We start from the raw sequence: 112,528 nt of genomic DNA, 5'->3' as shown, positions 1-112,528 counted from the left end.
TGACGAGCGCTACCCTATGGCACACACCGACGCCCACGCGCGCCGTCTTGACGAGGTCCAGTTCACGTTGTGGGAGGGCCCGGGGCCAGAGGCCGTCGACCGCGGCGTACCCCGGTGGGTGGCTGATGTGCGGGACAGCAGGCAGTGGCCGCTCCTGGGCGACGCACTCGCGGGCTCACCCGTCCGGGGGATGGTCGCGCTGCCTCTGCTCACCCCTGTGGGGCCGGTCGGGCTCTTCACCGCGTACCGCCGGCGGCCGGGCCGGTTCGCCCCGTCGGACGTCGCCTCGCTCGTCGCGTTCGCCGACGCCGTGGCCACGCTCGCCCTGGGACGGATCGACGCCGACAGGGATGGGCCTCTGCCCAGACCTCAGGTCGGCGTCGCTGTCGGCAGGGTCATGGCCCACCATCAGCTTGACGCCGAGGATGCCTTGTCGATGTTGCGCGCCTACGCCTTCCGCACGGGACGCACCGTCATGCAGGTCGCCGGCGACCTGACGAGTGGGCGGAGCGCGCCCGCCGACCTCGATGACGGCCGGCGTTGAGCGTAGGACCCGGGCGGGCCAGTCCCGCCAGCGAGACGCCGGTGACGAGCACGCCCACAGCCACCTCGAGACCGGCCGTGCGTGGCCAGGCGTGCTCCGCCAGCAGTCCGGATGCGACGAGACCGAGGCCGGCGACCGTGGACACCAGCAACGCCACCCGGTGACGACCGGACGCGTTGGCGACCCATACCCCGACCAGACCGACGACGACGGCGAACCCGCCGTCCCGCAGCGCGGTGTCACGTCCCACGGCCGAGTTGTCGATGAACCACGGCTGGCTCAGCACCACGAAAGCCGCGAGCCCGAAGAGGATCCAGCCCGCCGCCGGCCCGACGGCCGGCCTGGTGACCGGCCCCGCCTCGAGCCGCGCCCGCGTGGCGTGGGCGGTCTCGGCGGCGTCCCGACGCGCCGCCTCGTCATCGATCGTCTCCCCCGGGTAGGTGCCCTCGTGAACGTCGTTCTCGCGCACCTGCTCGACCTCGTCCGCAGGGTCGGCACCGCTGCCCGCGTCGTACATGATCCCGCCCAGCAAGCTCGCCACTCCGCCACCGACGAGCACGACGGCTCCCGCCACGGAGACCGAGAGCGACTGCAGCGCGATGCCCGCGCCGAGGGCCACGAGGCCGACCGTCGCAGCAAGCACACCGCCCCAGACCCATCGTGGGTGCACTCGATGGCTTCGGCGCGCAAGAAAGTCGGGGATCATGCCGAGACCCGTTCCCTCTCCTACGCACCCCATGCGCGCATGCCAGCCAGCCGAACGGGAACGGTCGTCTGGCCTGCACCCGACACCCGAGGGGAACCCCGTGAGGACCACCGTCGCCGATCACCTGCTGTCCCGCCTGCGCGAATGGGGAGTCGCGCGGGTCTACGGCTATCCGGGCGACGGGATCAACGGCATCCTCGGCGCCTTCTCCCGCGCCGACGACGACCCTCGCTTCATCCAGTCGCGCCACGAGGAGATGTCGGCGTTCGAGGCGGTGGGCGAGGCCAAGTTCGGCGACGGGCCCGGCATCTGCTTGGCCACGTCCGGCCCCGGGGCCATCCACCTGCTCAACGGGCTCTACGACGCCAAGCTCGACCACGTGCCGGTCGTGGCCATCGTGGGGCAGACCAACCGCTCGGCGATCGGGGGCAGCTACCAGCAGGAGGTGGACCTGCTCAGCCTCTTCAAGGACGTCGCCAGCGACTACGTGCAGATGGTCACCGTCCCGCAGCAGCTGCCCAACGTGCTCGACCGGGCGATTCGCACCGCCATGACGCGCCGAGCACCCACGGCGGTCATCGTTCCCAACGACGTGCAGGAGCTCGCCTACGAGCCACCGGGCCACGAGTTCAAGATGGTCCCGTCCAGCCTGGGCATCAGCTGGCCCGAGGTCGACCCCGACGGCGACGCCCTCCGGGCGGCGGCCGACGTGCTCAACGCCGGCAGCAAGGTGGCCGTGCTCGTCGGCCAGGGTGCGCGCGGCGCACACGAGGAGGTTCAGGAGCTCGCAGCCCTCCTCGGGGCAGGCGTCGCCAAGGCTCTCCTCGGCAAGGACGTCCTCTCCGACGAGCTGCCCTTCGTGACCGGGGCCATCGGCCTGCTCGGGACCCGCCCGAGCTACGAGCTCATGCGCGACTGCGACACCCTGCTCACCGTCGGGTCGAGCTTCCCCTACTCACAGTTCCTCCCCGACTACGGCCAGGCGCGTGCCGTGCAGATCGACCTCGACGGCAGCATGATCGGGATGCGCTACCCCTACGAGGTGAACCTCGTGGGAGACGCCCGCCGGACCCTGCGGGCCCTCCTCCCCCTCCTGCGGCGACAGGAAGACCGGTCGTGGCGGGAGAAGGTCGAGTCAGACGTCGCGCGATGGTGGGACGTCATGGATGCGGAGGCCCAGGTCTCCGCAGACCCGGTCAACCCGATGCGCGTTTTCAGCGAGTTCTCCGAGCAGGCGCCCGACGACGTGATCGTGACCGCCGACAGCGGCTCGGCGGCGAACTGGTATGCCCGCCATGTCCGGATGCGCGGCCGCATGCGCGGCTCGTTGTCCGGGACCCTGGCCACCATGGGACCGGCGGTGCCCTATGCCATCGGCGCCAAGTTCGCCCACCCTGACCGCCCGGCGGTCGCCTTCGAGGGCGACGGCGCGATGCAGATGAACGGCATGGCCGAGCTCCTGACGATCGCCCGCTACTGGCGCGAGTGGGACGACCCGCGGCTGGTGGTCGCCGTCCTCCACAACCACGACCTCAACCAGGTCACCTGGGAGCTGCGGGCCATGGGGGGTACGCCCTCCTTCGTGGAGTCGCAGGCGCTCCCCGACGTCTCCTACGCCGGGTTCGCGGAGTCCGTCGGCCTCGCTGCGATGACCGTCACCGATCCCGACGACCTCGCCCACGCGTGGCGCACAGCGCTCGCGGCTGACCGTCCCTTCGTCCTCGACGTCCACTGCGACGCTGACGTCCCGCCCATCCCGCCCCACTCCGACCTCGAGCAGATGGCAGCTGTTGCCCAAGCGCTGATGAAGGGCGATGCCTCACGTTGGGGCGTCATCAAGCAGGGAATCAAGACCAAGGCCCAGGAGCTGGTGCCGGGCATGCACCACCCCACGAGGGACTGAAGACGACCGGGAGAACACACAGCCCGAGCTCACTGATGCCGCCCAGCCTCTCCCGCACAGCGAATCGCGGGGGTCGATCACCACACCGCGGGGTGGGTGGACGACCTCTCGTCCGTGGCTATCGTGGGCGGATGGGTTGCGGCCGTCCCCGCGCCGAGGTCGAAGGCGTGCATCGTGGCGTACGCGCGTGACGAGCGGACGTCGGAACGTCTCGACCGCAACTGGCAGGACATCCTCCAGGAGCTTCGCGTCATCCAGACGGGCGTCCAGCTGCTCGCCGGGTTCCTGCTGACACTGCCCTTCAGCGCGCGCTTCGACCAGCTCGACGCCTGGCAGGTGCGGCTCTACCTGGCCACGGTCGTGGTCGCGGCGCTGGCCGTCGGGATCACGCTCGTGCCGATCGTGGTGCACCGCCGTCTGTTCGGCGAGCTCGTGAAGGACCACGTGGTCGCGATCGGGCACGCCCTGAGCCAGACCGTCGCGGCGCTACTGGGTGTGCTACTCGTCGGCATCCTCACGCTGGTCTTCAGCGTCACCGTCGGATGGGTCGCCGCCGCGGTGGTCGCGACAACCGCAACCGTGTCGCTGGTGGTGCTCCTCGTCGTGGTCCCGGCAGCACTGCTCAGACGAGCAACGAGGCTGCAGTGAGGCTCGGGGTCCATCGGTCGACGACGACCCGACGCCCGAGCGGTCGGGGTGCAGCCGGGAACCTGGTGGAGCCTCACATCGCCTCCTTGACTCCACGGCTGATCAGCCAGGCGTTGACGGGGTAGGCCGTCACGAAGCCCAGGCACATGCCGACCTGCATCCCGAACCAGTAGACCGGGCTGTCAGGTCGGACCGGATCTGGCTCGGGGAAGAGGACGAGCGCTTGGAAGACCATCCAGGCGAACAGGCCGACCTCGAACGCGGTCAGCGACAGGATGTCGGCCTTCGCGGCAGCGACCAGCCCGTCCCGGAGTCCGAGCCCGCGTGCTGGCGCGATCGCGAAGTACTGGAAGACCAGGCCGAGCGCGACCGCCAGGAGGTAGTCACCCACCAGCTCGGCCCACAGTGCCTTGCCCAGCAGGGTGATGCCCAGGAGGAAGATGGTGGTCCCGGCGATGATGTCGCCGAGCGTGCAGCCGGCGCCGCAGTGGCTGACGCCGACGCTCGTGGTCGCCCAACGTGGCTTCGGGGGCGGTTCCGCCATTCCTCGCTCCTCGCTCCACCGTTGGCTGTGAGGACGTCCGAAGCGGAGGTACGCCCAGATGCCGAGCGGCCCGGTGTAGAGGGCCGTGACCGGCCAGACCCACGCCATCACCGGCATCTGTTGCCGGTAGCGACGGACGTCGATCACGATGACCGCGGCGCTGACCACGGCCACCGCCAGTGCCGTCCAGGCCATCGTGACGAGCCAGACCGGCGGGGTTCCCCCGGTCACCGTGCTGCCCCGTGCGCCTCAGTCACGCAGGGGGTCGTGGCCGAAGTCCATGAGCGAGTGCCGCCAAGCTGCGTCCCCGGCACGGGGTACGGCGTCCGCTCCTCGCTGATCGTGCACGCGCTGCACCACGCCCGCCATGACGATCGCATCAGCCCGCGTCACGTCCACGCGCCGGCGGCCGAGGATGTCGAGCACCTGTCGGCCGACGGCCGGGCCGGCCCGGTCAGGGACCTCCTCGGTGTCGATCCCTGCTCCTCGCTCACGGAGCCAGTCGGCCAGCTCGCGCGAGCTCATGTTCACCGCGTCGTGGAACTCCTGCCACAACTCGTCGGTCACGATGCTGTCTGCCACGTCGTCCTCCGTTCTTCCGGTGCGGGGTACACCGTCGCCGTACCCGAGGAGGGGGTCGTTGACACGGTGCTGTCGATCGGTGCATCAACTCGGTCGCCACCGGGAACGGAAGGCGCGAGTGCCCGACGACCCGGAGGTGACTCCAGTGAGCAGCGCCAACTCCGACGAGCTCAACGACGTCGACACCCGCTGGACCGCGGACTCGGCACGCGTCCCGTCCGACGTGACTCCGGAGCTGCTCGTGTGCACGGCTGTCGTCCGAGGCGATCTGGCCGACGGCGCTGCCTGTTCCGTGGTGGCAGGTGCCTACGAACGTTTCGCACTCGCCAGCACCGACCATCACACGCGGAACCTGGAAGAGGTCCAGTTCACGCTGTGGCAGGGCCCGGGACCGGAGGCCGTCGACAGCGGGGTCCCCCGCCTGGTCGCAGACGTGTGTGAGGCCACGTCGGTATGGCCGCTCGTCGCCGACGCCGTGGTGGAGAGTCCCGCTCGTTCGCTGGCGTCGTTGCCTCTGGTGGTGGGCTCGAGGTGCGTCGGGCTGTTCACGGCGTACCGGCGACGGCCTGGGGAGTTCAGTGTCGACGACGTCGCTGCTCTGGTCGCCTTCGCCGACGCGCTCGCCTCGCTGGCGGCGAATCGTCTGCGAGACGATCGAGACGGGCCGCTGCCACCGCCGCAGGTCGCGGGCGCGGTTCGACAGGTCGCCATGGACCTCGATCGCCACCCCCTCGACGCCCTGGCGCTGATGCGTGCGCACGCCTTCCGCACCGGGCGCACCCTCTCGGCCCTCGTCGCTGACCTGATGCTCGGCACCACCACGGCCGAGGACATAGGCCGGCGGCCCGACGGTCACTGAGCCGCTGCTCTCGACTCAGCCGAGTTGGTCCAACGCGATCGCTGCGACGAGACCCAGCGTGGCAGCCAGGCCGGCCAGGTAGGACTCCTCGCGGAAGGCCTTGGGGAACACCTCGGTCGCCAACGACGCGGCCACCGCCCCGCCCGCGAAGCTCCGGACCAGCGCCAAGGCACTCTCGGGGACTCCTGCCAGCAGGAGATTGCCCGCCAGCGCCGCTAAGGACAGCAGGACCGCCGTGGCGACCCACAACGCCATCACCTTGCCGCGCGAGTGCCCGCCCGAAGACATGTCACGGGCACCTCCCGCAGCCTCCGGCAGGTTGGACAGGAAGATCGACCCCGAGAGCGCAGCGACCTGCAGCGGACCGGCGCCTATGAGGGCGACGCCGAGGGCGAGGTTCTCGGGAACGCCGTCCAAGGTGATGGCCGTCAAGAGCCCTCCCCCGGAGTCCTTGCTGGTCCGACGCGCGATCGCTCGATCGAGCAGCACGAAGACCAGTGCACCGAGCACCACCACGGCGTAGACCGACCAGGCTGGGGCCTGCTTCGTCGACGGCTCGACCAGCTCCAGGACTGCCGAGACCATGAGGGCGCCGCCGGCCAAGGCCACGACGAACCCCTCGACGCGGTCGGAGGGCCGACCGAACACGCCCCACGCGGCCCCGGCCACGAGGGCGCCCGAGACCACGAGCACCACCACAATCGTCAGGAACACGCTGCCCAGTGTCCGGTGGTGTCGTGCGGCCGACCACCCCCGCAAGGGCCCCTGCCCCGGGCCGAGACCTCCGGCCGTGCGCCGCCCGACAACTGGAGCTGACGCGACCCCAGCACCAGGCTGGTCATCGAGGTCAGGATCTCCGACCCTCGCCGTCGCGATTCCCCCACATTTCCCCCAGACCAGGCCCCATTCCACCCCTACCGACGGCCCATCCCTGAGCGCTACCGTGGACGGATTGTGCCTTTGACCTGCACAAACGCGTCTTGACGAAAGCGACTGCACCATGGCTCGGCTGCTACTACGACATCTGACGGACAGGGTCGAAACAGGCCCTGACCTGAACAAACGCGCGGCCCCCGCGGAGGAGTCCCTCGGACCCTCCGCGGGGGCCGTTCGCCACCCCGGGCCGTCGTCGTGGGCACGAGCTCGGCCCCACACGTAGGGGTGGCGCCACGGCCGGTCGGTGCTGGGTACGGTCGATCGGGTGGGCAGGAAGCACGCCCGCCGCACGTACATCGAGCACGGAGGAGCGCATCATGTCGGACGACAAGAAGGCTGCCAAGGAACTGGTCGAGACGCTCAAGGACGGCGAGCGTGGTTTCGCCACCGCCGCGGAGAAGGTGCGTGACAGCGACCGCGCCCAGTGGGCTGACACCCTGCAGCGCCTCTCCGAGCAGCGCGCCGGGTTCCGTCGCGAGATCGTCGAGATGGGCCACGACTACGGGGACGACGTGGACGAGAGCGGCTCCGCCACGGCTGCCCTGCACCGGGGCTGGCTCTCCCTGAAGGATGCCGTGACGGGCGACGACGCCGACGCCGTCCTGGGCGCCGCTGCGAGCGGCGAGGACCACGCGGTCTCGGAGTACGAGGACGCCCTCGAGCAGGACCTGAGCGACGGGTTCCGGCAGGTGGTCTCCCGCCAGCACGCAGCGATCGTGAGCGCCCGTGACGAGGTGAAGGCGCTCCAGAGCTGACGACGGGCACCTCCCGGCCCTCGGCCGGGCGTCACGTGGGCGGTTCGCGACCCGCCTCCAAGGCGTCGAGCCGCGCGGCGATCCGGCAAGACAGGCGACCTCGGCCGGGAGATTCCCGGACCGAGGCCGCCTGCACACCCGGCTGACCGCGTGGGTCGACCCGCACAGGCTTACGGGACGCCGTCGAGCAGGTGCAGCGGGGCGTACTTGAAGTTCTGGGTGCCGGAGCTGCCCGGGAGATCGTTGAAGCCGTCCTGGCAGACGAAGATCCCGTCGGGGAAGTTCTCGTTGAAGTAGCCCTCGACGGCTTCGAGACCGTCGGTCTGGTCGCAGTCGTCGGAGACGGTGCCGTTCGACACGCGAGCACTGCCGAGGTAGTCCCCCGTCGCGGCGTCGTAGCGGACGATCCAGTTGCGTTGCGGCGCGGCCACGTTCTGGGCCGAGGCGTAGAGCACGCCTCCGGCGAGGGCCAGCCCTTCCACGTCGGCCGAGAGCTGCTCGCCGATCGTGGCGAAGGAGACCCGCGGCGGGACCAGGCCGGTCGGCGCCGTCAGGTCGTAGCGCCAGATGCCGACGTCCTCCTCGGAGACGTAGAGGGCGCCCGTGGCATCGTCGACCTCGCACCCCTCGCCCTCGCTGCCCAGGTAGAAGTCGCGAACCGGCCGCCCCAGGGTCAGGAGTCCGTCGGCGTCACCGTCGGTGAGCGGGTGGACCCTGACCCGGAAGTTCGGGCGGTGGATGTTGACGGCGAAGAGCCCATCGGCCACTCCGGGAGCGCCAGGGTCGTAGAAGCACAGCCCCTCACCGGCCGTGCTGACGTTGCCTGTCGCCTCCCTGGCGAAGATCAGGCGCGGCCCCTCCGGGGTGTCGGTGACCCGGTAGACGAGGATCCCGGAGTGGGCCGCGATCACGTAGTCGCCACGGACGTCGACGTTGCCGAAGAACGTCTTCGGGCCGGTGATCCGCTGCACCAGCTCGCCGTCGAGGTCGAAGACCGAGAGCCGGCCGACCTTCTTCTCGTTGGTGATGACCAGCGAGCCGGCAGGGTCGTCGGGGTTCACCCAGACGGCAGGGTCGTCGGCCGTGTCGCCCCGTACGCCGGTGGGCACCGTCTCGACGACGGAGGGGACGTCGACCGTGTCGACCGGGGCTGCCCGGGCTGGGGTGACGACGGCGACGGCCAGCGCGCAGGCCAGGAGCCCGGTGCCGAACCTGGGGGTGAGGACCATTGCGTGCTCCCGTCCAGTGCTCCGCCCCGAGTCCGGTTCTCAGACAAGCACAGGCCGCTGGCGCGCCGGTATGACCAATTGTGGGGACGTTGCCCGGCTGGCTCGATGCGACGGGAGATCGGGCCCTACAGTCCCCGCCGCTGGCGCGCGAGGCCCGCGATGAGGCTGATCGGGACGTTCGGCCCGCTCAGCCCAGCAGGCGCGCCTTGGCCTCCGCGAACTCCGCGTCCGACAGCACGCCCGACTCGTGGAGCGCGCCGAGGCGCTGGAGCTGGTCGACGAGGTCGTCCCCGCCGGTGGGAGGCGCGGCAGGGGGCGGAGGCGGCGGAGGGGCCGGAGCTGCCGACTCCTGCACGTAGGCCGTCGGGGCGGGCTGCTGCCGCGCCGCCGCACGGCGGTTCATCGCGTTCGTCGTCGCGTTGGCCGTGCCCGCGATGACCGCGGTCCTGGCCATGGTGCCCAGCAGGCCGGGCCTGCCCATCCTGCCCATCATGGTCGTCTCCTCAGCTCTCGGAGGCCGCGAAGGCGGCCTCGGCCTCGTCGGCGGGAACCCGTACGTGCAGCGCCAGCTCGGCTCCGAGGCCGCGAAGCCCGGCGGCGAATCCCGACGCCCACAGGTGCTCGACCACCACCACGGCACCGTTCTGACCGGGGTCGAGGGCACTGGCGAGCGACTCGACGTCCTCCTCGTTGAGCAGCGTGTGGGCATCGATGTCGAGCCCGGAGGCCAGTGCCTCCGAAGCACCGTCCTCGAGGTCGTGGAAGGTGCGGTCACCCGCGCCGTCCGTCCCCACCAGCACGAGGTCGACGATGCGCAGCTGGCCGGCCGTGACCGGCTCCCGCAGCTGGGCGAGCAGGTCGGCGGACGCGACGTCCGGCGGGTAGGCCAGCAGCAGGACCTCGATCGGACCACGGTTCATGACGTCCTCCTCAGTCCTCGTCCGCGAAGGCGGCACGGAGGGCCGCCTCCTCGTCGTGGGACAGGTTGGTGCTGATCAGCTCCATCTCCTGACCCGCGAAGGCGTCCTTGACCCGGTCGACGACCGCGTCGGACGACAGCAGGAAGAGGGCCGAGGTGCCCTCCGTCAGCTGGTCCCGGACCCGGTTGACGAAGCCGTCGTCGATGCCGGCGTCCGACAAGGCACCCGACAGGGCACCGGAGGCCGCGCCCACGGCCGCGCCGAGCAGTGGGACGAAGAAGATCATGCCGAACAGCAGCCCCCAGAAGGCTCCTCCGAGGGCGCCGGACGCCGTGAGGTCGTTGGCCTGCCGGGTGCGCGGCTTCTTCTTGCCGACCGGCCAGGAGGCGGTCGCGGCGTCGTGGACCGAGATCAGCTGTTGGCTGGTCAGGTTCGCGAGTGTCCGGACGGCGTCGTCAGCGCCCTCGGCAGTGGCGAACTTCCAGACCGTCAGCGTGGCCATGGGTGTGTCTCCCCCGGCTCAGGCCGCGGCCGGCTCGTGGACGGCCCGCAACCGTCCCGCCAGCATCATCGACAGCCCCTCGGCGAGCACCTGGACCCCGAGCATGACGCCGAGCAGGCCCAGGGTCGCGCTGAAGAGGTTGAACAGGATCATCAGGCCGAGCAGGGTCGAGACACCGCCGCCGAGGAGCAGGGCCGCGCGCGCCTCTTTGTCGTGCATCGCAGCCGAGAGCCGGGCCACGCCGGAGGCGAGGAACGTCGCTCCGGCGACGATGGTCAGGCTGAGGGCGGCGAGCCCGGGGTTGCGCACCATCACCAGGCCGAGGACGGTGAGCATGCCGCCCGCGAGCAGGCCGGTCCAGAAGCCCTCCTTGCCGATGGCGAAGATCGACACGGCGAGGGCGACGATGCCGCTGATCAGTGCGGTCCATCCGATGAAGAGCACGGACACGGCCGTGGCGAGCACGACGTGCCCGAGGATGATGATCGCGGACAGCACCAGCAGCGCGCCGAGCACGATGTCGCCCTTGGTGCGCTTCATCGCGAACGCGGGGCCGGATGGTGCGGTGACGTCGGTCATGGGTGACTCCTCTGGGTCGGGCAGCCCTCAGTCCTCGGGCGCCCCCCGATTCTCGGCAGTCGGCACGGCGGCGGCCTCGCCCGTGCCGGGTGAGATGTCGCGGTCAGTCCGGGAGGCGGCGCATCTCGAGCACGGTCAGCCCGAGCGTCTGGAACCGCGCGAGCAGTCCGTGGAGGTGGGCGTCGTCCTCGACGAGCCCGAAGAACACGGTGCCCCCGGCCGGGCCGGGCACCGACTGGAGCTCGGGGAAGGCGGCGCGGACCGTGTCCGACACGCGTACGCCGAGCAGGAACTCGTAGCGCCACGAGCTGTGCTCGCGAGCACCGACGGCCTCACCCATGTCCACCTCCTCCTGCGGGATGCGTGCGTGCCCACTGTGGACCCGCACGGACGCCGGCACGTCATCCCTCGCGGGTGACCTGCTCCGACGGGGGCGGCGGTCCCGACCCGATCAGGCCCCCGATCCACCGGGTCTCGGGGTCGACGTCGACGAACACGGCGCGGACGAGCAGCGACATCGGCACGGCGAGCACCGCCCCCAACGGCCCGAGGATCCAGGCCCAGACGATCAGTGAGAGGAAGGTGACGCTCGCGGAGAGCCCGACGGCGTCACCGACCATCTTCGGCTGGATCACCGACTGGATGACGACGTTGATGACCGAGTAGGCGACGACGACGCTCAGCATCAGGCCGGGACCGCCCTCGAGGAGCGCGAGGACCGCCGGGGGGACGAGACCGAGCACGAAGCCGATGTTCGGGATGTAGTTGGTGATGAACGCCAACAGGCCCCAGAGGAGCGCCCCGGGCACGTCGAGGAGGGAGAGCAGCAGGGTGTCGATGACCGCCACGACCAGACCGAAGGCGGTCGAGACCAGCAGGTAGGTGCGGGTCCCGGTGGCGAAGGACTCCAGCGCCTCCACGATGGCGGGACGGCTGCTCCGGACGCTGTCGAGGTGCCGCCCGAAGGAACCGGCGTCCAGGCAGAGGAAGAGGACCAGGGTGACGATGAACGCGAGGTCGGTGACCAGCGACGCCAGGCTCGCCAGCACCCCCGTCACCAGGCTGGCCAGCCGGCCGAGGTCGAAGGATTCGACCACCGCCCGCGCCTGCTCGCTGCCGACGCCGTAGTCCGCCAGCCGCCCCGTGATCGACGAGAGCAGTCGGGCGAGCTCGTCCTGGTAGTCGGGGACCAACGATGCGAATCGGGCCGCCGCCACGACCAGCGAGACCGTGACCAGCAGGAGGACGACGTAGACGGCCAGGATCGAGAGCAGCGCCCCCACCCAGCGGGGGACGCCGCGCCGCTCGAGCCGGGTGCGGATCGGTGCGGACGCGATGCTGAGGACCACCGCCAGCAGCACCGGTCCCAGGAGGTCGGAGACCGCGCGCAGACCGGCGACCGTCACCGTCGTCGCGGCCAGGCCGAGCATGATCAGGACGCCGCGCGGGAGGCCCGACGGGGCGGCCAGGCGGCTGACGTCGGAGGTGGACACCCGCCCAGAGTGGTGCCTTCGTGTCGCGGTGCCCTCACCCGGCTCGGGTGAAGGCCGCAGCCCGGGCGCTCCCCTACCCTCGGGACGGTGAGACCCGACTGGCGCGCTGCCTGCTCGGCGACCTGCCTGGTCCTGGCCGCGCTGCTCGTGCCGCTGTCAGTCACCGGATGGTGGCTGCGCACGACCCTGACCGAGACCGACGACTACGTCGCCACGGTCGCCCCGCTCGCGGACCGACCGGAGGTGCAGGCCGCGGTCGCCGACCTGCTGACGGAGCGGGTCGTCACCCGGCTCGACGACGCCGACCTGCTCCCGCGCGCCGCCGACGAGCTCGAGGGCCGCGGCGTGCCCCCGGAGCTGGCGCAGGCCCTCACCCTGCTGGCCGAGCCCCTGCGCGACCGCGTCGAGGAGAGGGTGTCCCGCGCAGCACACACCCTGGTCGGGACCGAGGCCTTCTCCGACTCCTGGGCCGCCTCCAACGAGGTCGCCCACGAGGAGCTGGTGGCCGTGCTCGAGGGCGACAGCGACCTCGTCGAGCTCGGACCCGACCAGACCGTCAGCGTGCCGCTCTCGACGCTGCTGGAGACCCTGCGTCAACAGCTCGTGGACGCCGGCGTCCCCGGGGCGGAGCGGATCGAGGTCGCCGACGCGGCCTTCCCGATCGGGTCGGTGGAACAGCTCGACCGGGCGGAGACGGGCTACGCCCTGTTGCGACGCTGGGGGCTGCTGCTCCCGCTGCTGTGCGTGGCCCTGGCGGTCGCCGGAGTGCTGCTCGCCCGGGACCGGCGCCGGGCCGTCGTCCGGTGGGCGGGCGGCGCGGTCGCGGGCTTGCTCCTCCTCGCCGTGGGGCTGTCCGCCGCCCGGGAGCAGGTCCTCGCCGGGCTCCCCGCCGGCACGCCGCCGGACGCGGCTGCCGCGGTGCTGGAGGTGGTCGCCTCCCGGCTCCGGACCCTGCTCCGGCTCGGCGTCCTGGTCATGGCCCTCGTGGCCGTGGTCGCCCTGGTGACCGGTCCCGGGGCGCGCGCCCGACGTCTGCGGGGGTCGGCCACCGACACCTGGCGGCGCGCGTGGGAGTCGCTCACCAGCCACCCCGAGTCGGGGTGGGTGGGTGCCGCCGTCGCCGGCCTCGCCGTCCTGCTCGTGCTGCTGCTGCCCGACCCCGGGCCGGCCGCGCTCGTGGTGCTCGTGGGCGTCGCCGTGCTCGGGGCGGTCGTCGCACGGGCGGCACCGTGGAGCCGGTGAGCCGGCGCCACGCGTGGACGCTGCGCGCCCGGCAGCTCTACGACGAGCTCGTCGACACCCCGCTCGGACAGCTCTTCGTCGCCCTGCGCGAGGTCCAGCTCCGCGACCGCGCCCTCACGCTGGCCGGTCAGGCGTTCATCGCCCTCGTCCCGCTCCTCATCGTCGTCGCGAGCTGGATCGGCTCCACCGGCGGGACGGAGGTCGCCTCGTGGCTCATCGCCCGCTTCGAGCTCTCGGGCGAGTCGGCCGACGCCGCCCGGACCCTGTTCTCGCGACCACCGAGTCCCTCCGGTGGCACCACCCTGCTCGGCCTCCTGATCCTGCTGATCTCGGTCAACTCCTTCGGACGGGCGCTCCAGCGGACCTTCGAGGCGGCCTGGCGCCTCCCCCACCGGGGATCCCGTCGCGCCCTCCGAGGGGCGCTCGGCACCGGCACGCTGATCGCGAGCATCGCGATCGTCGCGTTCGTGACCGGGGTCTCCTCCGACCTGCCGGGGGGTCCGCTGCTGGCCGTGCCACTCCAGCTCCTGGTGGCGATCCCGTGCTGGTGGGTGCTCACGCGCCTGCTCCTCAACCTCCGTGTCAGCTGGTGGGACTGCCTCCCGGGCGCCGTGCTGGGCGCCGTGACCCAGGTGCTGACCGGGTGGGCCGGGAGCATCTACGTCCCGATGCTCATCGAGCGCGACGCGGCGAGGTACGGCGTGTTCGGGGTCGCCGTGGCCCTGGTGTCGTGGCTGGTGGTGATCGCCTTCGTCGCCGTCGCCAGCGCCGTCACCGGCGCCTGGGCCAGCCGGATGCTGGTCGAGCTCAGAGCAGACCGGCCCGCCTGGCCTCGCTGACGGCCTCCCGGCGCGAGGACACCCCGAGCTTGCGGTAGATGCTGCGCAGGTGGGTCTTGAGCGTGTTCACCGAGATCACCATCGTGCCGGCGATCTCCTCCACGGTCCGGAGCGTCGGGAGCTCGCGCAGCACGTCGACCTCGCGGTCGGTCAGCTGGACCGTCGCCGGCGCGCGGAGCGTGGCGACGTGGGAGAGGACACGCTCCACGAGGCCCTCGGCGCTGCCCCAGGACCCCCGCGCCTCGGCCAGCAGGCCGAGTCCCGCCGGGCCCACGGTGAGCAGGCTCCGCGGGGTGTCGAGCTCGACCGCGAGGTCGAGCGCCAGCCGCACCTCCGACAGCGCCTGGTAGTGACGGTCCTGGGCCAGGGCCAGGCGCGCGGCGAGGACACGGGCGTCGAGCAGGGTCAGCCCCCACGTACGCGGGAGCTCGTCGCGCAGCACCGGGGCCAGGGTCTCCGCGGCCTGCGCCGGGCGGTCGCGCGCTGCGGCGAGGTAGGCAGCAGCCAGGTGTGTCTCCGCGACGTCACCGCACCGCTCCACCAGCGCCTGCACCGTCTCGCGCAGCCGGTCCGTGCGCCCGGTGTGGAGGCACAGCTGGGCGTCGGCCAGCGCCACACCGGCCACCAGGTCGGGGGCCAGCAGAACCCCGGAGTCAGGGCGCCAGCTCTCGTGCATCCACTGGGTGTCGAGCGCGGCCGCCCCCTCGGCCACGCCCAGGGCCAGGTTGCGGACCGCGGCCACCGTCGAGGGGTCGTCCTCGGGGTCGAGCAGCTCGAGCGCGCGGGCGCTGAGCGTGCGCGCACGGACGTCGTCGAGCTCGAGGTAGGCGAGCCAGCCCTCGAGCATCTTCATCAGCGCCGCCCTGGGCGAGCCGGTCCAGCCGCCGACCTCGGCGGCCCGACGTGCCCGGACCAGACGCTGCCGCATGACCGGGAACGCGCCGGAGACCGAGTCGCACGCCGCCTGCAGCGCCAGGGCCTCCACCAGCGCGGCGACGTGGGCACGTCCCTCCGCGACCTCGACCGCCCTGGCCAGGAGAGGGGCAGCCTCGTCGGCCCGCCCCGCGCGGAGGAGCTCGGCCCCCCGCTGGAGGGCGAGCGTCATCTGGGTGTCGAGCGTGACCCCCTCACCGACCTCCGTCGCCTCGGCGAGCGGTCGGCCCCGACGTCGGCGGAGCAGTGCCCCGACCGCGGCCTGGGCGGCGGCGAGCTCGGGGTCGTCGGCCGGTGGGTGGAGCTCGTGGAGGGTCGCGGCCTCGCTCACCCTGCCGAGGTCGGCGAGCGCGACGGCTCCCACCGCCGCGGTCCAGGGGCCGGTCTGTCCCCGGAGGAGCCGCCGGCCGAGCACGCGCACGAGGGGTCCGGCCTGGCCGTCGGCCACGAGTCCCAACCCCACGGCCGCCAGGGTGCGCTCGAGGACCCCGAGCGACTGCGACGCCGCGGCGTGCTCGACCGCCCGCAGACCGTCGCCGCGAGAGGCGAACCAGGCCGCGCACGTCCGGTCGGCCGAGCGAGCCGCCGGCGCGTCGCGGTGGAGCAGCTCGGCGTGCAGATGGGCCCGGAGGATCGGGTGGAGCCGGTAGGCGGGGGTGTCGGCATCGGCGACCTCACGGAGCAGGCCCGACCAGCCTCCCACTGCTGCCACGACCTCCCCGGCGTCGTCGCGCCCGGTCAGCGAGACCAGGAGGTCCAGCGGCGTAGGGTCGGCCACGGCGCAGTGGAGCAGCACGTGCTGGGTGACCGTGTCGAGCGCCCGGAGCGACTCCCCGAAGAGCCGGTCGGCCAATCCGTCCTCGGCGGTCCAGCCGGGTCCGTCGAGCGCCCCGCCCCTGGCCAGCGCCCCACCCATCAGCCGCGCCATGGCCGGCCAGCCCTCCGTGCGTTCCCAGACGTGCTCCTGGTCGGCGTCGGACAGGCCCGGCGAGCAGGCGGCGCACTCGTCGGCCGTGAAGGCGAGGTCCGCGGCACCCACGACGTCGACCTCGCCCCGGATCCGCCGGTCGACCAGGGACGGGAGGGGCGGTCTGGTCCGGCTCAGCAGCACCAGTCGCAGCGAGTCGGGAGCACGGGACACCAGGGCGTCGAGGTCGTCGAGGACGTGGCGCCCGGTCGCCTCGTGGACGTCGTCGAGGACCAGCACCAGCTCGACCCCGCCGAGGACGTCGAGGAGCTCGGTCACGAAGTCCTCGTGCCCGATCCGGTCCGGCACGGGCAGCCGGCGCACGGCTTCGGCCACGAGGCCGTCGACGACCTCCGCGATCGCGTCGAGCACCCGCCGCCAGAGCTCGCGGCGGCTGTCACCGACGCCTCGCAGGTGGGTGATCGCCACGGGACGACCGTCGCGGTGGCGCTCCGGGTCCCACGAACGCACCAGGGTGGTCTTGCCGAACCCGGGCGGTGCCGCGAGCAGCACCACCGACTCCTGGGTGTCGGGGTCCCGGAGGCGCTCGAGCCGGTCCACGAGCCGCGGGCGCACGACGACACCCGCGGACACCAGCTCCTGGGACGCCGGCATGCACTCCTCCGAACGGGTGGGGGGATCGTCGGGCACCAGTCAACCGCATCCTGACTCCCGCTCGGCACCTACTTTGGTCTAACCGGGCGTCATCCTCCGCGGGTGACGCGCGAGGTCGCCCCCCAGCGCCACCATGACCGCAAGGAGGTGGTCCCGTGCTGCGCAGGCTGCTCGTCCACTGGGTGCTGCTGGCCGCGGTGCTCGCCCTCGTGGCGCTCTTCGCCGACAGCGTGGAGGTCACCGGCGGCGTCGTCGGGCTGCTGACGGCCGCCGCCGTGCTCGGCCTCGTCAACGCGCTCGTCGGTCCGGTGCTCCGGCTGCTGAGTGCTCCCATCACCCTGGTCACGCTCGGCCTCTTCTCGCTGGTGATCAACGGGCTGCTGCTCATGGTCACCGCGTGGTTCACCGACTCGTTGACCGTCGGCGGCCCGCTCCGCACGATCCTCGCGGCGCTCGTGATCTCGGTGCTCAACACGCTGTTGAGCAAGCTGGTCCTCGACTGACGTGACTGACCGATCGCTGCGACGGTTCCGGCCGGACGCCACGGCGGGGGTCGTCCTCGGGGTCGAGAGCGTGCCCGACGGGCTCGCGAGCGGCGTGCTCGCCGGTGTGAACCCCGTCGCCGGCCTCTACGGCTACCTCTTCGGGATGGTCGGCGCGGCAGCCTTCACCAGCAGCACCTTCATGGCCGTCCAGGCGACGGGGGCGATGTCCCTCGTCGTCGCCGACACCGACCTGGCCTCCCGCCCCGACCCGGAGCGGGCCCTGTTCACGCTCTCGGTCCTGACAGGGGTCGTCATGGTCGTCGCAGGACTGCTGCGCGGCGGCCGGATGCTGCGCTTCGTCCCGACGGCCGTGATGACGGGCTTCGTGAGCGCCGTGGGGGTCAACATCGTCCTCGGGCAGCTCTCGAACTTCAGCGGCTACGACTCCGACGCGCCGAACCGGGTCCTGCGCGCGCTCGACCTCGCCCTCCACCCGTGGCGCGCCGACCTCGGGTCGGTCGCGGTCGGCGCCGTCACCATCGTCCTGATCCTCGTCCTGGAACGCACACGCATCGGCTCGTTCGGCCTCGTCGTCGCCGTCGTGGTCGGATCCGCGATCCCCGCCGTCCTCACCCCGGACGTCGCCCTCGTCTCCGACCTCGCCGACCTGCCCGGCGCACTCCCGGCACCGCGCCTGCCCGTCCTCGGCGACGTCCTCGTCCTCGCGGTCCCGGCGCTCTCGCTCGCCTTCGTCGGCCTGGTCCAGGGCGCTGCCGTGTCCGCCGGCATCCCGAACCCCGACGGACGCCGGTCGGACACCTCCCGCGACTTCGTCGGGCAGGGAGCCGGCAACCTCATGTCGGGGATCTTCCAGGGCATGCCGGTGGGTGGCTCGATGTCGGCCTCGGCGCTGGTGCACGCGGCCGGAGCACGCAGCCGTGTGGCCTTCTTCGTCGCCGGCGTCACGATGGCGGTCGTCATCCTGCTCCTGTCCGACCTCGTCGGGCGGGTCGCGATGCCGTCCCTGGCGGCCCTCCTCATCGTCGTCGGCATCCGGACGGTCAAGCCGGCGGCGGTGCTCTCCGTGGTCCGCACCGGCGCGCTGCAGGTCACGGTCCTGGCCGTGACCTTCGCCCTCACCCTCGTCGTCCCGCTGCAGTTCGCGGTCGTGATCGGGGTCGGGCTCGCCATCGTGCTCCACGTCGCCAACCAGTCCAACCGGGTCACGCTCCGGGCCGTGGAGTTCCTCCCCGACGGGCGCTACCGCGAGGGGGACCCGCCGGAGGTCCTGCCCGCAGGCGCCGTCGTCACGCTCCAGCCCTACGGCAGCCTCTTCTTCGCCAGCGCGCCCGTCCTCGAGCAGCAGCTGCCCCGCATCACGCCCGAGGGCAGCGGGTCCGTGGTCATCCTGCGACTGCGTGGGGTCGACCAGCTCGGGTTGACCCTGATCGACGTCCTCCGTCGTTACGCCGCCGACCTCGAGGCCCATGGCGGACGGCTCAAGCTCGTCCTCGGCAACGAGCGCGCGCTGCGCCAGCTGCGGGCCGAGGGCCTGGTCGACCAGCTCGGCCAGCAACACGTCTACGTCGGCACCGAGTGGCTCGGCGAGACCGTACGTCGTGCCCACGACGACGCGGTCGAGGAGCAGCGCGGGTCCGCCTGAGCCGTGCTCAGTCCTCCTCGGCGGCCGGCAGCACGTGCGGGAGGATCCGGCCCTCGAAGCGGGCCGCCAGGCCCGACCGCTGGAGCTGGCCCCGGGCACGCCGGTGGATGCGGGCCAGGCGCATCTCGACGTCCGCAGCGGCCAGCCGGTCGTCCAGGGCGTGCAGGGTCTCTGCGCCCGTGGAGTCCAGGTCGGCGACCATCTCCGCGTCCAGGACCAGGACCTTCAGCCCCGGGCGCTCCCCCAGCAGGGTGTCGACCGCCCGGGCGAGGCGGTCGGCGTTGGCGTAGACGAGCGAGGCCTCGAAACGGATGACGGCCACGTCGGGACGACTCAGTCCCGGAACACCGTCCTCGACCTTCGCGAAGGTCCCGTCGTGGTCCGGGCGGAGCTCGACGACGTCGGGGAAGCTGGCGCGGCGTACGAGGAAGAGCAGCGACAGCGCCACCCCGACGATCATGGCGGGGAGGGTCTCCCAGACGAGGACCAGCACGAAGGTCGTGAGGCCCGCGGCGAAGTCCAGCCGGTTGACCGCCCACAGGTCGAGCACCCGTGACGGGCTCGCGGCGGGGAGGACGGCGGCGATCACGACGGCAGCCACGACGGCCTCCGGGAGCAGCTCGAAGACGGGGGCCAGCACGAGCAGCGTCAGCACCACGACCGCGGCGGCCGCCAGGTTGGCCACCTGGCTGCGGGCGCCTGCGGCCTGGGAGGCGGCCGACTTCGAGAGGCTGCCGGACACGGCCAGGCCGCCGAAGAGCCCCGAGGCGAGGTTCGCCGCACCGGCACCCACCAGCTCCTGGTCGCCGTCCACGGCCTCCCCCGTCCGGTCCGAGACAGAGCTCGCGGCGGCGAACCCCTCCGAGAAGCCGACGAGGACCAGCGCGGCTCCGCCGGCGGTCACGGTGAGCCAGGTCTCGAGGTCGAGCCCTGGAAGGTCCGGTGAGGGAAGGCCCTGAGGGATGGTGCCGAGGACGTCGATCGACACCTCGTCCACCCCGAGCAACCAGACCAGCGCGATCCCCCCGACGACCACGAGCAGCGCCGCCGGCACCCGCGGCGCCCAGTGCTCGAGCGACACCAGGAGGCCGAGCCCGAGCACGCCGAGCGCGACCGTCGCCGGGTCCCACTCGGCGACCCGGGCGACGACCTGCCAGGCCTTGCCGACGGCGGTCTCCGCATCGATCTCCACGCCGAGGAGCCCGTCGAGCTGACCGATGATGATCGAGACCGACAGCCCCGCGACGAAGGCGTGGAGCACGGGTCGGGAGATGAAGTTGACGATCCAGCCGAGCCGCAGCAGTCCGGCGAGGAGCAGCAGCAGGCCGGAGCTCACGGCGAGGGCTGCCGTGAGCACGGCGGGATCCGCGCCCGACGACGTGAGCTCCGCGACGAGCGACGCGCTCAGGGCCGCCACCGCGGAGGCCGGCCCGACGACGAGGATGGACGTGCCGCCGGTCAGCGCGTAGGCCGCCACGGCCGCGATCGCGGCGTACAACCCGACCTCGGGCGGGACTCCCGCGATCCCGGCGTAGCCGATCGACTCCGGGATCAGGAGGGCCGCGAGCGCGATGCCGGCGACGAGGTCGGCCGACAGGTCCCGACCCACGCGGTAGCGCGGCAGCCACGCGAGGACCGGCAGGAAGGTCCGCAGGTCGCGCTCGGGCCGCCGGACGAGCCCGCCGTCCGTGCTCACGTTCCTGCGCGCGGCGGGACGGCAACGTCGGAGCCGCCCTCCACGGTCAGCCGCTCCCCCATCCGCACGCGCATGGGGCACGGGGCGAACCGGCCGGCCAGCACGGCCTCCCCCTGGCGGAACGAGGGTGCCCTGGCCACCATGTCGGCGGGTGCGTAGCCGAAGAGCCCGGCGACGTCGGCGACGTCACCCGGTGAGTTCATCCGCATCAGCATCAGGTTGTCGCACTGGGACACGACCTGCTGGTGCACCTTGGACGGCCGTTGCGTCGAGAGCAGCAGCCACAGGCCGTACTTGCGACCCTCGGCCGCGATCTGGACCAGCCGGTCGACCAGCAGCTGCTGGACCTCACCTTCGGGTTCGGCGGGGCAGACGTTGTGGGCCTCGTCGATGACGACGAGCATCGGTCGCCGCTCGTGGCGTGCCGCCCACAGCCGCTCGACCAGGTCGAGGCAGACCGCGGACGCCTCTCGCGGGTCGGAGAGGCCGGCGAGGTCGACGACCGTCGCCCGCGCGCCTTCCAGGGCGACCTCGGCCGCCGACGGCTGGTCGAGCGCCCAGACCTCCCACTCGGTCAGCCCCAGGTTCTGGACCCGCTGGCCGAGGGCGCGCTCGTCGTCACCGCCGGCGAGCAGGTTGGTGACGTAGCCACCGACCCCGGAGGGCATCGGCCGGTCCTGACGGAAGGAGTTGACGAACAGGTTGTACTCCGAGCGGTCCCGGAGAGGGTCGAGGCGCAGCACCGCCGCCTGGGCCGGCCGGGGCATCGTGGCGAAACGCATCCGGAGCGGCTGGGCCGGCGGTCGGCTCCCGAGCACGCGGATGTCGGTCCCCGAGATGGTCGCTGCGCCCTCCGGGTCCGCCCCGGGCCGGGTGGTGGCGAGGTGCACGAAGTCGGCGTTGGGGTCGAGGATCACCATCGGCAGCCCGGTGCCGATGAGCAGCCGCTCGAGCAGCACGCCGAGGGCGTAGGTCTTGCCCGACCCGCTCTGGCCGCACAGGAAGGTGTGGCGGTTGAAACCCGACGAGCGGAGCGCCGCGGTCGCATCGGCGCCCCCGCAGTCCCAGGCGCCGACGTCGAGGTCCGCGCCGGTCGCGGCCTGCAGTGCCGCCACCTCCTCACGTGCCGCCACCCGCGCCGCAGCGGCGAATGCCGCGACGTCCTGGTCGAGATGTCCGCCGGTCACCCTGCCCAGCACCACGCCCGAGGTCGTCGACACCGCCTGCACCAGCACGCCGTCCTCGGCGCCCACCACGAGCAGGTCGCCCGGGGCCGGCGGACCGCCCGTGAGGTCGACGGTGCGACCGTCCACCGACGTCGCGTGCAGGTCCGTGCGCTGTGTCGGCATGCTGTCCTCCGGTCAGGGGGCTCCAGCCTGCTGAGACCCGGCCGGGCGGTGCCTCCCCCGCAGCGGGTGATCATCCGGCGGGGGTGAGGCCCCGCCGCTCCCCGGCTGCTGGACTCTCCCCATGGAGGCCGCCGACGTCCTGATCCCCCTCGCCCGCGTGGGAATGCTGGTCTTCGTGGTGGCCGGCATGCTCGGCACGGGGCTGGCGCTGACCCTCGGCGCCGTGACGGGACCGCTGCGCGACGTACGTCTCGTGGTCGGTGTGGTCGTGGTCAACTTCGTCGTCGTCCCCGCCGCGGGGCTGCTGGTGGTCAGCCTGCTGCCGGTCGACGACGCGACCCGGACGTCGCTGCTGCTCGTCGCCTGCGTCGCGGGCGCCCCGTTCCTCGCACCGCTGGCAAAGCTGGCGGGCGGCGACACCCCCACGGCCGTGGGGGTCATGGTGCTGCTGATGGTCGTGACCGTCGGCTACGCGCCCCTCGTCGTGCCGTGGCTGGTGCCCGACGCGGCCGTCTCGCCCGGCGAGATCGCCAGCTCGCTGGTCTGGCTGATGATCCTGCCGCTCGCCGGGGGGCTGCTCGTCCACGCTCGGTACGCCGAGCACGCCGTGCGGTGGGCCCCCGGGATCCAGCGGATGTCGACGATGGGCCTTGCCCTCGGCCTGGCGGCGGCGTTGCTGGCCGGTTGGCGCGACCTGCTCGGTGTCGTCGGGACGTGGGTCTTCCTCGGGGTCGCCCTGCTCATCCTCGCCGGCCTCGGCGCCGGGGCGTTGTCGGGCCTGGGCCGGCCGGGCTCCGAACGACGGGTGCTCGAGCTGGGTGCGGCCCAGCGCAACATCGCGGCGGCGATGGTGATCGCAGGCAGCCTGGGTCCCGACGTCGTGGTCCGGACGCTGGCGGCGGCAGTGGCGATGCCGGTGGTGCTGATCCTGCTCGCCGCCGAGCTGGGACGCCGGCGGGCGTCAGGCCCCGTCGGGGAAGACGCGTGACCAGTCCCTGGCCATGCTGACGACGGTCCAGCCGAGGCGGTCACCGACCTGTGTGATCGGCTCGGCCTCCGCGAAGGTCTGGGCGACGCTGGTGTAGGCGACCTCGCGGTCGGCGTCGTCGTGGTCGACGAGCAGCGCCAGCGACGGCCCGTCCTGACCGTCGGCCCACTCCAGCATCTCGCGGTCCCCCCCGGAGTTGCCCGCGGCCAGCTGCGGCCTCCGGCCGAGGTGGGTCTGGATGGCGCTCACCTTCGCCGCGCCCTCGTTGGCCTCGCCGACCACCGAGGCGGTGCGACGCAGCCGCGGCCGCCCGTCGGGGTCGCGGTCGTAGTCGTAGGCGACCAGCGTCCCGACGACCAGCTCGGGCGCTACGCCGTAGAGGTCACGGCTGATCGCCCGCACGAACTCGGTGCCGCCACCGCTGACGATGCTCACCGTGACGTCCCGCGCCCGCAGCTCGTCGAGGAGCTCGAGCATCGGCTGGTAGACCGCAGTCCGGTGGGGGCGGCCGAGGGTCGGGTGCTGGGCGCGCCCCATGAAGTCACGCACGCTGTCGGTGAACTCCTCGGGGCCCCAGCCCTGGCAGAGCTCGGTCAGCGCCAGGGCCACCCGTACGAGCCCGAGGTCGCCGATGGCGGCACGGTCGCCGTCGAGGACGGCGGCGTACTCGGGGCGCTCGCGGACGGCGGGATCCTCGCTGCTCGCCGCCCGGAGCAGGTCGACGAGGTAGTCGAGCTGGACGTAGGTCGGCCGCTCGCACCACAGCGTCCCGTCGTTGTCGAAGCAGGCCAGCCGGTCGTCGGGCTCGACGTCGTGCACGGCGTCGAGGAAGCCGACGACGGCGTCGCGCACGGGGCCCGGACGCCAGGACGGAAGCAGGTCACTCATCGTCGCTCCTCTCCGGACGCCGCACGCAGCGGAAGCCCACGTGGCTCATCCCGGTGTCGACCATCTGGGGGCGCCGGGCCGCGGGCCGGTAGCGCAGGCAGTAGCTGTCGGCGCAGAGGTGGGAACCCCCCTTGATGACCTTGCGGCCGGTGCGGAACTGCGGCTGCCGCGGATCACGGCTGCCCTCGAGGTCCCCTCCGCGCGGGTCGACGGGGGCGCAGCAGGCTGACTCCGCCGCGTCCGGGTGGCGGCTGGTCCACCAGTCGTCGGTCCACTCCCACACGTTGCCAGCCATGTCGAAGAGCCCGAAGCCGTTCGCGGGGAAGCTGCCGACCGGGGCGGTCCGCAGGTAGCCGCTTTCCTTCGTGTGGCGCCACGGGAAGTCGGGGCCGTCCCAGGTGTTGGCCATGATCCGGCCGTCCGGACGCTTCTCCTCGCCCCACGTGTAGGGCGTCCCGTCGAGGCCACCGCGGGCGGCGTACTCCCACTCGGCCTCGGTCGGCAGGGCGAGCCCCGCCCAGTCGGCGTAGGCACGCGCGTCCTCGTGGCAGACCTGGACGACCGGGTGGTCCGGGATCCGCTTGACCGAGCTCCCCGGCCCGTACGGCGCCTGCCAGCTCGCCCCGGGCGTCCAGGTCCACCACTGGCTCAGGTGGCGCAGGTCGACCGGCCCGTCGGTGGCGGTGAACACCATCGACCCGGGGACCAGGTTCTCCGGTGGTGCGTCCGGGAACTCGGCGGGATCGAGCGGCCGCTCGGCGACGGTCACGTAGCCGGTCGACCGCACGAAGCGTGCGAACTCGGCGTTGGTCACCGCCGTCGGGCTGATGGCGAAGCCGCCGACGCGCACCGGGTGGGTCGGTGCCTCCTCGGGGTAGTGGTCGTCCGACCCCATCCGGAACGTGCCCCCCGGCAGGTCGACGAGCTCAGGCGCTGCCGACACCGGCCTTCAGCTTCTCCATCACCTTGCCGACCGTGAAGCTGGCCGACTCCTGGCGCGGCGGGAAGTCCACCAGCGTCTGCAGCATCCGCCCGACGTAGGCCTGCGAGGGCACGAGCACCCAGGCGTGGTCGAGCAGCCAGTCGTAGTAGGTGTTGGAGGTGATGTCGGCCCGTTCGTAGGGGTCGGTCTTGAGGTTGAAGATCTTGGGCACCCGCAGCTCGGTGTAGGGCTCGGCCCACACGTTCAGCGTTCCAGTCGCGCGCTGCTCGAGGAAGACGACCTTCCAGTTGTCGAATCGCAACGCCGTGAGGTCCCCGTCGTCGGAACAGTAGAAGAAGTGCTTCCGTGGGCTCTCGTCCGTCGCACCGGCGATGTAGTCGACCTGGTCGTGACCGTCGAGGTGCACGTGAAAGGAGGAGCCGGCGAGCTCGGTGCCGGCCTTCAGTCGGTCCTTCACGTCCTTGTCGCCGGCCGCGGAGAGCAGCGTGACGAACCAGTCGTTGTGGCTCACGATGCCGTTGCGCACCTCGCCCGCCGGGAAGTGCCCGGGCCAGCGGACCATCGCCGGCACCCGGTAGGCGCCCTCCCAGTTGGAGTTCTTCTCGTTGCGGAACGGCGTCATGCCGGCGTCGGGCCAGGTGTTCATGTGGGGACCGTTGTCGGTGGAGTACATGACGATCGTGTTCTCGGCCAGCCCCTGCTCGTCCAACCAGTCGAGGACCTCCCCCACGAGCTCGTCGTGGTCGCACATCGTGTCGTGGTACTCCGACTGCCACCGTCCGGCCTTGCCGCGGCTCCCGTCCTTGAGGTGGGTGCGGAAGTGCATGTGGGTCGTGTTGAGCCAGACGAAGAACGGGGTGTCGGAGTCCCGTGCGTCACCCATGAAGCGCAGCGCCTCCGGCACCACCTCGTCGTCGATGGTCTTCATCCGCTCCTTCGTGAGCGGTCCGGTGTCCTCGATCCGCTGCGTGCCGTCTCCGTTGGCCCACGAGTGGATGACCCCGCGCGGTCCGAAGTTCTTGCGGAAGTCGGGGAAGTCGTCCTCCGAGGGGTAGTCGTCGAGCTCGGGCTCCTCCTCGGCGTTGAGGTGGTAGAGGTTGCCGAAGAACTCGTCGAACCCGTGCATCGTCGGCAGGAACTCGTCGCGATCGCCGAAGTGGTTCTTCCCGAACTGGCCGGTGGCGTAGCCGAGGTGCTTCAGCGCCGTCGCGATCGTCGGGTCCTCGGCGCGCAGGCCGATGTCGGCGCCGGGCATGCCGACCTTGGTGAGTCCGGTGCGGTAGGGGTTCTGACCGGTGATGAAGGCGGCCCGGCCTGCGGTGCAGCTCTGCTCGCCGTAGTAGTCGGTGAACCGCACGCCTTCGTCGGCGATGCGATCGATGTTCGGCGTGCGGTAGCCCATCAGTCCGTCGCTGTAGCAGCTGAGGTTGCTGATCCCGATGTCGTCACCCCAGATGATGAGGATGTTCGGCTTGTCCGCCATGGCTGCCTCTCTCTCGCGCGCGTGGTCACGGGCGTCCGTCTCGAACGTAGGTCAGCGCGAGGAACCCGCCCTCACCCGACGCGGGTGAGGGCGAGCGTTTCCGAACGGTTATCCCGAGGTTCTCGACCCAGCCCCACGGCGCGGTTAGCGTGACCCGGTCAACACCGACTTGTGACAACCGAAGAGGGAGCACCATCTCGTGATGAAGCGAACCAGGCTCGGCGCCGTGGTGGCGACGGCCGCCGTTGCACTGAGCACCGCCGCAGTCGCGGCACCGTCCAGTGCCGCCCCGGACAAGGACCGGGAGACCGTCCAGTCCGCGCCCGCCGTGCAGGAGGCGCCCGCCAGGAAGGCCAAGCGGCGGGCGGCGATCCGCATCCTGTCGTTCAACGACTTCCACGGCCGGCTGCGGGACGAGGGTGGCCTCGGCGGCGCTCCCGCCCTCGCGGCCAAGATCACGGAGCTGCGCCAGCAGTACGGCCGCCGGACGACCGTCACCGCCGCCGCTGGCGACCTGATCGGGGCGAGCCAGTTCGAGTCCACGATCTTCCAGGACGAGCCGACCATCGAGGTGCTCGAGGCGATGGGCCTCCAGACCAGCGCGGTCGGCAACCACGAGTTCGACGAGGGCGTGCGCGAGCTGCTGCGGATCCAGCACGGCGGCTGCTACGACCAGTGCTTCGAGGACGGCGTCGCCTACGACGGTGCCGACTTCCCCTACCTGGCCGCCAACGTGACCTGGAAGGGCAGCGGCAAGCCCATCCTCCCGCCCTACTGGGTCAAGAAGGTCCGCGGTGTCGAGGTCGGCTTCATCGGTGTCGTCACCGACGACCTGCCGGTGCTGGTCAACCCCAGCGGCATCCGCAACGTGGACGTGGGCTCCGAGGCGGAGGCCATCAACCACTACTCCCAGGTGCTCTCGGCCAAGGGCGTGAAGACCCAGGTCGTGCTGATGCACGAGGGCAGCGCGCAGACCTGGGAGCCCGGTGAGGGTGAGACCCCGGAGGACGACCCGCGGACCCCGAACACCTGCATCGGGCTCGAGGGCCCGGTCGCGGCGATCAACGACGCGGTCGTCCCGCAGGTCGACGCGATGGTCACCGGCCACTCCCACGAGGGCTACGTCTGCATGCTCGACGACCCGCGCGGCAACCCGCGTCCGGTCACCCAGGCCAGCGACTACGGCAGCCTGGTGACCGCGACCAAGCTGGTCGTCGACCGCAAGACCGGCAACGTGCTGCGTGACCGCTCGAAGGCCCGCAACCACGAGGTCACCGTCGAGGACGGTGTCGACGAGACCGTCCAGGCGATCGTCCAGAAGTGGCTCGACAAGGCCGCGCCGCTGGCCAACGAGGTCGTCGGCTCGGTCACCGAGGACATCACCGGCGACTCCAGCGGTGACCGCGGCGCCGAGACCCCGATGGGTCGCCTCGTCGCCGACTCGATCCTGTGGGGCACCCAGGCCGAGGCCGACGGTGGCGCCGAGATCGCGTTCATGAACACCTCCGGCGTCCGGGACTCGTTCATCTACGCCGAGACCCCGGGTGGGGAGCAGCCGGGCGAGATCACCTACGGCGAGGCCGGTGCGGTCGCTCCGTTCGGCAACCTGCTGGTCACCCTCGACCTGACCGGCGCCGACATCGAGGCGGTGCTCAACCAGCAGTGGAAGGGCGAGGCCGCCAGCCGACCGGTGCTGGCGCTGAACCCGTCCGAGGGCTTCACCTACGACTGGGACCCCGAGGCGCACCAGGTCGTGCCGGGCTCCATGGAGCTCAACGGCGAGCCCGTGGGCGCCGACGACGTCTACCGCGTCGCGACGCTCAACTTCCTCGCCGACGGCGGCGACGGCTTCACGGCGTTCGGCGAGGGCGAGAACGTCCTCGGCGGTCCGAGCGACCTGGAGAACCTCGTGGCCTACCTCGAGGCCAACCCGGGCCTCTCGGTCACCGACGACCGGGTCGGCGGGCTCTGAGCCACTGCTCCACATGCGAGGCCCCGGTCGCCTGACCGGGGCCTCGTGCCGTCTCCCTCACCGGCTGCGGATCCGGATCGCTCCCTTCGCCGTGGACGGGTCGACCACCCGACCACGCTGGGTGATCTCGACCTCGCCGCGTGCGACCAGGCGCCGGGCGGCACGACGGGCCGGCTCCATCAGCGGCCGCCACGCGTCCTCGTCGTCGCCGCCCACCGCCCGCGCGGCGTCGGAGGGACAGATGGTCGACGTCCGGGCGCGGCCGGCCAGGAGCGCGGTGATCGCCTCCTCGAGGCGCCGGTCGGTCCCGCTGACGCCGCGCTTCCGGCAGGCCGTCGAGCAGTAGCGCACCGAGTCCCAGTCGCGCTCCCACTTCTTGCGCCACTCGATCGTGCGCCCGCACGACGCGCAGGTCTTCGACTCCGGCGGCATGGGTCCAGTGTGCCAACCGGGTGGGACCTGCCGTTCCGCTTGACGCGTTCGAACGCGTGTTCGATCATGGTCCGGTGCCCTCCGCTGCTCCGACGACGACCCTCGACCCCGCCCGTCCGGTGGTCGAGCAGCTGCGGGAGCGGATGGCCGCGATGGAGTCCGGACCCGCGGCCCAGCCGGTGGCGACGCTGCCCGGGCTGGCCGACCTCCTGCCCCTGAGAGCCGGGGCGGCCTACTCCGTCGACTCGGCCTCGTGGGCGCTCGCAATGGCGGCCGGGGCCTCGCGCGCCGGCGAGTGGGTGGGCTTCGCGGGCTGGACCGACTTCGGGGCCGAGGCAGCCGCCGAGGTCGGCATCGAGCTCACCCGCACCGTGCTCGTGCCCGACCCGGGCGTCCACTGGCTCGAGGTGACGGCCGCCCTCGTCGACGTGCTCCGCGTGGTCGTGCTCCGTCCGCCCGCCGGCGTCGACCAGCGGACGGCGGGCCTGCTCCAGTCGCGGCTGCGCACCCGCTCGTCCGTGCTGGTGGTCCAGGGTGAGTGGCCACGCGTCGAGGCACGGCTGACGACCGAGCAGTCGTGGTGGTCGGGCCCTGCGGACGGGGGTGGCCGACTCGAGGAGCGTCGGGCCCGCGTGCTGGTCCAGCGCGGGGCACGACCAGTCCAGCGCGCCGAGCTCGCCTGGCCGACCCTCGAGCGCCTCGACGCGCCCCTGCGTGAGGTGCGGCAGGTGCCGGGGTGACCTCGCCGTGAGGGTGATGGTCGTGTGGTGCCCCGACTGGTCGGTGGTCGCCGCCCTCGCCGAAGCCGAGCAGTCACCCCGCCTGCCGGCGGCCGTGCTGTCCGCCAACGTCGTGGAGGTCTGCAACGGTCCCGCCCGTGCCGAGGGCGTACGCCGGGGCCAGCGGCGGCGCGACGCACAGTCGAGGTGTCCCGAGCTCGTGCTGCTCCCGAGCGGCCACGACCGCGACGCCCGCGCCTTCGAGCCGGTGCTGGCGCTGGTCGAGGACCTCCGCCCCGGGGTGGCGGCGCTGCGACCGGGACTGCTCGCGGTCCGAGCCCCCGGCCGCTGGTACGGCTCGGAGGCCGCGGCCGCTGCGACGACGAGCCAGGCCCTCGTGGAGGCAGGTGTCTGGGACGTCCGGATCGGGATCGCCGACGACCTGTTCACCGCCGAGCAGGCGGCGCGGACCGCGGAGGTGCAGGGCTGGGAGATCGTCGTGACCGGCGGTTCCGCCACCTTCCTGCGCGGGCTGCCCGTCCACGTCCTCGCCGACGACGGCGCCCGCGGACGCGATCTGGCCGACCTGCTCCGCCGGCTAGGCCTCCACACCCTCGGCGACCTCGCCGACCTCCCCGGCGACGCCGTCGAGCAGCGGTTGGGCGGCTACGGCACCGCCGTACGACGCCGCGCCCGCGGCGAGGACCGCACGCTGTTCGCCGCCCGGACCCCACCGCCCGAGCTCGACGTCGAGGTGCCGTTCGACCCGCCGCTCGACTCGGTCGAGGCGATCACGTTCAGCGTCCGCACCACCGCCGAGCGTTTCGTCGCCGGCCTGGCCCACCACCAGCTCGTCGCCACGGCCGTGCGGATCGAGGCCGAGTCCGACGGTGTCGTCTGCTCGTCCCGCACCTGGCTCCACCCCCGTCACTTCGCCGCCCGCGACCTCGTCGACCGGGTCCACTGGCAGCTCCAGTCGGCCGGGTCCACGAGCGGCGCCGGCAGCTCGCTGCGCGCGCGCAAGGGCGTGGGCGACGTCCGCTCCCCCGTCGACCGGGTCCGGTTCGTGCCCGACACGGTCGAGCCCGCCGCCGCCCACGGCGAGGCGCTGTGGGGCACCGCGTCGGACGACCTCGTCGAGCGCGGGGTGGCCCGGGTGCAGGGCATGCTCGGCTTCGAGGACGTACGCCGACCGGTGCTGCAGGGCGGGCGCACGCCGGCGGCGCGGCAGGCGCTGGTCCCCTGGGGCGAGCGTCCGGTCGACCTGCGCCCGCTCGAGCGACCGTGGCCCGGCCGGGTGCCCGGCCCGGCGCCGGTGCGCGTCTTCCCCGACCCGCCGGCCGCCGAGGTCGTCGACGACGCCGGTCACGACGTGGCCGTCTCCGACCGCGGCGTGGTCAGCGGCGAGCCGCGTCGCTTCCGGGTCGGCGACGGACTGCTGCCGTGGCAGCCGGTCACCGCCTGGTCCGGGCCCTGGCCGGTCGACGAGGACTGGTGGTCGGGCGGCTCGGGCCCGAGCTCACGCTTCCAGGTGGTCGGCGCCGACGGGCGGGCGTGGCTGCTCTGCCGAGCCCCCGGCGGCTGGTCGCTGGAGGCCGGCTATGACTGACGGCACCCGTCGTCCGGGGTGCGGCTGATGGGCTGGAACAACCCCGCCATGCACTGGAAGGAGCTCGAGCGCCGGCTCAGCGGGCTCCCGGGCGCCGACGACGCGCCGGTCTCGCGGCGCAAGCGCGTCGACCTCCCGACCCGACCGATCGAGCGTCCCTCGTCGGTCACGCCCTACGCCGAGCTCCACTGCCACACCCACTTCAGCTTCCTCGACGGCGCGAGCTCGCCCGCCGAGCTCGTCGAGGAGGCGGTGCGGCTCGGCCTCCACGCACTCGCGGTGACCGACCACGACGGCTTCTACGCCGCCCCTGCCCTGGCCGAGGCGGCCGCAGTCCACGGTCTCCCCACGGTCTTCGGCGCCGAGCTCTCGCTCGGGCTGAGCGGCCCCCAGAACGGGGTCCCCGACCCTGAGGGCAGCCACCTCCTCGTCCTGGCGCGCGGTGTCGAGGGCTACCACCGGTTGGCGGCGGCGATGACCGACGCCCACCTGCGCGGCGACGAGAAGGGGCGGCCGGTCTACGACCTCGACGAGCTGGGTGAGCGTGGTCGCGGTCACTGGACCGTGCTGACGGGGTGCCGCAAGGGCACCGTGCCTCACGCGCTCGCCACCGGCGGTGAGGCGGCCGCCGCGGCCGCGCTCGACCGGCTCACCGCCCTCTTCGGGCTCGAGAACGTCCTCGTCGAGCTCTCCCCGCGCCCCGGCGTCGACACGACCAACGGCGCGCTGGCCCGACTGGCCGCGGTCCACGGGCTCGACGTCGTCGCCGCCGGCAACGTCCACCACGCCACGCCGCGGGCGCACCGGCTGGCCACGGCGATGGCCGCCGTACGCTCCCGGCGCAGTCTCGCTGACCTCGACGGCTGGCTCGACCTCGCGGGGTCGGCCTACCTGCGCAGCGGCGACGAGGCGGCCGCGGCGCTCGCGGCCCATCCCACGGCCGTGCCTCGCAGCGTCTCGCTCGCCGACGAGCTCGCCTTCGACCTCCGCAAGGCCTCCCCGGCACTGCCGAAGCGACAGATCCCCGAGGGCCACACCGCCGACTCGTGGCTGCGGGTGCTGGCCGAGCGCGGGTTCGCCGAGCGCTACGCCGGCGTCCCCCACGAGCGGGAGGCCCGGGAGCGCCTCGACCACGAGCTGCAGGTGATCGCGGAGAAGGACTTCGCCGGCTACTTCGTGATCGTCCACGACATCGTCGCCTTCGCGCGGTCCCGCCGGATCCTGTGCCAGGGCCGCGGTTCGGCCGCCAGCTCGGCGGTCTGCTACGCGCTGGGCATCACCGCGGTCGACGCGGTCTTCTACCGGTTGCCCTTCGAGCGCTTCATCTCCGCCCACCGCGACGAGGAGCCCGACATCGACGTCGATTTCGACTCCGACCGGCGCGAGGAGGTCATCCAGTGGGTCTACGACACCTACGGCCGCCGCAACGCCGCCCAGGTCGCCAACGTCATCACCTACCGGCCGCGCATGGCCGTGCGCGACGCCGCCAAGGCGCTGGGCCACTCCCCCGGCCAGCAGGACGCGTGGTCCAAGCAGGTCGACGGCTGGTCGTCCGTCGTGTCCGCCGACGAAGACCCGTCCCACGAGATCCCGCCGCCGGTGGTGGCGCTGGCCGAGCAGCTCATGGGCGCGCCGCGTCACCTCGGGATCCACTCCGGGGGCATGGTCCTCACCGAGCAGCCGATCGGTGAGGTCTGCCCGATCGAGCGCGCCCGGATGGATCGGCGCACGGTGCTCCAGTGGGACAAGGACGCCTGCGAGTCGATGGGGCTGGTGAAGTTCGACCTGCTGGGGCTCGGCATGCTCGGCGCCCTCGACCACATGATGCGGCTGGTCGCCGACCACCTCGGCGAGCAGTGGGACCTCGCGACGCTGCCCAAGGAGGAGCCGGCGGTCTACGACATGCTCTGCCGCGCGGACTCGGTCGGGGTCTTCCAGGTCGAGAGCCGGGCCCAGATCGGCACCCTGCCCCGACTGCGCCCGCGGGAGTTCTACGACCTCGCGATCGAGATCGCCCTCATCCGCCCCGGGCCGATCCAGGGCGGCGCGGTACACCCCTACGTACGCCGCGCCACCGGTCAGGAGGAGGTCACCTACGACCACCCCGAGCTGGTGCCGGTGCTCGAGCGCACCAAGGGCGTGCCGCTGTTCCAGGAGCAGCTGATGGCCATGGCCGTGACCCTGGGCGACTGCACCCGCGACGACGCCGACCTGCTCCGGCGGGCGATGGGGTCCAAGCGCGGCGTCGAGCGGATCGAGTCGGTCAAGGAGAAGCTCTACGCCGGCATGGAGCGGCGCGGCATCACCGGCGAGCTCGCCGACTCGATCTACGTCAAGATCCTGTCGTTCGCGAACTTCGGCTTCGCCGAGTCCCACGCCCTCTCGTTCGCGCTGCTCGTCTATGCCTCCTCCTGGTTCAAGCTCCACTACCCCGCCGCCTTCCTGGCCGGGCTGCTGCGCAACCAGCCGATGGGCTTCTACTCGCCGCAGTCGCTGGTCCACGACGCCCGCCGGCACGACGTCGACGTACGCCGCCCCGACGTGACCCGCTCGTCGGCGCAGGCCGACCTCGAGCCGCTGGAGGCGGGCGACGACACGACGACACCCACCGGCCTCGAGGGCTGCTGCCGGCCCCGCTTCGACCGCACCGAGTGGGTCGCGGGCACACCCGACCCCGTGCCGGCCCACCGGCGCGACGGCCGGCTCGCCGTACGCCTCGGGCTCGACTCGGTGCGGGGCATCGGCCCCGAGGTCGCCCGCCGCATCGTCGCGGCTCGCGAGGAGGCCCCGTTCGGGGGGATCACCGACCTGTCGCGCCGCGCGGACCTGACCTCCTCCCAGCTGGAGGCGCTGGCCACCGCGGGCGCCTTCGACGCGTGGGGCCTCCAGCGGCGCGAGGCGATGTGGGCGGCCGGCTTCGCCGAGGGCGCCGACCACCTGCCGGGCATCACCCCGGCGTCGGCCGCCCCGACCCTGCCTGGCATGAGCGCCCCCGAGGTCACCCTCGCCGACCTCTGGGCGACCGGCGTCTCTCCCGAGCGCCACCCGGTCGAGCACCTCCGCGAGGAGCTGCGGCGAGCCGGGGTGCGTTCGGTCGCCGAGCTGGAGACGGCCGAGTCGGGACGGCGGGTCCACGTCGGCGGCCTGGTCACCCACCGGCAGCGACCCGGCACCGCCATGGGGGTCACCTTCCTCAACCTCGAGGACGAGACCGGCATGCTCAACGTGGTCTGCTCGATCGGAGTGATGAAGGCCCACCGGCAGGCGGCCCGCAACCGGGTCGCCGTCGTCGTCCGGGGTCGTCTCGAGCGCAACGAGGGCGTGACCAACCTGGTCGCCGACCGGGTCGAGCCGATCGACGTCGTGGTCCCCGGCGCGGGCGCCGCGCTCCAGGCCCGCGCTTCCTCCCGCGACTTCCGCTGAGCGGTCAGGTCACTGGAGCGCTGCGGTCAACCTCATCACGTTGTCGAGCCAGCGCTTGCGGAACGGGCGGTCCTGCCACTCCTCGGAGCCCAGCGGGCGGGACGCGTCCCGGTAGGAGTCCTCGACCGCGTTGAGGCGCGCGGTCGCGTCGGCGCCGACCAGCATCATCGTGACCTCGTAGTTCAGCGCGAAGGAGCGCTGGTCCATGTTGCTGGTGCTGACGACGGCGACGGCGTCGTCGACGGTGAAGCACTTCGTGTGGAGGATCTGCGGCGCCGGATAGAGCCAGATCCGGACGCCGGCGGTCAGCAGGTCCTCGTAGTAGGAGGCCTGGGCGTGGCCGACCATGAACTGATCGGCCTGCTCGCTCACGAACAGCTCCACGTCGACGCCGCGCTGCGCCGCGGTCGTCACGGCGTAGAGCATGCTCTCGTCGGGCACGAAGTAGGGGCTGACGATCCGGAGCCGGTGCTCGGCTCCGTAGATCAGGGTGGTGAACATCCGCAGGTTGTTCTCGTCGGGGAACCCCGGTCCCGACGGGAGCACCTGGGCCATGACCGGATCGCGTCCCGTGTCCTGCGGGACCACGGGCGGCGGTGCGACGACGGAGAGCTCCGAGCCCGTCTCGACGTACCAGTCCCCGGCGAAGACGGCCGACAGCGCGGCCACCGACGGCCCGCGCACCCGCATCATCAGGTCGACCCACTCGCGGCCGGCCTCGTGGTTCTTGGGCTTGTTGTAGCCCGGCTCCACCAGGTTCTGCGACCCGGTGAAGGCGACCTCGCCGTCCACGATGAGGATCTTGCGGTGGTTGCGGAGGTCGGGACGCCGCCACCGCCGCTTGAGCGGCTGGATCGGCAGCATGCGGTACCACTCGATCCGGGTCTCCGCCAGCCGCTGCAGCATCGTCTTGTAGCCGGGGATCCCGCGCGAGCCGAGGTGGTCGAACAGCATGCGTACGTCGACGCCGCGCTCGGTCGCCCGCACGAGCGCTCGGAACACCGGGTCGGTCGCCTCGTCCCACGCGGTGATGTAGAACTCGACGTGGACGAACGACCGGGCACCGTCGACCGCCTCGGCCATCGCGGCCAGCGACTCGTGGTAGTCCGCGATGAGCTCGACGTCGTTGCCGTCGGTCACGGGGAAGGCCCCCAACCGCCGGTTGAGCCGTGCCGCGGTCCGTACGCCGGAGGTCACGCCCGGCAGGGCCTCGAGAGGACGCGGTAGTCCCTCGGTCGCCGCCGCGATCCGCTCGTGGGCCTGCCGGTGTCGCTCGTGGCGCTTGCGACCGAGCCGGGTCGAGCCGAAGAGCCGGAAGACCACGAACCCGACGATCGGGTCGATGTAGAAGAGCAGCAGCCACGCCATCGCCACGGAGGGCTTGCGGCCCCTCGGGATGATGCCGAGCACGAGCAGCCGGAGGCCGATCTCGAGCACCAGCACCACGACCAGGATCAGCAGGGACAGCACCTGGGCCGTCGTGGTCACGTCGTCGGTCGACACAGGCAGGATCGTGGCACGCATTTCCGCTGATCGGGGTCACCGATGTCACGCCGGGTGGCGGAAGGGTGGCGGCCCGGGCGGTGTTGGGCCCAGGTAGCAGTCCAGACCACCGAGAGGAACACCATGCGCGCGCTCGTCCACCCCGCCTTCGGAGACCCCGCCGACGTCCTGACGGTCCAGGAGGTGCCGGACCCGCAGCCGGGCCCGGGTGAGGTGCTGGTCCGGGTGACGCTCTCCCCCATCCACAACCACGACCTGTGGACCGTGCGCGGCAGCTATGGCTACAAGCCCGAGCTCCCCGCCCGCGCCGGCACCGAGGCCGTCGGGGTCGTCGAGGCGCCCGGTGAGGGGGTGTCCTCGCTCGAGGTCGGCCAGCGGGTCGCCACCGGCGGGTCGTTCGGCGCGTGGGCCGAGCTCGTCGTGGCTCCGGCTGCGGCCCTGGTCCCGGTGCCCGAGGGCGTCGCCGACGAAGCTGCCTCCCAGCTGGTCTCCATGCCGTTCAGCGCGATCGCGCTGCTGGAGTTCCTCGACGTCGCCGAGGGTGCCTGGATCGTGCAGAACGCCGCCAACGGCGCGGTGGGCCGGCTCGTCGCCCAGCTCGCGGCGGCCCGGGGCGTCAATGTCGTGGGCCTCGTACGCCGGGCCGAGGGCGTGCAGGAGCTCGCCGACCAGGGCATCAGCCGCGTCGTCGCCACCGACGACCCCGACTGGCGGGAGCAGGTCCGCTCCCTCGTGGGCGAGGCGCCCGTGGTCGCCGGCGTCGACTCGGTCGGCGGCAGCGCCGCCGGCGAGGTGCTCTCGCTGCTGGCGGAGGACGGCGTCCTCGTCGTCTTCGGCGCCATGGCCTCGCCGACGATGGAGCTCGCCTCCGGCGACGTCATCTTCAAGCAGGCGGTCGTCAAGGGGTTCTGGGGCAGCAAGGTCTTCGGCGCCATGGACGGCGCGACCCGCGCCCGGCTGATGGGCGAGCTCGTGACCGGCATCGCCGCGGGCACGCTGACCCTGCCGGTCGAGTCGGTCCACGGGCTCGACGACGTCGCGGCGGCCGTGCGGGCGAGCGGGCGTCCCGGGCGGGCCGGCAAGGTGCTGCTGCGTCCCTGACGCCACCTACGATGGGCGGCGATCTCCGATGAGCCACCCCGACGACGACACCCGCCAGCTGCTGCTCGTCGTCGACGCACCCTCGCTGCTGCACCGCAACCACCACGCCCGTGCCCACACCCGGGCGCTGGACCGGGCCGGCCGTCCGGTGTGGGCGCTCCACGGGATGCTGCGCCAGATCATCGAGTCGATCGACGGGTTCGCCCCCGACGCGGTCATCTTCGGCCTCGACGACCGCACGGCGTCCGTACGCCGTGACGCCTACCCGGACTACAAGGCCGGACGCGCCGAGAAGCACCCCGAGCTCGTCGACCAGCTCGAGCGGGCGGGGGCGCTGCTCGACGCGCTCGGGCTCGCCACGCTCACGCCGCCCGGCCTGGAGGCCGACGACGTCAACGCGTCGGGGGCGGCGTGGGCGGAGCGCCACGGCTGGGACTGCGTGATCATCACCTCCGACCGTGACGCCTTCGCCCACATCAGCGACCACACGAAGGTGCTGCGCCTGATCGACGGCGGCATCAACGGCTCACCTCTGCTCGACCCGCGCCGGCTGCACACGATGTACGGCGTGGCCGCGGAGAACTACCTCGCCTACGCCGCGCTCCGGGGCGACGCGAGCGACAACCTCCCCGGCGTCCCCGGCATCGGCGAGAAGACGGCGGCGGCGCTGCTCGACGCGGCCGGCTCGATGCAGGCGGTGTGGGCCGACATCGACCACGACGAGGGCAGGACGGTCGCCGCCGCGCTCGACGACTGGTCGCTCGAGCAGGGCGGCCGGCGCCTCGGCGCCCGCGTCGTGCGCCACCTGACGGCGCACGGCGCGCGCGAGCGCTATGACTTCAACGTCAGCATGATGCGGGGGCACGAGGACCTCGACCTCGGTCTCGCCCCCGACGTGCCCGGCACTCCGGGCCTGCTGCCGCTCGACATCGACCGGGTCAGCCGGGTCGTCGGGTTCCTCGGCGTCGAGGCGACCACCGCGCTCGCGCTGCGGGTCCTGACCGGCGACCCGGCGTCGGCGTCGCGCCGCTGACCGCGGGGACCACCGTGGCGCTCGCGGTATCCCCGAGGTACTACGACCATTGCCCGATGGCGACTCGTCCCTGCGCTGCCACATAGTCGGATCACGGCCGAATCCCCCGGCCCACCAGAGTCGGAAAGACCCGGCTCCCGACACAGGAGGCACCACCATGGCACGTTCACACCTGCTCCGGGCCCTCAAGCCCGCCCGCGCCCGCGGCCGCCGTCGCAAGGGCAAGGGCGGAGGCGGCGGTGGCACCAGCACCGGGACCGGCACCGGCACCGGCACGGGCACCGGAACCAGCACCGGAACCATGACCCACGGCTGAGCACCGAACCACCACTCCGAGACGAGGGGGTGGGCCCCGTCCCCCGGGCCCACCCCCTCCCCCGAATTTCACGAGCCGCCAGGAGCGCCCCATGGCCACCGCGACCCGCACCACCCCCACCGCCGCCCGGCACCGGCTGGCGGCGTTGCTGCGTCCGGCCGCCGACACCTCTCCGCTGGTCGACGGGGCCCGGCCGATGACGATCCTCGAGGTCGCCCGCCGGTTCTGGCCCGATCTCCGGCCACTGCGCTGGTGGCTCGCCCTCGAGGTGCTGCTGCTGGCGGGTGCGCCGACGATCGCGGTCCTCGAGGTGATGCTCTTCCAGCGACTGGTCGACGACGTCCTCGTCCCTGCCACCCTCGGGCCGCTGCTGTGGATCGCCGGGCTCTACATCGGGCTCAACCTGCTCAGCGCTATCGTCTCCGGCGCCGACGACTACCTCTCCACCTGGATCTCCCAACGCTTCCTCGTCAAGCTGCGGACCCAGGTGTTCAGCCACGTGCTGGCCCACCCCAGTCACGTCCACGACCGAGCGCGGCTCGGTGACACCATGTCGCGGCTGACCTCCGACACCTCCGCCGTCGAGTCGTTCATGGTGGGCCACCTGGCCAACGGCGCCGGTGCCCTGCTCCGGCTCGTGGCCTACGGCATCGCCCTCTTCTACCTCCAGTGGCAGCTGGCCCTCCTCGCGCTGGTCGTCGCTCCCCCGCTGTGGTGGGTCTCCCGCCACTTCTCCCGCCTCGTCAAGGTCGTGTCCCGCGAGCGTCGCCGACGCGCCGGGTCGCTCAGCGCCGTGACCGAGGAGCAGCTGTCCAACGCCGCCCTGGTGCAGACCTACAACCGTGAGGACCGCGCCATCGCCGACTACCAGCGGCAGAACCGCGCGATCGCCGACGCCGAGCTGGTCGGCGCCCGGATCCGTGCCCTCTTCCTCCCGCTCGCGGACCTCGCCGAGCTCGCCGGCACGCTCGCCGTGATCGCCGGCGGCACCTGGGCGCTGGCCACCGACCGGCTGACCCTCGGCGGGCTGATGGCCTTCCTCGCGCTGCTCGTCCAGTGCTACTCCCCGCTGCGCAGCCTCGGCAACCTGCTGCCCTCGCTCCACTCCGCGACGGCCGGCGTCGAGCGCCTGGTGGAGCTCCTCGACGAGCCCCTCCCCACGGACGCCCCCGGGGCCCGCGACCTGACCGACGTCCGGGGCTCCCTCGAGCTCGCGGGAGTCCGGGTGCGCTACCCCGGCGCCACGCGGGACGCCCTCTGGTCCACCTCGCTGCGGATCGAGCAGGGCGAGATGGTCGCCCTCGTGGGGCCGAGCGGTGCGGGCAAGTCGACGATCGCCAGGCTCCTGACCAAGCACCTGGTCCCGTGCGACGGCGTCGTGCGCATCGACGGGCACGACCTGCGCGACCTCACGGCGCGCTCCGTCCGTGAGGCCGTGACGCTCGTGCCCCAGGACATCGCGCTGCTGGACGCCACGATCGCGGAGAACATCGAGTTCGGGCGTCCGGGCTCGAGCCGGGGGGACGTCGTGATGGCCGCCCGCCGGGCCGACGCGGACCTGTTCGTCCGTTCGCTGCCCGCCGGCTACGCCACCCGGGTGGGCCAGCGCGGACGCACCCTGTCCGGGGGACAGCGGCAGCGGATCGCCGTCGCCCGCGCGCTGCTGCGCGACGCGCCGGTGCTCTTCCTCGACGAGCCCACCACCGGCCTGGACGAGGCGACCTCGCGTCGGTTGCTGGCGGCGCTGGGTCGCCACCGTGCCGGGCGCACGATCGTCCTCGCCACCCACGACCCGGTCGCCCTCGAGTACGTCGACCGCGTGGTCGACCTCGGAGGCGCACCGCCCCCTCCCGCCGCTCCCGTCGTGGCCGACCAGCGACCGATCGGGGTGGGGTGATGGACACGCTCGCGACCGACAGCGATCCGTGGGTGGTGCCTCCCGGGGAGGAGGTCCTGCCCGGCTACCGGGTCGAGGCGCTCCTCGCGCGTGGAGGACGCGCCGACACCTACGACGCGACCAGCACGGTCCGCGACTGCCGCGTCGTGGTCAAGGTGGTGCGGCCGGACCGTCTCCACGAGGACCGGATCAGGGACGCGCTGCTGCTCGAGGGTGAGCTGCTCACCACGCTCACCCATCCCCACCTCGTGCGCGGCTACGACGTCCTGCGGCACCCCCGCCCCGCGGTCGTGCTGGAGACCCTCCCCGGCGCGACGCTCGGCGCACTGGTCGAGGACCGTCGACTCGGCGTCGCCGACGCCGTCGTCCTCGGCCGCCAGCTGGTCTCGGTCCTCGGCTACCTCCACCACCAGGGCTGGCTCCACCTCGACCTCAAGCCCGACAACGTGGTGGTCCAGGAGGGGCGTGCGGTCCTCATCGACCTCGGCGTGGCCAGGCGACCGGGGACGAGGACGTCACCTGCGGGCACGGAGGGCTACACGGCGCCGGAGCAGGAGACCACCGGTGAGCTCACGACCGCCACCGACGTCTGGGGATGGGGAGCCACGGTCTACGCCGCGGTCGTCGGCCGGGCCCCCGGTCGTCACCCGGACCTCCGCCCCCTGCCGACCGCCCTGCGCGAGCTGGTCGGCTCCTGCCTGGTCGACCCGCCCGACGCTCGCATCGGCCTCGACGACCTCCGGGTCGCCCTGGACCGGCTGGACGGGCTGGGTCGATTCCCACGGCGAGGACTGCTCCCGTGGCGGTAACCTCGAACGACGCAGTGGCACCGGAGGTCCCGTGAACCGAACTCACCTCTACGCGGTGGCGATCCTGGTCGCCCTGGTGCCGGCCGTGCTGGGTCTCTACGGGAACGTCGTCTTCTCGGAGGAGGTCTCGGTGCGGGTCCCCGACGTCGTCCGGACCAGCAGCTCGCGCCCGGCGCCTCCCGGCCCCCGTGAGACCGAGGAGCCGAGCCCTCGGAGAGCCACACCGACCGAGGCCGACCACACCGGCTCCGCGGACGACGCCCCCGGTGAGGACCACCACGGCGACGCGACCGACGACTCGGGCCACGGTGGCCACGGCGGCTCCGGGGACGAGGACCACAGCGGGCACGGCTCCGGCAACGACGACGGGACCGACGACCACAGCGGCTCGGGCTCCGGCGGGTCAGGCGACGACCACAGCGGCTCGGGCACCGGCTCGGACTCCGGTTCCGGGAAGGACGACGACGCCGAGGACCACAGCGGGCACGGTGACTCCGGGTCGGGGAAGGACGACGAGCCCGACGACCACGGTGGCTCGGGTGGCTCGGGCTCCGGGAAGGACGACGACCCCGACGACGACCGCGGTGCAGGCAACGGTGCAGACGACAGCGACCTCCACGAGAGCGCCGAGACGGGCGAGGCGGCCCGATGAGCGAGGACCTCGAGGAGACCCAGCCGTTGCGGGTCGCCGACGCACCGCGACCGGTTCCGACCGCGCCGCCCGCCTGGATCGCGCTCGGCGAGCCCACCGACCCGGAGCAGGGGCGTCGCCCGGTCGCAGGACGACGGATCGCCGTCCAGCTCCTGGCCGGCATCGTCATCGCGCTGGTGACCGTCACGATCGGTGGATCGGCCGCGGCGCGCCGCCTGGCCGAGCGCGAGGCGGTCAACGACTCGGCCGCGATGGCGAACCTGCTCGCCGAGACCGTCGTCCAGCCGGCCCTCACCGACGACCTGCTGGCGGGCGACCCCGAGGCACAACGCCAGTTCGACACCCTGGTGCGCGACCGGGTGATGGGAGAACGCGTCGTCCGCATCAAGATCTGGGGCAGCGACGGGACCGTCCTCTACGCCGACCAGGCCGAGCTCATCGGCCAGGTCTTCACGCTCGACGCGCGCCAGCGCGACGTGCTGGCGACGCCGCGCACGGTGGCCGAGGTGTCCGACCTGGACCGTGCGGAGAACGTGTTCGACCACGACGTGGGCGACAAGCTCGTCGAGGTCTACCGACCGGTGTGGACGTCGACCGGTCAGGTGGCCCTGTTCGAGATCTACACCCCCTACGACCTGGTCAGCGAGCGGACGGGGCAGCTGTGGCGCGGCTTCGCCGGGGTGACGATCAGCACGCTGCTGCTCTTCGTCGTCCTGCTCACGCCGCTGATCTGGCACCTCGCCGCGCGGGCACGCCGGGACCAGCGCCACCGCGAGCAGCTGCTGGAGCGGGCGGTCGACGCCTCCGAGAACGAACGACGGCGGATCGCTGCGTCGCTCCACGACGGGCCGGTGCAGGACCTCGCCGCCACGTCGTTCGTCATCGCGGGCGCCACCGCCAGGGCCGAGGCCTCCGGCCGCGCCGACCTGGCCGGCGAGCTCCACGGCGCGGCACAGTCGGTGAGGACCAGCATCCGGTCGTTGCGCACCCTCCTGGTCGACATCTACCCCCCGAGCCTGGGACGGGCGGGCCTGTCGGTCGCGCTCTCCGACCTGGCCCAGTCGGAACGGACGCCCGGCCTGGAGGTCCGGATCGAGCCCCTCGCGCAGGCGGTGGACCTCGGGCTCGACCCGGAGCAGGAACGGCTGGTCTACCGGGTGGCCCAGGAGACCCTGCGCAACGCCGCCAAGCACGCGACTCCCTGCGTCCTGCGCATCTCGCTCAGCCGCCGCAGCGACGACGTGGTGCTCGACGTCGTCGACGACGGCCCGGGGTTCGACGTGGCGCGCACGCTGGCCGAGCCCGAACGTGGGCACCTCGGTCTCCAGCTGCTCGCCGAGCTGGCGTCGACCGGTGGGGCCACCCTCCAGGTGGCCTCGGCTCCGGGACACGGCACGCGCTGGCGGTTGCGGATCGCCGGCTCGGCCGCCGGGAGCCGGGAGGTGCCGTCGTGACCCGCGTGGTGCTCGTCGACGACCACCCGATGGTGCGGACCGGGATCGCGACGCTGCTGGACGCCACCGTCGACCTGGAGGTGGTGGGACAGGCCGCCGACGGCGCCACCGCCGTCGACGAGGTGGCACGCAGCAACCCGGACGTCGTCGTCATGGACCTCTCGATGCCGGGCGTCGACGGGGTCGAGGCGACGCGTCGGATCATGGCGACCCATCCGGAGATGCGGATCATGATCCTGACCTCGTTCTCCGACCGGGAGCGGGTGAGCGAGGCCCTGGCCGCCGGCGCGGTGGGATACCAGCTCAAGGACTGCGAGCCGGCCGCGCTGCTCGCCGCCGTCCGCGCCGCCGCGGACGGCAACGTGCCGATCGACTCCCGGGTCGCCCGGGTGCTGCTCCCCACGGTCCCCACCGAGCGGCTCGAGGACCTGCTGAGCTCCCGCGAGCGCGAGGTGCTCGCGCTGGTCGCCCTCGGGCTGGCCAACAAGCAGATCGCCCACCGGCTCGCGATCAGCGAGCGCACGGTGAAGGCCCACCTGGGCAAGGTGTTCCGCCAGATCGGCGTGGCCGACCGCACCAGCGCGGCCCTGTGGGCGCGCGACCACCTCGACGGCGCCTCCTGAGGGCGCCTCCCGAGGGCCTCCGGGCGGCGGGCGCTCAGCCCTCGGCGTCGACCAGCCGTCCGTCCAGGGTGACGGGGTGGTCCTCGTTGATCGCCCGCACCGCCTCGGTGAGGTCGGGATCGAGGTCGACCGGGCGGCGGTCGAGGTGGACACCGGCGATCATGCAGCGCACGGAGCCCCCGGCCAGCTCGATCGTCGGGATGTCGACCGACACGATCTCGCACGACTGCTCGATCGTCGCCACCTGGTCGGGCCGCAGCGAGCGGTGGGCCCGCGCCGACATCGCCATCACGTAGCGCCGGCGGCCGTCCGCGTGACGGCCGCACAGCTCCACCGCGTTGCCGGCGAACTCGCGCACCTGCTCCTCGGTGAGCTCCACGACCGTCCTGCCGTTGACCGTCAGCCGCTCCCGCACCTGCTCGCGCCGGTGGGCGTCGGGGATCATGTCGAGGGCGATCAGGGCGACGTCGGTGCCCACGCACGCCATCACGTTGGTGTGGTAGACCGGCACGCCGCCTGAATCGACGGCCTCGAAGGCCATCGGCTCGTAGTTGAAGTCCGTGCAGAACCGCTCGAGCACGTGGGTGTCGGCCCGGTGGCTCACCGCCGTGTAGGCGACGCGCGAGACGTGGTCGAGCACCATCGCGCCCGTCCCCTCCAGGAAGATGCCGTCGGGCTCGAGACCGGAGTAGTCGACGATGGTCTGGACGCGGAAGTGCGACTTCAACAGCTCCAGCACGTCGGAGCGCCGCTCGTGGCGCCGGTTGGAGGCATACATCGGGAAGACGCCGACCATGCCGCCGGCGTGGGTGGAGATCCAGTTGTTCGGGAAGACGCTGTCCGGCCGCGTGTGGTCCTCGTCGTCGAAGACGTGCACCCGCACACCGACGGACCGGAGCGTGTCGGCCACGAGATCCATCTCGGCGAGCGCCCGGGCCGAGAGCTCCTCCGGCGACTCGCCCGCGGGGGCGTCGGCCTGGAAGGCGTTGTCCGCCGCGGTCGAGGGGTTGGGGAGGAACTTGGTCGCGCGGACGAGGAGGACTGCGGAAGGGGCCTGGGCACTCACGCCGACGCAATCTAGTCGCTGACGGCGGCCTGGCCGAAACGCGCCGGTCGGCCGCCTGGCGACAGGCCGTCTCGACCGTCTGCTGCCGCCAGGCGACGTGGTGATGGTGACTCCCCACGAGTGGTCGGCACCACCCAATTTCGCCGCGGTTCACCCGCACCGGGTGAGCAGGAAGTCCCTGCGGCTGGTCGAGGGTGGACCCGTGCTGATCATCGCCCTCATCCTCTTCGGCGTCGTCGTCGGCGGGCTCGCCCAGCTGGTCGTCGGCGTGCCCTGGCGCGAGATCGACTGGCCGGTCGCGCTGGCGTGCGGCCTGGTCGGGTCGTTCGTCGGCGGGCTGCTGGGAAGCATCGCGCTCGGGGACGGCCTGGCCCTGCGCCCCAGCGGTCTGGTCGGGTCGCTCCTCGGCGCCGTGCTGGTCACGGTGGGGTGGACGCTGGCGACCGGACGTCGCGAGCGCTGAGGAGCTCCACGAGGCCGAGCACGCCGATCACGGCGGCCGTGGTCCCCATCACCGCCTGGAGGGGATCGAACCCGACGAAGGGCACCTGGACGGCCAGCTCGGTCGCCAGGAGGCCGGCAGCGACCAGCGCAGCCATCCCTGTTCGTGGCGACCGCCGGTGCGCCAGCGCCGCGACGACCAGGCAGGGCACCGCGACCGACGCCGCCAGCCAGAGACCCGGGAGCAGCCAGCTGGTCAGGCCCAGGTCCGCGAGGTCGGCCACGGGCGGCGTGTAGACGCCGAGCGCCAACTGGCCCGCGCCGACCCACGCCGCCACCGAGGTCAGGCCCGCGAGGACCGCGAGGACCCGCAGCCGCACCTCACCGGACGAGCTCACCACGGTCCTCCAGGCTCAGGTCCCCGGCCGGTCCGGCGGCGTACGCCGCCAGAAGCAGGACCGGCACGGAGGACTCGCGCAGCAGCGCCCGCGTGGTGGTGCCGACGTGGCCGGGCAACCAGCGGTGGGTGTGCTCGCGCGGCAGGACCAGCAGGTCGGCGCCGTCCGACTCCGCGAGCAGGACGTGCACCGGCCGCCCGTGGCGGACCCGGACCTCCACCGGGACCTCCGGGTGGGCCGCCCGGTGCGGCGCCAACGTGCGCTGGAGGCGGGTCAGCGTCCGCTCCTCGTGCTCGACGGCGTGGGTGCGCTGCTCGGCGACGTCGACGTAGGGGTCCGGCGCCCACCAGGCGTGGACGAAGACCAGGGTGGCGTCGTGCCGCTCCGCCCAGTCGAAGAGCGTGGCCAACCCGGGCTCGGCGGTGCCGGAGGCCGTCGAGCCCACGACCACCCGGCCGTGCGTCGCCGACTCGTCACCGACCTCGGGAACCACGAGGACCGGTCCGGTGTGGCGGGCGGCGACGCTGGCGGCGAGGCTGCCGTGGGGCCACCAGACCGGTCCCTCCCGGTGGGCCCGACCCAGCACGACCAGCCCGTCGGGCCCGGCTGCCCGGGCAAGCCCGTCAGCGCGGGACCCGACCCGGTGGGTCCGCCGGACGGCGAGGCCGGGCCGGCGTCCCTCGACGACCGCCGTCGCGCCGTCGAGCACGGCCGTCGCGATCGCCTCCCCCGCCGCCGCGACGTCACCGGCGCCGTCCAGCACCACGGACGGCGTCACGTGGACCAGGCGCAGGGGCACACCCGTCTCCTGGGCGACCTCGGCCGCGCGTCGCAGTGCGGATGCGCTGCGCGTCCTCCCGTCGACGCCGACGACGACCTGACCGACCCCCGGTTGCAGCACCGTGTCCATGGCTCCATCGTCGGCCGCTGCGCGGGTCGACGTCAGGGCCGATGGTCCTCCACACTGGTGACCGCGGGCCTCAGGCGCCGGCGCGCGGGGACCAGCCCGAGCGGCAGCAGGAGCAGGAGCCACCACCAGGCACCGGTCGTGCCCCGCGTCGGCTGACCGGTCGGGGCCGGTCCCGGACCGGACCCGCGATCGACGGGCGCCGCCGCCGCGGCGCTGAACGACAGCTGACCCGACACCGGGTGGCCGTCGGCGCCGGTGACCCGGAACGAGATCTCGTAGGTGCCGGCTCCGCGCGCGGTCAGGGGCACCTCGAGGGTGGCTCCGTCGACCGTCGGGAGGCTGGCCGACGACGTCCCGTCCGGACCCCGCACCGCGACCTGGACCGGCCCGGACAGCGGGCCGCCGAAGACGAGCACGGCCGAGCCGGGCAGCGTCGCCAGTCGTGAGCCCTGCTCCGGGCTCGTGGCCACGAGGTCGCTGTGCGCACCTGCGGTGGGCGCCGGCAGCAGGCAGGCCATCGCCACCGCGACGACGACCAGCACCCGGGTCGGTCGGGTCCATCGACGAACGTCCACTCCTCGCACCCGCACGACGGTGCCGGAGCGACCTTGGGGAGAACTCGTGCTCACGGCACCACGTCGGGTGACACCCCGGCGGACACTGGTCGGCCGCCGCTCACCGCCGTCCTCACGCCGTCGCACAGCTCGCGAGCCGTGCCCTCCTTGAGCAGGTAGCCGCACGCGCCGGCGGCGAAGGCGGCCCGGACCTGCCGAGGGGGGCAGGTCGCGGTGAGCATCACCACCCGGAGGGAGGGGGTCTGGGCACAGAGGGCCGCCGTCGCCGCGATCCCGTCCAGCCCGGGCATGTCGACGTCCATGAGCACGACGTGGGGTTCGACGGCCCGGACCAGTGCCAGCGCCTCGTAGGCGTCACCGGCGGAACCGACCACCTCGACGTCGGCCTGGAGTGCCAGGGTCCGGCCGATGACCTCGCGGACCATCTGGTGGTCGTCGACGAGCAACACCCGGATCTTCGACTGCGCCACGGGTCCTCCTCGTCCGCACCGGTCTGGGACCCCAGAATGCCGCGGGGATCTTGCGGATTGCTCGGGGCCTCACGGTGGGAACGGGAGTCGGGATCACTGACCGCGGAGGACCAGCGGGAAGGTCGCCACCACGTCGACCCCGAGGCCGGGACCGGGGGACGTCGCGACGAAGGTCCCCCCGGCGTCGCGGATCGTGTCGGCCAGCAACGGCAGCCCCAGGTGCCCCTCCTCCTGCCGCATCGGCACCGACCCGGCGGGGCACCCCCGGCCGTCGTCCACGACCCGGACCCGCGCCTGGCCGTCGCGCAGGCCGAGCTCCACCCTCACCTGCGAGGCCCCGGCGTGCTTGACCACGTTGCGCAGGGCCTCGCGCACGACCCGGTAGGCGAGGCGTGCCGGCGCGTCGGGGAGCTCGAGCCCGGGAGCCACCCGGACCTCGCTCTCCAGGCCCGCGGCCGTGGCCTCGGAGGCGACGAGGTTCTCGATCGCGTCACGCAGGCCCTCCCCCCGCAGATCAGGCGGGTAGAGCTCGGTGAGCACCGTGCGCAGCGCCTGCACGCTCCCGCGCACCAGGCCCGCGAGCCGTTCGAGCGTGGTCCGGGCGAGCTCGAGATCGCCGTCCGGGCGCATCTCCTCCTCGACCACGGGGATCGTGTAGCCGACCCCGGCGAGATCCTGGACCACCCCGTCGTGGAGGGTGCGGGCGATCCGGCGCCGTTCGAGATCGGATGCCAGCACCGCATGGCGCATCAGCCGCGATCGGTCGCGCTGGGCCCGCTCCACGTGCCGGCACAGGTCCACCGCGAGGGGCAGCACGACGAGGGCCAGCAGGACGGTCGCACCGACGATGACGAGGCCGAACCCGAAGAGCACCGTCCGGGCGTTCTCCTCCATCGGCTCCGCCTCGAGGTAGGACTCGATCACCACCGGCTCGCCGTCGGCATCGACGGTGCCGACGTAGACCTCGAGCAGTGGGCCCTCCCCGGACTCGGTGGCGTTCTCGTCACGGGACAGCTCGGAGAGGTCCGCCGAGGTGCCGGGGTTGCTGAACAACGCCACCACCTCGTCGGGGAGCGTGAAGCCCTCACCCACGAGCTCCGGCTCGTCGGCCCAGATGACCCGCCCGTCCTCGCCCCACACCTTCACGTGGCGCACGCTGCCGTCGCGCATCCTGTTGTCCATGACCAGCGTGAGCTCGTCGTAGGACCCGGGGACACCGGCCCGCACGTCGGCGTCGATGAGCGGCGCCGCGATGCGCAGGGCGAGCCCTTCTGCCTGCCTGGTGGCGTCGTGGAGGGCGTGCTCGCGCGCGAGGCGCCCGGCGATCCAGACACTGCACACCAGCAGGATCAGGGTCGCCGCCAGCGTGTAGAGCGCGAAGCGCCGCAGGGCCGGGGCGAGGACCGACGGAAGGTCCCCGTCGTCCCTGCCCGAGCGCTGGTCGGAGCTATCTGCGCCGCGGCGCATCGACGAGTCCCCGCATGACCGCGACGACGACGGCCTCCAGCTGGGAATGGACTCCGAGCTTGGCCAGGACGCTGCGCACGTAGCCGCGGCAGGTGTGCACCGAGATCCCGAGGTCCCGGGCGATCACGCTCACCGTGCGCCCTTCAGCGAGTCGGGTGAGCACGTCCTGCTCCCGTGCGGTGAGGCCGGCGGCGCTCCCCGGTGGTGGGATGGCGGTCTCCTCGGTGACCAGGGTCCGGAGCAGCTCGGGATGCACCACCAGCCCGCCCTTGCGGGCGCCGCGAAGGCCCTCGAGGAGGTCCGGGAGGGAGCCGTCCTTGGGGAGCAGGGCACTGGCGCCCACGGCGGCTGCCCGCCTCATCACGGAACCGTCCCCGAAGGCGGTCAGCACCACCACCACCAGCTCGGGATGCTCCTCGAGCAGCTCCGCGGTCAGCTGGAGACCGTCGGCCTCCCCGAGGTTGACGTCCATGAGGACGAGGTCGGGGTCCAGCTGGTCCACCAGCCGGCGGGCGTCGGCGCTGTCGTGCGCGGCGCCGACGCACTCGAGGTCGGGCTCGCCCCGGAGCGCCAGCGCCACCAGATCTGTGAAGGTCCGGTGGTCGTCGACCACCAGCACTGTCTCGCGGTCGGTCGTCTCCTTCATCGCCTGCCCCCGCAGCTCGATACATGTGTATGTCTCCCGAGCCGACCCTGCGAGGGTATTCCTCACCCCTGGGGGTGTGCATCCGATTACTTTCAAGTCACCCTAGACTGGGGATGGCCGCGACCAGCTGGCCGAGCCCCCGATCAGCTGTCGGGAGGTCCACACCGGGAACGGAGTGCATCCGGTCGCGCACCAGACGGAGCAGCAGGTGGAGCTCCTCCCCCGCCGAGCCTCGCGGCGACCGGTCGTCGTTCCTGGCGAGGACGTCGAGGTAGCAGCGCGTGGTCTCCGGGGACGGCGTGGTCCCCAGCTCCGAGGCCAGCAGCTCGGTCAGCCGGACGTAGGCCCGCAGCGCCTCGGCGCCGCGTCCCGTGGCGTCGAGGGCGTTGATCAGCACCCGCCAGGCCGCCTCGTCGAACCCGCCGTGGCGGACCGCGGCCCGGGCCAGGCTCAGGGCCCGCTCGCCCTCCTGCAGACGCAGGGCACAGCCGGCCGCGTCCACCGTGGCGGCGACGACGGCCGCGGCGAAGCGCGTGCGTTCCTGCTCGGCCCACGGCGAGTAGGCCTCGGAGGCCAGGAGCTCGCCGGTGACCAGCTCCAGCGCGGCCTCCACCGCGGCGAGCCGCTCCCGGTCACAGCCGTGGCGGCCAGCCCCGCCGGGGCCGATGAGCCGGTGGAAGTCGGTGAGGTCGACCGGCAGCTTCTCCGGGTCGAGCACGTAGCCGTGCAGCACCGTGGCCAGGCCCGAGTCCCTCCCGCGCAGCCCGAGGTGGCGGCGGACCAGGCACACGTAGCTCTCCAGGGTGCCGGAATAGCTGCGCGGCGGCGCACCGTCCCACAGGAGCTCGGCCAGGCGGTCCTTGGGGACCGGCGACCCCGCTTCCAGCGCGAGGATCGAGAGCACCTGGCGGGGCTTGACGCCCTCGAGCGCCTTGCCGTCCACCGGTGTCCCGTCCCGGGTGACCCGGGTGGTCCCGAAGAGATGGATCCTCGTCTGCGTCCCCGTCATGGTCGTCCTCCCTCGTCGTCCTCCGATCGTGAGGCACGACACCGGTGGGCGGCAGACGCAGGTGCGGGGTCTCCCACCCCCCAAAACTGACCGGTCCAGGTCGACTGGTCGCCGGCGCACGCACGGGCGGGTCCAGCATTTCCCAAGGCGCGACCGCGACCGTGCCGTCATGCCCGGTCCCGAGCACCCGTACCGCTGGGTCGCGCCCGCGGCCGGTGCCGGGCTGCTGGCCTGGTGGGCGGCGCTCACGCTCGCCGGCGGCGCTCCCCTGCCTCCCGTCCCCGGGCTGCCGGACGCCGGGCCGGTCGTCACCTGGGGTGCGCGGGGCGCCGGACTCGGCCTCCTCCCGGCCTCCGTCGTCACGGTGGGTTCGCTGGTCGTGGCGCTCCTGCTCCCGGACACCACACAGGCTCGGACCCGGGCCGTTCGCGCGGCCGGCGTCGCTGCCGCGGCCTGGGGGCTCCTCCTCGTCGCCGAGGCCGCGCTCAGCAGGGCCGAGGCGGCCGGCACCCCGATCGCGGCGATCCGGCCGGCAGAGCTGGTCACCGGCCTCGCACCCGGCGCGGTGGGGCTGCTGCTCGGACAGCTCGTGGGCCTGGCCCTCCTCTCCTGGCGTGCCCGACGCTCCCCGGACCACCCGGGCGTGCTGGTCGCGGTTGCGCTGGGCGTGGCCGCGGCCGGTGCCGCCGAAGGGCATGCCACCGGGCCCGGCGAGATGCTGGGGGGTGCCGTGGTGGTCCACGTGGTCGCCGCCCTCGTCTGGACCGGCGGGCTCGTCGGCGTGGTGCTCCACCTGCGCGACCATCCCCGGCTCCTCGCGGACGTCCTGCCGCGCTACAGCACCCTCGCTGCGGGCTGCTTCGTCGCGCTCGCCGGGTCGGGTGCCCTGGCTGCGACGCTCACCCTCGGGTCGGACCCCTCCGCCTGGCGTAGCGGCTACGCCCAGGTCGTCGGGCTCAAGCTGGTCGTGCTCGCGGCGGCCGGGGCGTGCGGTGCCGCCCACCGACGCTGGACGCTGCGCGCCGTGCGCCGGGGACGCCCCCGGGCCTTCCTGCGGCTGGCCACCGGCGAGCTGGTCCTCATGGCCGCGGCCGGGGGCCTGGCGGCGGCGCTGGCGCGCACCCCACCACCGGCGCCCGCCGGGACGTCGGCGGCCGGCCACGGGCACCTCACGTCGACCGCCGACCTCGGCTGGAGCACCGTCTGGAGCGCCAGCCGACCGGACCCGGTCGCGGTGGTGCTGCTGGTGGGCCTCGGGGCGTGGTACCTCCGCACGGTGGCCGGCCTGCGACGCCAGGGTGCCCCGTGGCCGCGCGCCCGGACGGCCTCCTTCGTCACGGGACTCACCGCCGCGCTCGTCGTCACCTGCTCCGGCATCGGCCCTGCCGCGCACGCCCTGCCGAGCGCGCTCCTCGGCCAGCTCCTCACGCTCCTGCTCGCCGTCCCGGCGCTGCTGCTCGGTGGCCGGCCGTGGGAGCTGCCGGGCGCACCGACGGCCGTCATGCGATGGCAGCCGTCGCCGCGCACGGGCGCCCTGGTGGTGGTCGGGCTGCTGCTGGCGTTGGAGCACATCCCCGCGGTGACCCTGGCTCTCGGCTCGCCGTGGTGGCACCTCGTCCTGCTCGCGCTGGCGGTCGCGGCCGGGACGCTGCTGTGGTGGCCGTGGCTGGGGCCGGACGCCTCGCCGGACGGCCCGGCCGAGCGCCTGGGCTGGTCGGCCTCCGTGGTCGTGGCGCTCGCGGTGCTGGCCCTGCGGATCGGGCCGGCGGAGAGCCTGCTCGCGCCGGGGTGGTACCTCGAGCAGCGCCTGGCCGGTGCCGACCTCCCGGGGGACGCCCCCGTCGCGGGCACCGTGGTGGCCGTGGCCGCGGGCTGCTACCTGATGGCCCTGCTGCTGGTCTCCGCACGGGCCCTCAGGGTCCGCCCCCCTGCGCCAGCCGTCCCGGCGGCCACACCCGAGCGAGGACGCGCCCGGTGAGGTCGACGGCGCCGATCGACCCGTAGTCACGCGAGTCGATCGAGTTCCCCCGGTTGTCCCCGAGGACGAACACCCGGCCCGGCGGGATCTCGAACGTACGGCTGAAGTAGCCGTCGAGTGCCTCGTCGGGGAGCCACGGCTCCCGTACCGCCCGACCGTCGACGTGGAGCACGCCGTCGAGGATCACCAGCTCCTCCCCCGGCAGCCCGACGACGCGCTTCAGGGTCCGGTGGCGCTCGACGGGGTCGACGAACACGACCAGGTCGCCGCGCTCGAGGTCGGCGGCGTCGGGCGCCCACCGGGTGACCAGGACGGTGTCGCCCGAGGAGAGGGCGGGCTCCATGCTGCTCGAACCGACGGTGAGCGGCACGACCACGTGCGCACGGACGACCAGGCCGGCAGCCAGCGCGGCCGCGCAGACCGCGACCACGGCGGACGCCCGTCGGCGACCGGTCCAGCTCACTGCGCCGGTGCTGCGAGGAACGGGTGGTTGACGAAGTCGGGCCCCAGGTCGACGGTGCCGTCGGCGCCTGCGACCAGGAACTGGAGCATCATGTCGTGGTCCTCGTGAGCGAGGTTGTGGCAGTGGATCATGTAGCGGCCGCCCTGGTCGGCGGTCGCCCCGGCCTGGCCGGTGCTGCGACCGTCGGGGTAGGTCGCCGGGGCCATGGCGTACTTCACCAGGACCTCGACGATCTCGCCCTCGCCGACGTAGACGACGTCCTTGGGCCCCTTCTCCCACGCCTGCACGCGGTTCTGGCCCCCCTTGCGGCTGATGATGCGGAAGTCGACGAGGTGGATGTGGAGCGGGTGGAACCACCCGCCCGACTTGTTCTCGATCCGCCAGATCTCGACGTCACCGGGACGCGGCGGGGTCCCGCTCTCGTCGGCGAAGATGTTCCAGTCGCTGTCCTGCACGTCCTGCCAGGACATCCCGTTGATCAGGAACTCGTTGGTCGTGTCGTCGTGCTCGAGGTCGATGTCCCTCGTCCTCCGCGAAGCCGAGACCGGCGCGGTCATCACGGGGTTGATCTGGGACGCCGGCGGCGTGACGACAGCGTTCCACCGGGTGTCCGTCGGCTCGGACGTCACGCGGAACTGCATGACCTTCCCGGTGTGGAGGAAGTCGCGGTTGTTCTTGTTGCTGGAGTTGCGCAGCTCGATGCGATCCCCCACGCGGCACGACCCGAAGTCGACCATCACCTCGTAGCGCTCGGCCCCGGCGTGGCGCCACGACGTGATCGGCTGCGGCACCATCAGCCCGCCGTCCGTCCCGACCACCGTGGTGGGCAGCGTCGCGCCCGTGCGCGTGTTGACGAAGCGGAGGGTCATCGAGCGCGAGAGCGTGGCCATGAGGATCCGGAAGCGGTAGAAGCGTCGCTCCACGTCGAGGTAGGGCCACGGCACCCCGTTGACCATGATGATGTCGCCGTAGAGGCCGGAGTGGTCGCGGTCCATGTAGGCCAGCGAGCCGTCCTTGGCGAACATCGCGTCGCTGACCGTGAGCGGGACGTCGTAGCGGCCCTGCGGCAGGTTCTCCCGCTCCCACGCGTTGGTCAGGTGGTACTGCGCGACCAGGCCGCTGTAGACGTTCTGCGCCGTGTGGTGGACGCCGTGGTCGTGGTACCAGAGGGTCCGCGGCCCCTGGTGGTTCGGGAACCAGTAGTCCTTGTAGTGTCCCGGGCGCGTCACGTCGTCGGCGTAGCCGTCGTACTGCGGCAGGGACGCCGATCCGTGCAGGTGCACCGACGTCGCCATCTCGTGGCCGAAGTCCGGGTGGACCGGCGGCAGTGCGTTGTGCACCCGCATCCTCACGCGGGTGTGCTGGTCGACCTTGAGCAGCGGCCCGGGCACCGACGGTCCGGCTCCCGGGACGCCGTAGCCCATGAGCGTGGTGCGTGGTGCGCCCGCGTCGAGCACCTGGACGGCCGCCGACTGCTCGGACAGCTCGTAGAGCAGGTAGGCGCCGAACTCGTCCTCCATCTGGGTCGGTTCGAGCGGGACCGGCACGGGGAGCCGTCGCGCGAACCGCGCCGGCTTGGCCGAGGTGCTGATCCAGTCCGACGCGACGATCGTCCCGCCGCTCCACGGCGCGAGGACCCCCACCGCCGCCACCCCTGCTCCGAGACCACCCATCTGCAGCACACTGCGCCGCGTCGCACTCACCATCACTGCCTCCCCAGCGACATGACCCCCAGGCCGCCCTTGGTGACGCAGCGTGCAGAGGAGACCTTGGGGCGATCTTGGGTCGATGGTCCCGGCGTGAGATGACCGGCGGCCCGTGTGACCGCCGGTCCCCGGGACGACGCTGGCAGCACACCCACCCGAGGAGGTCGGCCCCATGTCCCCGTCCACGATGACCGCCCTGCGGCTGGAGTCCTGGCACAGCACCCCGGTGCTGCGCGAGGTCCCGGTCCCGACCCCCGGCCCCGGCGGCGTGCTGGTCCAGGTCGGCGGGGCCGGCGCCTGCCACTCCGACCTCCACCTCATGGACGAGTTCTCCGACGGGCTGCTGCCGTGGGGCCCGCCGTTCACCCTCGGCCACGAGAACGCCGGGTGGGTCCACGCCCTCGGCGACGGCGTCACCGGGCTCGAGGTCGGGCAGCCCGTCGCCGTGGTCGGCGCCTGGGGCTGCGGCTCCTGCGACCGCTGCCGGCTCGGGCTCGAGACCTACTGCGACCACCCCGAGCGCACCGCCGCCCCCGGCGGCGGTGGCGGCCTCGGTCTCGACGGCGGGATGGCCGACTACCTGCTCGTGCCCTCCGCGCGTCACGTCGTCCCCCTGCCCGGGGGTCTCCACCCCGCCGACGCCGCGCCGCTGACCGACGCCGGCCTCACGCCCTACCACGCCGTACGCCGCTCGCTGCCGAAGCTGCTCCCGGGCTCGGTCGCCGTCGTCATCGGCGTCGGTGGCCTCGGGCACCTCGCGGTCCAGGTCCTCAAGGCGATCTCCGGTGCGGTCGTGGTGGCCGTCGACTCGCGCGAGGCGTCCCGCGACCTCGCGAAGCGCTGTGGCGCGGACGTGGTCGTCGCCCCGGGCGACGACGCGGTGGCGGAGGTGCGCGCTGCGGGCCACGGCCTCGGCGCCGAGGTCGTCCTCGACATGGTCGGCTCCGACGACACCCTCGCCCTGGCCGCCGGGGTCTCGCGCCAGCTCTCCGACATCACCGTCGTCGGGATCGGCGGCGGCAGCCTCCCCTTCGGCTTCTTCACCGTGCCCTACGAGGCGAGCGTGCAGACGACCTACTGGGGCAACCGGACCGAGCTGGTCGAGGTGCTCGACCTCGCCGCCCGCGGCCTGCTCCGCGCCGAGACCACCCGTTTCCCCCTGGCGGAGGCCGCCGGGGTCTACGACCGGCTCCGACGGGGCGAGGTCGCCGGTCGCGCCGTGGTGGTGCCGCACGAGGAGCACCGGCCGTGACCGCGCGACCCCGGGCGCTGGTCGTCCACGAGTCCTGGTTCGGCAACACCGCCCGGCTCGCGGCCGCGGTCGCCGACGGGCTGCGCAGCGACGGCTACGTGGTCGAGGTCTGCCACGTGGACCGGGCCCCGACGGTCGCGACGATCGACGTCGACCTGCTGGTCGTCGGGGCGCCCACCCATGCCTTCTCCCTCAGCCGCCCCTCGACCCGCGTCGAGGCGGTGCGGCAGGGCGGCGACGCGAGCGGGTCCGGCGGCGGCGTACGGGAGTGGCTGGAGGCCGGGCGGGGCAGCGCACGAGCCGTGCCGACCGTCTGCTTCGACACCCGCGCCGACCGCGCCCGCCACCTGCCGGGCTCGGCGGCCCGCAAGGCGGCACGGCTGGCCCGCGACGCGGGCCTGGAGCCCTCGCGCGTGACCGAGTCGTTCTACGTCGCCGACGTGGCCGGGCCGCTGCTGCCCGGCGAGCTCTCCCGGGCCGCCCGATGGGGGCGCCGTCTGGCACCACAACCGACAGGGAGCAGGTGAGCACCATGCTGGTGCGCGAGGTCATGACCCACGGACCGGTCACTGTCCGGCCCTTCACCACCGTCAAGCAGGCGTTGCGGGTGCTCGCCGAGCACCGCGTGACGGTGCTTCCGGTCCTGCGCGGCGACCGCGTCGTCGGCGTGGTCAGCGAGGCCGACCTGGTCCGCGACCTGCTGACGCCCGATCCGCGTGCCCACGCGATCCCGCCCGACGAGGCTCCCGACCGGCCCCGGGTCGTCGAGGACGTGATGAGCACCCACGTCCTGACCACCCGTCCCGAGACCGACCTGGCCGAGGCCGTGGAGCTGCTCACCAGCAGCAGCGCGAAGTGCCTGCCGGTGGTGGACCACCACGACCGGTTGCGCGGGGTGCTGAGCCGCAGCGACGTCGTCCGGCTGCTCGCCCGCGACGACGACCGGATCGAGGCGGAGGTCGACGAGCTGCTGCGCTCGAGCGGGCTGCCGGGATGGCTGGTCGAGGTGCACGACGGCCAGGTGGCGCTCGAGGGACCGGTCGGAGGGGCCGAGGTCGCCCGGTTGCTCGCCGGCACGGTGCCGGGCGTGCTGGAGGTCGTCACGGGGCAGGACGCAGCCGGTCGGCCGGCAGCCACTCCTCCACGACGGCCCAGCGCCCGTCCTGCTCCCTGACCGGGTGGACGGTCCGACCCCACCAGCCGGCGGCCCGCTGTTCCCAGCCGAGGAGCAGCGCCGGCAGCACACCCTCGGGACCGACCACCCAGCAGTGCCGGATCGGCAGCGGCGCCGGCTCGGGCGGGGGCTGCGCGGGGCGCGACCTCGCCGCCCGTTCGGCCAGCGTGCCGAAGTCGCCACGTCGCCGCATCCCTCCTGCCACCGCCCCATGCTATCGAACACGTGTTCGACCAATCGGTGAAACCTCTGGTGCCACTGCACTAGTCAGGTTGATCCTTGCGTGGGATCAGGTGCCGCGGCCGAGACGACAGACTGTGGGCTCCCCCCGGTTCCCACACCCTGGAGCTCCACGATGATGCCGATCGCGCGCGACGACCGTCCTGCGCGTCCGGGCGTCTGCTCAGCCCAGCGAGACCAGGAAAGCCCGGACGTCCTCGGTGACGGTCCACTCGGTTCGGTCCCCCTCACCGAGCCGCAGCAGGGCATGTGGGGAGAGCTCGACGGCTGGTCCGCCCTCGATCCGGACGACGGCGGCGCCTGAGAGCACGAGCAGGTACTCGTCCTGCTCGAGATCGGCGACCACGCCGGCGGTGACCTCCCACGCGGAGAGTCGCACGCCGGCGAGGTCGCCGAGGTGCTGCGTGCGGGCCGTCGGCCAGCCGCCCTCGACCCAGCTGCCCGGCTCGCTGTCGCCGGTGAGCTCGAGGCTGCGGACGTCGGCCGCCAGCAGTCGTTCCCCGGGGAGGCCGCCGACCGGCTCGTCGAGCGCGACGTAGAGCTTGCGCAGCGGCTCGGTGACCGTCCAGGTGGTGCGGTCCCCGGCGTGGAGCCGGACCACGCTGCCCGGCTCCACCGTCAGCGTCGGGCCGCCCTCGACCTCGACGGTGGCCCGACCGGTGAGCACCACGAACACCTCGTCGACCTCGGTGTCGGTCTCGACGCCGGGGCCGGCCTCCCAGACCCCCAGCTCGCCGCCGGGCAGCGACGCGAGTCCCTGCTCGCGGTCGGGCAGCGGGAGCGCCAGCAGGTCGGCGGCGATCAGTGCGGTGGATGTCATGAGTCGAACCCCAGTCCCAGTCGGTCGAGCGTGCGGAGCCAGGCGTTGCGGCGCCCGGTGCGGTCGGCGCGGGCCAGGGACCAGCGCGTGAGCTGGATGCCGATCCACGCGAACGGTTCCGGCGGGAACGGCACTGCCCGCTCGCGCACCATCCGGAGCCGGGTCCGCTCGGTCTCCTCCCCCGCCAGCAGGTCGAGCATCACGTCGGCGGCGAAGCGGGACGCCCCGACGCCGAGGCCGGTGAAGCCGGCGGCGTAGACGGTCCGGCCGCCGTGGGCGCGCCCGTAGAACGCGCAGAACCGGGTCGAGGTGTCGATGACGCCCGCCCAGCGGTGGCTGAAGCCGATCCCCTCCAGCTGCGGGAAGGTCTCGCCGAAGTTGCGCGCGAGCACCTCGAAGGTCTCGCGCCGGTCGTCGTGGGCCGAGTCGATCGAGCGACCGTAGTGGTAGACCGCGTCGTAGCCGCCCCACAGGATCCGCCGGTCGGGCGTGATCCGGTAGTAGTGGAACTGGTTGCCCGAGTCGGCGACCCCCATCGCCGGGTCCCACCGCAGCGACGCGAGCTGGTCGTCCGTGAGCGGCTCGGTGGCCAGGACGTAGTCGTAGACCGGCACGACCGACCAGCGGGTCCGGCGCAGCGGGCCCGGGAAGACGTTGGTCGCGAGCGCGACGTGGCGGGCGCGGACGGTGCCGGTCGTCGTGCGCGCCTCCACGCCTCGCGGCGTACGCCGCAGCGAGGTGAGCCGGGTGTGCTCGGCGATCCGCACTCCCTGTTCCTCCGCGGCGCGGGCGAGGCCCCAGGCGAGCCGCGCCGGGTCGACGACGGCGCACTCGTCGGCCTCGAGCCGGCCCGCGAGGTAGGTGGGCGAGTCGACCAGCTGCCGGACGGCCGCGGCGTCGAGGAAGCCGGGCTCGTCGGGCTCGAGGTCGGCGACCTCGTGGGGTCGGGTCGCGACCGCGAGGGCACCACCGCGTTCGAAGCCGCAGTCGATGCCGTAGCGCTCGACGGTCGCACCGATCTCGTCGAGGTTGGTCAGCCCCATCGCGTGCATGGCGTCGTACTCGTCGGGCCAGCGGCTGCGGCCGTTGGCCTCGCCGTGGGTGATGCTGGCCTCGCAGAAGCCGCCGTTGCGCCCGGTCGCGTGCTCGGCGATGCGGTCGGCCTCCACGACCAGCACCGTGCGCCCGGGCACCCGCTCGACGGCCCGCAGCGCGGTCCAGAGCCCGGTGAACCCGGCCCCCACGACCAGCAGGTCGACCTCGACGTCACCGCCGACGCCCGGACGTGCGTCCGGGCGGTCGGGCGAGTCGAGCCACAGGGGTGCCCACCGCGAGCCCGCGAGCGCCGAGACCGGCCAGGACGTCATGACGCCTGCTGCTCGACCTCGGAGAGGGCCTCGTCGAGGACCTCGATCGCCTCGCGGACCTCCGACGCCGAGGCGGTCAGCGGCGGCACCAGGTGGATCCGGTTGAAGTTCACGAACGGCAGCATCCCGCGCCGCTTGCAGGCCGCAACCACGCCGGAGACCTCCGGGCTCGCCCCGCCGTACGGCGCCAGCGGCTCGCGCGTCTCCCGGTCACGGACCAGCTCGATGGCCCAGAAGGCACCGGTGCCGCGCACCTCACCGATCCACGGGTGACGGTCGGCGAGCTCCACGAGGCCGGGCCGGAAGATCTCCTCGCCGAGGGCCGCGGCGTGCTCGACCACGCGGTCGTCCTCCATCGCCCGGATCGTGGCGACGGCCGCCGCGCACGCCAGCGGGTGGCCGGAGTAGGTGAGCCCACCCGGGTAGACCCGGTCGTCGAAGGTGGCAGCGATCTCGTCGTTGATCGCGACCCCGCCGAGCGGCACGTAGCCGGAGTTGACGCCCTTGGCGAAGGTCAGGAGGTCGGGCACCACGTCGTCGAGCTCGACCGCGAACCAGCGGCCGGCCCGGCCGAAGCCGGCCATCACCTCGTCGGCGACGAGCACGATGCCGTGCTGGTCGCAGAGCTCGCGTACGCCGGACAGGTAGCCCGGCGGCGGCACCATGATCCCGGCCGTGCCGGGGATCGACTCGAGCACGATCGCGGCGATCGTCTGCGGCCCCTCCATCGCGATCAGCTCGGCGAGGTGGGCGAGCGCCCGCTCGCACTCCTCGGCCTCGGTCGTGGCGTGGAAGCGCGAGCGGTAGAGGAACGGACCGAAGAAGTGGACGGTGCCGGCGGAGCCGTGGTCGCTCGCCCACCGGCGCGGGTCCCCGGTCATGTTGACCGCGAGGTGCGTGCCGCCGTGATAGCTGCGGTAGGTCGTCAGCACCTTGTGGCGGCCGGTGTGGAGCCGGGCCATCCGGACGGCGTGCTCGTTGGCGTCCGCGCCGCCGTTGGTGAAGAACACCCGGTTGAGGTCGCCCGGCGTGTGCGAGGTGATCAACCGCGCGGCTTCCGAGCGCGCCGCGTTGGCGTGCTGCGGCGCGACCGTGCACAGGTGGGCCGCCTGCTCCTGGATGGCCGCGACGATCCGCGGGTGCTGGTGGCCCAGGTTGGTGAACACCAGCTGGGAGGTGAAGTCGAGCAGCCGGTTGCCGGCGCCGTCCCACACGTGGCTGCCCTCGGCCTTGGTGATGACCATCGGGTCGAGGGCGCCCTGGGCGGACCAGGAGTGGAAGACGTGGCGCCGGTCGAGGGCGTGGGTGTCCTCGGGCGAGAGCTGGACGAGGTCGGACCGGGTGTCCGAGTGGAGGTCAGTCATGGCGCGGGAACCCCAGGTTCAGGCCGCCCTCGGGACGGTTGGCCGGGTCGATCCACCGGGTGGTGACGACCTTGCCGCGGGTGAAGAAGTGGACGCCCTCGACACCGTGGGCGTGGGTGTCGCCGAAGAGCGACCGCTTCCATCCGCCGAAGGAGTAGTAGGCCACCGGCACCGGGATCGGGACGTTGACGCCGATCATCCCGACCTGGACGTCGTTCTCGAACCGCTTCGCCGCGCCGCCGTCGTTGGTGAAGACGGCGGTGCCGTTGCCGTAGGCGTTGTCGTTGACGAGGGCCAGTGCCTCCTCGTAGGTCTCGACCCGGATGACCGACAGCACGGGACCGAAGATCTCCTCGCGGTAGATCTCCATCTCGGGCGTCACGTGGTCGAAGAGGGTCGGCCCGAGCCAGAAGCCATCGGCACCACCACGCGCCCGGACGCCGCGACCGTCGACGACCACCTTGGCGCCGGCCTCCTCGCCGGAGTCGATGTAGCCCGCGACCTTGTCGCGGTGGGCCCGGGTGACCAGCGGACCCATGTCGGCCTCACCGCCCTCGCTGTCCTTCGCCCCCGCCCCGGTCACCAAGGTGGTGGTCCGGTCGGCGATCCGGGCCACCAGGTCGTCGGCGACGCCGCCGACAGCCACCAGCACGCTGATCGCCATGCACCGCTCCCCCGCGCTGCCGAAGCCGGCGTTGACGGCAGCATCGGCGGCGAGGTCGAGGTCGGCGTCGGGCAGCACGACCATGTGGTTCTTCGCGCCGCCCAGCGCCTGGACGCGCTTGCCGGCCTTCGAGGCGTTCTCGTAGACGTACTGCGCGATCGGGGTCGATCCGACGAAGCTGACCGACTGCACGACCGGGCTCTCGAGCAGTGCGTCGACCGCCTCCTTGTCGCCGTGGAGCACGTTGAAGACGCCGTCGGGCAACCCGGCCTCCTTCCAGAGGGCCGCGATCCAGTTCGCCGCGGAGGGGTCCTTCTCGCTGGGCTTCAGCACCACGGTGTTGCCGGCGCCGATGGCGATCGGGAAGAACCACATCGGCACCATCGCCGGGAAGTTGAACGGCGAGATGATGCCGACGACGCCGAGGCCCTCCCGCGTGGAGTGGACGTCGACGCCGGTGGAGACGCCGTCGGAGTGGCCGCCCTTGAGCAGGTGGGACATGCCGCAGGCGAACTCCACGACCTCCTGGCCCCGCGCGACCTCGCCGAGCGCGTCGGAGTGCACCTTGCCGTGCTCGGAGGTGATGATCGCGGCGAGCTCGTCCTTGCGGGCGTTGAGGAGCTCGCGGAAGGCGAACATCACCTGGGTGCGCTTCGCCAGGGACGTACGCCGCCACTCCTGCGCGGCCGCCTCCGCCCGGGCGATCACGTGGTCGGCGTCGAAGCGCGAGGCGAGCGCGACCCGGCCGGTCACCGCACCCGTCGCCGGGTTGGTCACCTCGCCCCATCGGTCGGAGGCTCCGGTCCACGCGGCGCCGTCGGTCCAGTGCTGGATGGTCTGCACGGTCTGGTCCATGCTCGCCAGTCTGCTGCACCCGGGCCGGCGACCGGGCCTACACTCTGTCAGGTGGAGCAGGTCGCGACCGACAGTGTGGAAGTCCGGTGCTGAGCGTCGCCGCGGTCCTCGAGATGGCGGTCGTGCGCGCGGCCGATCCGCTGGTCCTCGCCGGGAGGTCAGGGCTGTCCCGGACCGTCCGCTGGATCCACACCACCGAGCTCGCCGACATCGGCCCCCTGCTGCGCGGCGGCGACCTGCTGCTGACGACCGGCATCGCGCTCCCCGACGCCCCCGGCGCCCTGGCCGGCTTCGTCCGCAGCCTGGCGGAGTCGCACGCGGTCGGCCTCTTCGTCGAGCTCGGCCGGCGCTGGGAGGTGGTGCCGGACACGGTCGTCGCGGAGTGCGACGCCGCCGGCCTGCCGCTGGTCGCGCTCCGGCGCGAGGTGCGGTTCGCGACCCTCACCCAGGCCGTGGGCGAACGTCTCGTCGACGAGCAGCTCACCGCGCTGCGTGAGGCCGAACGGGTCCACGACACCTTCACCGAGCTCGGCCTCACCGAGGCGGGCCCCGACCAGATCCTCACCGCCGCCAGCCGTCTCGCGGCGGCGCCCGTGGTCCTGGAGGACGACCGCCACCGCGTGCTCGACTACCGCGCCGGCCCCGGCGACGTCGCCGAGTTCCTCGACGACTGGGAGCGGCGCTCCCAGCGCGTCGACCCCGCCGACGAGCGCACCGTCTGGGACGAGAGCTTCGGCTGGCTCGTCACCCGGGTCGGACGCCACGACCGCGGGTGGGGCCGGCTGGTCATCGGGGCGCCGACCGAGCCGCCGAGCCGGCTGGTGACCGTCGCCGAGCGCGCGGCCGCCGCCCTCGCGATGCACCAGCTCCACGACCGCAACCGCCAGGGCCGGCTGCGCCGGCTCCACCACGAGCTGCTGCTCGGCGTGCAGACCCACCCCGACGACCCCGACCTCGCCCGTCGGGTCCGGCTCGCCGGCCTCGACCCGGCCGGGACCCTGGTCGGGTCGGTGCTGCGCCTCCACGCCCCCACCGCCCGCCTCGACGAGCTGGTGGCGGCGTACCTCTCGGCCGCGGAGCGCCACCGTCTCCCGGCGCTGGTCGCCGTCGTCGGCTCCGACGTGCGCGCCCTCGTCTCCGTCCCTCGCCGTCGCGACCCGGTCGCCTGTGTCGACGAGCTCGCCGCGACGGTGGCCGCTCGGCTGCCGGTGACCGTCACCGCGGGATCACCCGTCGCGTCCTTGACGGCCGCCGACCGCAGCCTGCGCGAGGCCGGGCACGTGCTGGAGGCGCTGGGAGGCCGGCGCGACGGCGACGCGCCACCTCGGGTCCAACGCCTCGAGGACGTCCACCTGCGGGGCTTCCTGGCCCTGCTCGCCGGCGACGAGCGGCTGCGCGACTTCGCGACGAGGGAGCTCGCCCCGCTGCGGGACGCCGACCCGGCCCTGCTCGCGACGCTGCGGGTGCTGCTGCGCCACTGGGGCAGCAAGTCCGCCGCCGCCGCCGAGCTCTCGCTCTCGCGTCCCGCGCTCTACGACCGGCTCCACCGGATCGAGCGGCTCCTCGGCGCCCCGCTCGACGACGCCGAGGTCCGGACGTCGCTCCACGTGGCACTGATGGCCGAAGGCGAAGGCCCCGTCGTCGGGGGATGACGTCGGGGCCTTCGGCACGTTGCGACCTTCGACCACGGGGGAGGGACGAAGGGCGACGCCCCCATGGTGCCCGGGGTGCACCGGATCGCGCGTCCCCCCGTCGCGGCATCTCTCCTGAGACCCATGCACTACCGCCGCCCGGGCTCAGCTGTCGGGCAGCAGCCCCTCGCGCACGGCGATCGCCAGGGCCTCCAGCTTCGAGCTCGCGCCGAGCTTGGCCGAGAGGTTGGCGACGTGGTTGCGCACGGTGTGGACGCTGACGACGAGCCGCTCGGCGATGGCCGCGTTGGTCAGGCCCTCGGCGACGAGGGAGAGCACCTCGCGCTCGCGCTCGGTGAGTGCCTGGTGGCCGTTGCCCCGGTTGCGCTGCCGCTGGAGGCGGGGCAGCAGCCGCGAGAGCATCTCGGGTGAGACGACGGCCTCCCCCGCTGCGGCGGCGCGCACGGCCGAGACCAGCTCGGGCAGGCCGCGGGTCTTGGAGACGAAGCCCGACGCCCCGGACTCGATCGCCGAGACCAGGACGTGCTCGGCGGTGCTGGCGGTGAGCACCACCACGGCCATCCGCGGGCGGAGCGCACGCAGCCGCGGAATGGCGCCGACACCGTCGCCGTCCGGCAGCCGGTGGTCGAGCAGCAACACGTCCGGCATGGTGGAGGTGATCATCGCCTCGGCCGCCGACAACGAGCCGGCCCGACCGACCACCTGCAGGTCTGGCTCGATGTCCAGCGCCTGCGCCAGGCTGGAGGCGAGCACCTCGTGGTCGTCCACGATGAGCACGCGCACCGGTTCGTCGTTCATCGATCCCCCCCCTCTAGTACCAAACTACTAGAGGTATGGCACTGCGGAAGGGATGTGCACGAACCTGCACCTTGAGAGCATGGTGCCACGCTCCGGGAAGGACCACGATGCAGCAGATCAGGGTCGCGATCGCCGACGACGACGCCACCATGCGCGACACGCTGGCGGCGACCCTGCGCACCGACGACCGCTACGACGTCGTCGCGGTCGCCGAGTCGGGCGCCGAGCTGCTCGGGCTCGTGACGACGCTGCGTCCCCACGTCGTCCTCGTCGACCTGCGCATGCCCGGCGGCGGCCCCGACCTGCTCGCGACACTCCAGGAGGGCCCGCCCGTGGTCGCGCTCGTGGTCTCGGCCGAGTCCGCGCCGTCCGCGGTCGTGTCGGTGCTGCGCGCGGGGGCCCGCGGCTACCTCGCCAAGGGTCGCATCGGCCACTGCCTGCCCGACTTCGTCTGGCGCAGCGCCCAGGGCGAGGTCGTGCTGGCCGTCCCCACCGGGGCCGCGGTGCTGCGCCAGCTGTTGTCAGTCACTGTTCGCTGACACCGGGATCCACAACCGCATCACGGTTCCGCGCTCGTCGCCGTTGCGCAGGGTGACCGAGCCACCCGCGATGGCTGCGCGGTCGCGCATGTCCGAGATGCCCCGGTGGCCGGGCCGGGGCACGACGTCTCCGAGTGGCAGCCCGACACCGTCGTCGGCCACGACGACCTCGACGCCGTCCTGGAGGCGGCGTACGTCGATGCGGACCCGGGTCGCCTGCGCGTGCTTGCGGACGTTGACCATCGCCTCCTTGGCGATCCGGTAGACCAGCACCCGGGCCGTCTCGTCGAGGTCGAGCCCGTCCTCGCACCGCACGTCCCAGCGCACCGCGTCGCCGAGCACGTACGCCGCCGCCTCGCCCAGCGCCGTCTCGACGTCCTCCCGCTGGGCCGGCGAGTCGAGGTCGAAGAGCAGGTAGCGGAGCCGGTCGTTCGCCTCGGAGACGGTGACGCGCATCTGCTCGAGCAGCGACCGCGTCGCCGCGGCGTCGGCGCCCGCGTCGAGCTGGCGCTGGACCAGCCCGAGCTGCAGGTCGACGGCCGCCATCACCTGCACCGGGTCGTCGTGGACGTCGGCGGCGATCCGTGAGCGCTCGGCCTCCTGCGCGTCGACGAGGTGGCGCAGGAGCTCCTGCCGCTCGTCGGCGAGTCGCTGGAGCTCGGTGCGCGCGGCGTGGAGCTCGCTGATGTCGCGCTGGATCGTGCCGAGCAACCAGGCCTCGCCGGCGTCGTCACGGATGATGAAGGTGTTCTTGTAGACCGGGACGGGCGGCCCCCCGGTGAAGTTGCGCAGCGTCGACTCACCCCGCCACGACCCGGTGGCCAGGATCTGGGGGCTCTCCACCTCGCGCTGGTGGCGCGCTGCCTCGTCGGTCAGCATCTGGCCGATGGTGAGGTCGCCGAGCGGTCCCTCGGCCGGGATGCCGTTCATCCGACGCGCCGCCGGGTTGAGGTAGATGACCTTGCCCTGCAGGGTCCCGATCGCGATGTAGTCGCTCGACGCCTCGATCAGCGCCTGGTAGCGACCGATCTGCTCGTCCTTCTCGGCGATGACCTCGACGCTCTGGCGCCGGTCGCCGGTGTAGGTGATGCCGGCGCGCAGGATCGCCACCAGCACCCCCACCGACCCGAAGGCGATGCCCAGCGGCGGGACCGGGTGGACCGCGTCCAAGGTAAGCACCCCGAGGCAGACGAGGGCGAGCAGGACGGGGGTGGTCAGGCCGCCGAAGACCTCGCGGCGCAGGGGTGGTCGCTCCAGCGGCAGCCAGCCCCCGAAGGCGACGAGCAGGGTGCCGAGGAGCGACGCGGCCGTCAGCACGCTTCCGGGACCGAAGCCTCCGTGGGTGGCCTGGAAGAGGAAGGTGGCGTCGACCGCCGCCAGCAGGACCACGCCCACACTGGTCGTCGCCACGGCAGCGGAGAGCCGTCCGTGGGTCAGTCCGACGAGGCCCGCGATCACGGTCAGCAGGCACACGTCGAGGACGGGGTAGGTCAGGTTGACCGCGAGCGCGTCCTGGCCGATGCCAGCGGCGGCCAGCCTTCCGACCGTGCCGGACAGCGCGGTGGCCATCACGGCGGCCGCCGTGATGCCCCCCAGCAGCGCGTCGAGCGCCAGCGTCCGGGAGTGGTCGGGCACGTGGTAGCGCGCGACCTCGACCGCGGCGACGACGAGCAGCACGCCTGACACCACCCACGCCGCGTCGGCGAGCGAGGGGTAGACCGCGGCGCGGTCGAGCACGAGGATCGTGTAGGCGAAGCCGAGGCACCGCAGCGTCACCGCGACGGCGACGGCCCACCACAGGACCCGAAAGGTCGTGGAGCGGAACCCCAGCGGCACGGCGACCAGGGCGGCGCCGGCATAGCCCAGGAGCTGCACGCCGTCGTCGAGCACCGCGATGACGCCGGGGCGGGGACGGACACCGGGGATCGCCGCGACGGCGAGCACCAGGACGCAGGCGAGCGACACCACGAACCCCACGCGGACCTCGGGTGGCACCCGTCGCCACCACGACGGGGCCGGCCCACCGTCCTGGGTGGCGGCGGTGCCGGCAGCGGGTGCGACCTGGGCCATGCTCCCTCCCCCGGGCGGCCCCCTGGGCTGGGGCACGACAGCATCGTAGGCCCCACCCCCCGCCGCGGGCGGGTTCAGCTGCTCCCCGGCTCGAGCCTGGCACCGGCGGCCAGCTCGGCCCCCTGCTCGACCTGGCTCTCCCGGCCCACCACCGCGATCGCCCCGCTGTCCTCCAGGTCTGCGTCGAGGTGGCCGAGCCTCGCGTCGGCGAGGATCGAGCAGCGCTCGGCCACGATCGCGCGGGCGACGACCGCACGCTCCCCCACGGTGACGTCGTCCATCAGGACGGCGTCGACGACGCGGGCACCGGGTGCCACCCTCACACCCGGTCCCAGCACGCTCCGCTCGACCAGGCCCTCGACGACGCACCCCGGGCTGACCAGGCTGTCGACCACCTCGGCGCCGTCGAGGAGCCGAGCCGGCCCGCGTTGCGGGTCCTTCGTCATGATCGGCCACGTGCGGTCGTTGAGCACCCCGTGGTCGTCGAGCAACAGCTCGCGGTGGGCACGCAGGTAGTAGTGGGGCTGGCCCAGGTCGCGCCAGTAGCCCGCCAGGGCGAAGGCGCCGGCGCGGCCGCGCTCGACCATGCGGGGCAGCAGGTGCTCGGCGAAGTCGCCGAGCCCGCTGTCACCCGGGCCGGCGTCCGCGCCCAGCTCGCGGTGGAGCTCCTCGAGCACCGCGACGAGGGCGTCGGGCGCGTAGGCGATGACCTCCGCGGCGATGGTGCCGCCGGGCGGGTGGTCGGGCTTGTGGTGCACGGCGGTGACGCGTCCGCCGTCGACCTCCACGACCGTGTGGTCCCCGGCGTCCTCCAGGGCGACCTCGGTCGTCACGACCGTGCACTCGAGACCGTGGGCGAGGTGGTGGTGCACGACCTCGCCCAGGTCGAGGCGGTAGACGTGGTCGGCACTCATGACCAGCACGACCTCCGGGTCCGCCGCGCGCAGCTGGTCGCGGACGCGGAACAGCTCGTCGGCGTTGCCGCGTGCGAACCCCTCCTCGTCGGAGCCTCCCGTGCCCTCGTCGGGCATCAGGAGCCGGAGACCGCCGTGGGTGCGGTCGAGGTCCCACGGCCGGCCGTTCGAGACCCGTGCCTCCAGGTCGGAGCCGTGGAACTGGACCGACAGCCACACGTCGCTGATCCCGCTGTTCGACAGGTTGCTCAGCGCGAAGTCGAGCAGCTGGTAGACGCCCGCGACCGGGAGCGTCGGCTTCGCGCGCTCGCGCGTGAGCACGTCCAGCCGGTTTCCCTGCCCGCCCGCCTGGACGACGGCGAGCACCCGGGTGCCGGGCACCTCACTGCCCCGGGGCTGCGTCGCGCAGCTTCTCCAGCAGGGGTCCGGCGGCCTGGTCGAGGAACGGCTCGACGGAGTCGCCGCCCACCTGGACGAGCGCGACGTCGGTGAAGCCCGCCTCCCAGAACGCCGAGACCGACTCCACCACGGCGTCGAGGTCGGGACCGCACGGGATGTTGTCGGCCACGTCCTCGGGTCGTACGAACTGCGTGGCTCCCGCGAACCCCGCCGTGGTCGGCAGGTCGCTGTTGACGGCCCAGCCGCCGGCGAACCAGCGGAACTGGTCGTGCGCCCGCTCGACCGCCGCATCGCGGTCGGGGTCCCAGCAGATCGGGATCTGCCCGATCGCGCGGGCGCCGTCGCCGATCCGGGGGGCGCCCTCGGTCGCGTTCCACGCCTCCACCAGGTCGGCCCGGGGCTCGACCGCGACCAGGTGGTCGGAGAGCGGTCCGAACCTGGTCACCGACTTCTCGCCGCTCACCGCGGTGCCGATGCCGACCGGGTCGTCGGGCAGGTCCCAGATCCGGGCCGACTCGACCCGGAAGTGGTCACCGGACCAGCTCACGAGCTCGCCGCTCCAGAGCTCGCGGATCACCTCGATCGCCTCCTGGAGCATGTCCTGACGCGTGTCCACGGCCGGCCAGCCCGCCCCCACCACGTGCTCGTTGAGGTTCTCCCCCGATCCCAGCCCGAGGGTGAACCGTCCGTCCGACAGGACCCCCACCGTGGCGGCCTTCTGTGCGACGACGGCCGGGTGGTAGCGCAGCGTCGGGCAGGTCACGTAGGTCATGAGGTCGACCCGGGACGTCACCTGGGCGACGGCGCCCAGCACGCTCCACGCGTAGGGGGCGTGGCCCTGGGCGCTCAACCACGGAAAGTAGTGGTCGCTCATGACCTCGAACTCGAACCCGACCTCCTCGGCCCGCCGGGCCTGCGTCACCAGGTCCCGCGGACCCGACTGCTCGGTCATGAGGGTGAAGCCGAAGCGCGTCATGCCAGCACGCTAGGCACGGGCCACCACCGGGGGGACCACCCGCGTGGGTGGCGTCAGAGCAGCAGGACCAGGGACGCGAGGGCGACGGTCCAGCTGGCGAAGCTGCCGACGAGGAAGTACTCGGTCACGGCGTGGATCCGGTGCTGCTTGCGGGCGTCCTGCAGCTCGGGCCAGCGCAACAGGCCCTTGGCCGCGATCACCACCGACGCCGCCGTGAGCTGGCCGGCGATCCCGAGGCCGAGGATGAAGAGCCGCTCCATCGGCCCGAGCAGCCGACCGCCCTTGAGCCGGTAGGACGGCACGTCGCGGTCGCCGTCGCTGCGGGACGGGTCGACCGTGCCGGTGGCGGCGAGGACGAGGCGGACCAGCACGTTGCCGGTCGAGAGCTGCAGCAGCAGCACACCCACCAGCACGAGCGCGGCGCCGGCCGGCAGCCCCGCGACGACCCCGAAGGGCGTCGCCTCGAGCCAGCGGCCGAGCAGCCCGTCGGCGTACGGCGCCAGCGGCGAGAGCGCGACGGCCCCCACCACGCCCGTCGCGAAGACGGCGAGCGGCACCCACGGGCGGCCGCCGGCGGCGAAGCCGCGGGTCACCGACTGGCCCCACGCGACGGTGAACGCCACGACGACGAGCATCGCGACGAGGTCACGGCCGTCGGTCATCCCGGCCAGCAGCCCCGCGATCACGGCGACCACCGCACCGACCGCCTCCGGCACGTGGCGCAGGGGCCGCACCGAGAAGACCAGGTCGCTGGTCGCGAAGCCGATCAGCAGCAGTCCGAGCCAGCTCACGGAGCGACCACCAGGGCCTCGTCGGCCGCCACGATCGCCGACAGCCCGTCGGAGCGCACCCGCTGGGACACCGCGGACGCGCTGATGCCGAGGTCGTCGGCGAGGTCGCGCTGGGTGCGGCCGCCGAGCAGCCCGTCGAGCAGGCGCAGGCCGCGGTCGTCGAGGTCGGCGACCGCCCGGTCGCGCAGGATCAACATGGCCTCGAGGGTCGCAGGGTCCGGACCGTCCGTCCCCTCGGCGCGCCGGTAGGACGTACGCCGCCACCGTGTCGCCGGACGCGCGGCCTCCTCCTCGACCGCGACGATCGCGTCGCGGGCCACCCACCACGCCGGACCGTCCTCGACCCGCGGCTCGTCCTGCAGCAGGTCGGCGCTGCCCCAGCCGAGGCCGTGGCGCACGTCGGCGGCGAGGGCGAGCCGGAGCCGCAACGTGGCGCGCACCGCCTCGCCAACCGTGGCGAAGCCGCCCTGGTACTCGTCGCCGACCGTCAACCGGAGCGGCACCACCGGGGAGAGCATCTCGTTGACCTCGGCGAGCGCGCGCTGGACCCGCGCGTGCAGGGCGACCCGGTCCTCCGACCGCCGGGATCCGACCAGGTCGCCGAGCACGGCTGCCATCAGCATGGGACTTCACCTCACCACAACATTAGCATTTGGCTTCACTAATGAGTGGATGAAGTCACACGCTTCCTTTCACGACCTCACCGAGCAGGGCCGCCACCCGCGCCGGGTCGTGGTCGAGCGAGGCAGCGGAGCAGGTGAGCTCGGTGTGGACGCGACCCGGCTCGTCGGCCGCCCGCCACATGCCCGTGAGGGCGAGGTCCTCCCGTCGCATCACCGCGAGGGCCCGCTCGTTGACCTCGTCGGCCTCGCCTGCGGCGTGGACCCGGAAGGTGTGGACGTGCGGGACCGCCGGGTGCGGCGTGATGCCGTGCCGGGGCAGCAGCGCCGCCAGGCTCCGGGCCCACGCGAGCTGCCCGGCGAAGTCCGGTGGCCGGCGCAGCCCGGCCAGGGTGGTGGTCGCCTCGGCCGTCAGGTGGAAGAGGGTGCCGCCCATCCGGTGGCGCCACAGCCGCGCCTCGGCCAGGACGTCCTCGGGCCCGACGAGCGCCGCGCCGGCCAACCCGCCCAGGCCCTTGTAGAAGGAGACGTACATCGTGTCCGCGACGCCCGCGATCTCCGCGAGGGGTCGGTCGTAGGACGCCTGCGCCTCCCAGACCCGTGCCCCGTCGAGGTGGAAGGCGGCGCCCCGCTCGCGCGCCGCGTCCGCGAGCGCGACCAGGTCGTCCCACTCGGGGAGCAGGCAGCCGGCGTCGCGCAGCGGAAGCTCCACGAGGACCGCGGCGAGCTGCCCCGGGACAGCGGCGAGGTCGTCGACGGTCGGCGTACGGGGTCCCGTGGTCAGGTGCTCGAACCGGAAGTCGTGGAGCAGACGCGGGCCGTCCGACTCGTGCAGCAGCAGGTGGGAGAGGTCCGGGAGCGCGACCCGGGTGGTGCCGACCCGGTCGCACCACACGCGCAGCGCGGACTGCTGGGCCATGGTGCCGCTCGGGAAGAAGGCAGCGGCCTCGGTCCCGAACACCTCGACCAGCTCGGTCTCGACCTGCTCGACCGCTCCCCCGGACCCGTACCTGTCCCACTCGAGGTCGTACGCCGCGGCCTGCTCGGCCGCCTCGGCCAGCGCCTGCGCCGGGGTCCGGGGCAGCTGCCAGAAGACGGCCCTCGAGCAGGCCTCCGCGACCTGACGGAACGTCGCGACGTCGACCATCAGTCGACCATCAGTTGAGCACGCGCATCGACGCCGGCAGCCCGCCGCCGTCGTGCACGTCCTCGACGAGCTCGGCCAGCGCCGTCAGCGCGACCCGCTGGGAGTTGGGCCCGTAGGACACCCGCGCCACCCCGAGCTCCTCCAACCGGCGCAGCGGCAGCGAGCCGGGCACCGCGATCACGGTCAGCCGCTGCGGTCCGAGGGCGTCGACCAGCGTGGTCACCTGCCGCTCGTCGAGACGGCCGGGCACGAAGACGACCGGCGCCCCCGCGTCGAGGTAGGCCCTCGACCGCTCGACGGCGTCGGCGAGCACCTCGGCGGGCTCGCGGTCGCCGGCCCGGACGAAGGCGTCGGTGCGGGCGTTGAGGACGAAGTCGGGCACGCCCTCGGCAGCGGCCGCGGCCATCACGGCCTCGACCTGGGCGGCGGCCTCGGCCAACGGCTTCATCTGGTCCTCGATGTTGGCCCCCACGACGCCGACGCCGATCGCGCGCCGCACGGTCTCTGGCGCGTCGCCGTAGCCGCCCTCGAGGTCGGCGGAGACGGGCAGGTCGACCGCGTCGACGATCCTGCGGCACATCTGCACCATCTCGTCGACCGGAATGTTCTCGCCGTCCTCGTAGCCGAGCGTGGCGGCGATGCTGTGGCTCGCGGTCGCGAGCGCGCGCGTGCCCGGGACGTCGGCGACGACCGTGGCGCTGATGGCGTCCCAGACGTTGACGACGGTCAACAGGTCGGGCGCGGTGTGGAGCGCGAGGAGGTCGGTGGCCCGGGTTGCGGTGGTCATGACCCGATCCAACCACTCATTCCCAGAAGACGCGCTCCACGACCGCGTGGGCGCGACGGGTCCGCCGGAGGTAGTCGTTGACCATGGCGTCGGTGCCGCCGGGCGGGTAGCCGACGGTGATCGCGACGGCCGCCCGCTCGCGGGTGTCGCGGGGCAGCTGGTCCCCGGCCTTGCCCCTCACCAGCGTGATCGCGTTCCGGATCCGGCTCACGGTGCGCCAGCCGTCGGCCAGCACCACGGCGTCCGACTCCTCGACCAGGCCGGCCTCTCGTGCGCCCTCGAGCGCCGCGAGGGTCTGCGGCGTCCGCAGCCCCTCGACCTGCGCACCGTGGCGCATCTGCAGCAGCTGGACGGTCCACTCGATGTCGGAGAGGCCGCCCCTCCCGAGCTTGAGGTGGGTGTTGCGGTCGGCGCCGCGCGGCAGCCGCTCGGTGTCGACCCGCGCCTTGATCCGCCGGATCTCCACCACGTCGTCGTGCGTGAGGCCCTGCGCGGGGTAGCGCAGCGGGTCGATCAGCTCGGTGAACCGCCGGCGCAGCTCGGGGTCGCCGACGACCGCGTCGGCCCGCAGCAGCGCCTGCGCCTCCCACACCCGTGACCACTTCGCGTAGTAGGCGGCATAGGAGTCCAGCGTCCTGACCAGCGGTCCCTGCTTGCCCTCGGGCCGCAGGCCCGCGTCGACCTCCAGCGCCGGGTCGGGGCCGGCGACGGACAGCAGCCGGCGCAGCTCCTCCACGACGGCGCGGGCGTAGGACGCCGCCTGCTGCGCGTCGGCACCGGGCAGCGGGTCGTGGACGAACAGCACGTCGGCGTCGGAGCCGTAGGACAGCTCGAACCCGCCGTAGCGGCCCATCGCGACGACCGCCAGCGCCGTGGGTGCCTCGTCGAGCCCGCGCTGGTCCCGCACCGCGCGGCCGGCGATCTCGAGCGTCGCCTCGAGCGTCGCGTCCGTCAGTCGCGACAGCGCGGCGCCGACCTCGGCGACGTCGGTCAGCCCGACCAGCTCACCGCTGGCGATGCGCAGCAGCTCGCGGCGGCGTACGGCGCGGACCTGGCGCACCGCCTGCTCGGCCTCGTCGCGCCGTTTCCCGATCGAGGCCATCTCGTCGGTCAACGCCTCCGCGGAGAGCGGGGCCAGGTCCTCCCCCAGCATCTTCACGCCGGCGGGCTCGCGCTGGAGCAGGTCGCTGGCGTAGCGCGAGGTCGCCAGGATCGTCGCCAGCCGCTCGGCGACCTGCCCCTCGTCGCGCAGCGTGGTGAGGTACCACGGGGTCCCGCCGAGCGACTCGCTGAGCTTGCGGAAGCCGGCGAGACCCGCGTCAGGGTCGGGCGCCGAGGCGAACCACTCGAGCATGACCGGCAGCAACGTGCGCTGGATCGCCGCGCTGCGGCGTACGCCCTCGGTCAGGGAGGCGAGGTGGCGCAGCGCGGAGGTGGGGTCGACGAACCCCAGCGCCGAGAGCCGGTCGCCCGCCTGCTCGGGCGAGAGCCGCGCCCCCTCGCCGGGGATCCGGGCGACGGCCGCCAGCAGCGGGCGGTAGAAGAGCTTCTCGTGGAGCCGGCGCACCTCGCGGCGGTGGTGCTGCCACGTGCGGTCGAGCTCGGCGACCGGCTCCTTGAAGCACCCCATGCTGCGGGCGAGCCGGCGCAGGCTCGCCTCGTCGTCGGGCAGGACGTGGGTGCGCCGCATCTGGAAGAGCTGGATCCGGTGCTCGAGGGTCCGCAGGAAGGCGTACGCCGCGTGCATCGCCTCGCCGTCGGGCCGGCCGACGTAGCCGCCGACCGTCAGCTCGTGCAGGGCGCTGAGGGTGGCGGGCGCGCGGACCCTCTCGTCGGCCCTGCCGTGGACCAGCTGGAGCAGCTGGACCGCGAACTCGACGTCGCGCAGCCCGCCCGGGCCCAGCTTGAGCTGACGGTCCACCTGGGCGGCCGGGATGTTCTCGACGACGCGGCGTCGCATCGCCTGGACGTCGCCAACGAAGTTGTCGCGGTCGGCGGCCTGCCACACCAGGGGCTCGACCATCTCGGCGTACTCCTCGCCGAGGGCGCGATCACCCGCGACCGGACGCGCCTTGAGCAGGGCCTGGAACTCCCAGGTCTTGGCCCACCGCTCGTAGTAGCCGCGGTGGCTGGCGACCGTCCGGACCAGCGGTCCCTGGGTGCCCTCGGGGCGCAGCGCCGCGTCGACCGGCCAGATCGTGCCCTCGGCGGTGTGGTCGGAGCAGACCTGCATCAGGTTGCTGGCGAGCCTGGTCGCGACCCGGGTCGCCGTCGCCTCGGCCACCCCGTCGGCCGGGGCGAAGGCGAAGACCACGTCGACGTCGGAGACGTAGTTGAGCTCGTGGCCGCCGCACTTGCCCATCGCGACCACGGCGAGCCGGGCGTCGGCGTGGTCGTCGCCGACCCGGGCGCGGGCGACCGCGAGTGCGGCGTCGAGGGTGCTGGCGGCGAGGTCGGACAGCTCGGCCGCGGTGTCGTCGACGCCCTGGTCGTGGGCGAGGTCGCGGGCCGCGACGCGCAGCAGCAGCCGGCGGTACTCGACGCGGAGCGCGTCGAGGGCCTCACGATCCGGCAGCGTCGAGACCGGGACGTCCGCGGCCGGGTCCGCGCCGACTGCCCGCAGCAGGTCGGCGCGCATCGCGAAGGCCGGGGCGCGCGTCGACCCGAGGGTGGGGTCGGTGAGCTCGCGCCAGTGGTCGGGGTGGCGGACCAGGTGGTCGCCCAGCGCGCTGCTCGCGCCGAGGACGCAGAGCAGCCGCATCGCCGTGCCCTCGTCGTCGACGACGGCGTCGAACAGCCGCTCGCGGTCGTCGGCGCTCTCCAGCAGGCGCAGCAGGGCGGTGAGGGCGAGGTCCGGGTCGGCGGTGCGGCCGAGGATCGCGACCAGCTCGGGGCCGCTGCCGCCGAGTCCGTCGAGCAGCTCGCCGGCCCGGGTCGCGTCGGCGAAGCCGGCCCGGGCCAGGGTCGTCCGCCACCGCTCGGCGCGACTCACCGCCCGTCCCCCGGCCCCGCGAGGTCCACGAACCGGTGGAGCACCGGCCGCCAGGTGTCGTCGAGCTCCTGCCGGGCGTCGGCCACCGAGCCCAGCAGCGCTGCCTGGTCGAGGCCGCGCTCCTGGTGCGCGACCTGGTCACCCTCGGCCCACGACTTCAGCACGTGCTCGTCGACCTCCGGGTGGAGCTGCACGCCCCAGGCCCGGCCGGCGTAACGCACCACCTGGACCTCGTCGTCGGGTGTCCGCGCCAGGACGACCGCTCCGTCGGGCAGCCCGACCACGATGTCGTCGTTCCACTGCACGCCACGCGCCGGCCCGCCCGCGACCTCGCCGACCAACGCGTCGTCGGTCGCACCGGTCGACCAGCCGAGGTCGAGGACGCCGACCTGCTGGCCCCGCGGGTTGCGCACCACGGTGCCGCCGAGGGCCGAGGCGATCAGCTGGTGACCGAGGCAGATGCCGAGCAGCGGCACGTCGTCGGCGACGGCGACCCGGACCAGCTCCTTCACCGGGCCGAGCCAGTGGTGCAGCGCGTCGTCGTCGGCTCCCATCGACCCGCCGAGCACCAGGACGGCGTCGTACGGCGCGAGGGCGGACGGCAGCGCGTCACCGGCCCACGGTCGGCACACCTCCAGCTCGGCGCCGGCCTCCTCCAGCCAGGTGCCGACGTGGGCGGGCGGGCACGCCGCCTCGTGCTCGATCACCAGGACCCGCATCAGAACCCGCTCCTGACCTCGGGGATGCCGAAGACCACGCCCAGCGTCGTCAGCAGCGCGGCCACGACGGTGCCGACGGCCAGGGTCGGCCGGGACCGCAGCAGGGCCAGGCCCGCGGCGGTGAGGCCAGCGGCGATGTAGGCGGTCGGCCCACCGAGCCACCAGCCCGGCTCGACCTCCTCGAAGCCCGTGAGGAGGTAGCCCTCACGCATCCCCACCACGGCGCCGACCAGCCCGGCCAGGCCGGCGAGCAGAGTGGGCAGGCCGAAGGACCAGCGCGCCACGGGGCTGGCCAGCAGCGGCCCGAGCAGCGCCGCGAGGAGGACTAGGCCGGCGACCACGAGTCCCGACCAGGAGAGGACGGTCCAGGAGGCCAGGTCGAAGTGAAGATCGGAGAGCTCGTGGAGGCAGAGCCACGCGAGGAGCAGCGCCACGGTCGCCAGCAGGAGCCGTCCGACGAACCCGGCGAGCCGCCCCTCGGCCGGTCGTTCCGGGAGCGGCGCGAGGAGGGCCAGCGCCACGGCGGCCGCGGCGACCACGACCGGTGCGACCGGCCGCGGCTCCTCCGCGCCCCAGAGCACCGCCGCCCCCAGCCCCAGGCCGACGGCGAGCAGCAGGTCGGCGGACCGCCGGGCCCGGCCCGACACGACCGAGGCGAGCGCGAGGACCAGGGCCCCACCCAGCACGAGCGTGGCCGCGTGGGTGGTGACCGGTACCCAGCCGGGGACGGCGCCGTACCCGGACGCCGGGTCGGTGGGGTCGTAGTCGATCCCGAGCAGCTCGACGCTCGCCAGGGCGGCGTACACCCAGGTCGCGAGTCCCAGCCACAGGCCGGTGACCGTCGGCCAGCGGCTGGTGGGGCGATCGGCCATCAGATGACGGGGAGCATCCGGTCGCGCTCGAACGCCGAGACCTGGATCCGGTACTCCTCCCACTCCTTGCGCTTGTTGCGCAGGAAGAAGTCGAAGACCTGCTCCCCCAGCGCCTCGGCGAGCAGCTCGCTGTTCTCGGCGATCCCGATCGCGTCCTGGAGGCTGCCCGGCAGCGGCTGGATGCCGAGGCTCTTGCGCTCGCGCTCCGACAGGGTCCACATGTCGTCCTCGGCCTCGCGGGGCAGCTCATAGCCCTCGTCGATGCCCTTGAGACCGGCGGCGAGGATGACGGCGAACGCGAGGTAGGGGTTGCACGCGGCGTCGACGGTACGGACCTCGATCCGCGTCGACGGGCCCTTGTTCGGCTTGTACATCGGGACCCGGATCATCGCCGAGCGGTTGTTGTGCCCCCAGCAGATGTAGGGCGGCGCCTCGTCGCCGGCGAGCAGGCGCTTGTAGCTGTTGACCCACTGGTTGGTGACCACCGAGATCTCGCTCGCGTGGTGGAGCAGCCCGGCGATGAACTGCCGGCCGGTCTTGGACAGCTGATACTCGGCCCCCGCCTCGAAGAAGGCGTTCTGGTCGCCCTCGAAGAGGCTGACGTGGGTGTGCATGCCCGAGCCGGGGTGGGTCGTGAAGGGCTTCGGCATGAAGCTCGCCCAGATCCCCTGGCTCAACGCGACCTCGCGGACCACCGTGCGGAAGGTCATCACGTTGTCGGCGGTCGTCAGCGCGTCGGCGTAGCGCAGGTCGATCTCCTGCTGGCCCGGGCCGCCCTCGTGGTGGCTGAACTCCACCGAGATCCCCATCGACTCCAGCATCGTGATCGCCTCGCGGCGGAAGTCGTTGGCGCTCGACTGGGGCGTGTGGTCGAAGAAGCCGCTCCGGTCGACCGGCTCGGGCTCCTCCCCCGGACCGGGCGTGTTCTTGAAGAGGTAGAACTCGATCTCGGGGTGGGTGTAGAAGGTGAAGCCGCGGTCGGCCGCCTTGGCCAGCTGACGCTTCAGCACGTGCCGCGGGTCGGCGTAGGACGGGGAGCCGTCCGGCATCTCGATGTCGCAGAACATCCGGGCCGTCGCCGGCCGCTCGCCGCGCCACGGCAGGATCTGGAAGGTCGTCGGGTCGGGCTTGGCGAGCATGTCGGACTCGTAGACCCGGGCGAAGCCCTCGACCGACGAACCGTCGAAGCCGATGCCCTCCTCGAAGGCCCCCTCCAGCTCCGCCGGCGCCACCGACACCGACTTGAGGTAGCCCAGCACGTCGGTGAACCACAGCCGCACGAACCGCACGTCGCGCTCCTCGAGCGCCCGCAGCACGAAGTCTTCCTGCTTGCCCATGACGTCACCCTATCCACGCCCGACCGCCTCCCGAGCTCGTCGTACCCGACATGAGCGTCGTGATCTCGCGGAATCACGACGCTCATGTCGGGTGCGACGTGCGGAAGGCTCAGCCGGTGGGGACGTCGCGCTCGATCTCGCGCAGCCAGGCGGCGGCGCTGGCGTCGCTCGGCATCCGCCAGTCCCCGCGCGGGCTCATCGTGCCGCCGGCGCTGACCTTCGGCCCGTTCGGCAGGGCGGAGCGCTTGAACTGGCTGGCGAAGAACCGCTTCGTGAAGACCTCCAGCCAGTGCCGCACGGCGGCGAGGTCGTACGCCGGCCGCCCCTGCTCGGGATAGCCGGCCGGCCAGTCGCCGGTCGACGCGTCGGCCCAGGCGTGGTGGGCCAGGAACGCGATCCGGGACGGACGCGCTCCGCGCCGGATGGTGTGGAACAGCGTGAAGTCCTGGAGGGCGTAGGGGCCCACCGACTCCTCGGTGGACTGCTGCCCGCCCGGGATCAGCTCCGGCGTGATCTCCTGGTCGAGGACCTCGCGCAGCACGTCGGCGGTGCCGCCGTCGAACTGCCCGGAGTCGGCGACCCAGCGGATCAGGTGCTGGATGAGGGTCTTCGGGACGCCGGCGTTGACGCCGTAGTGGGACATCTGGTCGCCGACCCCGTAGGTGCACCAGCCCAGCGCGAGCTCGGACAGGTCGCCGGTGCCGAGCACGATGCCGCCGCGGTGGTTGGCGAGCCGGAAGAGGTAGTCGGTGCGCAGCCCGGCCTGGACGTTCTCGAACGTGACGTCGTAGACCTCCTCGCCGTCGGCGTAGGGGTGGTCGAGGTCGGCGAGCATCTGCCGCGCGGCGGCCGTGATGTCGAGCTCCTCGAAGGTGACGCCGAGGCACTTCGACAGCCGCGTGGCCAGCGACTTGGTCGCCTCGCCGGTCGCGAAGCCCGGCATCGTGAAGGCGTGGATGTCCGAGCGGGGCCGTCCCAGCCGGTCCATCGCACGAGCGGCGACGACGAGCGCGTGGGTCGAGTCGAGCCCGCCGCTGACGCCGATCACGATCTTCGGGTGGCCGATGGCGGCCAGCCGCTGCTCGAGGCCCGAGACCTGGATGTTGTAGGCCTCGTAGCAGTCGAGGGCGAGCCGCTCGGGGTCGTCGGGCACGAACGGGAACCGGTCGACCTTGCGCCGCAGGCCGACGTCACCGCCCGGGGGCCGGAGCTCGAAGCCGACGGTCCGGAAGGGGCGTCGTCCGGTGGCGCGGGCGTTGTCGTCGAAGGTGCCCTGCCGCAGCCGCTCCTGCCTGATCCGCTGGAGGTCGACGTCGGTGGTGCTGCGGCGCGGTCCGTCGGGGAACCGCTCGCTCTCGGCCAGCAGGTCGCCGCACTCGTAGACCATCGTCTGGCCGTCCCACGACAGGTCGGTGGTCGACTCCCCCTGCCCCGCGGCCGCGTAGAGGTAGGCCGCCGAGCAGCGGGCGCTCGCCGACCGGACCAGCAGCCGGCGGTCCTCGGCGCGGGCGATGGTGATCGGGGATCCGGACAGGTTGGCCAGCACCGTCGCACCTGCCAGCGAGGCCTCCGCGCTCGGCGGCACCGGCACCCACATGTCCTCGCAGACCTCGACGTGGAGGACGAGGCCCGGCACGTCCGAGGCGGTGAAGAGCAGGTCCGGCCCGAGCGGCACGTCCTGCCCGGCGAGCCGGATCGTCGAGCCCGCGCGGTCGTCACCCGGCGCGAACCAGCGGCGCTCGTAGAACTCGCGGTAGGTCGGCAGGTAGGACTTCGGCGCCACGCCCAGCACCCGGCCGCGGTGGACGACCACCGCGCAGTTGAGGACGCGCGAGCCGTGGACGAGGGGCGCACCGACCACGACGACGGGCGTCAGGTCGGCGGTCGCCTCGACCAGGGTCTGGAGCGCCAGGAGCGTCTCCTCCAGCAGCGTGTCCTGCAGCAGCAGGTCGTCGATGGCATAGCCGGTCAGCGACAGCTCCGGGAAGAGCGCGACGGCCACTCCGTCCTCGTGGCACTCCCGCACCTGCTCGACGATCGTTGCGGCGTTGGCGGCAGGGTCGGCCACCGCGACGGGCACCGTGCAGGCGGCGACCCGGGCGAACCCTTGGGCGTAGGCGGAGTGGAAGTCCACGCCTCGAGTCTAGGGATCAGCGATCCCGGATCGGCGTGTAGTCGTCGGGTTCACCGTCGACCATGTAGTTGGGGTCGGCCTTGATGTTCTCGACCTGGCGCTGCAGCCACGCCTCGTCGGAGGTCTCGATCTCACGCTCGGCGAGCTGGTCGCGGAGATACTGGACGAGGTCGATCTCCCCGTCCGGGTCCGAGTCGCGGGCCACCGACGTGGAGTCGACCGCGGCCTGGAGGTCTGCGTCGTGCTGGTCCACCATGGGACCGATCGTGGCACTCCGACCAGGCCCGGACCTCACCCCGACGTGGTAGACCTCTGCCCGTGCGCGAGCGCCCGACCCACGCCTCCGACGAGGAGGTCCTCTCGCTCGTCCGTCGCGCCTGGCTGCCCGACGCCGACGAGGTCGAGCACCTCCCGGTCGGCTTCGGGGGGTGGCACTGGCGGGTCACCGTGGCCGGCGAGCCGCGGCTGTTCGCGACGCTCGACGTGCTCGGCGTCCACCACACCGCCGACACCCTCGAGGCGACGTACGCCGCCGCGGCCGCGCTCGCCGACGACCTGGACCTCGTGGTGCCTTCGCTGCCCGGCCGCGACGGCCGGTTCACGACTCCGTTGGGCGACGGCCTGCTCAGCGCCACCCGCTGGGTCGACGGCCACCGTCCGGACGGCTCGGCCACGGCCGAGCTGCTGGAGCGGCTCCATGCAGCACCGCCGCCGCCCGCCCTCACCCCCTGGCGCCCGCTGGTCGCGTCGGACCTCCCGGAGGAGCTCGCCGCGAGGACGCTGACGCCGTGGACCGGCGGACCCCACGGCGAGGACGCCCGGGACCTGCTCGTCGCCCACCTCGACGGCGTCGCCACGTGGGTCGCCGACTACCTCCGGCTCGCCGGCGCGACCGACCCCTCGACCTGGGTCACCACCCACGGTGAGCCGCACATCCGCAACCAGCTCCAGACGGGCCGGGGCGTGGTGCTCGTCGACTGGGAGTCGGCGCGCCTGGCGCCGGCCGAGCGGGACCTGCGCTGGCTCGATCCCCCCGTCGGCGACCCCGACCTGCTGCGGATGTTCGCGCTCGAGTGGCGGCTCGACGAGCTCACCCAGTACGCCGACCGGTTCGAGCAGCCCCACCCGGGCAACGAGAGCGACCGGGTCGCCCTGGGCGGCCTGCGGGAGTCACTCACGCCGTAGCGGTCAGGCCTTCTCGTCGTCGTCGGCCTCGTCGACGGCCTCGGCCGGCTCCTCCGCCTCCGCCTCGGCGACCTGGAGCTCGGCGTCGTCGACCTCGAGCTCGGCGTCGTCGACCTCGGGCTCCTGCGCCGGCTCCTCTGTCGAGGCCCCGACCGCGTCCTCCGGCTTGTCCGTGAGCAGGCCGGCCGCGGCCCCGCCGGTGAGGGTGGCGAGCATCTGGCGGACGTTGCCGAGCTGGGCGTTGATGCTGTCGCGGCGCTGGGTGGCGGCGACGAGCTCACGGTCGGACTCCTCGCGGATCCGGTCGGCGTGGGTGCGGGCCGCGGCGATGATGCCCTCGGCCTCCTTCTGGGCGTCCTCGACGAGCCGGCGCGCGCCGGTCTCGGCCTCGGTCCGGATCCGCTGGGCGTCGCCGCGGGTGCGGTCGAGGTGGCTCTGGGCCTCCACGAGCTGCGACTTCGCGGTCTCGAACTGGGCGGCGAACTCGCCTTCCGCGGCGTCGCGCCGGGCGGCGAGCGTGGTCTCGAAATCGGCGGCAGCGCGCGCGGCCTCGGCCTGCTGCGCCTCGTAGACGGCATCGGCCTCGGCACGTCGGGCCGACGCCTCGCGCTCGGCCTCGTCGCCGAGCTCGTCGGCCCGGCGGTGGGCCCCGGCGACCAGCCGCTCGGCCTCCTCGTCAGCCTCGGCGCGACGCGCCGCGGCGTACTCCTGGGCGTCGGTGCGCTGCCTCTCGGCGGTGCTCGTCGCCTCGGCGAGCAGGGCGTCGGCGTCGGCGCGGGCGTTGCCACGGATCTCGGCGGCCTCGTCCTCGGCGAGCGTGAGGATGTCGCCGACCCGCTTGCCGAGGTCGGCGAAGGTCGCGGGCTCCGGCGCCTGCTCGGCCTGCAGCGTCCGCGAGGCCTCGAGCTCGCGGACCTTGGCGCTCAGCTCGGCGATCCGTTGCTGCTGGTTGCCCTGCTCCTTGAGCAGGTCGGCGACGTGGCGGTTGACGTCGGTGGGCTCGTAGCCGCGACGGACGATCCGGAAGGACGGCTCGGAGCCGCCGGTGGAGGTGGTGTCGGACATGGGCTACTGCTCGCTCTCGGGGTCAGAGGTGGGGGTGGTGGGGGTGCTCGGGTCGGGGACGGCGAGGGCCTGGATGACGCCGGACATCCCGCCGAGCTCCTCGACGATGGCGTCGCGCCGGCGGGTCAGGTCGGCGACCTCGGCGCGCAGGGTGTCGCGATGCCGCTCGGCCTCCTGGACCAGTCGGTCGTGCTCCTGCTTCGCCTCGCGTCGTACGGCGTCGGCCTGGTCGTGGGCCTCGCTGAGGATCTGCTGGGCCTGGGACCGGGACCGACCGAACTCCTCGGCGACCTGCTCGCGCAGGGTGCGGGCCCCGGTGGCGGCGTCGCCGAGGCGCCGCTCGGCCTGCTCCTCGGCGTCGGCGAGGACCCGCTCCGCCTCCGCCCGCTGGGCGTCGGCCTCCCGCCGGGCCCCGTCGACGAGGCGGGTCGCCTCGGACCGGGCGTCCTCGAGGGTGGACGTCGCCTGCCCCCCGAGCTCGTCGCGCTGCTGCTGGGCCTCGGCGTCGGCCGCCTGACGGGCGGCCTCGCGCTCCTCGTCCCACCGGTCCTGCTCGGCCCGCCGGTCGGCGATCTCCCGGTCGAGCTCCTCGCGCGTGTCGGCGAGCAGCCGCTCGGCCTGACCCTCGGCGGTCGCGATCACGTCGGCCACCGTCTTGTCGGCCCACGCGGACTGCTCGGCAGCCTCGGCGAGCTGACGGTCGGCCTCCTGGCGGGCCGCGGTCAGCCGCTGCTCGCCCTCGGCGACGAGGGCGTCGTGCTGGGCCTGGGCGTCCCCCTTGAGCGTGGCGGCCTCGTCCTGGGCCTCGCCCCGGATCACCGCGGCGGCGACGTCGGCCTGCTCGCGCACCTCGTTGGCCGCGACGATCGCCTCGGCCTCGAGGCCCTGGACGACCCGGGCGACCTCGGCGCGGCGGGTCTGGGCGTCCCGGTCGGCCTCGGCCAGCAGGGCGGCGGCACGCTCCTCGGCGGCGGCCAGCATCGCGGCCACCTGCGCCTCCGCGTCCGTACGACGGCGGGCGGTCTCCGCCTCGACCTCGTGGCGCGCCTGCTCGGCGGTCGCGGCCTCCTCGTCGGCGAGGGCACGGGCGTCGGCCAGCAGCTGGTCGCGGTCGCGCCCGGCGGCCTGCATGATCAGCAGCGCCTGCTCGCCGGCGTCGCTGATCAGCTCCTGGCCCTGCTCGGAGGCGCGGGCGAGCCGCGTCGTGGCCTGCTCGCGAGCCCGTTCGGCCTCGCCCAGCGCCTGCTCCGCCTCGGTCCGCGCCGACGCGGTGCGCTTCTCGTTCTCGCGTGCGCCGGCGGTCAGCTCCTCGGCCTCGGCGCGCGCCTCGCGGAGCAGCTCGTCGGCCACCCTCTGGGCGCGCTCCAGCGCCGAGGCGACGGAACCCGAACCCGACATGGACGTGATTGTCCCAACACTTGCCGTCCGGGACCAGACCGGGTCCGCGGCGCTAGCGTGGAGGGCGACCCAGTGAGCCCGTGTACCCCCGTCCGGGGACGCCAGGCGACGAGGAGAACCGCATGACCGAGCCCGAGCAGCCCGCGCCCTACGGCGGCGGGTCGAGCACACCGCCGGCACCCGTCAAGCGGGTCCGCACCCATCACCTCCGCGAGATGAAGGAGCGTGGGGAGAAGATCACGATGCTGACGGTCTACGACATGTACACCGCGGCGGTCTTCGACGAGGCCGGCATCGACATCCTCTTCATCGGCGACTCCGCCGCCAACAACGTGCTGGGCTACGAGACCACGATCCCGGTGACCGTCGACGAGCTGATCCCCCTGGTGCGAGCCGTCGCGAGGACCGCGAAGCGCGGCCTGGTGCTCGCCGACCTCCCGTTCGGCAGCTATCAGGCGTCTCCCGAGCAGGCGTTCCACACCGGCGTGCGCTTCATGAAGGAGGCAGGCGCCCACGCGGTCAAGCTCGAGGGCGGGGCCGAGGTCGCGCCGCAGGTCGAGAAGCTCGCCACCAACGGCATCCCGGTGATGGCCCACATCGGCTTCACCCCCCAGAGCGAGCACTCCCTCGGCGGCTACCGCGTCCAGGGCCGGGGCGACGCCTCCGACCGGGTCCTCGCCGATGCCCACGCGATGGAGCAGGCCGGCGCGTTCGCCGTCGTCATGGAGATGGTGCCCGGCGACGTCGCCGCGCAGGTCTCGAAGGAGCTGACGATCCCGACGATCGGCATCGGCGCCGGCCCCGACTGCGACGGCCAGGTGCTGGTCTGGCAGGACGCCTTCGGACTGAGGACGGGCCGGATGGCGCGGTTCGTCAAGCAGTACGCCGACGTCCACGGCGTGCTGCTGGACGCCGCGCGCGCCTACCGCGACGACGTACGGGACGGCACGTTCCCCGGCCCGGAGCACACCTTCTGACGGCTCGCGGTCGGCCGGCCGGGCTACCGTGACGCGCATGCGCACCCTGGTGCCCGCTCTCGGGCTCGCCCTCGTCGTCACCACTGCGCCGGCCTGTGCCGCCGAGGACCGGCCGGCACCGGCCCCGGACCCGGACCCGGCGAGCAGCAGCAGCAGCAGCGCCCCCGAGTCGGAGCCCTCGGACGGCGGCAGCGCCACCCCCGAGCGCGAGCGGACGCCCGCCTCCGCGCCCCGGCTGCGCGTGCGCACGGTGGTCGACGGCCTCGACAACCCCTGGGACGTGAAGCGGCTCCCGGGCGGCACGCTGCTCGTGACCGAGCGCGACAACCGGCGGCTGTCGACCGTCACCGCGGGTGAACGGTCCACCGTGGAGTTCGACTCGAGCTCGATCTGGGTGTCCGGCGAGACCGGGCTGATGTCCCTGGAGGTCGACCCCGACTTCGCCGACAACCGGACGTTCTACACCTGCTCGGGCTGGGAGAAGGCCGGCGGCGGCCACGACGTGCGAGTCATCGCCTGGGAGCTGGCCGAGGACGAGGCCAGCGCGACCCGGCTGCGCACCGTGGTCAAGGGCTTCCCGACCTCCAGCGGTCGCCACGGCGGCTGCCGCCTCCTGATCGCCCGCAACGGCGCGATGCACGTCGGCACGGGCGACGCCGCGATCGGCACCAACCCGCGCAACCTGAAGTCACTCGGCGGCAAGACGCTGCGGCTCGACCCGGACACCGGCAAGCCGTGGCCGAACAACCCGTTCGCCCAGGCGAAGAACCGCAAGAAGCGCTTGGTGTTCACCTACGGCCACCGCAACGTCCAGGGGCTCGCCCAGCGCAGGGACGGCAGCGTCTGGTCCGTCGAGCACGGCTCCTACCGCGACGACGAGGTCAACCTGCTCCGCCGTGGCGGCGACTACGGCTGGAACCCGACCACCGACGGAGGGCCCGGCTACGACGAGTCGGTGCCCATGACCGACCAGTCCCTGCCGGGCCGGCAGCTCCCCGCCCGGTGGCGCTCGGGCGACCCGACGATCGCGACGTCCGGGGCGGCGTGGGTCTACGGCAAGAAGTGGGGCCGCTACGCCGGCACGCTGGCGGTCGCGGCGCTCAAGGCCGAGCGGGTGGTCTTCATGAAGTTCGACTCCCGCGGCCGGCTGAAGTGGACCCGCGCCCCGAAGGCGCTGCGCGGGCTGGACCGGCTGCGGTCGGTCACCCAGCTGCCGGACCGCGACCTCCTGCTGACCACCGACAACGACGGCGGCGGCCGCATCCTGCGCGTCACTGCCCGCTGACGGCGTAGGCGCGCGCCAGCTCGACGCGCGACCGGAAGCCGCGCTTGCGGAAGATGTTGCCGAGGTGGCGCTCGACGGTCTTCGGGCTGAGGAAGAGGACGGCCGCGACGTCCTTGTTCGTACGCCCCTCGGCCACCAGCAGCGCGACGCGCGTCTCCTGCGAGGTCAGGGCCTCGCCGGTGCCGGCGGTCCGGGCCCGGGCCGAGGCGCCGGTCGCCCGGAGCTCCGCCGCGGCGACGTCACGCCATCGGAGCAGTCCCATCCGCTCGAAGGCGGCACGTGCGGGCTCGAGCTGATCCCGAGCCGCCCTGCGCCGACCCTCTCGCCGCAACCTCGAGCCGAGCAGCAGACGCGCGCGCGCTCGTTCGAACGGGTCCGCGTGCCGGTGCTCCCCCTCGACCACGGTGCGCAAGCACGCCGCAGCCTCGTCGACGTCGTCGGCAACCAGTCCCCGGCAGCGCATCAGCAGGGCCGCGACCTCCGCGGGCGCGCCCGTCTCGTACGCCGCGGCGAACCGCTGCGTCAGCGACACGGCCTCCTGCCGGCGTCCGAGGCCGACCCACGCCTCGACGAGCAGCGGCGCGACGCCGAGCGGCTCGCCCATCATCCCGAGTCCACCGTCGACCTCGAGCCGGTCCTCGAGCAGGGCGGCGACCTCCGGCAGGTCGTCGCGGCAGAGTGCGCAGTAGGCGCTGTTCAGTGCGTGGTGGGCGGCCTGGTCCACCGTCCCCGCGCGCTCGAGCATCTCCCGAGCCCGCAGGAGTGCTGCGGTGGCCTCGTCGTGGGAGCCGCGTGCAGCGTGCTGCCAGGCCAGCTGCTCGAGGGCGATCGCCGTGTCGGCGACGAACCCGAGGCAGTCGGCGAGCTCTACGGCCTCGCCGGCGTCGGCGAAGGCCCGCTCGTGATCGCCGACCATCGAACGGGCACCTGCGCTGAGGGCCAGCAGCGGAACCAGGACGCCGATCGCTCCGCGGCGCCGGAGGTCGTCGATCCGGCTCGCACCGCGCCGCAGTGCCTCCTCCACGCTCCCGCTCAGGGCTGCGGCGATGGCCATCAGCAGCAGCGCCCGCGGGTCGTCCCGGAGCACCTCGTCGAGCGCAAGCGCGGTCACGTCGTCGAGCACCACCCCGGCGGCGTCGTAGTCGCCCGCGAGGAAGCGCACCAGCCCGGTCACGGCCCTCGCACGAAGACGGCTGCCGGGGTCGTCGGCATCGAGGTCGCCCTCCAGCCGGAGCGCGCACTCGGCGATCGTCGCGACGTCACCGAGCCGGAAGGCCACCACCGCGCGCTCGGTCAGCGCGTCGGTCAGTGCGCTGCCCTCGAGCAGGGCACAGGCCTCGGCGAGGACGTCGGCCGCGCGCACCACCGAGCCGGCGTACTGCTCCAGCAGGCCGAGGACGAGCAGCGCCCTGCCACGTACGGCCGGCGGGCAGGGCCGACGCACCACCTCCTCGACGAGGTCGCGGGTGCCGTCGAGGTCGCCGGCGACGAAGCTGTCGCCGGCCGCCTCGGCGAGCCGCTCGGCCCCCAGGTCGTCGTCGGTCGTCAGGAGCGCCGCCCGCCGCAGGTGCGCCGACGCCGCGGCGTATCCCGCGCGCGTGCGCGCCCCCTCGGCGGCAGCCACCAGCGCCTCCGCCAGGTCGTCGTCGGGCCCGGTGGCGGCAGCGGCCAGGTGGAGGACGCGGGCCACGCTGTCCGCAGGGAGCTGGTCGGCCAGCCGCTGGTGGGCGGCGCGCACCCGTGACGCCGGCGCACGGCGCAGCACGGCCGAGCGCACCAACGGGTGGCGGAACCGGTCGCCCTGCTCGCCGGACACCAGCAGGCGTCGTGCGGCCGCCTCGTCCAACCCGGCGCGCGGCGCGATCCGCACCCCGACGACCGGGTCGAGCGCGACCAGCAGCAGCGCGTCGTCCACCTCCGGGGCGAGTCCGGTCACGACAGGGTCGTAGACGGTGTGGAGCAGGTCGCCGGCGGGCAGCGGGTCCGGCAGCGAGGCGGCGCCGGTCCGCTGGGCCGCGGTCAGCCGACCCGCCACCTCGAGCAGGCCCAGCGGGTTGCCGCCGGTCAGCGCGCGGAGGCGCTCCGCCACGACCGGCGACACGTCGTCCGAGAGCAGGGCCGCCGCAGCGCCCTCACCGAGCCCGCCCACGCGCAGAACCCGGATCCCCGTCCGCCACTCGGGGGCCAGCGTGCCGTCACGAGCGGCCATCACGAACGCCACCCGCTCGCCGGACGACCGACGGGCGGCGAAGAGGACGGCGTCGGCGGACTCCCGGTCGAGCCAGTGCAGGTCGTCGACCACGACGACGAGCGGACGCTCCGACGCGGCCGCCGAGAGCAGGGAGAGCACGCCCGCGCCCACGAGGAACCGGTCGACCCCGTCCCGCGCGGAGCGCCATCCGAGCGCAGCACCGAGCGCCGCGGCCTGGGTCTCCGGCACCTCCCCGAGCAGGTGACCCACCGGGGCCAGCAGCTCCAGGAGACCGGCGTGAGCGAGGGCTGCCTCGCCCGGCACCCCGTGGCACGCCAGGACCGCGGCGTCGTCGGCTATGTGGCGCAGCGACCCGAGCAGCGCGGTCTTCCCGATGCCGGCCTCCCCGGTGACGAGGAGTGCGGACGCGGACCCGCTCCGGGCCTCGTCGACCACACCGCGGAGCGCCGCCAGCTCACGCTCCCGGCCGACGACCGGCGGCAACTTGGGGGATTTGCCCGACGCGGCGCCCGGCGTCCCACGGCCACTCTGGTCGGGACGCCCGACACCAGGAGGAACCGCCCATGAGGACATCACCAGACATCGTAGGGATGCTCGGCCGGGCACTGCGCTCTCCGTCGTGGCGGCTCGCGGCCTGGCGCTGCCCGGTCCGGGCGGTACGGCGGTGAGCCGCCCACTGCTGGGCGCGGTCGACCACGTAGCTCTCTCCGTGACCGACCTCGACCGGAGCGAGCAGTTCTACACGACGGTGCTGGGGTTCGTCGTGGTGATGGTCGTGCCCGACGGGCGCATCTGCATGCACCCCGACACCGCCCTGATGCTCGCGCTGGTCCGCCACGAGAAGCGCAGGGGCGGGCCGTTCTCCGAGCTCGACACCGGCGTCGACCACCTGGGCATCGCGGTCTCCTCCCGCGACGACCTGGTGCGGTGGGAGCACCGCCTCGCCGACCACGGCGTGACCTACACACCCGTGCGCGACGAGCTCTTCGGCTCGCACCTGAACTTCCGCGACCCCGACGCGATCGCCCTCGAGCTGACCTCGGGCAACGAGCTGATGGCGACGGCCCGGGCAGAGTTCCGATCCGGGCATGCGAGCACCGACGACATCGCAGCCTTCGTCGCCCACCACGTCGGCGCCGAGTTCGCCGTCAGCTGAGGGCGGCCTGCCCGACGACGGCGACCACCCACACGAGCGCCACCGCTCCCGCGACGGCGGGCAGCCGCCGTGGGTGGGGCGTCCACCAGCGCACGGCGAGAACGAGGGCGGCGACCCACACCAGGGCGAGCAGCAGCACCAGCCACCACGGCGAGAGGAGCGCGCTCGCACCGATCAGGAAGGCCGTGCAGGCCAGGCCGATCATCCCGGTGAAGGGCCACGGTGACGCCTTCTCCACCGGCTCAGTCCTCGAGGTCCTCGTCGTCGTTCCAGGCGGGGTCGTTGTCCCACTCGTCGTTGCGCTCCTCGACCTTCTCCAACGCCCGCGCGGCCTCGGCCTGCGTGGCGTAGGGCCCGAGGCGGTCGGCGTTGCGGCAGCCGTCCTCGCCCTCGACGGTGTGGTGCTTGAGGCAGAACCAGTACTCACCGGAGTCACTCATGCTCCGGAAACTACACTCGCGCCATGCCTGTCGCAGCCCCCGTTGCCCCCGGCACCGTGTCGCCGCGCCGCCCGGTGCCCGCCCACGTCGTGCGCCCGGAGTACGTCGACCGCGACGCCCCTGAGCGCTTCACCGGGAGCGAGGTCAAGGACGCCGACACGATCGAACGGATGCGCGTCGCCGGCCGGCTGGCCGCGCAGGCCCGCGACCTCGTCGGCTCCCACGTCGCGCCGGGCATCACCACCGACGAGCTCGACCGGATCGGTCACGAGTTCCTCTGCGACCACGGCGCCTATCCGTCCACGCTCGGCTACCGCGGCTTCCCCAAGAGCCTGTGCTCCAGCGTCAACGAGGTCGTCTGTCACGGCATCCCCGACAGCCGGGTGGTCGAGGACGGCGACATCGTCAACATCGACATCACCGCCTACCTCGACGGCGTCCACGGCGACACCAACGCGACCTTCCTCGCCGGCGACGTCGACCAGGAGACCCGCGACCTCGTCGACCGGACGCGGGAGGCCCTCCGGCGCGGCATCAACGCCGTGCGTCCCGGCCGCCGGGTCAACGTCATCGGCCGCGTGATCGAGAGCTACGCCAAGCGCTTCGGCTACGGCGTGGTGCGCGAGTTCACCGGCCACGGGATCGGCACGGCCTTCCACAGCGGCCTGGTCATCCCCCACTACGACGACGCCCGCTTCGACGACCTGATCGAGGTCGGCATGACGTTCACGATCGAGCCGATGCTCAACCTCGGCACCCACGAGTGGGAGATGTGGGACGACCAGTGGACGGTCGTGACCCGCGACCGGCGCCGCAGCGCCCAGTTCGAGCACACGCTGCTGGTGACCCCGACCGGTGCCGAGGTGCTCACCCTCCCCTGAGGCTCAGGGCCTCACGGCACGCAGGGCGTCGACCATGCCCTCGCCGGCATAGCTGTTGCGGGCATCGTTGCCGCGGCACCGCGGCAGGGCGTCGAACTGGGCCTTCCGGCACGGCTTGTCCTTCGCCATCGCCCGGATCGCCTCGCGCACCTGCGCCGGCGTCAGGTCCGGGTGCTCGGAGAGCAGCAGCGCGACGACGCCGGCCACGTGGGGCGAGGCCATCGAGGTGCCGCTGAAGCGGGCGTAGCGGCCGTCGAGGACGGTCGACAGGATGTTCGACCCCGGGGCGGCGACGTCGATGGCCCGCAGGCCGACGTTGGTGAAGAACGAGGCCTTGGTCCGCAGCGTCTTCTTGATGCGGGCGAAGGACGAGACCGTGACGACACCCGGCAGCTCGGTCGGCAGGTCCCGGCAGCCGGCGTTGATCCGCCGGTTGACCGAGCGGCTGTCGTTGGGGCTCGAGGAGTCGAAGGAGTTGCGGTCGAGGTCGGTCGAGGCGTTGCCCGCCGCGGCGACGTGGGTGACGCCCTGCTTCGTCGACCAGCGCACCGCCCTGCTGACGGCCGCCATGGCGGCCGCCTGGTCGGGCCGGTCGTCGCACCAGTACATGAACGGGTCGACGTAATAGCTGTTGTTGGTGACGTCCATCCCCTGGCGCCCGGACCACATGAACCCGCAAACCGCGTACTCCGGGTAGATGTAGCCGTCGTCGTTGACGACCTTCACCGACGCCAGCCGCGCGTTCGGCGCGACCCCGACGATGCCGGTGCCGTTGCGGGCCGCCGCGATCGTTCCGGCCACGTGGGTGCCGTGGTCGCTGGTCGTCGGGCGCCAGCCGCGTGCCGACGTGTCGACCGCACCCGCATCGGTGCAGTTCACCGACGACGCGGCGTCGATGTTCTCCGCGAGGTCCGGGTGGTCGTGCTCGATCCCCGAGTCGAGGACGCCGACCAGGACGTCCGGGGAGCCGTCAGTGACCTCGTGGGCCTCGTCGGCCCGGATCACCCGCATGTCCCACTGCTTCGCCTCGCGCGGATCTGGCTCGACCTGGGCCCGCGTCGCGGGCCGGAACTCCGCCTTCTCCGGTACGCCGCCGGCGGCCGCGCGCGACCGCGCCGTGCCGGGCGTCCCCTCGCTGACCCTCGTCGTCCGCGTCATGCCCACGGACGCCACGACGTCGCGGCGACGCATCGCCCGACGGAACCCGCTCTCGCGCGAGTGGGCGACGACGACGCCGATCTCCGGCCAGGTCTCCACGACCGTGCCGCCGTTGCGGCGAACCGCCCGCGCGACCTTCGTGGTGTTCGACCGCCACGGGCCGGCGGCGTTGACGACGTAGGAGCTCAGCCGGCCGTCGGGGGCAGGCATCGCCACCTTGGTCGAGCGTCGCTGGTCCTGCGCCGCCGTCCCCGCGGGAGCGGCTCCCGCGGGGACGGCCTGGAGCGTCGCCACCAGGCACACGCCGACCACGAACGAGACGGGCGTGCGGACCATGGTGGGCTCCTCGGGTGCGGCGTCAGGGAGTGACGGCGTCGAGGGCGTCGATCATGCCCTCTCCGGCATAGCTGTTGTCCTCGACCGTACCGACGCAGGCGGCTCCGGTGCCGCGCTGCGGCGCTTCGCACGCCTTGTCGTCGGCCTGGGCCTCGAGCCCTGCCGCCAGCTGGGCGGGCGTCCAGTCGGGGTGGGTGCCGGCCAGCAGCGCGAGCACTCCGGCGGCGTGCGGGGACGCCATCGAGGTGCCGCTCTTCAGCCCGTATCCGTTGCCGTTGACGATCGTGGACAGGATGGAGCTGCCGGGCGCGCCCACGTCGATCACGTCGAGCCCCCGGTTGGAGAAGTAGGACAGGTAGGTGTCGAGCGAGGTCGTGTCCTTGCGGGCGAACGACGACACGGTCACGACGCCCGGCAGCTCCGCCGGGATGTCGAGGCAGCTGCTGTTGATGGTGCGGTTCACGGCAGCGCTGTCGTTGGGGCTGGAGGTGTCGGTCGTGTTGTTGGCGAGGTCGGTCGCGGCGTTGCCCGCGGCCGCGGCGTGGACGGTGCCCTGCTTCGTCGACCACTGCACCGCGCGGTTCACGGCCTCCATCGCGGGTGCCTGCTCGGGCTGGTCACCGCACCAGTACATGAAGGGGTCGATGTAGTAGCTGTTGTTGGTCACGTCCATGTCGTGCTGACCGGCCCACATGAACCCGCAGATCGCGTACTCCGGGTAGATGTAGCCGTCGTCGTTGACGACCTTCACCGACGCCATCCGGGCGTTCGGCGCGACGCCGACGATCCCGACGCCGTTGCGGGCAGCGGCGATCGTGCCGGCGACGTGGGTGCCGTGGTCGCTGGTGGTCGGCCACCAGCCGGTGGCGGAGGTGTCGACCTGTCCGGCGTCGGAGCAGTTGACCGAGCTCTCGGTGTCGATGTTGGCGACGAGGTCCGGGTGGTCGGGGTCGATGCCCGAGTCGAGCACCCCCACGAGGACGTCGCGGGACCCGTCGGTGACCTCGTGGGCGCGGTCGGCCTTGATGACCTTCATGTCCCACTGCTCGGCCTCGCGCGGGTCGGTGACGACGTCGGCCTCGGCGGTGTTGGCGAACTCGCCCTTCGCGGTCCCCTGCGTCGTACGGCGTGCGGAGAGCCGGGACGAGGTCGTGCCGGGCGTGCCCTCCTTGACGGCAGTGGTGCGGGTGGGACCGACCGAGGCGATCGGGCCGAGGTCGAGGACCTCGCTCCGGAAGTCCTCGCTGGTCGCGTGGGCGACGACGACGCCGATCTCCGGCCACGACTGGACGACGGTGCCGCCGGCCTTGCGCACGGCCCGCTCCACGGAGCGCGTCTGGTTGGGCTTCTGGCGGACGGCGTTGAGGACGTAGGAGCTCAGCTGCCCCTCCGGCGTCGCGATCGGGACCGGCGTGGACGGGTCCTCGGCGGGTGCGGCGGACGCACCGGTCGAGGCGCCCAACGTGGCCGCGGTGAGGGCTGCCGCGGTCACGGCAGCGATGAACGTGGGGACAGGTCGCATGGGTGGCGCTCCTCCGAGATGATCATTCCGAGCTGATCGAGCGAGGCCGACCCCATCAGGAGATCCGCCTGCGCGTCAACCACTAGGGTCGCTGCATGACGCCGATGTTCGAGGACTACACCGGCTCCGACGGGCCGGCCTTCGACGAGATGTTCGACGGATCATCCCTGCGCGCGCCCTACGAACGACTGCGCGACTCGCTCCACGAGCTCTCGGTGCCCGAGCTGACCGGGCGGCTCGAGGCGCTGCAGACCAGCTATCTCGACCAGGGGGTCACGTTCGACATCGGCGGTGAGGAGCGGGCGTTCCCGCTCGACATCCTGCCCCGGGTCATCGAGATGGACACCTGGTCGACGATCGAGGCCGGCGTGCAGCAGCGGGTCCGGACGCTGGAGGCCTTCCTCGCCGACGTCTACGACGCCGGGCAGGTCTTCGAGGACGGCGTGGTCCCCCGCCGGGTGGTCGCGACCTCGTCCCACTACCACCGTGCGGCTGCCGGCGTACGTCCCGCCAACGGCGTCCGCGTCCACGTCTCCGGCATCGACCTGATCCGCGACGACGACGGCGAGTTCCGGGTGCTCGAGGACAACGTGCGGGTGCCGTCCGGTGTCTCCTACGTGATGACCAACCGGCGCGCGATCGCCTCCGCCCTGCCGGAGACCTTCGCCGAGCACCGGATCCGTCCCGTCGCGTCCTACCCCCAGCGGCTGCTCGCCGCGCTCCGCGCCGCCGCCCCGGCGGGCGTCGCCGACCCGACGGTCGTCGTGCTCACGCCGGGGGTCTTCAACGGCGCCTACTTCGAGCACGCGCTGCTGGCGCGCACGATGGGCGTGGAGCTCGTCGAGGGCCGCGACCTCGAGTGCCGCCGCGGCCGAGTCATGATGCGCACGACCGGCGGGCTCGAGCCGGTCCACGTGATCTACCGGCGGGTCGACGACGAGTTCCTCGACCCCGTCCACTTCCGTGGCGACTCGCTCCTCGGCTGCCCGGGGATGATCGACGCCGCGCGCGCCGGCCAGGTGACGATCGCCAACGCGGTCGGCAACGGCGTCGCCGACGACAAGCTCGTCTACACCTACCTGCCCGACCTGATCCGCTACTACCTCGACGAGGAGCCGGTCCTCAAGAACGTCGACACCTGGCGGCTCGGGGACAGCGAGGCCCGCGACGAGGTCATGGACCGGCTCGACGAGCTCGTCGTCAAGCCGGTCGACGGTTCGGGCGGCAAGGGCATCGTCATCGGCCCCGCGGCCTCGCGCTCCGAGCTCGACGAGCTGCGCCGCAAGCTGCTCGAGGACCCGCGGTCGTGGATCGCCCAGCCGGTCGTCCAGCTCTCGACGGTGCCTACCTTCGTCGACGGCGAGCTCGGCCCGCGCCACGTCGACCTGCGACCGTTCGCGGTCAACGACGGCCAACGCGTCTGGGTGCTGCCCGGCGGCCTGACCCGCGTCGCGCTCGCGCAGGGCGAGCTGATCGTGAACTCCTCGCGCGGGGGCGGTTCCAAGGACACCTGGGTGCTGGCCGGCACCGGGACGGCGGGCGCCGCCGTACGTCGTGACCACGTCGAGTCGGCCCACCTCGCACCGCCGCAGAGCACCGGCCCGGCGATGACCGACCTCACCAGCCAGGCCGAGCAGCAACAGCAGCAACGGCAGGAACCGGACGTGCCGACCGAGGGAGGTGCCGGGTGCTGAGCCGGATCGCCGAGTCGATGTTCTGGATCGGCCGTTACGTCGAACGGGCCGAGGACACCGCCCGCATCCTCGAGGTGCAGACGACACTGCTCCTCGAGGACGCCTCCGGCGACGAGGAGTCGACCTGCCGCAACCTGCTCTCGATCATGGGGGTGGGGGCGCCCGAGGACCAGGTGGTGGACACCGCCCTGATGCTCGAGCTGCTGGCCTACGACGCCACCTCGCCGGCGTCGGTCGCGGCCGTCCTCGGCGCGGCCCGCGAGAGCGCACGGCGAGCCCGCGAGACGCTGTCGGCCGCGATGTGGGAGGCGCTCAACACGACCTGGCGCGGGGTCAGCTCCGGCCAGTTCCGGCAGCGTCGTGGGGCCACGGCCTACCACTGGGTCTGCGACCGGGCCGCGCTCGTCAACGGCACCGCCGACGCGACGATGACCCGCGACGAGGGCTGGCAGTTCCTCGTCCTCGGCCGGACCATCGAGCGGGCCGACATGACCTCCCGGCTGGTCGCCACCGCTGCGCTCGCCGCCGGCCAGGGCGCTCCGTGGACCAGCACGCTGCGGGCGTGCGGCGGCTACGAGGCGTTCCTGCGGACCTACCGGGGGCTGGAGTCCGAGCGCGGCGCAGCCGAGTTCCTGCTCCTCGACCGGCTGTTCCCCCGGTCGGTGGTGTTCTCGCTCAACCGGGCCGAGCAGTGCCTGGCCAACCTGGAGTCGACCGGCCAGCGTGCCGGCTTCCAGAACGAGGCGCAGCGGCTGCTGGGCCGCACCCGGGCGGAGCTGGAGTACCGCTCGCTCTCCGACGTGGTCGCCGACCTGCCCGCCGAGATGGAGCGCCTCCAGCGCACCTGCGCGCTGGCGACGGAGGCCATCACCCGCCGGTACTTCGCCGGCGCCGAGGCACGTGACTGGACGGGGGTCCGGATCTGATGCAGCTGAGGATCGTCCACACCACCGGGTTCGAGTACGACGGCAAGGCGACCGCGTCCTACAACCAGGCGCGCATGACGCCGCAGACCACGCCGGAGCAGATCGTGGTCCACACCCGGCTGGAGGTGACTCCCCCACCGTGGACCTTCGAGTACCGCGACTACTTCGGCAACGAGGTGACGGCCTTCGAGGTCCTCGACCCCCACGAGCAGATGACGGTCACCGCCACCTCGACCGTCCACACCCAGCGGCGCCGCGCCCCGTCCCCGACGCTCGCGTGGGACGACCTGCGCACCCCCGAGGTCGCCGACCGGTGGACCGAGTACCTCGCGATGAACGACCTGGTGGCGCCCCCGGCCGACCTGCACGAGCGGCTCGCGGCCATCCGCCGTGACGCGGGACGGCCCGGCGAGGCCGCCCGCGCCGTCTGCGAGCTGGTCAACGCCGAGGTCGAGTACCAGTCGGGCGCCACCGAGGTCACCTCCACCGCGGCCGACGCCTGGCAGCAGCGCGGCGGGGTGTGCCAGGACATGGCGCACCTCGTCATCGGCGGGCTGCGGTCCCTCGGCATCCCGACGCGCTACGTGTCCGGCTACCTCCATCCCCAGGCAGACCCACTCGTCGGTGAGACGACGCCGGGTGAGTCCCACGCCTGGGTCGAGTGGTGGGACGACGGCTGGCACGGCTTCGACCCCACCAACGACCTCGAGCCCGGCGAGCGCTGGGTCGTCGTGGCCACCGGCCGCGACTACCTCGACGTCAAGCCGCTCTCCGGCATCTTCTCCGGGGCCGGCACCTCGTCGATGTTCGTCCGGGTCGACGTGACCCTGCTGGCCTGACCTGCCAGAATGCTCGGCGGACGGGCTGGCCGGGCGACCGCGTCGTACGCCGCACCGCGAGGTGCGACGGACGCCGAGGAAGGTCCGGGCTCCGCAGGGCAGGGTGGTGGCCAACAGCCACCCGGGGCAACCCGCGGGACAGTGCCACAGAGAACAGACCGCCTCCCCCTCGTCGCGAGACGTCCGGGGCGGCAAGGGTGAAACGGTGGTGCAAGAGACCACCAGCGGTCCGGGCGACCGGACCGGCTAGGCAAACCCCACCCGGAGCAAGGTCAAGAAGTCCGGTGCGCGAGCACCGGGCGCGCGTGCGATCGAGGGCGGCCCGCCCGAGCACGCGGGTAGACCGCTGGAGGCGATCGGCAACGGTCGTCGTAGATGGATGGTCGCCCCCGGCGTCAGCCGGGACAGAACCCGGCCTACAGGCCAGCCCGTCCCCCATCCGGCCACGTGGACGAACGGCCCGTCGAGTCTCGGGAATCTCGACGGGCCGCCCTGCGTCACACTCCCCCCGGATGTGACGGCCGACCTCCGAACCCCCGTACCGGATGCCGACAACCGCACTCAACACCGGACGGGCGGCCTCGACATCACCCCTAGGGTCGAGTCTCGCGAGGGCGTGTCTGCCACGCGAGACGCGTCGGCTCAGGAGACGGTCGCGCAGGTGGCCACGACGGTCACCTGGTAGGAACCACCACCCTTGGTCTTGTTGCGCGCGAAACCGACGGTCCAGCTGGTCGCGCCGGCCGCCGGGGCCGACGTCGTCACCAGCAGCGGGGTGTCGCTGCGCAGTCCCCCGGCGAGCGCGATCTTGTCCGCCGGGCACGCCACGGTCAGGGTCTGGGTGCCGTTGCCGGTGAAGGACTGCTGCTTGGTCACGACCTGGTGGCCCGAGACGCCGGCAGCGCCCGCAGGACCCGCCGGACCTGCCGGTCCCTCGGGGCCCGCGGGACCCACGGGGCCCCCGGCCGGGCCGGCGGGCCCCTCGGGGCCTTCGGGACCGGCGGGTCCGGTCACCGCGGTCGCGATCAGCTCGTGAACGGCCGCGGAGAGGCCGCCGGGCCGGACTCCCCCGTCCTTGAGCTCGCTCGAGCGCACGGCGCCCTTGGCGACCTGCCGGGCGGTGACGGAGTCGCGGGCGAGGTCGACCTGGCGGATGCTGTGGTCCTCGATGTCGCGCGAGCCGATCTGGCCGGCGGCGACGGCACCGCCGACGCCGCCGACGGCGACGAGCAGGAGGGCGCCGCTCAGGACGGCGGTGGTGCGGCTGCGCAGGGCAGCAGTGGGCTTGTTCATGGCAACACCTTCGGTCAGGTGCGTCCCCCGAGACGGGCGACGGTGGGGGTCGCCCGGGAGGCAGTGGGTGTCACGAGCGTGGGGCGCCCACGGTGACCGTGGTCACCGAACAGCCACGAAGTGACCCGTCGGCGCCCCAGCAGTGACCGTTCGGCCCGGTCAGGTCCACCCACCCTGATGACCCGTTCGGGCCACCCGGTGCCCGGGGTCGAGCGATCAGCAGTAGAGGTCGTGGCTGCCCTTGGCGAGCGAGGGGCCGCCGTCGACCTGCTCGCCCCGGTCGAGGCCGTAGCCGCGCATCCAGTCGAAGATCGCCTGGGTCCGGTTCACCTGCTGCTGGCCCTTGCCCTGCAGGCTGAGCCGGAGCGTCAGCGGGACGTCGGGGATGGCTGCCTTGCTGGTGACGGTTCCGATCAGGCGACCCTCGAGGAACCATGAGATGTGGCGGTCGGTCACCTCGACCGCGACCGCGTGCGACGTGCCGTTGACGGAGATGCCGCCCTCGGTGCGCTTCCACTCGTCACCCGCCTGGTTGCGCGCGCCGATGGTGATGCCCTTCTGGTGCGGGGACGCCTCGGCGACCGTGATGCCGGTCGCGCGGCAGCCGGCCGTCGCGTCGGCGGGCACCAGCTCGATGAGGGCGCGCAGGTCCTGGTGGGTGGTCTCGGTCGACTTCATCCGCAGCCGCACCTCCCAGCGGCCACGCGCCCGGGGGTTGCCGCGCATCGTGACCATCGTGGTGCCGACGCTGGCGCCGTAGCCGTCCTTGTTCTGCCGCTGGCTGTCGAGCATGAGCCCGCCGTTGTGCTTGGCCGAGCGACCGGTGCCGTCGGACCACTCCTCCCACCACCCGGTGCGGTCGGCGCCGCGGCTGGGACGGTCGGTGAGCGACTCGCCGTAGGTCCAGCCGAAGTCCCACAGGGACGGCCGCCACCCGTAGCGCTCGGCGGCGGTCTTCGAGGCGACGTCGCGGGCCACCTGGAGCGGCGTGCCGGACTCTCGTGTCACCGGGTCGGACTCCGTCGCCGTCAGCGTGGCCAGTGAGCCGGTCGCGACGGCGCGCGCCGTCCGGGCGCTGGCGACCACGTCGAGGTAGACCGGGAACGACGGATACCACCCGACCCTGCTGTTGTCCTGCGTCCACGCCTCCTGGACCGCTCGGTAGACCACGGTCTGACCGGCGGTGCCGAGCACCAGGCCCTCGAACGTCCCCCGGCCCTGGGCGTCGGTGGTCACCGCGTCGGTGGCGACGTCGACCCAGGACCCGCCCTGCCGCCGCTGGAGCGTCAGCGCCCGCCCCGGGAACACCGGCGGCGGGAGGTCGGTACGACGGGCGAGGTCGCGCACGGCCTCGGGCGTGGTGTCCACCGTGAGGTCGAAGGGCCGGTCGACGACGACCTGGCCCGGATCCAGCCCGGTCACGCCGGTCCGGAGTCCCACGACCAGGTCCTGCGAGAGCGCGTGGAACTCCTGGGCCGGGGTGTGGAGCCCCCCCGAGGCGACCCGCATCCGGATCCCGAACATCGACGGCGCCAGGTAGCGGAACCGGAACGTCCCGTCGGCTCGCGTCGTGCGCCGCTTGAAGCCCTTGACGTCCTTCCATGTGTCGCCGGGCCGGCTCAGGTTCACCTGCAGCTTGATCCGCCGCTTCCCGGCGACGCCGAGGTCACCGGCGAAGGTGATGCGCTGGCCCCCGACGTACTCCCGGGGCGAGATCTGCAGCGACGCCGAGCTCACCGCCGTGGGAGCGGCCCCGGCCGGACCGACCAGGGCAGGTGCCGCCAGCAGCGGGACGCAGAGGACCAGGGACGACAGCGCGGCCGTACGGCCGCGAGACCATGAGGACATCGGGGGGCTACCTCAGGAAACGGGGGGTGGTGGGTGCCACCACGGTAGGCCCGTTCGGACCACCTGTCCCGGGTTCGGGACCCGGTCTAGGCCAGCCGGAACTCCACGCGACGCTGCTCGGGGTCGGCCTCGGCGAGGACCACCTCGACGTCGTCGCCGAGCGGGAGGTCGCCGTCGTCGACCAGGCGCGCCTCGACCGCCGGCTCCGCGACGACGACCGTGCCACGGTGGCGGTCGTCGTCGTCGACCTCGACCACGGTGCCGTGGAACCGCTCCCCCACCCGGTCGTGGAGCAACGTGGCCTCGACGAGGTTGACCACCGCGCTCTCGTAGCGGCTCGAGCGCTGGGCCGACGCACGCAGGGTCTCCGGCAGGCCCGCGAGCGCGGCGTGGACCCATGCCGGCACGGGGTCGCCGCTGCACAGCGCCAGGCAGACCTCACCGGCGTAGCGGTCGCCCAGGCGTCGCAGCGGGGCGGTCACGTGGGCGTACTCCGAGGCGAGCGCAGCGTGCTGCGGGTCGGCAGGCGTCTCCTCGTCGAGCGCGAGGTAGCCGCTCCCGCGCAGCAGCCGCGTGCACGCCACGACCATCGCGGCGTGCGCGGGCCGGGACGCGTCGAGCGTGCGGATGAAGTCGGGGTAGACCATCTCGGCCGGCCAGTCGATGCCGAGGCCGCGGGCCGTGCGGTGGAGCCGGGTGATGTCGTGAGGGCTCGGTGGCGGCAGGGTGCGGAGCAGGCCGATCCGCGCGTAGACCATGAGCGAGGCCGCGCCGAAGCCCGTGAGCAGCGAGATCTGGGCGTTCCACTCCTCGACCGGCAGCAGCGACCGGAAGTGGAGCGTGACGGCGTCGTCGGTCATCTCGACCTCCTGCTCGGGCAGGGGCAGGGAGATGCCGCCGCGGGCCGCTTCCCGCTCCAGCCGGAGCCGACCGACCTCCGCGAGGACCTGGAGCGACTCGCTCGCCGACCCGTCGTCGATCCGCCGCTGCGCCTCGACATAGTCGAGCTGCTCGCGCGAGCGGACCAGGGCCCGCTCGACCGTGATGTCGGTGCCCTCGCCCGTCGCGTCGACCTGGATCGTCCACAACAGCGCCGGACGCACCTGGTCGGGCACGAGGGAGCCCGCGTCCTCGGAGATCGAACGGGGGTGGAGCGGCACCTTCGAGTCGGCGCCGTAGAGCGTCTCGCCGCGGCGGTGGGCCTCCAGGTCGACCGGGTCACCCGGCTCGACGAAGGCGGCGACGTCGGCGATCGCGTAGTGGACCGTGTAGCCGCCGGAGCCGTCGCGCTCGAGGTGGAGCGCCTGGTCGAGGTCGCGCGCGCCGTCGGGGTCGATCGTCACGAGCTCGAGGTCGGTGCGGTCGAGGTCGGGCAGCCGCGGGGACGCCGCAGCGCGGGCGGCCGCCTCCTCCACCTCCGCCGGGAAGTCAGGACTCACCCCCAGCTCGGCCTGGATCGCGGCGATGCCCTCGTCGAGGCGACGGCGTACGTCGGCAGCGCGACCCCGACCGTCGACCGCGCGGACCCGGACCACTCGACTGCTCGCCATACGAGGCACCCTAGCCTTGCCCGGTGCTCATCCTGCTCCCTCCGAGCGAGGGGAAGACCGCGCCGCGTCGCGGGAAGCCCCTCGATCTCGGCGCCCTCGGCAGCCCCGCCCTCGGCGAGGCGCGCCGCAGGGTGATCGACGCCCTCGCCGCCACCAGCAGCCGCGCGGACGCGGCGGACGTCCTGGGGGTCGGGCACACCCAGCTCGACCTGCTCGAGCGCAACCGCACCCTCGAGTCCTCACCGACGGCGCGGGCCGAAGCGATCTACACCGGCGTCCTCTACGACGCGCTGGGCCTCACGACGCTGTCGCCCGCCGCGCGACGCCGCGCCTCTTCGCGGGTCGCCGTGGTCTCCTCGGTGTTCGGGCTGGTGCGTCCCGGCGACCGGATCCCCGCCTACCGCCTCTCCGGCGACACCACGCTGCCCGGGCTGGGCCCGGTGGCCGGCGTCTGGCGCGACACCCTCGGCGACGCCGTGACCGCGTCGCTCGGCCGCGGCCTGCTCGTCGACCTGCGGTCCGGGACGTACGCCGCCTTCTGGCGGCCGCCGGCCGAGATGGCGTCCCGCGTGGCGACCGTACGGGTGCTCCACGAGCACGGCGGGACGCGCAAGGTCGTGAGCCACTTCAACAAGGCCACCAAGGGTCGGCTGGTGCGCGCCCTCCTCGAGGACGGCCGCGACCCGCGGGACCCGGCCGGGCTGGCCGCCGTGCTCCGCGACCTCGGCTGGCACGTGGAGGAGAACGCCGCGACCCCGCGGGGGACCCAGCTCGACGTGGTCGTCAGCGAGGTCTGATCAGGGCCTGCTCAGACAGGCTCACCAGTGCCCCGGGTCGCCGAGGGCGAGGTCGCCCGGCGTCCCGTTGAAGAGCCGCATCGTGGCGTGCGGACCGCGGTCCTCGGTCTCGAAGAACGACAGCACGCTGACCGAGGCCGGGCTGAGCTGCATCCGGAACAGCGACGGCAGGGGCGCCTGCAGGACGTGGGCCACCATCGTCTTGATCGGTGTCACGTGGCTGACGACCACGACGGTGCGGCCGGCGTGCTCCTCCAGCACGCGGCCGAGCGCCGCGACCACGCGCTCCTCGACCTGGCGGAACGACTCACCCGTCCCGCCCGGCGCGTGGTCGAGCGACCCGACCCACTGCTCGAGCTCCTCGCCGTGCCGCTCCCCCACCTCGGCATAGGTGAGGCCGTCCCACGCGCCGAACTCCATCTCCGCGAAGCCGGCCTCCTCGACGACCGGCAGCCCGAGGGCCGACGCGATCACGTCGGCCGACTCCCGGGTCCGCCGGACCGGCGAGCTGAGCACCGCGTCGACGCTCGACACCGTCGCCAGCCAGCGGGCGACGTCGGCGACCTGGGCCCGCCCTTCCTCGGAGAGCGCAGGGTCGCTGCCGGCGAGGCCCCCGGAGAACCGGCGGCCGGTGGTGTGGTCGGTGACGCCGTGGCGGACCAGCACCAGCGTCGTGCTGACCGGGCCGGCCACGATCGTTACAGCCCGCTCTCGGACGTGCGGACCAGGATCCGCTGGCACTCCTCGCAGCGCACGACCTCGTCGGGCGACGCGCCCCGGATGACGCTCAGCTCCGCCGGGTCGAGGGAGAGCATGCAGCCGCCGCACTGGCGCGCGCGCAGCGCCGCGGCGCCGGTTCCGCCCTTCTGCTCGCGCAGCCGGTCGTAGAGGGCGAGCAGGTCCTCGGGCAGCTCAGCGGCCATGGGCACCCGCTCGGCGGTGAGGTCGGCGAGCTGGCGGTCCAGGTCGGCGGTCTTCTCGTCCCGCGCGGTCGTGGCCGCCGCGAGCTGCTCGTCGAGCTGGGCGAGCTCGGAGGTCAGGCCGTCGAGCTCGCGCTGGGCGTCCTCGACCTTCTGCATCACCTCGAGCTCCTCGTCCTCGAGCGTGGTGACGCGGCGCTGCAGCGACTCGAGCTCGCCGAGCATCCGCTGGAGGTCCTTGGGGTTGCCGATCTCGCCGCTGTCGACCCGCTGCTGGTCGCGCGTGCGCCGCGACTTGGCCTGCTCGACGTCGGCGTCGATCTTCCGCTGCTCCACCGCGAGGTCGTCGACGACGATGCGGGCGTCGCGCGCCCGGTCGTCGACGTCGCGGCGCTGGGCGGTCAGCGACTCGATGACCGCCAGCTCGGCGAGGTGGGCGCGCTGGTGGCGCAGCTGGTCGGCCTTCGAGTCCAGCTCCTGGAGGTCGAGCAGACGGAGTTGGGCGTGCGGGTCGGCTTTCAGCGGGGGCTCCTCAGATCCGGGACGTCCAGGGGTCGGTGTTCGTCGTGCTGACGCGGAGCTCCACCGTATCCCCCAGCGCGTCCGCCAGCTTCGCCCGCACCACGGGCAGCCACGTCCACTCCGCCGCCCAGTGGGCCACGTCGACCAGGGCCGGCCCCTCCAGCGCGAGGAACTCCGACGCCCGGTGGTGGCGCAGATCGCTGGTGACGTAGACGTCGGCGTCGGTGCCCGCCACGTGGTCGAGCAGGAAGTCGCCCGCTCCTCCGCACAGCGCGACGCGGCGTACGACGCGGGCGGGATCGCCCGCGACCCGCACGCCGTGGGCGGTGGCCGGCAGCGCCGCGGCGACCTCGTCGGCGAAGGCGCCGAGGGTCGTCTCCTCGACGGTGCCGATCCTCCCGGTGCCGGTCGGGCTGCCCGGATCGCTCGGCAGGAGGGGTTCGAGAGCGGTGAGGCCGAGGGCGTGGGCCATCGCCTCCGAGACGCCACCGAGCGCCTGGTCCGCGTTGGTGTGGGCGGTGAGGAGGGCGCAACCACCGCCGAGCAGGGTGTGGACGGTCCGGCCCTTGGGCGTGGTGGCCGCGACCCCGTGGACGCCGGTCAGGAAGAGCGGGTGGTGGGTGAGCAGCAGGTCGGCGTCCCAGGCCACCGCCTCGCGGGCGACCTCGGGGGTCGGGTCGACGGCGAGCAGCACGCGTCGTACCTCGTCGTCCGGGTCGCCCGCCGCGAGACCGACGGCGTCCCAGGAGTCGGCGGTGCTGGGGGGATACCAGGCGTGGATCAGGTCGACGACGTCCTGGAGGGTCGGCATGGCGCGAGGCTACCGGCCGCCACCGCCTGGCCTGCGGTGTGGCGCAACCTCGGCGCCCTCGAGGACGGGACGGCGGTCGCCCACGTCATGTGGGGGGTCGACGACGAGGACGGCTCCCGGTGGATCGGCGGGCTCGTCGTCGACGCGGCCCACCAGGGGCGCGGGGTGGGCCGCCGGGCGGTGGAGCTGCTGCTCGAGCAGCTGCAGGAGCAGCCCGGCGTCGTGCGGATGTCCTACCACCCCGACAACACCGCGAGCCGCGCACTCGTCGCCGGTCTCGGGTTCGTCGACACCGATGCTTGGGACGACGACGAGCGCGTGATGGAGCTGCTCAGTTGACCTGCCGCTCGTAGCCCTCCCAGTAGGGCGCCCGCAGCTTGAACTTCTGCAGCTTGCCGGTCGCGGTGCGCGCCAGCTCGTCGCGGAACTCGACCGACGTCGGCGCCTTGTAGCCCGCCGCCTTGTCCTTGCACCAGGCGATCAGCTCCTCCTCGGAGACCTCCCCGCCGGGCGCGAGCACCACCAGGGCCTTGATCGTCTCGCCCCACTTCTCGCTCGGCACGCCGATGACGGCGACCTCGGCGACCGCGGGGTGGCTGAAGATGACGTCCTCGACCTCGATCGAGGAGACGTTCTCGCCGCCGGTGATGATGACGTCCTTCTTGCGGTCCTGGATGGTGACGTAGCCGTCGTCGCCGATCACGGCGCCGTCGCCGGTGTGGAACCAGCCGTCGCGCAGCGCCACGGCCGACTCCTCGGGCTGGTCCCAGTAGCCCTCCAGGACGACGTTGGACCGGGCGAGCAGCTCGCCCGTTCCACCCTCCTCCACCTCGTCGGTCGTGAGTCGTACGCCGAGCGCGGGCGCCCCGGCGCGCACCAGCTTCGCCGCGCGGTCCTCGGCCGACAGCCCGTCCCACTCCGACCGTGTGCGGTTGAAGGTCAGCAGCGGCGAGGTCTCGGTGAGGCCGTAGATCTGGACGAACTCCCAGCCGAGCTCCTCCTCGACCCGCACGACGGTCTTCGTCGGCGGCGGGGCGCCGGCCATGATGATCCGGACCCGGTCACGCCCGGGGATCTCGCCCTCCCAGGTCTGGGCGGCGTCGAGGACGGCGGCGGCCACGGCCGGGGCCGCGCACATGACGGTGACGCCGTGCTGCTCGACCCGGCGCAGGATCTCGGCACCGTCGACCTTGCGCAGGACGACCTGCGGGACGCCCAGCCCGGTCATCGTGAACGGCATCCCCCAGCCGTTGGCGTGGAACATCGGGAGGGTGTGGAGGTAGACGTCGCGGTCGCTGACGCCGGCGTGGAGCCCGAAGGTCACCGCGTTGACCCAGATGTTGCGGTGGGTGATCTGGACGCCCTTCGGCCGGGCGGTCGTGCCGGAGGTGTAGTTGATGCACGCCGTCGCGTTCTCGTCGGGCTGCCACGGACGGGGCGTCGCGCCCGGGGCGGCGAACATCGTGTCGTCCTGCCCCAGGACGTAGCGCTTCTCGGCCTCGACGGTGGACAGCGCCTCGTCGAGCTCGGGGTCGACGTAGAGCACCTTCGCCCCGGAGTGGCCGACGATGTAGCGGACCTCGTCGGGCCGGAGCCGGAAGTTCACGGGTACCAGGACCCGCCCGGACCCGGCGACACCGAAGAACGACGCGAGCAGACGGGCACTGTTGTGGGACACCACGGCGACCCGCTCGCCCGGTGCGACGCCCATCTCGTCGAGGTGGGCCGCCTGCCGGGCCGCCAGCTCGGCCAGCTCGGCGTAGGTCAGGTCGCCGAGGGACGGAGCCGGCTGGTCGGGCTCGTCGATCACCCCCGTCCGGTCCCCGTAGACCGTGCGGGCACGGTCGAGGAAGTCCGAGATGCTGAACGGGACGATCATGGATGCTCCTCCTCGTGGCTCGCGTCACACCCTAGCCACGGTCACGTTGGCCGGAGGTTGCCCGATGAGAGTCCTCTCATGCGCGGCTCACGACTGCCCCATGGAAGGCCACGATGGTGGGACCATGAGTCTCGTGCTGAAGATCCTGCTCGGCGCCGTCGGCGCCCTCGTGCTGGTGAGCGCCGCCACCGGGCTGGTGGCTGCCTCCGGCGTCGACGACCCCGCACCGCGGGAGACGATCGTCGTCGACCACTCCGGTCGGCAGGATGCCCGCGACGACGACAAGAAGCAGAAGAAGGACGACCGTGATGACCCCGGCAAGGCGAGGCACGAGAAGTCCGACGACCACGGGGGCGACGACGCGGACGACGAGTCCGACGACGACATCGACACCGCCCAGGTCGAGCCCGACGACTTCGACGACGACGACGACAACTCCGGGCCCGGGGGCGGCGACGACCGCACCGACGACCACGGGGGCGACGACCGGGGCGACGACCACGGCGGCGACGACCACGGCGGCGACGACCACGGGGGCGACGACGACTGAACGCCGCCGGTCCGGCTGGTCGGTCCGGACCCGTATCGTCACCGCCGTCGCGCTGCTGGTCGCCGTCGCGCTCGGCAGCGCCGGCGCCCTCGTCTACGCCATCGAGCGCAACCGGCTCCAGGAGGAGGCGGTGACCAGGGTCGAGCAGGAGCTCGACGAGTTCGCCAAGCTCGACGCGGAGGGCATCGACCCCGCGACCGGGGACCCCTTCGCCGACGTCCCCGCGCTGCTCGACACGTTCCTGGTCCGCAACGTGCCCGACGAGAACGAGGTCCTCGTGGCCTGGTACGGCGGTCGGCCGCGCACAGCCCTGCCCGGTGAGGACTCCTACGTCACGCGCCACGGGGCCTTCGAGCAGCTTGTCGACTCGATGCTCGCCGACGGCGGCACCCGGCAGGTGACCGCCCCGGGATACGGCGACGCCATGGTCACCGTGCAGCGGGTGCGGGCCGGCCAGGAGTCAGGCGCGCTGGTGGTCGTGAGCTATCTCGAGCGCGACCGGGCCGAGCTGCGCAACACGTTCCGGACCTACGCGCTGGTCGGCCTGGCGGCGCTCGCGGTCATCACCGCGGTCGCCTTCTGGCAGTCCGGGAGGCTGCTTGCGCCGCTCCGGACGCTGCGCGACACCGCGGAGGGCATCAACGAGTCCGACCTGTCGCTGCGCATCCCCGAGCAGGGCAACGACGACATCACCGCTCTCACCCACACCATCAACGGCATGCTCGGCCGGCTCGAGGAGGCCTTCGTCGGGCAGCGCCAGTTCCTCGACGACGCCGGCCACGAGCTGAAGACCCCGCTGACCATCCTCCAGGGCCACCTCGAGCTGATGGACCCGACCGACCCGGCCGAGGTCGCCGAGACCCGCGCACTCCTGCTCGACGAGGTCGACCGGATGTCGCGCCTGGTGGGCGACCTGATCCTGCTGGCCAAGCACGACCGGCCCGACTTCCTCTCCCCCGCCCCGGTCTCGGTCGAGCGACTGACCCACACCCTGCTCGCGAAGGTGCGGGCACTGCCCGGTCGCGCGTGGGAGCTCGACGGCGCCGGCGACGCGATCGCCACCCTCGACGAGCAGCGCATCACCCAGGCGGTGCTCCAGCTGGCCGACAACGCGCTGAAGCACACCGCCGAGGGCGAGCGGATCCGGCTCGGCTCCGACGTCACGGACGGCGTCGTACGGCTCTGGGTCGCCGACAGCGGCCCCGGCATCCCCGACGACCTCAAGGGCCACGTGCTCGAGCGCTTCGGGCGTGGCGCCGTGACCGCCGACGACGAGGGCTTCGGCCTGGGGCTCTCCATCGTGCGCGCCATCGCCGAGGCGCACGGCGGTCACGTCACCGTCGACGACACCGATCCCGGTGCACCCCGCCCCGGGGCCACCGTCACCCTCCACCTCCCCCAGGAGCTCCCGTGGCCCGGATCCTGATCGTCGAGGACGAGCAGCGCATCGCCTCCTTCCTCGCCAAGGGTCTCGGGGCAGAGGGGCACGGCACGACCGTCGTCGCCGACGGCCGCGACGGCCTCGACCACGCGCTGTCCGGCGACTACGACCTCATGGTCCTCGACATCGGCCTGCCTCGGATGGACGGCTTCGAGGTGCTCGACCAGCTCCGCTCACAGGGGTCGCGGATGCCGGTGATCGTGCTCACCGCGCGCGACTCCGTCACCGACACGGTCAGCGCGCTCGAGGGTGGGGCCGACGACTATATGCCCAAGCCGTTCCGCTTCGCCGAGCTCCTGGCGCGCGTCCGGCTGCGGCTGCGGCAGTCGCCGGGCGGCGAGGGCCGGTCCACCGGTCGTGACGCGCTCGAGGCGGGTGGGGTCAGGCTCGACCTGCGCACGCGCCGGGCCCACGTCGGCGGCAGGGAGCTCGACCTGTCGGCCCGCGAGTTCACGCTCGCGGAGATCTTCATGCTCAACCCCGGCCAGGTGCTCTCGCGCGAGCAGCTGCTCGACCACGTGTGGGGCCTCGACTTCGACCCGGGCTCCAACGTGGTCGACGTCTACGTCGGCTACCTCCGCAAGAAGCTGGGCGCCGAGACCATCGCCACCGTCCGCGGCATGGGCTACCGGTTCAACCCCTGATCTTGAAGCTCAGCCGCGGCGCGGGGAGCCCGGCCAGGACCGGCTCGAGGGCGTCGACGACCTCGTGCGGCAGCGGCCGGTGCGCGGCGGTGCGGTCGAGCATCGCCCCGACCAGCTCGCGGACGGTCGGCGGCACGTCGTCGGGGAGGTCGTACGGCGCGTCGACGAGCTGCGGGTAGCGCTCCTCCAGCCGCCCCTCACGGGAGCCCCTGTCGAACGCGCGATAGCCGGCCACCGCGTGGAACAGCGTCGTCCCGAGGCCCCAGACGTCGGCGGCGTACGACGCGTCGCCGAAGGTGTCCGGGTCCGCCTGCTCGGGCGCCATGTAGTAGTCGGTCCCGAGCCGCGCCGTCCGGGCGGCCTCCTCGGTCGAGCGGGCGATGGAGAGGTCGATCAGGCGCGCGGGCGCGGCCATGATGACGTTGCTCGGCTTCACGTCGAGGTGGACGAGGTCGAGGCTGCGGAAGTAGTGCAGCGCCGAGGACACCTCGATGGCGAGCGGGAGGTACTGCTGCTCCTGGAGCCGGCCGTGCCGGCGGATCAGTGTCGAGAGCCGGGGGCCCTCGATGTGCTGGAGGACGGCGTGGGGACGGTCGCAGCCGAGGTCGTGGCGCAGCCCGCGGGCCACCACCGGGTGGTTGACCCGCGCCAGCCAGCTGACCTCGCGGCGCAGGCCGCGCAGGGTGTGCTCGTCCTCGACCTGGTCGGGGCGCACGGCCTTGACCACGACCGGGCCGTAGGTGGTCTCGTCGAAGGCCAGGAACACCTCGTAGGCCGACCCGCCCCCGAGCCGACGGAGGACCGTCAGCTCGGGGGTGATGAGGTCGCCCTCGGTGAGTCCCCAGCTGTCGCTGGTGCTCATCCGCGGGTGTCGTTGCGCGAGCGGTCGTTGGTCTTGTTGGCCGACCAGTCACGCGTGCGGTCTCCGCCGTCGCGGGTCCAGTCCTTGGTCTTGTCACCGCGGCTGTGGTCGCGGTCCCGGCTGACGCCGGTCTTGCCCGACCCGGTGTTGTCGTTGCTGTCCTGGCCGCTGGTGTCGCGTGACCGCGTGTTGTCGCCGCCCGTCTGGGTCCCGGTGTTGGTGCTGGTGCCCGCGAGGCCGTCGACACCGTCGTCGTCGCCGTCGTCGGCGACCACGACGAGCTCGGTCCCGTCGTCGTCGCGCTTGGCGTCCACGTCGTCCGTGGCGAAGGCCGAGGAGATCGGCAGCGCGAGCAGGCCGGTCGTGATCGCACCGGCGAAGACGGCGGCGGGGAGGTGGATGGAGCGCTTCATGGTCGTTCCTCTCGTGGGTGGTGTCCCGTTGACGAGAGGAACGGTGCCGGTCGGCCGTGAGCCGTCGGTGAGGTCCGGATGAGACCCGTCTCATCCACCCCAGCGCAGCTCGAAGCGGGGTGTGTAGGCGTCGAGGCCGGGTGGTGCGGTGAGGTGGATCCGCGACTCGGGCTCGGTGAGTCGGGTGGTGCCGTGGTGGTCGACGAGGTAGGTGTCGCCGTGGGGTGTCTGCCAGAGATGTCGGCCGGGGCCGGCGGGGCGGCAGCGGAAGCCGCCGTGGGTCTTCCAGCGGTGGTGGCGGCGGCGCAGTGGGCCGGAGTTGTGGGGGCCGGTCTGCCCGGCCGGACCTGCGGGGTCGAACGGGGTGGTGTGGTCGAAGTCGACGCCGTCGCGTCGGGCGGTCCTCGGGGCGAAGGGGAAGACGTCGCCGCCGGTCAGCAGCCAGACCTGGTCCTTGAGCAGCGCGGGGTGCTCGTAA

At 73.2% G+C, this 112,528-nt stretch carries 106 protein-coding genes, 1 other RNA gene and 1 pseudogene (1 of these 108 cut by a window edge); 43 read left to right on the top strand and 65 right to left on the bottom strand.

Going from position 1 to position 112,528, the window contains the following annotated elements; translation table 11 throughout:
* A protein-coding gene (locus ABD091_RS18145; RefSeq protein WP_343921240.1) for a GAF and ANTAR domain-containing protein crosses the window boundary here: on the top strand, window positions 1-544 show its 3' portion. The gene continues 95 nt to the left of window position 1, outside the view; 544 of the gene's 639 nt are visible here — the last part of the coding sequence; the start codon falls outside the window, past its left edge; the stop codon is at window positions 542-544.
* Here the strand turns inward: ABD091_RS18145 and ABD091_RS18140 are convergent.
* Complete coding sequence (locus ABD091_RS18140; protein WP_343921238.1) at window positions 474-1,163, bottom strand: hypothetical protein; 690 nt, start codon at window positions 1,161-1,163, stop codon at window positions 474-476. The two genes, ABD091_RS18145 and ABD091_RS18140, sit on opposite strands and share 71 nt — an antisense overlap.
* A 187-nt stretch (window positions 1,164-1,350) precedes the next feature.
* Here ABD091_RS18140 and ABD091_RS18135 point away from each other — a divergent pair, with 187 nt between their 5' ends.
* The gene (locus tag ABD091_RS18135; protein ID WP_343921236.1) at window positions 1,351-3,153 is read left to right on the top strand and encodes a thiamine pyrophosphate-requiring protein; all 1,803 of its coding nucleotides are present in this window, start codon (window positions 1,351-1,353) and stop codon (window positions 3,151-3,153) included.
* Between the two features lie 174 nt (window positions 3,154-3,327).
* On the top strand, window positions 3,328-3,801 hold the full coding sequence (locus ABD091_RS18130) for a DUF6328 family protein (protein ID WP_343921234.1): 474 nt from the start codon (window positions 3,328-3,330) through the stop codon (window positions 3,799-3,801).
* 73 nt (window positions 3,802-3,874) lie between these two features.
* Here ABD091_RS18130 and ABD091_RS18125 read toward each other — a convergent pair whose 3' ends face one another.
* Together ABD091_RS18125 and ABD091_RS18120 are read right to left on the bottom strand one after the other, a co-directional pair.
* Window positions 3,875-4,576 (bottom strand): DUF4396 domain-containing protein, encoded by a 702-nt coding sequence (locus ABD091_RS18125; protein WP_343921232.1) that lies wholly within the window; start codon window positions 4,574-4,576, stop codon window positions 3,875-3,877.
* An 18-nt stretch (window positions 4,577-4,594) separates the two neighbouring features.
* Window positions 4,595-4,927: a DUF3140 domain-containing protein gene (locus ABD091_RS18120; protein ID WP_343921230.1), complete on the bottom strand. Its 333-nt coding sequence runs from the start codon at window positions 4,925-4,927 to the stop codon at window positions 4,595-4,597.
* A gap of 118 nt (window positions 4,928-5,045) precedes the next feature.
* On the opposite strand from ABD091_RS18120, the gene ABD091_RS18115 reads away from it, so the two are divergent.
* Window positions 5,046-5,786, top strand: a complete 741-nt coding sequence (locus ABD091_RS18115; RefSeq protein WP_343921228.1) for a GAF domain-containing protein — start codon at window positions 5,046-5,048, stop codon at window positions 5,784-5,786.
* Window positions 5,787-5,801: 15 nt separating this feature from the next.
* On the opposite strand, the gene ABD091_RS18110 is transcribed toward ABD091_RS18115, so the two are convergent.
* Window positions 5,802-6,500 carry a ZIP family metal transporter gene (locus tag ABD091_RS18110; protein WP_343921226.1) on the bottom strand — a complete coding sequence of 233 codons (699 nt, stop codon included), beginning with the start codon at window positions 6,498-6,500 and terminating at the stop codon, window positions 5,802-5,804.
* A 539-nt stretch (window positions 6,501-7,039) separates the two neighbouring features.
* On the opposite strand from ABD091_RS18110, the gene ABD091_RS18105 reads away from it, so the two are divergent.
* Entirely contained in the window at window positions 7,040-7,477 is a 438-nt protein-coding gene (locus ABD091_RS18105; RefSeq protein WP_343921224.1) for a ferritin-like domain-containing protein, read from the top strand.
* Between the two features lie 170 nt (window positions 7,478-7,647).
* Here ABD091_RS18105 and ABD091_RS18100 read toward each other — a convergent pair whose 3' ends face one another.
* The 7 genes from ABD091_RS18100 to ABD091_RS18070 all read right to left on the bottom strand — a co-directional run bounded on the left by ABD091_RS18100 (window position 7,648) and on the right by ABD091_RS18070 (window position 12,200).
* A complete protein-coding gene (locus tag ABD091_RS18100; RefSeq protein ID WP_343921222.1) occupies window positions 7,648-8,706 on the bottom strand; it encodes a phytase in 1,059 nt (352 codons plus the stop codon).
* Between the two features lie 187 nt (window positions 8,707-8,893).
* The gene (locus ABD091_RS18095; protein WP_343921220.1) at window positions 8,894-9,199 is read right to left on the bottom strand and encodes an SHOCT domain-containing protein; all 306 of its coding nucleotides are present in this window, start codon (window positions 9,197-9,199) and stop codon (window positions 8,894-8,896) included.
* Between the two features lie 10 nt (window positions 9,200-9,209).
* Window positions 9,210-9,626 carry a DUF6325 family protein gene (locus tag ABD091_RS18090; RefSeq protein ID WP_343921218.1) on the bottom strand — a complete coding sequence of 139 codons (417 nt, stop codon included), beginning with the start codon at window positions 9,624-9,626 and terminating at the stop codon, window positions 9,210-9,212.
* A 10-nt stretch (window positions 9,627-9,636) separates the two neighbouring features.
* Window positions 9,637-10,128, bottom strand: a complete 492-nt coding sequence (locus ABD091_RS18085) for a DUF1269 domain-containing protein (protein WP_343921216.1) — start codon at window positions 10,126-10,128, stop codon at window positions 9,637-9,639.
* Window positions 10,129-10,146: 18 nt separating this feature from the next.
* Window positions 10,147-10,707 carry an HdeD family acid-resistance protein gene (locus ABD091_RS18080; RefSeq protein WP_343921214.1) on the bottom strand — a complete coding sequence of 187 codons (561 nt, stop codon included), beginning with the start codon at window positions 10,705-10,707 and terminating at the stop codon, window positions 10,147-10,149.
* A 103-nt stretch (window positions 10,708-10,810) separates the two neighbouring features.
* The gene (locus ABD091_RS18075) at window positions 10,811-11,047 is read right to left on the bottom strand and encodes a hypothetical protein (protein ID WP_343921212.1); all 237 of its coding nucleotides are present in this window, start codon (window positions 11,045-11,047) and stop codon (window positions 10,811-10,813) included.
* Window positions 11,048-11,108: 61 nt separating this feature from the next.
* Complete coding sequence (locus ABD091_RS18070; RefSeq protein ID WP_343921210.1) at window positions 11,109-12,200, bottom strand: AI-2E family transporter; 1,092 nt, start codon at window positions 12,198-12,200, stop codon at window positions 11,109-11,111.
* Between the two features lie 87 nt (window positions 12,201-12,287).
* Here ABD091_RS18070 and ABD091_RS18065 point away from each other — a divergent pair, with 87 nt between their 5' ends.
* Together ABD091_RS18065 and ABD091_RS18060 are read left to right on the top strand one after the other, a co-directional pair.
* Window positions 12,288-13,442, top strand: coding sequence for a hypothetical protein (locus tag ABD091_RS18065; RefSeq protein ID WP_343921208.1), 1,155 nt, complete (start codon window positions 12,288-12,290; stop codon window positions 13,440-13,442).
* On the top strand, window positions 13,439-14,281 hold the full coding sequence (locus ABD091_RS18060; protein WP_343921206.1) for a YhjD/YihY/BrkB family envelope integrity protein: 843 nt from the start codon (window positions 13,439-13,441) through the stop codon (window positions 14,279-14,281). Before ABD091_RS18065 ends, ABD091_RS18060 begins: the two co-directional genes overlap by 4 nt.
* Here ABD091_RS18060 and ABD091_RS18055 read toward each other — a convergent pair.
* Complete coding sequence (locus tag ABD091_RS18055) at window positions 14,250-16,832, bottom strand: LuxR C-terminal-related transcriptional regulator (RefSeq protein ID WP_343921204.1); 2,583 nt, start codon at window positions 16,830-16,832, stop codon at window positions 14,250-14,252. The two genes, ABD091_RS18060 and ABD091_RS18055, sit on opposite strands and share 32 nt — an antisense overlap.
* A 119-nt stretch (window positions 16,833-16,951) precedes the next feature.
* Here ABD091_RS18055 and ABD091_RS18050 point away from each other — a divergent pair, with 119 nt between their 5' ends.
* Together ABD091_RS18050 and ABD091_RS18045 are read left to right on the top strand one after the other, a co-directional pair.
* Window positions 16,952-17,299: a phage holin family protein gene (locus ABD091_RS18050; RefSeq protein WP_343921202.1), complete on the top strand. Its 348-nt coding sequence runs from the start codon at window positions 16,952-16,954 to the stop codon at window positions 17,297-17,299.
* Between the two features lies 1 nt (window position 17,300).
* Window positions 17,301-18,944, top strand: a complete 1,644-nt coding sequence (locus ABD091_RS18045; protein WP_343921200.1) for a SulP family inorganic anion transporter — start codon at window positions 17,301-17,303, stop codon at window positions 18,942-18,944.
* A gap of 7 nt (window positions 18,945-18,951) precedes the next feature.
* On the opposite strand, the gene ABD091_RS18040 is transcribed toward ABD091_RS18045, so the two are convergent.
* Together ABD091_RS18040 and ABD091_RS18035 are read right to left on the bottom strand one after the other, a co-directional pair.
* Window positions 18,952-20,640: a SulP family inorganic anion transporter gene (locus ABD091_RS18040; RefSeq protein ID WP_343921198.1), complete on the bottom strand. Its 1,689-nt coding sequence runs from the start codon at window positions 20,638-20,640 to the stop codon at window positions 18,952-18,954.
* The gene (locus ABD091_RS18035; protein ID WP_343921196.1) at window positions 20,637-21,989 is read right to left on the bottom strand and encodes an ATP-binding protein; all 1,353 of its coding nucleotides are present in this window, start codon (window positions 21,987-21,989) and stop codon (window positions 20,637-20,639) included. Before ABD091_RS18035 ends, ABD091_RS18040 begins: the two co-directional genes overlap by 4 nt.
* 121 nt (window positions 21,990-22,110) lie before the next feature.
* On the opposite strand from ABD091_RS18035, the gene ABD091_RS18030 reads away from it, so the two are divergent.
* Window positions 22,111-22,977: a bile acid:sodium symporter family protein gene (locus tag ABD091_RS18030; protein WP_343921194.1), complete on the top strand. Its 867-nt coding sequence runs from the start codon at window positions 22,111-22,113 to the stop codon at window positions 22,975-22,977.
* Here ABD091_RS18030 and ABD091_RS18025 read toward each other — a convergent pair.
* From ABD091_RS18025 to ABD091_RS18015, 3 genes are read right to left on the bottom strand one after another with little or no spacing between them, the layout of a single operon-like run.
* Complete coding sequence (locus ABD091_RS18025) at window positions 22,951-23,865, bottom strand: HAD family hydrolase (RefSeq protein WP_343921192.1); 915 nt, start codon at window positions 23,863-23,865, stop codon at window positions 22,951-22,953. The two genes, ABD091_RS18030 and ABD091_RS18025, sit on opposite strands and share 27 nt — an antisense overlap.
* The gene (locus ABD091_RS18020; RefSeq protein WP_343921190.1) at window positions 23,858-24,808 is read right to left on the bottom strand and encodes a formylglycine-generating enzyme family protein; all 951 of its coding nucleotides are present in this window, start codon (window positions 24,806-24,808) and stop codon (window positions 23,858-23,860) included. The genes ABD091_RS18025 and ABD091_RS18020 overlap by 8 nt, the downstream gene beginning before the upstream one ends.
* Window positions 24,792-26,291 carry an arylsulfatase gene (locus tag ABD091_RS18015; protein ID WP_343921188.1) on the bottom strand — a complete coding sequence of 500 codons (1,500 nt, stop codon included), beginning with the start codon at window positions 26,289-26,291 and terminating at the stop codon, window positions 24,792-24,794. Before ABD091_RS18015 ends, ABD091_RS18020 begins: the two co-directional genes overlap by 17 nt.
* A gap of 202 nt (window positions 26,292-26,493) precedes the next feature.
* Here ABD091_RS18015 and ABD091_RS18010 point away from each other — a divergent pair, with 202 nt between their 5' ends.
* Window positions 26,494-28,263, top strand: coding sequence for a bifunctional metallophosphatase/5'-nucleotidase (locus ABD091_RS18010; RefSeq protein WP_343921186.1), 1,770 nt, complete (start codon window positions 26,494-26,496; stop codon window positions 28,261-28,263).
* A gap of 57 nt (window positions 28,264-28,320) precedes the next feature.
* On the opposite strand, the gene ABD091_RS18005 is transcribed toward ABD091_RS18010, so the two are convergent.
* Window positions 28,321-28,695: a DUF3253 domain-containing protein gene (locus ABD091_RS18005; protein ID WP_343921184.1), complete on the bottom strand. Its 375-nt coding sequence runs from the start codon at window positions 28,693-28,695 to the stop codon at window positions 28,321-28,323.
* 74 nt (window positions 28,696-28,769) lie between these two features.
* On the opposite strand from ABD091_RS18005, the gene ABD091_RS18000 reads away from it, so the two are divergent.
* Genes ABD091_RS18000 through ABD091_RS17990 form a run of 3 tightly spaced genes read left to right on the top strand, consistent with a single transcriptional unit; the run spans window position 28,770 to window position 34,446 of the window.
* Window positions 28,770-29,435, top strand: coding sequence for a hypothetical protein (locus tag ABD091_RS18000; protein ID WP_343921182.1), 666 nt, complete (start codon window positions 28,770-28,772; stop codon window positions 29,433-29,435).
* Window positions 29,436-29,451: 16 nt separating this feature from the next.
* Entirely contained in the window at window positions 29,452-31,023 is a 1,572-nt protein-coding gene (locus ABD091_RS17995; RefSeq protein WP_343921837.1) for a DNA polymerase Y family protein, read from the top strand.
* Between the two features lie 27 nt (window positions 31,024-31,050).
* Window positions 31,051-34,446 (top strand): error-prone DNA polymerase, encoded by a 3,396-nt coding sequence (locus ABD091_RS17990; protein WP_343921180.1) that lies wholly within the window; start codon window positions 31,051-31,053, stop codon window positions 34,444-34,446.
* A gap of 9 nt (window positions 34,447-34,455) precedes the next feature.
* Here the strand turns inward: ABD091_RS17990 and cls are convergent, their stop codons facing one another.
* Window positions 34,456-35,949 (bottom strand): cardiolipin synthase, encoded by a 1,494-nt coding sequence (gene cls, locus ABD091_RS17985; RefSeq protein WP_343921178.1) that lies wholly within the window; start codon window positions 35,947-35,949, stop codon window positions 34,456-34,458.
* 123 nt (window positions 35,950-36,072) lie between these two features.
* Here cls and ABD091_RS17980 point away from each other — a divergent pair, with 123 nt between their 5' ends.
* From ABD091_RS17980 to ABD091_RS17945, 8 genes are all read left to right on the top strand, one after another.
* Complete coding sequence (locus tag ABD091_RS17980; RefSeq protein ID WP_343921176.1) at window positions 36,073-37,050, top strand: zinc-binding dehydrogenase; 978 nt, start codon at window positions 36,073-36,075, stop codon at window positions 37,048-37,050.
* Window positions 37,051-37,078: 28 nt separating this feature from the next.
* Complete coding sequence (locus ABD091_RS17975; RefSeq protein WP_343921174.1) at window positions 37,079-38,083, top strand: 5'-3' exonuclease; 1,005 nt, start codon at window positions 37,079-37,081, stop codon at window positions 38,081-38,083.
* A gap of 157 nt (window positions 38,084-38,240) precedes the next feature.
* Entirely contained in the window at window positions 38,241-38,399 is a 159-nt protein-coding gene (locus tag ABD091_RS17970) for a hypothetical protein (protein WP_343921172.1), read from the top strand.
* Window positions 38,400-38,490: 91 nt separating this feature from the next.
* Complete coding sequence (locus tag ABD091_RS17965; RefSeq protein ID WP_343921170.1) at window positions 38,491-40,296, top strand: ABC transporter ATP-binding protein; 1,806 nt, start codon at window positions 38,491-38,493, stop codon at window positions 40,294-40,296.
* Complete coding sequence (locus tag ABD091_RS17960; protein ID WP_343921168.1) at window positions 40,296-41,105, top strand: serine/threonine-protein kinase; 810 nt, start codon at window positions 40,296-40,298, stop codon at window positions 41,103-41,105. The genes ABD091_RS17965 and ABD091_RS17960 overlap by 1 nt, the downstream gene beginning before the upstream one ends.
* A gap of 31 nt (window positions 41,106-41,136) precedes the next feature.
* The gene (locus ABD091_RS17955) at window positions 41,137-41,757 is read left to right on the top strand and encodes a hypothetical protein (RefSeq protein ID WP_343921166.1); all 621 of its coding nucleotides are present in this window, start codon (window positions 41,137-41,139) and stop codon (window positions 41,755-41,757) included.
* Window positions 41,754-43,211, top strand: a complete 1,458-nt coding sequence (locus ABD091_RS17950) for a sensor histidine kinase (protein ID WP_343921164.1) — start codon at window positions 41,754-41,756, stop codon at window positions 43,209-43,211. The genes ABD091_RS17955 and ABD091_RS17950 overlap by 4 nt, the downstream gene beginning before the upstream one ends.
* Window positions 43,208-43,834 carry a response regulator gene (locus ABD091_RS17945; protein WP_343921162.1) on the top strand — a complete coding sequence of 209 codons (627 nt, stop codon included), beginning with the start codon at window positions 43,208-43,210 and terminating at the stop codon, window positions 43,832-43,834. The genes ABD091_RS17950 and ABD091_RS17945 overlap by 4 nt, the downstream gene beginning before the upstream one ends.
* A gap of 34 nt (window positions 43,835-43,868) precedes the next feature.
* Here ABD091_RS17945 and ctlX read toward each other — a convergent pair whose 3' ends face one another.
* Window positions 43,869-44,900, bottom strand: a complete 1,032-nt coding sequence (ctlX, locus tag ABD091_RS17940; protein WP_343921160.1) for a citrulline utilization hydrolase CtlX — start codon at window positions 44,898-44,900, stop codon at window positions 43,869-43,871.
* A gap of 163 nt (window positions 44,901-45,063) precedes the next feature.
* Here ctlX and ABD091_RS17935 point away from each other — a divergent pair, with 163 nt between their 5' ends.
* Window positions 45,064-45,363, top strand: coding sequence for a GlsB/YeaQ/YmgE family stress response membrane protein (locus ABD091_RS17935; protein ID WP_343921158.1), 300 nt, complete (start codon window positions 45,064-45,066; stop codon window positions 45,361-45,363).
* On the opposite strand, the gene ABD091_RS17930 is transcribed toward ABD091_RS17935, so the two are convergent.
* The 7 genes from ABD091_RS17930 to ABD091_RS17900 form a co-directional block, all read right to left on the bottom strand.
* Window positions 45,320-45,742: a hypothetical protein gene (locus tag ABD091_RS17930; RefSeq protein ID WP_343921156.1), complete on the bottom strand. Its 423-nt coding sequence runs from the start codon at window positions 45,740-45,742 to the stop codon at window positions 45,320-45,322. The two genes, ABD091_RS17935 and ABD091_RS17930, sit on opposite strands and share 44 nt — an antisense overlap.
* The gene (locus tag ABD091_RS17925) at window positions 45,723-46,649 is read right to left on the bottom strand and encodes a universal stress protein (protein WP_343921154.1); all 927 of its coding nucleotides are present in this window, start codon (window positions 46,647-46,649) and stop codon (window positions 45,723-45,725) included. Before ABD091_RS17925 ends, ABD091_RS17930 begins: the two co-directional genes overlap by 20 nt.
* Before the next feature lie 32 nt (window positions 46,650-46,681).
* Window positions 46,682-47,224, bottom strand: a complete 543-nt coding sequence (locus ABD091_RS17920; RefSeq protein ID WP_343921152.1) for a copper resistance CopC family protein — start codon at window positions 47,222-47,224, stop codon at window positions 46,682-46,684.
* A 50-nt stretch (window positions 47,225-47,274) separates the two neighbouring features.
* Entirely contained in the window at window positions 47,275-47,694 is a 420-nt protein-coding gene (locus ABD091_RS17915; protein WP_343921150.1) for a response regulator, read from the bottom strand.
* 93 nt (window positions 47,695-47,787) lie between these two features.
* The gene (locus ABD091_RS17910) at window positions 47,788-49,161 is read right to left on the bottom strand and encodes a sensor histidine kinase (protein WP_343921148.1); all 1,374 of its coding nucleotides are present in this window, start codon (window positions 49,159-49,161) and stop codon (window positions 47,788-47,790) included.
* The gene (locus ABD091_RS17905) at window positions 49,142-49,807 is read right to left on the bottom strand and encodes a response regulator (RefSeq protein WP_343921145.1); all 666 of its coding nucleotides are present in this window, start codon (window positions 49,805-49,807) and stop codon (window positions 49,142-49,144) included. Before ABD091_RS17905 ends, ABD091_RS17910 begins: the two co-directional genes overlap by 20 nt.
* Before the next feature lie 97 nt (window positions 49,808-49,904).
* On the bottom strand, window positions 49,905-50,816 hold the full coding sequence (locus tag ABD091_RS17900) for an AfsR/SARP family transcriptional regulator (protein ID WP_343921142.1): 912 nt from the start codon (window positions 50,814-50,816) through the stop codon (window positions 49,905-49,907).
* Between the two features lie 169 nt (window positions 50,817-50,985).
* On the opposite strand from ABD091_RS17900, the gene ABD091_RS17895 reads away from it, so the two are divergent.
* Window positions 50,986-52,794 carry a cytochrome c oxidase assembly protein gene (locus ABD091_RS17895; protein WP_343921140.1) on the top strand — a complete coding sequence of 603 codons (1,809 nt, stop codon included), beginning with the start codon at window positions 50,986-50,988 and terminating at the stop codon, window positions 52,792-52,794.
* On the opposite strand, the gene lepB is transcribed toward ABD091_RS17895, so the two are convergent.
* Both lepB and ABD091_RS17885 read right to left on the bottom strand, forming a co-directional pair.
* A complete protein-coding gene (gene lepB, locus ABD091_RS17890) occupies window positions 52,730-53,257 on the bottom strand; it encodes a signal peptidase I (RefSeq protein WP_343921138.1) in 528 nt (175 codons plus the stop codon). The genes ABD091_RS17895 and lepB overlap by 65 nt on opposite strands.
* The gene (locus tag ABD091_RS17885) at window positions 53,254-54,930 is read right to left on the bottom strand and encodes a multicopper oxidase family protein (protein ID WP_343921136.1); all 1,677 of its coding nucleotides are present in this window, start codon (window positions 54,928-54,930) and stop codon (window positions 53,254-53,256) included. Before ABD091_RS17885 ends, lepB begins: the two co-directional genes overlap by 4 nt.
* A 205-nt stretch (window positions 54,931-55,135) precedes the next feature.
* Between ABD091_RS17885 and ABD091_RS17880 the strand changes: the two genes are divergently transcribed.
* From ABD091_RS17880 to ABD091_RS17870, 3 genes are read left to right on the top strand one after another with little or no spacing between them, the layout of a single operon-like run.
* Entirely contained in the window at window positions 55,136-56,215 is a 1,080-nt protein-coding gene (locus tag ABD091_RS17880) for an NAD(P)-dependent alcohol dehydrogenase (protein ID WP_343921134.1), read from the top strand.
* Entirely contained in the window at window positions 56,212-56,742 is a 531-nt protein-coding gene (locus tag ABD091_RS17875; RefSeq protein WP_343921132.1) for a flavodoxin family protein, read from the top strand. The genes ABD091_RS17880 and ABD091_RS17875 overlap by 4 nt, the downstream gene beginning before the upstream one ends.
* A 5-nt stretch (window positions 56,743-56,747) precedes the next feature.
* Window positions 56,748-57,389 carry a CBS domain-containing protein gene (locus tag ABD091_RS17870; RefSeq protein ID WP_343921836.1) on the top strand — a complete coding sequence of 214 codons (642 nt, stop codon included), beginning with the start codon at window positions 56,748-56,750 and terminating at the stop codon, window positions 57,387-57,389.
* On the opposite strand, the gene ABD091_RS17865 is transcribed toward ABD091_RS17870, so the two are convergent.
* The 5 genes from ABD091_RS17865 to ABD091_RS17845 form a co-directional block, all read right to left on the bottom strand.
* The gene (locus tag ABD091_RS17865; RefSeq protein ID WP_343921130.1) at window positions 57,316-57,594 is read right to left on the bottom strand and encodes a hypothetical protein; all 279 of its coding nucleotides are present in this window, start codon (window positions 57,592-57,594) and stop codon (window positions 57,316-57,318) included. The genes ABD091_RS17870 and ABD091_RS17865 overlap by 74 nt on opposite strands.
* Before the next feature lie 198 nt (window positions 57,595-57,792).
* The gene (locus tag ABD091_RS17860; RefSeq protein ID WP_343921128.1) at window positions 57,793-58,449 is read right to left on the bottom strand and encodes a cupin domain-containing protein; all 657 of its coding nucleotides are present in this window, start codon (window positions 58,447-58,449) and stop codon (window positions 57,793-57,795) included.
* Window positions 58,446-59,816 (bottom strand): NAD(P)/FAD-dependent oxidoreductase, encoded by a 1,371-nt coding sequence (locus ABD091_RS17855; RefSeq protein WP_343921127.1) that lies wholly within the window; start codon window positions 59,814-59,816, stop codon window positions 58,446-58,448. Before ABD091_RS17855 ends, ABD091_RS17860 begins: the two co-directional genes overlap by 4 nt.
* Complete coding sequence (locus ABD091_RS17850; protein ID WP_343921126.1) at window positions 59,813-61,180, bottom strand: aspartate aminotransferase family protein; 1,368 nt, start codon at window positions 61,178-61,180, stop codon at window positions 59,813-59,815. Before ABD091_RS17850 ends, ABD091_RS17855 begins: the two co-directional genes overlap by 4 nt.
* Window positions 61,173-62,699 carry a CoA-acylating methylmalonate-semialdehyde dehydrogenase gene (locus ABD091_RS17845; protein ID WP_343921124.1) on the bottom strand — a complete coding sequence of 509 codons (1,527 nt, stop codon included), beginning with the start codon at window positions 62,697-62,699 and terminating at the stop codon, window positions 61,173-61,175. Before ABD091_RS17845 ends, ABD091_RS17850 begins: the two co-directional genes overlap by 8 nt.
* Window positions 62,700-62,785: 86 nt before the next feature.
* On the opposite strand from ABD091_RS17845, the gene ABD091_RS17840 reads away from it, so the two are divergent.
* Window positions 62,786-64,351: a PucR family transcriptional regulator gene (locus tag ABD091_RS17840; protein WP_343921122.1), complete on the top strand. Its 1,566-nt coding sequence runs from the start codon at window positions 62,786-62,788 to the stop codon at window positions 64,349-64,351.
* A gap of 144 nt (window positions 64,352-64,495) precedes the next feature.
* Here ABD091_RS17840 and ABD091_RS17835 read toward each other — a convergent pair whose 3' ends face one another.
* A complete protein-coding gene (locus tag ABD091_RS17835) occupies window positions 64,496-65,149 on the bottom strand; it encodes a response regulator (protein WP_343921120.1) in 654 nt (217 codons plus the stop codon).
* 107 nt (window positions 65,150-65,256) lie between these two features.
* On the opposite strand from ABD091_RS17835, the gene ABD091_RS17830 reads away from it, so the two are divergent.
* On the top strand, window positions 65,257-65,688 hold the full coding sequence (locus tag ABD091_RS17830) for a response regulator (RefSeq protein WP_343921118.1): 432 nt from the start codon (window positions 65,257-65,259) through the stop codon (window positions 65,686-65,688).
* Here the strand turns inward: ABD091_RS17830 and ABD091_RS17825 are convergent.
* The 13 genes from ABD091_RS17825 to ABD091_RS17765 all read right to left on the bottom strand — a co-directional run bounded on the left by ABD091_RS17825 (window position 65,671) and on the right by ABD091_RS17765 (window position 81,702).
* Window positions 65,671-67,794 carry a histidine kinase gene (locus ABD091_RS17825; protein ID WP_343921116.1) on the bottom strand — a complete coding sequence of 708 codons (2,124 nt, stop codon included), beginning with the start codon at window positions 67,792-67,794 and terminating at the stop codon, window positions 65,671-65,673. The genes ABD091_RS17830 and ABD091_RS17825 overlap by 18 nt on opposite strands.
* 38 nt (window positions 67,795-67,832) lie before the next feature.
* Complete coding sequence (locus tag ABD091_RS17820) at window positions 67,833-69,053, bottom strand: glucose-1-phosphate adenylyltransferase family protein (RefSeq protein ID WP_343921114.1); 1,221 nt, start codon at window positions 69,051-69,053, stop codon at window positions 67,833-67,835.
* A 1-nt stretch (window position 69,054) separates the two neighbouring features.
* Window positions 69,055-70,047: an LLM class F420-dependent oxidoreductase gene (locus ABD091_RS17815; RefSeq protein ID WP_343921112.1), complete on the bottom strand. Its 993-nt coding sequence runs from the start codon at window positions 70,045-70,047 to the stop codon at window positions 69,055-69,057.
* Window positions 70,048-70,100: 53 nt separating this feature from the next.
* Entirely contained in the window at window positions 70,101-70,838 is a 738-nt protein-coding gene (locus ABD091_RS17810) for a hypothetical protein (RefSeq protein WP_343921110.1), read from the bottom strand.
* Complete coding sequence (locus ABD091_RS17805) at window positions 70,835-71,461, bottom strand: SatD family protein (protein ID WP_343921108.1); 627 nt, start codon at window positions 71,459-71,461, stop codon at window positions 70,835-70,837. The genes ABD091_RS17810 and ABD091_RS17805 overlap by 4 nt, the downstream gene beginning before the upstream one ends.
* A 55-nt stretch (window positions 71,462-71,516) precedes the next feature.
* Entirely contained in the window at window positions 71,517-72,605 is a 1,089-nt protein-coding gene (locus tag ABD091_RS17800) for a threonine aldolase family protein (protein WP_343921106.1), read from the bottom strand.
* Between the two features lie 10 nt (window positions 72,606-72,615).
* A complete protein-coding gene (locus ABD091_RS17795; protein ID WP_343921104.1) occupies window positions 72,616-73,392 on the bottom strand; it encodes an isocitrate lyase/PEP mutase family protein in 777 nt (258 codons plus the stop codon).
* Window positions 73,393-73,408: 16 nt separating this feature from the next.
* Window positions 73,409-76,384 (bottom strand): bifunctional [glutamine synthetase] adenylyltransferase/[glutamine synthetase]-adenylyl-L-tyrosine phosphorylase, encoded by a 2,976-nt coding sequence (locus ABD091_RS17790; RefSeq protein ID WP_343921102.1) that lies wholly within the window; start codon window positions 76,382-76,384, stop codon window positions 73,409-73,411.
* Window positions 76,381-77,103 (bottom strand): type 1 glutamine amidotransferase, encoded by a 723-nt coding sequence (locus ABD091_RS17785; RefSeq protein WP_343921100.1) that lies wholly within the window; start codon window positions 77,101-77,103, stop codon window positions 76,381-76,383. The genes ABD091_RS17790 and ABD091_RS17785 overlap by 4 nt, the downstream gene beginning before the upstream one ends.
* Window positions 77,103-77,975, bottom strand: coding sequence for a hypothetical protein (locus ABD091_RS17780; RefSeq protein ID WP_343921098.1), 873 nt, complete (start codon window positions 77,973-77,975; stop codon window positions 77,103-77,105). Before ABD091_RS17780 ends, ABD091_RS17785 begins: the two co-directional genes overlap by 1 nt.
* Window positions 77,975-79,312 carry a type I glutamate--ammonia ligase gene (glnA, locus tag ABD091_RS17775; protein ID WP_343921096.1) on the bottom strand — a complete coding sequence of 446 codons (1,338 nt, stop codon included), beginning with the start codon at window positions 79,310-79,312 and terminating at the stop codon, window positions 77,975-77,977. Before glnA ends, ABD091_RS17780 begins: the two co-directional genes overlap by 1 nt.
* Window positions 79,313-79,421: 109 nt before the next feature.
* Window positions 79,422-81,446, bottom strand: a complete 2,025-nt coding sequence (locus ABD091_RS17770) for an NAD(+) synthase (RefSeq protein ID WP_343921095.1) — start codon at window positions 81,444-81,446, stop codon at window positions 79,422-79,424.
* A 16-nt stretch (window positions 81,447-81,462) separates the two neighbouring features.
* Window positions 81,463-81,702, bottom strand: a complete 240-nt coding sequence (locus tag ABD091_RS17765; protein ID WP_343921094.1) for a hypothetical protein — start codon at window positions 81,700-81,702, stop codon at window positions 81,463-81,465.
* A gap of 62 nt (window positions 81,703-81,764) precedes the next feature.
* Here ABD091_RS17765 and ABD091_RS17760 point away from each other — a divergent pair, with 62 nt between their 5' ends.
* Entirely contained in the window at window positions 81,765-82,631 is an 867-nt protein-coding gene (locus ABD091_RS17760) for a hypothetical protein (RefSeq protein ID WP_343921093.1), read from the top strand.
* A gap of 3 nt (window positions 82,632-82,634) precedes the next feature.
* Here ABD091_RS17760 and ABD091_RS17755 read toward each other — a convergent pair whose 3' ends face one another.
* Window positions 82,635-83,696 (bottom strand): coiled-coil domain-containing protein, encoded by a 1,062-nt coding sequence (locus ABD091_RS17755; protein ID WP_343921092.1) that lies wholly within the window; start codon window positions 83,694-83,696, stop codon window positions 82,635-82,637.
* Window positions 83,697-83,699: 3 nt separating this feature from the next.
* Window positions 83,700-85,094 (bottom strand): coiled-coil domain-containing protein, encoded by a 1,395-nt coding sequence (locus ABD091_RS17750; RefSeq protein WP_343921090.1) that lies wholly within the window; start codon window positions 85,092-85,094, stop codon window positions 83,700-83,702.
* Window positions 85,095-85,216: 122 nt separating this feature from the next.
* On the opposite strand from ABD091_RS17750, the gene panB reads away from it, so the two are divergent.
* The gene (panB, locus tag ABD091_RS17745; protein ID WP_343921088.1) at window positions 85,217-86,071 is read left to right on the top strand and encodes a 3-methyl-2-oxobutanoate hydroxymethyltransferase; all 855 of its coding nucleotides are present in this window, start codon (window positions 85,217-85,219) and stop codon (window positions 86,069-86,071) included.
* Between the two features lie 37 nt (window positions 86,072-86,108).
* A complete protein-coding gene (locus tag ABD091_RS17740) occupies window positions 86,109-87,356 on the top strand; it encodes a PQQ-dependent sugar dehydrogenase (RefSeq protein ID WP_343921086.1) in 1,248 nt (415 codons plus the stop codon).
* Here the strand turns inward: ABD091_RS17740 and ABD091_RS17735 are convergent.
* A complete protein-coding gene (locus ABD091_RS17735) occupies window positions 87,343-90,051 on the bottom strand; it encodes an AAA family ATPase (protein WP_343921084.1) in 2,709 nt (902 codons plus the stop codon). The two genes, ABD091_RS17740 and ABD091_RS17735, sit on opposite strands and share 14 nt — an antisense overlap.
* 136 nt (window positions 90,052-90,187) lie before the next feature.
* On the opposite strand from ABD091_RS17735, the gene ABD091_RS17730 reads away from it, so the two are divergent.
* A complete protein-coding gene (locus ABD091_RS17730) occupies window positions 90,188-90,724 on the top strand; it encodes a VOC family protein (RefSeq protein WP_343921081.1) in 537 nt (178 codons plus the stop codon).
* On the opposite strand, the gene ABD091_RS17725 is transcribed toward ABD091_RS17730, so the two are convergent.
* Entirely contained in the window at window positions 90,717-90,962 is a 246-nt protein-coding gene (locus ABD091_RS17725) for a hypothetical protein (protein ID WP_343921079.1), read from the bottom strand. The two genes, ABD091_RS17730 and ABD091_RS17725, sit on opposite strands and share 8 nt — an antisense overlap.
* A gap of 4 nt (window positions 90,963-90,966) precedes the next feature.
* The gene (locus ABD091_RS17720; RefSeq protein ID WP_343921077.1) at window positions 90,967-91,164 is read right to left on the bottom strand and encodes a hypothetical protein; all 198 of its coding nucleotides are present in this window, start codon (window positions 91,162-91,164) and stop codon (window positions 90,967-90,969) included.
* A 23-nt stretch (window positions 91,165-91,187) separates the two neighbouring features.
* Here ABD091_RS17720 and map point away from each other — a divergent pair, with 23 nt between their 5' ends.
* Entirely contained in the window at window positions 91,188-92,045 is an 858-nt protein-coding gene (gene map, locus ABD091_RS17715; protein WP_343921075.1) for a type I methionyl aminopeptidase, read from the top strand.
* A 3-nt stretch (window positions 92,046-92,048) separates the two neighbouring features.
* Here the strand turns inward: map and ABD091_RS17710 are convergent, their stop codons facing one another.
* Together ABD091_RS17710 and ABD091_RS17705 are read right to left on the bottom strand one after the other, a co-directional pair.
* A complete protein-coding gene (locus ABD091_RS17710; protein ID WP_343921073.1) occupies window positions 92,049-93,539 on the bottom strand; it encodes a S8 family peptidase in 1,491 nt (496 codons plus the stop codon).
* Window positions 93,540-93,561: 22 nt separating this feature from the next.
* On the bottom strand, window positions 93,562-95,061 hold the full coding sequence (locus ABD091_RS17705; RefSeq protein ID WP_343921071.1) for a S8 family peptidase: 1,500 nt from the start codon (window positions 95,059-95,061) through the stop codon (window positions 93,562-93,564).
* Window positions 95,062-95,156: 95 nt separating this feature from the next.
* Between ABD091_RS17705 and ABD091_RS17700 the strand changes: the two genes are divergently transcribed.
* The 4 genes from ABD091_RS17700 to rnpB all read left to right on the top strand — a co-directional run bounded on the left by ABD091_RS17700 (window position 95,157) and on the right by rnpB (window position 98,955).
* On the top strand, window positions 95,157-96,755 hold the full coding sequence (locus tag ABD091_RS17700; protein ID WP_343921069.1) for a circularly permuted type 2 ATP-grasp protein: 1,599 nt from the start codon (window positions 95,157-95,159) through the stop codon (window positions 96,753-96,755).
* Window positions 96,749-97,681, top strand: a complete 933-nt coding sequence (locus ABD091_RS17695) for an alpha-E domain-containing protein (RefSeq protein WP_343921067.1) — start codon at window positions 96,749-96,751, stop codon at window positions 97,679-97,681. The genes ABD091_RS17700 and ABD091_RS17695 overlap by 7 nt, the downstream gene beginning before the upstream one ends.
* Complete coding sequence (locus tag ABD091_RS17690; RefSeq protein ID WP_343921065.1) at window positions 97,681-98,520, top strand: transglutaminase family protein; 840 nt, start codon at window positions 97,681-97,683, stop codon at window positions 98,518-98,520. The genes ABD091_RS17695 and ABD091_RS17690 overlap by 1 nt, the downstream gene beginning before the upstream one ends.
* Window positions 98,521-98,541: 21 nt before the next feature.
* Window positions 98,542-98,955: RNase P RNA component class A (rnpB, locus tag ABD091_RS17685), an RNA gene on the top strand.
* 207 nt (window positions 98,956-99,162) lie between these two features.
* Here rnpB and ABD091_RS17680 read toward each other — a convergent pair.
* The 3 genes from ABD091_RS17680 to ABD091_RS17670 form a co-directional block, all read right to left on the bottom strand.
* Window positions 99,163-99,813: a hypothetical protein gene (locus ABD091_RS17680; protein ID WP_343921063.1), complete on the bottom strand. Its 651-nt coding sequence runs from the start codon at window positions 99,811-99,813 to the stop codon at window positions 99,163-99,165.
* A gap of 216 nt (window positions 99,814-100,029) precedes the next feature.
* Window positions 100,030-101,661 carry a LamG domain-containing protein gene (locus ABD091_RS17675; RefSeq protein WP_343921061.1) on the bottom strand — a complete coding sequence of 544 codons (1,632 nt, stop codon included), beginning with the start codon at window positions 101,659-101,661 and terminating at the stop codon, window positions 100,030-100,032.
* Between the two features lie 86 nt (window positions 101,662-101,747).
* Window positions 101,748-103,211, bottom strand: coding sequence for an RNB domain-containing ribonuclease (locus ABD091_RS17670; RefSeq protein WP_343921059.1), 1,464 nt, complete (start codon window positions 103,209-103,211; stop codon window positions 101,748-101,750).
* 23 nt (window positions 103,212-103,234) lie between these two features.
* Between ABD091_RS17670 and yaaA the strand changes: the two genes are divergently transcribed.
* Window positions 103,235-104,008: a peroxide stress protein YaaA gene (yaaA, locus tag ABD091_RS17665; RefSeq protein WP_343921057.1), complete on the top strand. Its 774-nt coding sequence runs from the start codon at window positions 103,235-103,237 to the stop codon at window positions 104,006-104,008.
* A 21-nt stretch (window positions 104,009-104,029) separates the two neighbouring features.
* Here yaaA and ABD091_RS17660 read toward each other — a convergent pair whose 3' ends face one another.
* Genes ABD091_RS17660 through ABD091_RS17650 form a run of 3 tightly spaced genes read right to left on the bottom strand, consistent with a single transcriptional unit; the run spans window position 104,030 to window position 106,261 of the window.
* Window positions 104,030-104,701, bottom strand: coding sequence for a histidine phosphatase family protein (locus tag ABD091_RS17660; RefSeq protein WP_343921055.1), 672 nt, complete (start codon window positions 104,699-104,701; stop codon window positions 104,030-104,032).
* A gap of 5 nt (window positions 104,702-104,706) precedes the next feature.
* Window positions 104,707-105,402, bottom strand: coding sequence for a zinc ribbon domain-containing protein (locus ABD091_RS17655; protein WP_425571498.1), 696 nt, complete (start codon window positions 105,400-105,402; stop codon window positions 104,707-104,709).
* A gap of 58 nt (window positions 105,403-105,460) precedes the next feature.
* Window positions 105,461-106,261 (bottom strand): Nif3-like dinuclear metal center hexameric protein, encoded by an 801-nt coding sequence (locus tag ABD091_RS17650; protein WP_343921051.1) that lies wholly within the window; start codon window positions 106,259-106,261, stop codon window positions 105,461-105,463.
* Between ABD091_RS17650 and ABD091_RS17645 the strand changes: the two genes are divergently transcribed.
* Complete coding sequence (locus ABD091_RS17645) at window positions 106,226-106,600, top strand: GNAT family N-acetyltransferase (protein ID WP_343921049.1); 375 nt, start codon at window positions 106,226-106,228, stop codon at window positions 106,598-106,600. The genes ABD091_RS17650 and ABD091_RS17645 overlap by 36 nt on opposite strands.
* On the opposite strand, the gene ABD091_RS17640 is transcribed toward ABD091_RS17645, so the two are convergent.
* Complete coding sequence (locus ABD091_RS17640; RefSeq protein WP_343921047.1) at window positions 106,593-108,140, bottom strand: AMP-binding protein; 1,548 nt, start codon at window positions 108,138-108,140, stop codon at window positions 106,593-106,595. The two genes, ABD091_RS17645 and ABD091_RS17640, sit on opposite strands and share 8 nt — an antisense overlap.
* 124 nt (window positions 108,141-108,264) lie before the next feature.
* On the opposite strand from ABD091_RS17640, the gene ABD091_RS17635 reads away from it, so the two are divergent.
* The 3 genes from ABD091_RS17635 to ABD091_RS17625 all read left to right on the top strand — a co-directional run bounded on the left by ABD091_RS17635 (window position 108,265) and on the right by ABD091_RS17625 (window position 110,775).
* The gene (locus tag ABD091_RS17635) at window positions 108,265-108,690 is read left to right on the top strand and encodes a hypothetical protein (RefSeq protein ID WP_343921045.1); all 426 of its coding nucleotides are present in this window, start codon (window positions 108,265-108,267) and stop codon (window positions 108,688-108,690) included.
* Between the two features lie 130 nt (window positions 108,691-108,820).
* A complete protein-coding gene (locus ABD091_RS17630) occupies window positions 108,821-110,116 on the top strand; it encodes a sensor histidine kinase (RefSeq protein WP_343921043.1) in 1,296 nt (431 codons plus the stop codon).
* Window positions 110,101-110,775: a response regulator transcription factor gene (locus ABD091_RS17625; RefSeq protein WP_343921041.1), complete on the top strand. Its 675-nt coding sequence runs from the start codon at window positions 110,101-110,103 to the stop codon at window positions 110,773-110,775. The genes ABD091_RS17630 and ABD091_RS17625 overlap by 16 nt, the downstream gene beginning before the upstream one ends.
* On the opposite strand, the gene ABD091_RS17620 is transcribed toward ABD091_RS17625, so the two are convergent.
* The 3 genes and pseudogenes from ABD091_RS17620 to ABD091_RS17610 form a co-directional block, all read right to left on the bottom strand.
* The gene (locus tag ABD091_RS17620; RefSeq protein WP_343921039.1) at window positions 110,765-111,637 is read right to left on the bottom strand and encodes a serine/threonine-protein kinase; all 873 of its coding nucleotides are present in this window, start codon (window positions 111,635-111,637) and stop codon (window positions 110,765-110,767) included. The genes ABD091_RS17625 and ABD091_RS17620 overlap by 11 nt on opposite strands.
* Entirely contained in the window at window positions 111,634-112,050 is a 417-nt protein-coding gene (locus ABD091_RS17615; RefSeq protein WP_343921037.1) for a hypothetical protein, read from the bottom strand. Before ABD091_RS17615 ends, ABD091_RS17620 begins: the two co-directional genes overlap by 4 nt.
* Window positions 112,051-112,140: 90 nt before the next feature.
* Window positions 112,141-112,528: pseudogene (locus ABD091_RS17610) on the bottom strand (hypothetical protein); the annotation flags it as partial.

It is taken from the genome of Nocardioides aestuarii, assembly GCF_039527245.1.
In the GTDB taxonomy this organism is placed as follows: domain Bacteria; phylum Actinomycetota; class Actinomycetes; order Propionibacteriales; family Nocardioidaceae; genus Nocardioides; species Nocardioides aestuarii.
The sequence above is the reverse complement of the archived record's forward strand: the minus strand, read 5'-3'. Positions and strand labels throughout refer to the sequence as shown.

Excerpts from the sequence above, each read along its gene's own strand:
- ABD091_RS17785 (WP_343921100.1), bottom strand. The coding sequence starts at position 77,103 with ATGCGGGTCCTGGTGATCGAGCACGAGGCGGCGTGCCCGCCCGCCCAC.
- ABD091_RS17640 (WP_343921047.1), bottom strand. The coding sequence starts at position 108,140 with ATGATCGTCCCGTTCAGCATCTCGGACTTCCTCGACCGTGCCCGCACG.
- ABD091_RS18025 (WP_343921192.1), bottom strand. The coding sequence starts at position 23,865 with ATGAGTGACCTGCTTCCGTCCTGGCGTCCGGGCCCCGTGCGCGACGCC.
- ABD091_RS17905 (WP_343921145.1), bottom strand. The coding sequence starts at position 49,807 with ATGAAGGAGACGACCGACCGCGAGACAGTGCTGGTGGTCGACGACCAC.
- ABD091_RS18035 (WP_343921196.1), bottom strand. The coding sequence starts at position 21,989 with ATGCCGACACAGCGCACGGACCTGCACGCGACGTCGGTGGACGGTCGC.
- ABD091_RS18005 (WP_343921184.1), bottom strand. The coding sequence starts at position 28,695 with ATGCCGCCGGAGTCGAAGACCTGCGCGTCGTGCGGGCGCACGATCGAG.
- ABD091_RS18090 (WP_343921218.1), bottom strand. The coding sequence starts at position 9,626 with ATGAACCGTGGTCCGATCGAGGTCCTGCTGCTGGCCTACCCGCCGGAC.
- glnA (WP_343921096.1), bottom strand. The coding sequence starts at position 79,312 with ATGGGCAAGCAGGAAGACTTCGTGCTGCGGGCGCTCGAGGAGCGCGAC.
- ABD091_RS18095 (WP_343921220.1), bottom strand. The coding sequence starts at position 9,199 with ATGATGGGCAGGATGGGCAGGCCCGGCCTGCTGGGCACCATGGCCAGG.
- ABD091_RS17670 (WP_343921059.1), bottom strand. The coding sequence starts at position 103,211 with ATGGCGAGCAGTCGAGTGGTCCGGGTCCGCGCGGTCGACGGTCGGGGT.
- ABD091_RS17950 (WP_343921164.1), top strand. The coding sequence starts at position 41,754 with ATGAGCGAGGACCTCGAGGAGACCCAGCCGTTGCGGGTCGCCGACGCA.
- ABD091_RS17750 (WP_343921090.1), bottom strand. The coding sequence starts at position 85,094 with ATGTCGGGTTCGGGTTCCGTCGCCTCGGCGCTGGAGCGCGCCCAGAGG.
- ABD091_RS17705 (WP_343921071.1), bottom strand. The coding sequence starts at position 95,061 with ATGCGACCTGTCCCCACGTTCATCGCTGCCGTGACCGCGGCAGCCCTC.
- ABD091_RS17995 (WP_343921837.1), top strand. The coding sequence starts at position 29,452 with ATGGTCGTGTGGTGCCCCGACTGGTCGGTGGTCGCCGCCCTCGCCGAA.
- ABD091_RS17870 (WP_343921836.1), top strand. The coding sequence starts at position 56,748 with ATGCTGGTGCGCGAGGTCATGACCCACGGACCGGTCACTGTCCGGCCC.
- ABD091_RS17855 (WP_343921127.1), bottom strand. The coding sequence starts at position 59,816 with ATGACGTCCTGGCCGGTCTCGGCGCTCGCGGGCTCGCGGTGGGCACCC.
- map (WP_343921075.1), top strand. The coding sequence starts at position 91,188 with ATGCCTGTCGCAGCCCCCGTTGCCCCCGGCACCGTGTCGCCGCGCCGC.
- ABD091_RS17910 (WP_343921148.1), bottom strand. The coding sequence starts at position 49,161 with ATGCGCCGCGGCGCAGATAGCTCCGACCAGCGCTCGGGCAGGGACGAC.
- ABD091_RS17755 (WP_343921092.1), bottom strand. The coding sequence starts at position 83,696 with ATGTCCGACACCACCTCCACCGGCGGCTCCGAGCCGTCCTTCCGGATC.
- ABD091_RS17975 (WP_343921174.1), top strand. The coding sequence starts at position 37,079 with ATGAGCCACCCCGACGACGACACCCGCCAGCTGCTGCTCGTCGTCGAC.
- ABD091_RS17650 (WP_343921051.1), bottom strand. The coding sequence starts at position 106,261 with ATGCCGACCCTCCAGGACGTCGTCGACCTGATCCACGCCTGGTATCCC.
- ABD091_RS18015 (WP_343921188.1), bottom strand. The coding sequence starts at position 26,291 with ATGGCGGACAAGCCGAACATCCTCATCATCTGGGGTGACGACATCGGG.
- ABD091_RS17860 (WP_343921128.1), bottom strand. The coding sequence starts at position 58,449 with ATGACATCCACCGCACTGATCGCCGCCGACCTGCTGGCGCTCCCGCTG.
- ABD091_RS18080 (WP_343921214.1), bottom strand. The coding sequence starts at position 10,707 with ATGACCGACGTCACCGCACCATCCGGCCCCGCGTTCGCGATGAAGCGC.
- panB (WP_343921088.1), top strand. The coding sequence starts at position 85,217 with ATGACCGAGCCCGAGCAGCCCGCGCCCTACGGCGGCGGGTCGAGCACA.
- ABD091_RS17675 (WP_343921061.1), bottom strand. The coding sequence starts at position 101,661 with ATGTCCTCATGGTCTCGCGGCCGTACGGCCGCGCTGTCGTCCCTGGTC.
- ABD091_RS17740 (WP_343921086.1), top strand. The coding sequence starts at position 86,109 with ATGCGCACCCTGGTGCCCGCTCTCGGGCTCGCCCTCGTCGTCACCACT.
- ABD091_RS18105 (WP_343921224.1), top strand. The coding sequence starts at position 7,040 with ATGTCGGACGACAAGAAGGCTGCCAAGGAACTGGTCGAGACGCTCAAG.
- ABD091_RS17850 (WP_343921126.1), bottom strand. The coding sequence starts at position 61,180 with ATGACTGACCTCCACTCGGACACCCGGTCCGACCTCGTCCAGCTCTCG.
- ABD091_RS18075 (WP_343921212.1), bottom strand. The coding sequence starts at position 11,047 with ATGGGTGAGGCCGTCGGTGCTCGCGAGCACAGCTCGTGGCGCTACGAG.
- ABD091_RS17800 (WP_343921106.1), bottom strand. The coding sequence starts at position 72,605 with ATGGTCGACGTCGCGACGTTCCGTCAGGTCGCGGAGGCCTGCTCGAGG.
- ABD091_RS17690 (WP_343921065.1), top strand. The coding sequence starts at position 97,681 with ATGCAGCTGAGGATCGTCCACACCACCGGGTTCGAGTACGACGGCAAG.
- ABD091_RS17980 (WP_343921176.1), top strand. The coding sequence starts at position 36,073 with ATGCGCGCGCTCGTCCACCCCGCCTTCGGAGACCCCGCCGACGTCCTG.
- ABD091_RS17965 (WP_343921170.1), top strand. The coding sequence starts at position 38,491 with ATGGCCACCGCGACCCGCACCACCCCCACCGCCGCCCGGCACCGGCTG.
- ABD091_RS17700 (WP_343921069.1), top strand. The coding sequence starts at position 95,157 with ATGACGCCGATGTTCGAGGACTACACCGGCTCCGACGGGCCGGCCTTC.
- ABD091_RS17765 (WP_343921094.1), bottom strand. The coding sequence starts at position 81,702 with ATGGTGGACCAGCACGACGCAGACCTCCAGGCCGCGGTCGACTCCACG.
- ABD091_RS17880 (WP_343921134.1), top strand. The coding sequence starts at position 55,136 with ATGTCCCCGTCCACGATGACCGCCCTGCGGCTGGAGTCCTGGCACAGC.
- ABD091_RS17895 (WP_343921140.1), top strand. The coding sequence starts at position 50,986 with ATGCCCGGTCCCGAGCACCCGTACCGCTGGGTCGCGCCCGCGGCCGGT.
- ABD091_RS17720 (WP_343921077.1), bottom strand. The coding sequence starts at position 91,164 with ATGAGTGACTCCGGTGAGTACTGGTTCTGCCTCAAGCACCACACCGTC.
- ABD091_RS18010 (WP_343921186.1), top strand. The coding sequence starts at position 26,494 with ATGAAGCGAACCAGGCTCGGCGCCGTGGTGGCGACGGCCGCCGTTGCA.
- ABD091_RS17710 (WP_343921073.1), bottom strand. The coding sequence starts at position 93,539 with ATGGTCCGCACGCCCGTCTCGTTCGTGGTCGGCGTGTGCCTGGTGGCG.
- ABD091_RS17960 (WP_343921168.1), top strand. The coding sequence starts at position 40,296 with ATGGACACGCTCGCGACCGACAGCGATCCGTGGGTGGTGCCTCCCGGG.
- ABD091_RS17885 (WP_343921136.1), bottom strand. The coding sequence starts at position 54,930 with ATGGGTGGTCTCGGAGCAGGGGTGGCGGCGGTGGGGGTCCTCGCGCCG.
- ABD091_RS17795 (WP_343921104.1), bottom strand. The coding sequence starts at position 73,392 with ATGACCACCGCAACCCGGGCCACCGACCTCCTCGCGCTCCACACCGCG.
- ABD091_RS17925 (WP_343921154.1), bottom strand. The coding sequence starts at position 46,649 with ATGGACACGGTGCTGCAACCGGGGGTCGGTCAGGTCGTCGTCGGCGTC.
- ABD091_RS17805 (WP_343921108.1), bottom strand. The coding sequence starts at position 71,461 with ATGCTGATGGCAGCCGTGCTCGGCGACCTGGTCGGATCCCGGCGGTCG.
- ABD091_RS17845 (WP_343921124.1), bottom strand. The coding sequence starts at position 62,699 with ATGGACCAGACCGTGCAGACCATCCAGCACTGGACCGACGGCGCCGCG.
- ABD091_RS17620 (WP_343921039.1), bottom strand. The coding sequence starts at position 111,637 with ATGAGCACCAGCGACAGCTGGGGACTCACCGAGGGCGACCTCATCACC.
- ABD091_RS17815 (WP_343921112.1), bottom strand. The coding sequence starts at position 70,047 with ATGACGCGCTTCGGCTTCACCCTCATGACCGAGCAGTCGGGTCCGCGG.
- ABD091_RS17635 (WP_343921045.1), top strand. The coding sequence starts at position 108,265 with ATGAGTCTCGTGCTGAAGATCCTGCTCGGCGCCGTCGGCGCCCTCGTG.
- ABD091_RS17830 (WP_343921118.1), top strand. The coding sequence starts at position 65,257 with ATGCAGCAGATCAGGGTCGCGATCGCCGACGACGACGCCACCATGCGC.
- ABD091_RS17835 (WP_343921120.1), bottom strand. The coding sequence starts at position 65,149 with ATGAACGACGAACCGGTGCGCGTGCTCATCGTGGACGACCACGAGGTG.
- ABD091_RS17990 (WP_343921180.1), top strand. The coding sequence starts at position 31,051 with ATGGGCTGGAACAACCCCGCCATGCACTGGAAGGAGCTCGAGCGCCGG.
- ABD091_RS17900 (WP_343921142.1), bottom strand. The coding sequence starts at position 50,816 with ATGACGGGGACGCAGACGAGGATCCATCTCTTCGGGACCACCCGGGTC.
- ABD091_RS18030 (WP_343921194.1), top strand. The coding sequence starts at position 22,111 with ATGGAGGCCGCCGACGTCCTGATCCCCCTCGCCCGCGTGGGAATGCTG.
- ABD091_RS18085 (WP_343921216.1), bottom strand. The coding sequence starts at position 10,128 with ATGGCCACGCTGACGGTCTGGAAGTTCGCCACTGCCGAGGGCGCTGAC.
- ABD091_RS17780 (WP_343921098.1), bottom strand. The coding sequence starts at position 77,975 with ATGGCCGATCGCCCCACCAGCCGCTGGCCGACGGTCACCGGCCTGTGG.
- ABD091_RS17970 (WP_343921172.1), top strand. The coding sequence starts at position 38,241 with ATGGCACGTTCACACCTGCTCCGGGCCCTCAAGCCCGCCCGCGCCCGC.
- ABD091_RS17680 (WP_343921063.1), bottom strand. The coding sequence starts at position 99,813 with ATGAACAAGCCCACTGCTGCCCTGCGCAGCCGCACCACCGCCGTCCTG.
- ABD091_RS17615 (WP_343921037.1), bottom strand. The coding sequence starts at position 112,050 with ATGAAGCGCTCCATCCACCTCCCCGCCGCCGTCTTCGCCGGTGCGATC.
- ABD091_RS18100 (WP_343921222.1), bottom strand. The coding sequence starts at position 8,706 with ATGGTCCTCACCCCCAGGTTCGGCACCGGGCTCCTGGCCTGCGCGCTG.